This window comes from Azospirillum sp. TSO22-1 (assembly GCF_003116015.1).
In the GTDB taxonomy this organism is placed as follows: Bacteria; Pseudomonadota; Alphaproteobacteria; order Azospirillales; family Azospirillaceae; genus Azospirillum.
The window spans coordinates 1-86,001 of record NZ_LGQZ01000061.1 but is presented as its reverse complement, the minus strand read 5'-3'; the positions used below and the strand labels follow the sequence as shown (position 1 = coordinate 86,001).

The following is an 86,001-nucleotide window of genomic DNA, read 5'->3' as shown; positions in this document are numbered from 1 at the left end:
TGACCTGCTCCTTGACGGCGGGGCGCACGTCGGTGGCCGAGACGATGGCGCCCAGGCGCTTGGCGGTGGCGATGGCCTGCAGGCCCGCCACGCCGACGCCCATGATGAAGGCGCGCGCCGGCTGCACGGTGCCGGCGGCAGTCATCATCATCGGGAAGCCGCGCGTATACTCGCTGGCCGCGTCCACCACGGCCTTGTAGCCGGCAAGGTTGGCCTGGGAGGACAGCACGTCCATCACCTGCGCGCGGGTGATGCGCGGCATGAACTCCATGGCGAAAGCGTTCACGCCCGCGTCCGCGTAGGCCTTGACCGCGTCGCGGCTGGCGTGCGGGTTGAGGATGGCGAACAGCAGCGCGCCACGCTTGATGAGGGCCAGTTCGTCCGCGCCGCCTTCGGAGGCGAGCAGCGGGCGCTGCACCTTCAGCACGATGTCGGCGTCCGCCAGGGTCGCCTTGGCGTCCGGCGCGATGGTGGCGCCGGCGGCTTCGTAGGCGGCGTCGGTGACCGCGGCGCCGAGCCCGGCCCCGCTCTCGATCACGATGTCCAGCCCCAACGCCTTGAGTTTCTTCACCGTCTCCGGAGACGCCGCGACGCGGGCCTCGTTCGGGCGCCGTTCCTTGGGTATGGCGACCTTCATTTTTGTTTCCCCTTCCCCGAATGTGCTGTTCGAAAGCAATTCGCTCGCTGATTAGGCATGTTTGCCGCAATCCACGCGGCTTGTGAAGCGCCCCCCGCGCCGCACAACCCGGATTGCAGCGGGTTTCTCACACCGTGGCAACCCGCGCGATCCGACTTTCGTCGGATCGGGTCATAGACGGTCCGTCCGTGACAAGCGAACCGAGAGCTGCGCCGCCCCTTGCGAAGGCCGGGGTGCGCCGATATCGTCGCCGCTCCAAAAGACACCGGTTCAGGGGTAGCCATCATGTCCGACGTCGGCGGCATCGCCGTGGATCGCCTGCGCTCCTTCATCGAGCGCATCGAGCGCCTGGAGGAGGAGAAGAAGGGCCTCCAGGACGACATCAAGGAAGTGTACGCCGAGGCCAAGGGCACCGGCTTCGACGCCAAGATCATGCGGCAGATCGTCCGGCTGCGCAAAATGGACAAGGCCGACCTGCAGGAACAGGAAGCCATCCTGGAGCTGTACAAGCAGGCCCTGGGCATGGGCGAGTAACGCGGGCGGCGCCGGGTCTAGCGACTCGGCGCCCCGTGCGCCGCGCGCAGCTCGCCGGCCGCCTGTTGCAGGACCGACGCTGCGGCGGTGAGCGACAGGCCGGCGATGCCCGCGGCGACGATCAGATCGGGCCAGCCCGTCGCGGTGCTCCACACCCCGGCCGCCGCCATCATCACCGCCACGTTGGCCAGCGCGTCGTTGCGCGAGCACAGCCAGACCGACCGCATGTTGGCGTCGCCGCGCCGTCCAGCGAACAGCAGCGCCGCCACCGACACGTTGGCCGCCAGCGCCAGCAGGCCGACCAGGCTCATCACCGGCGCGTCCGGCACCACGCCAGCGGCGACGTTCCACACCGCGCTGCCCAGCACCCACAGCCCCAGCGCGCCCAGCGACAGCCCCTTGACCACCGCCGCCCAGGAGCGCCATTCCAGCGCCCGGCCGAGCACCCACAGGCTGATGCCGTAATTGGCCGCGTCGGCCAGGAAGTCCAGCGCGTCGGCGCGCAGCGCCATGGATTCGGCCTGGATGCTCGCCGCCATCTCGACCACGAACATCAGCGCGTTGACCAGCAGCGCCAGGCGCAGGATACGCCGGTAATCCGCCCGCCGGTTGGCCGGGCCGCCGCCCGTCCCGCACGTCCCGCCGCAGCACCCGCCCATCGCCCGCTCCTTCCAGACACAGCGTTCCCGGCCTTGAGGATAGGCGCGCCCGGTCCGGGCGTCCAGGCCGGCTCATTAGAAATATCTGATTTTGCATATCCGTCTGGCCCGTTGCGGCGCGGGAGCGGCACCCTAGATGATCAAGAAGCCGATCATCCGCGCAGCAAACACCTGTCATCCAGGGGGGCTAACGCCATGAGCACCATCACCGACGTCTTGGGCACCAAGGGCCATACCATCGTCTCGATCCTGCCGACCGACACCGTGGCGGACGCCGCCCGGCTGCTGACCGAGAAGCGCATCGGCGCGCTGGTGGTGCGCGACCGGCGCGGCAAGCTGGTGGGCATCCTGTCCGAGCGCGACATCGTCCGCGCCATCGCCGACCACGGCGAGGAGGCGCTGGAGGACCGTGTCGAGGACCTGATGACCAAGGAGGTCCGCACCTGCAAGCCGACGGACTCCATCAAGGACCTGATGCAGATGATGACCCTGCGCCGCCACCGCCACGTGCCGGTGTGCAACGAGGTCGGCGACCTCGTCGGCATCGTCTCCATCGGCGACGTGGTGAAGGCCCGCCTGAGCGAGCAGGCGCACGAGGTGGCGGTGCTGCGGGATCTGACGCTGGTGAAGGGGTGATACCCCCACCCCGCCCCTCTCCCACCGTCGCCGTGGCGCCGGGACCGCCCGGCGCGGCGAACGGCGGCGCCTCCGCGTGATCCCCCTGTGGCTACCCCCATGCCGCGCCCGGCGCGGCCGGGGGTAGCCGGGCCGCCGCCCTCCGGCTCCAGATCGGGAGTGCGGACGTTCTGTACGGTCTGCCCCGCGCGCCCGCGGTCGCCCTGATCGGCCATGCCATCCTCCCAACGCGGTCTCCACCCGGCCAGTATCCTCGCCGGGCGGAAGCTCCTCTCGGCGAACCGTCCGGGAATGGCGCTAACCCCTCTCCCCGTCCTGCGCCCGCGGCCTCCACGGACGATATTTCCGCTCGACGATGAACGACCGAGCGACCGTACGGCCCATGACCCCGCGCACCCTCGCCCGCCTGAAGATCCTGGTCGCCGACGACAATGCGCTGCTGCGCCGCGGCCTGAAGGAGATGCTGGGTCTGTGGGGCGTCGGCCGCGTGGTGACCGCCGGCGACGGCTCGGAAGCGCGCAACCTGCTGTGCGGCGAGCCCATCGACCTGGTGGTCACCGACTGGGTGATGGCGCCGGTCGACGGTGCGGCGCTGCTGCGCTGGATCCGCCACGCGCCGGACAGCCCGCGCCCCGACCTGCCGGTGATCGTGCTGACCGCCCAAGCCGACGTGCCGACCGTCCGCGCCGCCTGGGACGCCGGAGCCGACGCCGTTCTGGCCAAGCCGGTCTCCGCCGTGGTCATCGCCCGCCGGATCGAGGCGGTGCTGCGCCGCCCCCGCCGCCCGGTCCCCGCCGCCCCACGCGCCGCCACCCCGCCCCCGCCGCCCGGCGAGGCGCTGTTCCCGCAGGTCGCCGGACACGAGGCGCCCCGCCTCTCCGCCGCCCCCGGCACGCCGGCCGAACGCGAACGCCGGCTGCGCCTGCTGATCGCACTGGATCGGCTGGAGGGCGTGCTCGACCGCGCCGCGCCGAACTTCGCCGCGCTGCGCATCGTCGCCGCCGACCTGCAGCACGCCGCCGCCGGCGACGCGCTGCAGGAGGAGATCGTGCGGTCGCTGGCGCGTTGCGTCACCCGGGTGGACCCGTTCGTGCCGGCCTTCCTCGACACGCTCAGGGCGCACCACGCCGGCCTGCGCTGGCTGGTGACGCGCGAGGGCGAGGCCACCGCCGCCGACCGCAGCCTCGCCACCTGCCTCGCCGCCGGGGTGGACTCGCTGATCGAGCGGCACCCCATCGTCGAGGGCACGGCGTGGGAGGAATCGGAAGCTCCGCGCCCGCCGCGCGGCCCCCGGCTGCTCGGCTGAGGCACCCCCGGCACCGATAGTCCGGACCGGTAATTTCCGTTCGCCCAGCGAATCCCTATATTGAAAATCGACGGAGACGCGTCCGCCGACCGTTCCTTGCTTTTTCACGCGGCACCCCGGCCGGCGATGGACTGATACGACAGCAGCTATTACCTTTCTGTCAGTTGAACAAAGAGCGCGCAAACGTCCGGCGCGCCGATTCGGGGATGGAAAGCATGGCTCTCGCCACCGTGACTCTCGAGGACAAGTACGCGCTCGAGCAGGGGCGCGTGTACCTCACCGGCACCCAGGCGCTGGTGCGCCTGCCGATGATGCAGCGCCAGCGCGACCTCGCGGCCGGCCTCAACACCGGCTGCTTCATCTCGGGCTACCGCGGCTCGCCGCTCGGCGGGCTGGACCAGAACCTGTGGAACGCCCGCAAGTTCCTGGAGAAGAACCACATCGTCTTCCAGCCCGGGGTGAACGAGGAACTGGGCGCCACCGCGGTGTGGGGCAGCCAGCAGGTCGGCATGTTCCCCGGCGCCAAGTACGACGGCGTCTTCGCCATGTGGTACGGCAAGGGGCCGGGCGTCGACCGCTCCGGCGACGTGTTCAAGCACGCCAACGGTGCCGGCACGTCGCGCCACGGCGGCGTCCTGGTGCTGGCCGGCGACGACCACAACGCCAAGTCCTCGACCTTCCCGCACCAGTCCGAGCACGCCTTCTCGCACGCCATGATCCCGGTGCTGAACCCGGCCGGGGTGCAGGAGATCCTCGACTACGGCCTGATCGGTTGGGCGATGAGCCGGTATTCCGGCTGCTGGATCGCCATGAAGACGATCGCCGAGACGGTGGACACCTCGGCCTCGGTGACCGTCGACCCGCACCGCGTGCACCCGGTCGTCCCCGACGACTTCCCGATGCCCATGGGCGGCCTCAACATCCGCTGGCCCGACCCGCCGCTGGAGCAGGAACACCGGCTGATGCGGCACAAGCTGTACGCCGCCCTGGCCTTCGCGCGCGCCAACCGGCTGGACCAGGTGGTGATCGCCTCGCCGCGTCCGCGCTTCGGCATCATCACCACCGGCAAGAGCTATCTGGACGTCCGGCAGGCCTTCGACGAGCTGGGCATCTCCGAAGAGATGGCCGCGGACCTCGGCATCACCGTCTACAAGGTGGCCATGCCCTGGCCGCTGGAGCGCGAGGGTGCGCGCCACTTCTGCGAGGGCCTGGAGGAGGTGATCGTCGTCGAGGAGAAGCGCGCGGTCATCGAGAACCAGCTGAAGGAGCAGCTCTACAACTGGCACCCGGACGTCCGCCCGCGCGTCGTCGGCAAGTTCGACGAGCACGGCGAGTGGATCCTCCCCTCCGCCGGCGAGCTGTCGCCAGCGCAGATCGCCGTGGTCATCGGCCGCCGCCTGCTGAACTTCGTCGAGAACGAGCAGATCAGGCAGCGCGTCGCCTTCCTCGACGCCCAGGAGAAGCAGAAGGCGCACGTCGCGCGCATCGTGCGCAAGCCGACCTTCTGCTCCGGCTGCCCGCACAACACCTCGACCGTGGTGCCCGAGGGCAGCCGCGCCCTGGGCGGCATCGGCTGCCACTACATGGCGACGTGGCTCGACCGCAAGACCGACACCTTCACCCAGATGGGCGGCGAGGGCGTGCCCTGGGTCGGCCAGGCGCCGTTCACCGAGGAGAAGCACCTGTTCGCCAACCTCGGCGACGGCACCTACCACCACTCCGGCATCCTGGCGATCCGGCAGGCGATCGCGGCCAAGGTCAACATCACCTACAAGCTGCTGTTCAACGACGCCGTCGCCATGACCGGCGGCCAGCCGCTGGACGGCACGCTGACCGTCTCCTCGCTCGCCAGGCAGCTGACCGCCGAGGGCGTCCAGCGCATCGTCGTCGTCTCCGACCAGCCGGAGAAGTACGGCCCCGAGTCCGGCCTGCCGCCCTTCACCGCGGTCGAGCACCGCGACGACCTCGACCGCGTGCAGAAGGATCTGCGCGAGGAGGGCGGCGTCACCATCCTGATCTACGACCAGACCTGCGCCACCGAGAAGCGCCGACGCCGCAAGCGCGGCAAGATGCCGGACCTCGCCAAGCGCACGGTGATCAACGAACTGGTCTGCGAGGCGTGCGGCGACTGCTCGGTCAAGTCCAACTGCGTGTCGGTGGTCCCGGTGGACACCGAGTTCGGCCGCAAGCGGCAGATCGACCAGTCCACCTGCAACAAGGACTTCTCCTGCGTCAAGGGCTTCTGCCCCAGCTTCGTCACCGTCGAGGGCGGCCAACTGCGCAAGCCCAAGCCGGCGGCGAAGGCCGGGGTGGACGCTTCCACTCTGCCCGACCCGGTCCTGCCCTCCATCGACGGGCGGCCGTGGAGCATCTACATCACCGGCGTCGGCGGCACCGGCGTGGTGACGGTGGGTGCGCTGCTCGGCATGGCCGCGCACATCGAAGGCAAGGGCGTCGGCGTGCTCGACATGACCGGCCTCGCCCAGAAGGGCGGTGCGGTGACCAGCCACATCCGCATCGGCAAGGCGCCGGAGGACATCCACTCGGTCCGCATCGCCGCCGGCGGCGCCGACGCGGTGGTGGCCTGCGACGTGGTGGTGGCGGCGGCCGGCGACGGCCTGTCGAAGATGGCAGCCGGGCGCACCCGTGCGGTCGTCAACACGCATGAGCTGATCACCGCCGACTTCACCAAGCAGCGCGACCTGACGATCCCCGTCGGCGACCTCGTCGGCGATATCGCGCAGGCCTGCGGCGGCACCGACCGCGTCGCCGCGGTGGACGCCACCGGGCTGGCGACCAGCCTGCTCGGCGACAGCATCGCGTCCAACCCGTTCATGCTCGGCTACGCGTGGCAGAAAGGGCTGATCCCGCTGTCGGCCGAGGCGCTGCTGAAGGCCATCGAGCTGAACGGCGCCGCCATCGAGATGAACAAGCAGGCCTTCCTCTGGGGCCGCCTCGCCGCCCACGACCAGGCGGCCGTCGAGGCCGCGGCGGTCCCGGCGGAAAGCGCCGGCGCCGCTCCCATCGACGAGCAGCGCCGCCTGTCCGAGACCCTGGACGAGATGATCGAGCGCCGCACGCGCTTCCTCACCGACTACCAGGACGCCGCCTACGCCTCGCGCTACCACGCGACGGTGGACTGGACGCGCCGCGTCGAGGGGCAGAAGGTCCCCGGCTCGACCGTGCTGACCGAGGCGGTGGCCCGCTCGCTGTTCAAGCTGATGGCCTACAAGGACGAGTACGAGGTGGCGCGCCTCTACACCGACACCGGCTTCTTCGACAAGCTGGACCGCATGTTCGAGGGCGACTGGAAAGTGAAATTCCACCTCTCCCCGCCGGTGCTCGGCCAGACCGGCGAGGACGGCACCGGCGAACCGAAGAAGCGGGAATTCGGCCCGTGGATGCGCAAGGCCATGGTCTGGCTGGCCAGGGGGAAGCGCCTGCGCGGCACCCCGCTCGACCCGTTCGGCTGGCTGCCGGAGCGCAAGACGGAGCGCCAGCTGATCTCCTCCTTCGAGGCGACGGTGGGCGAGATGCTGACGAAGCTCGACCGCGGCAACCTCGGCCTCGCGGTGGAGATCGCCAAGGTGCCGATGGACATCCGCGGCTACGGCCCGGTCAAGGAGCGCAACCTGACCGCCGCCAAGGCCCGCGAGGCCGACCTCCTCAGCGCCTTCCGCGCCCCCGCCACGCCGCAGCCGATGGCGGCGGAGTAAAGGGAGAAGTCCTCGCGCTGGGCTCCCACCCGCCCCCTCCCCACAAAGCGAGGGGGTTGGGAGGGAGCCCGACGCGAAGACCTCCCACGGGAATCTTGCAAGCGCCTTTTCAAGCGATTGCCCCATTGCCGATTCGGCCGGGTCGTGCTAGGATGAAAATCCTCAAGAGGCGTGGTGCGCCTGCACCCCGGGATGGCGTACTGAACAGCCCCTGCACACTGTTCCATAGTGTTCCATTCTGTTCCACAAGCGCCCCGCGCGGCACATAAGCCGTGGCCCCCCGCTGCCTTGGCAGCAGATGGGGCCTGCACAACGGCGCACAACGCCTCACCACCGAGCGTGAGCTTGGGAACACGGCCACGGTCTCCGGGTTTTTCTTGAAAAGCTGGAGGATGTGCCATGCCGAGCAAGCCCACCAAGACGACGGCGAGCCCCGAACCGAAGAAGACCGCCGCGAAGGCCGCCAAGCCCAAGAGCGCCACGGCCAAATCGACGGCGGCCAAGCCTGCCACCGCCAAGAAGACCCCCACCCGCGCCGCCAAGCCCGCGGCCCCCAAGGCGGTCCCCAACAAGACGACCATCGTCGACACCGTGCGCGCGGTGGTCGATGCCGCGGCCGCCATCGTCGGTGCGGCGGTGACGGTGAACGCCGCCATCGGTCCGAAGAAGGGCAGGACCGCCAGGAAGGTCACCAAGGCGCTCGACACGGCCGCCGGCGTGACCGCCGCGGCTGTGGCGCTGGTCAACCTCAACCGCGCAGATCCGGATGCATTGGCGTCGCTGAAGGGCATCGGGCCGAAGCGCGCGCAGAAGATCGTCGAGTCCCGCCCCTTCCAGGCGGTGGATGACCTGACGGCCCGCAAGCTGTTGCCGAAGAAGGCGGTGGACGAGCTGCGCGACCGGCTGAGCGTGTAAGGACGGGTAACTGACCAGAGTCAAGGCGCCGGCCACGCGAGGCGGGCAAGGTGCTGGGCAAGAGGACCCTCGATGCCCAGACGCTTCGTCATCGCCCCGTTGCCCGCCACCCACATCGACCAGGCCTTCCCGGTCGTACAGCCGCTGCGCCCCGGCTTCACGCCCGCACAGTGGCGCGCCCTGGCCGCGCCGTTCGCCGAAGCGGGGGACGCGCGCGGCATCGTCGCCTGCCGCATGGGCTCCGGCCACATCCGCGGCCTGTTCTGCTACGCGCTGGACGAGGCGGGGGTGTTACGGGTCGGCCCGTTCGCGGTGGCCGGCCTGTTCGACGCGCCCGCCACCGCCGACGGCCTGATCGAGGCGGCCGGCCAAGTGGCGCAACGGCTGGGCGCCAGCCGCATCGTGGTGAAGTGCGACGCCCTGGCGGTCACCGCGGTACCGCACTGCGATCTGGCGGATCTGTTCGCCCACCGCGGCTACCGCGTGGAGGGCGACGCGCTGGTGAGCGAGAGCGCGTCCAGCGCCCCCGCCGTCGCGAACGCCTGAACAGAGAAGGTTACGCCACCCGCCCGGCCATGTCCGACAGGGCGTCGGGGTCGAGCAGGCGGATGCGGTCGGCCGCCACGCGCTCGATCAGCCCGGCGTCCTCCAGCTTGCGGAACTGCCGCGACAGCGTCTCCGGCCGCAGGCCGAGGTAGGCGCTCATGTCGGTCTTCTGCATCGGCAGGAAGACCGTCGGTTGCGGGTCGCCGGCCGTCCCCTCCGCGCGGCGTGCCAGCGCCAGCAGGAACGAGCCGATGCGCTCCGCCGCGTTCTTGCAGCCGAGCAGCAGGATCTGGTCCTGCGCCGCCGTCAGCTCGATGGAGGTCATGGCCAGCAGCCGCCCCTGCAGGTGCGGGTGCCGCGCCATCATGGTGCTGAGTCCGTTGCGCGGGAAGCGGCAGACGGTGGCGGCGGTGATCGTCTCGGCGGTGTAAGCGAAGCTGTCGCCGTAGGACAGCCCGATCATGTCGCCGGCGCTGGCGAAGCCGGTGATCTGCTGCCGCCCGTCGGGGAGCATCTTGAAGAGCTTCAGCATGCCGGACGTCACGGTGTAGACGGCATCGGCGTGCTCGCCCTCGCGGATCACCGGCAGGCCGGAGGCCAGCACCCGGCTGCGCGAGATCGCGGAGAGCCCGGACAACTCCGCCTCGGCCAGCGCCGCGCACATCCCCTTGGCGCGGGCTTGGCAGGAGGAGCAGAACGTCTCCTTACGGGCGGCAGGCAGCGGGCCGGCCGCGACCCCGGTGGTCATCGCGCGCCACGCACCGGCATCCTCGTTCGGGGCGACTGAAAACAGCATTTCCACCCTCCAAGGCTTCCGCATCCGGCCACGACACCGATGATCGGGCCAATGTCGTACGCCATTGGGCAGAGGTTATGGGGCTGCCGAGGTCACAAACAGTGATTCAGATCAATTGTTGATCAGGATTGGTGCAGTGCAGAAAGCATTTCCGGATTTCTTGATTATTATCAAATCACAGGCGCATATACTTTAGGTGCATCTCGCTCTACTTTCGGGTTATACACCATCACCGGCGGCAACGCGCCGGCCCTTTCCGGCCCGATTCCCGCACGCCGGGCTGGCCAAGCGCACCTATTCCCTCTACAGGATAGACAGTCCCGCCCTGCCCCGGCCTGCATGTCCCAGAACCCGCCCATCGCCGGAATTCGCCCGATCCTCTCCGTCGTGCATCCAAACGGCGAGCGGCTGATCGTGGCGCGGCTGACCAACGCCGGAGCGAGCAGCCAGTCCAACCGCTTCGTGCTGCGCCGGGTCGACCTGCGCTCGCCGTGGGAGCAGCCGGACAACGGCTATTTCGGCTACGCCGAGGTCGCCCGCGCGCTGGATGCCCAGGGCTGGCGCGGCTGCCGCATCGAGGCGATGCCCACCACCGACCCCGACGAGCGGCGCGCCCGCGCCCTGGCCAAGCGCAAGCTGCACATGCAGTGCGTGGACGCCGCCATCCGCCGCGTGCAGGAAGCGGGCGCTTGACACGCGTCTTTCCTTGGACGGCCGCTCCGCCTATATCGGGAAGGTCGCCCTTCTGAGAGGATTCCGCATGTTCCGCAGCGCCGCCCTGGACAACGCCGCCGGCCCCGACCTGGGGACGCTTCCCACCTGGGACCTGCGCGACCTCTATCCGGGGATGGACTCGCCCGAGCTGAAGGCCGACCTCGTGCGCATGGAGGGCGAGGCCAAGGCCTTCCACGAGGCCTACGCCGGCCGCGTCGCCAGCCTCGACGGCGACACGCTGGCCCGCGCCGTGCGCGAGTACGAGCGGATCGACGAGGTGCTCTCCCGCGCCATGTCCTACGCCGGGCTCGTCTACTCCGGCAACATGGCGGACCCGGAGATCGGCAAGTTCTACCAGTCGGCGCAGGAGCGGGTGAACGGCATCTCCACCCACCTCGTCTTCTTCACGCTGGAGATCAACCGGATCGACGAGGACGCCCTGCAGTCCCGCGTCCGGGCGTCGAAGGACCTCGCCCACTACGCCTCCTGGATCCGCGACGTCCGGCTGTACCGCGAGCACCAGCTCTCCGACGAGCTGGAGCGTCTGCTGCACGAGAAGCACGTGGTCGGCCGCGCCGCCTGGAACCGCCTGTTCGACGAGACCATCGCCGGCCTGCGCTTCCCCATGGGTGGGCCAAATGGAGTTATCAAGGATCTGACCTGCGCCGAGGCGCTGAACAAGCTGTCCGATCGCGACCCCGCCGTGCGCCGCGAGGCCGGGCAGGTGGTCGGCCGCGTGCTGGGCGACAACATCCGCCTGTTCGCGCTGGTCACCAACACCCTGGCCAAGGATAAGGAGATCGAGGACAAGTGGCGGAACTACCCGACGCCGGTGTCCGCCCGCAACCTGTCCAACCGCGTCGAGGACGAAGTGGTGGAGGCGCTGGTCGCCGCCGTCAAGCAGGCGTACCCCAGCCTGTCGCACCGCTACTACACGCTGAAGGCCAGGTGGTTCGGCCAGACCCACCTGGACTACTGGGACCGCAACGCGCCGCTGCCCGACGACAGCGACCGCACCATCCCCTGGGCCGAGGCGCGCGACCTCGTGCTCGGCGCCTACGGGCGCTTCTCGCCGGAGTTGGCGTCCTACGGCAAGCGCTTTTTCGACAACCCATGGATCGACGCGCCGGTGCGCCCCGGCAAGGCGCCGGGCGCCTTCGCCCACCCGACGGTGCCCAGCGCGCACCCCTACCTGCTGGTCAACTACCAGGGCAAGACGCGCGACGTGATGACGCTGGCGCACGAGCTGGGGCACGGCGTGCACCAGATCCTCGCCGGGCGGCAGGGCCACCTGATGTCGGACACGCCGCTGACGCTGGCCGAGACGGCATCGGTGTTCGGTGAGATGCTGACCTTCCGCGCCCTGCTGGACAGTGAGACCGATCCCAAGCGCCGCAAGATCATGCTGGCCTCGAAGGTCGAGGACATGCTGAACACCGTGGTCCGGCAGATCGCCTTCTTCGACTTCGAGACCAGGGTCCACACCGAGCGCCGCGACGGCGAACTGACGCCGGAGCGCCTGGGCGAGATCTGGATGGGCGTGCAGACCGACAGCCTGGGGCCGGCGCTGCGCTTCGACGAGGGCTACCGCAACTACTGGGCCTACATCCCGCACTTCGTGCACTCGCCGTTCTACGTGTACGCCTACGCGTTCGGCGACTGCCTGGTGAACTCGCTGTACGCGGTGTACCAGGAGTCCGACGCCGGCTTCGCCAAGCGCTATCTGGCGATGCTGGAGGCCGGCGGCACGCTGCGCCACAAGGACCTGCTGGCGCCGTTCGGGCTCGACGCGACCGATCCGGCGTTCTGGCAGAAGGGCCTGGGGGTGATCCGCGGCTTCCTCGACGAGCTCGAGACGGCCGGCTGATCGCGCCGCGGTTTGACATAAGTCAAGAAGCTCCCGCCATGCGGTGGTAACGTGCGCCCCGAATTCCCTTTCGGAGGTCATATGACCACCCTCATCTGGGACGACGGCATGAAGGTCGGCAACGCCGTGATGGACGCCGACCATCAGGCGTTCGTCGAGCTTCTGGCCGTCGCCGCCCGCGCGGACGACGCCGAGTTCCCGGCCCTCCTCGCCGAGATCGCCACCCACCTGCGCGAGCATCTGGCCCGCGAGGAGGAGCTGATGCGCCAGCACGGCTTCCCGCCCTACCCCATCCACAAGCACGAGCACGACCGCGTGCGGCTGGAGCTGGAGGGGATCGAGAAGCGGCTGGCCGCCGGCAACCTCATGCTCGCCCGCGGCTACGTGCGCGAGGCGCTGCCGGACTGGTTCGTCGCCCACAAGAACACCATGGACAGCGCCACCGCCGGCTGGATCAAGGCGCAGGGCGGCTGACCGTCGTCTCCCTGGCCCTTGCCGAACCGCCCTCCCCGCCCCATCCCTCTTTCGGACAGACAGCAGGAGGGCGGCATGGCGGCACCGGTGCGGGTTCTCGGGTTCGCGGGCTCGTTGCGCAGGGGATCGTTCAACCGCGCCCTGCTGCGCCTCGCCGTCGAGGCGGCGCCCGAGGGCCTGGAGATCGAGGTCTTCGACATCGCCCCCATCCCGCTCTACAACGGCGACGTCGAGGCCGCCGGCTTCCCCGAGCCGGTGCAGGCGTTCCGTGAACGCATCCGCGCCGCCGACGCGCTGCTGGTCGCGTGCCCCGAGTACAACTACTCCATGCCCGGCGTGCTGAAGAACGCCATCGACTGGGCGTCGCGCGGCGCCGACCAGCCCTTCGCCGGCAAGCCGCTGGCCATCATGGGCGCCGGCGGCGGGCTGGGCACCGGGCGCTCGCAGTACCATCTGCGCCAGACCTGCGTGTACCTGGACATGCACCCGCTGAACAAGCCGGAGGTGCTGGTCCGCGTGGCCGAATCCTTCAACCCCGACGGCTCGCTGAAGGACGAGGCGGTGCGCGGCAAGGTGGCGGCGCTGCTGGCCGCGCTGGCGGCGTGGACGCGCAGAGTGCAGGGCTAGAATCCGTACCGCATCCCCACGCTCACCCCGTGGGCGCGCAGGCGCGCCTCGGTGCCGTCAATGGCGAGGGTGCGCCAGGCGCCGCGGCGCAGGCGCGGAGCACCGCCGTCCTCGGTCTCCATCGTGCCCAGGTCGGTGTGGCGGTAGGCGACGTCCAGCGTCAGCCCGCCGCCCAGCGCAATCCCCGTGCCGGCGGTCAGCTGCCACGCCAGGGAGGTGCGCCGGCCGGCCGGCGTCCACACCCGCTGGTCCAGCGACGGAAAGGACAGCGCCACCCCGTCCAGCCGGTTGTGCGACACGCCGATGCCGGCACCGACGTACGGCTCGAACCGGCCCAGCGCGGGCAGGTCCAGGTAGGTGTTGGCCATGCCGGTGAGGGTGCGCGCCTTTGCACTCATCGGCTCGTCCTCGCCGGGAAGGAAGTTGGCGTGGCCGTCGAAGCGCCAGCCCGGCCGGTAGGTGAGCGTGGCGTCCAGGCGCAGCCACGGCATCACCCGGTAACCCACCCCGGCACCGAACCCCGTGCTGCTCCCGAAGTCCCCCGCTCCCTGGGCGGCGCAGCCGTAGAGCGGCACGCGGGCCGGGTCGGTGCCGGCGCAATTCCAGTCGTGGAAGGCGGTGGAGCGCGACCAATCGCGCGACAGGTCGGCGCGCAGGTACCAGCCGCTCTCCGCCGCCGCGGCGGTGCCGGTTGCGAAAACCACGGCAAGCGCCGCCAGTGCCGGGCCCTTCATGCCCTTCCCCTCCCCTTTCGATCCGGCCCGCAGCCTGCCGAAGCCTCCGCGCCCGGTCAAGACGGCGAGACTGGTCCGGTGGCGCCCGCATCCCCACATAAAGGCGCCATGGCCAAGACCGAAGAGAACACGCTGGGCGGACGGATCGCGCGGTACGCGCGGGTCGGTACCGCCGTCGGCGGGCTCGCCGCCCGCTTCGCCGGGGAGCGCGTGCTGGGCATCCGCATCGAGCGCCAGCGCCATGCCGAGGAGCTGCGCGCCGCGCTCGGCGGGCTGAAAGGCCCGCTGATGAAGGTGGCGCAGATCCTCTCCACCATCCCCGACGCCCTGCCGCGTGAGTACGTGGCGGAGTTGTCGCAGCTCCAGGCCGACGCGCCGTCCATGGGCTGGCCCTTCGTCAAGCGCCGCATGCAGGCGGAACTGGGGCCGGCGTGGCAGGCGAAGTTCAGCCGCTTCGAGCACACCGCGGCCGCCGCCGCCTCGCTGGGGCAGGTGCACAAGGCGGTCGACCACGACGGCCGGGTGCTGGCCTGCAAGCTGCAATACCCCGACATGGCCTCGGCGGTGGAGGCGGACCTGCGGCAGCTCCAGCTGATCTTCGCCATCTTCGAGCGCTCGGACAGCGCCATCTCGACCCGGCAGATCCACGCGGAGATCGGCGCCCGCCTGCGCGAGGAGCTGGACTACGACCTGGAGGGCCGGCACGCGAGCCTCTACCGCGCCATGCTGGCGGACACGCCGGGCGTGCACGTGCCGGCGGTGGTGCACGGCCTGTCCACCAAGCGGCTGCTGACGCTGGAATGGGTGGAGGGGCGGCGCATCCTCGACTTCGTCAAGGAGCACCCGGGGAGCCGCGACGAACTGGCGATGAACATGTTCCGGGCGTGGTACGTGCCGTTCTACTACTACGGCGTCATCCACGGCGACCCGCACCTGGGAAACTACACGGTGCGGCCGGACCGCTCGATCAACCTCTTGGACTTCGGCTGCGTCCGCGTCTTCCACCCCAGCTTCGTCAAGGGCGTCATCGACCTCTACAACGCGCTGCGCGCCGGGGACCAGGACGCGGCGGTGGAGGCCTACCGCACCTGGGGCTTCGTGAACCCGTCGAAGGAGCTGGTGGAGGTCCTCAACATCTGGGCGCGCTTCGTCTACGCCCCGATCATGGAGGACCGCACCCGCCGCATCGAGGAGACCAACGCCGGCCACTACGGCCGCGAAACGGCGGAGAAGGTGCACGCCGAGTTGCGCCGCGTCGGCGGCGTGGAGGTGCCACGCGAGTTCGTCTTCATGGACCGCGCGGCGATCGGCCTGGGCTCGGTCTTCCTGCACTTGAAAGCCGAGGTGAACTGGTTCCGCCTGTTCCAGGACCTGATCAAGGACTTCGACGCGGCGGCGCTGGAGCGCCGGCAGACCGCGGCGCTGACCGCGCACGGGGTGCCGCTGCCGGCGTGAGGGGCGCCGCCCGCGGCGGCGAATGGAACGGTTTGGAACACCGTGGAACAGTGTGCGGGGCGTGTTCACTTCGCCATCCTCTCCCTGAACCCCGAACCGCCCGCGGGCCGTTGCCGGCCCAACCGTGAGTGTGGCATATCGATTCGAACATTTCAAGAACATTTGAGGTGGAGAGGAATTCCACCGCGAAGACACGAGGACGGGCCGCCTATCCAAGGCTCCGCAACCGAAGCGCTGGTCAGTCCGGCGTTGCGGCCCTGACCTCCAGTCGTTCGCGCAATCGCACCCCCGGCCCCTTGGCGTCCTCCGGGATGAACTCGATGCCAGCGGCTTCGAAGGTGCGACGAAGGTCATCAAGCGTACGGGACTTCAGTACCTCCCCACGTTCGAGGCGCGAGATGGTATCCGTGGACACATTGGCGTATTTGGCAAGGTCGCGCACACCCCAGCCCAGCGCCACGCGCGCCATCTTGCACTGAACGGCATGCATATATCGGAACCCTGTCACGATTAGGCTTGCCCCATCCGGGCCATTGCAGCATCATAACCGTGTCCCGATGTCGGGACAAGACAAGGCGGCCGAACGGGGTGCAGGAACACCCCGCCCGGCCTGACCACAACCCAGCTTGATAGGAGCTTGGATCATGGCTGATTCCGAGGATACCACGAGCGCGCGCTTATCCCGCCGGTCTTTGCTGGCGGGCGGCGGGGGCGTTCTGCTGGCCGGGGGAACGGTGGCGCAGCGCAGCGCGGCGTTCCGGGCGTGGAGCGAGTCCGTCGTGGTGTCGGACGCGCTGGCCGAGGAGGCGGTAAGGCTCGAACGCAGCGGCGCCGACACGGCGGTGATCGAGCGGGCGTGTGAGCGCTCGGAGGAGGCGGACCGGGCGTGCGACCTCGCCACGCACCGGATGCTGGCGCAGCGGCCGGACTCGCTGGGCGGGCTGGTCGAGAAGGCGCACTGCATGCGCTGGCGCATGGAGGCGACGGCCGACCGGGAGCTGATGGGCCGGCTGATCGGGGATATGGTGCGGGTGGCGGGGGTGTAGGATCCTCGGGGGGACCCTCACCCTCCCGCTCGTTCCGAGCGGGCCCCTCCCTCTCCCAGGGCGGGAGAGGGTTTTCCCCCTCACCCTGGCCCTCTCCCCGGAGGGGAGAGGGAATGGGATCCAAGGGCATGCGGCCCTTGGCGGAGAGCGCGAGAGGCAGAGCCTCTCGCATCCCCTGCCCCGGCCTAGCTGTCCTTCGGCTTGTGGGTGTCGCTGACCGGCTGGACGCCGTTGCCCTGCTCACCCTCGCGGCGCTGCTGGTCCGGGTTCTTCTCCTCCGGGTTCTGCTGCGGCGGCTGCGGCGGCGGGGCGAGGCGGCGGCCGGCCTTGACGTCGTCGTAGACGGCCTTGGTGATGCCCAGCAGTTCGTCGCGCGACAGGCGGCCGATCAGCGCGTAGGCGAGTTGGCCCTCGACCCAGTAGAAGGTCGCGACGTCGCCCTTCTGCGCGAAGCTGAAGGAGTTGTTCTGGCCCTGCGGGGCCGAACCGGCGAACAGGGTGATCCGCTTGCCCTGGTCGTTGATGTACATGTACTGCGCCCCCGCGCCCAGGTCGGTGGGCAGCGAGCGGCCGCCGACGAGGCGGTAGCCGACCTTCGACAGGTCGGGGCCGAACACCTCCTTGCCCATGCGCTGGGAGAGGAAGCTGTCGAGTGCACCGGGATCGTCCGCACCCATCTCCACCTGATAGCGTTCGTCAGCGGTGTAGAAGCGGTGCGCCTGCGCGGCCTCCTCGGCGAAGGTGATGAGGGTCTGGCGCTGCTGCTGCTGCGCCGGCGACGGGGCGGTGGCGCCTCGGCCGAAATAGCCGCCGGCGGCGCCGCTGACCAGCAGCATCACCGCCGCGGCCATGCGCACCCAGGGCTTGGCGTGCCAGGCCGGGCGGTTGTCGTTGCCGGCGATGCGGCCCTTAAGGCGGTCGGCAAGCTCCTGGGTCTCCGGCGCGGACTCCTCGCGCAGGACGGGATCGAAGATCTCGTGCAGGAGCGCCGCCTGGGCGCGGTAGTCCTCGACCTTGCGGGCGGCCTCCGGGTCGTCGGCCAGCCAGCGCTCGACGGCCAGGCGGCGGTCGCCGTCCAGCCAGCCGTCCACGTAGGCGTGGAGATCCTCGTCCTTCAGCTTGTGCGCCGTCATCACTTCACCCTCCGCAGGCCCGCCGCGGCCCCGCCGTTCGCCATCTTGGTCCGCACCGCCTCGCGCGCGCGGGAGAGGCGCGACATGACGGTGCCGATCGGAACGCCGAGAACCTCGGCGACCTCCTCGTATTTCAGGCCCTCCAGCGCCACGAGCATCAGCACCTGCCGCTGCTCGTCGGGCAGTTCGTCCACCGCCCGCATCATCTCGCGGACCTCGACGCGCTCCTCCTGCCGGGCCGGCGTGGTCAGCCGGTGCTCCACCGCGTCGACCGGCACCTCGTCCGGGCGCGACGCGCGGGAACGGACCTGATTGACGTGGACGTTGTGCAGGATGGTGAAGAGCCATGCCCGCAGGTTCGTCCCCGCCTGGAAGCTGTCGGCCCGCGAGATCGCGCGCGCCAGCGCCTCCTGCACCAGATCCTCGGCGTCCACCCGATTGCGCAGCAGCGACCGCGCATAGCGGCGCAGCGACGCGATGTGGACCTCCAGCTCGACCCCGAATTTGCTCAACCGCGCACCCGATCGTTGTCCGGCGGTGCCCTTTCGCCACGCGGCGGAAGGGCCCACCCACAGGTAGGAAGACGCGGCCGCGGTTCCCAGGTCGCCCCGAAGCCCGGTGCCGACCTGAGAAACACGGCCCCTGGGAGGTTTATTCCAGACTGTGGAGCCGGTGTAGCGGAAATTCGTCAGAATCATGGCGCCGCCGGGTCCAGGCCGTTGAAATCCCAACAGACCGGCCGTGGAAAAAATTGCCCCGGAAACGAAAAAGCCCCTTCCCCGGCATCGGGGAAGGGGCCTTCGCGAACCGCGAACCTACTCCGCCTGGTCGTACTTGGCGGCGTAGCCCAGAGACTTCAGCGCCTCGGCGATCTCCGGCAGGATGCCCGGGTCGTCGATGGTCGCCGGCACCTTGTGCTCGGCGTTGTCGGCGATCTTCTGCATGGTGCCGCGCAGGATCTTGCCGGAACGCGTCTTCGGCAGGCGGTCGACAACCACGGCGCGCTTGAAGTCGGCCACCGGGCCGATCTGCTCGCGCACCAGGGCCACGACCTCCTTGACGATCTCGTCGTGGCTGCGGGTGACGCCCGCCTTCAGGCACAGGAAGCCCAGCGGCACCTGGCCCTTGAGGTCGTCGGCGACGCCGATCACCGCGCACTCGGCGACGTCCTTGTGGCTCGACAGCACCTCTTCCATGGCGCCCGTGGACAGGCGGTGGCCGGCCACGTTGATGATGTCGTCGGTGCGGGCCATGATGTAGACGTAGCCGTCATCGTCGATGAAGCCCGCATCGCCGGTCTGGTAGTAGCCCGGGTAGTCGGCCATGTACGACTTGACGAAGCGCTCCTCGGCGTTCCACAGCGTCGGGAAGGTGCCCGGGGGCAGCGGCAGCTTGGCGCAGATGGCGCCGGTGTCGCCGCGCGGCACCTCCTTGTGCTCGGCGTCCAGGATGCGGATGTCCCAGCCGGCCATCGGGCGCGTCGCCGAGCCGTACTTGATCGGGAACAGGTGCACGCCCAGCGGGTTGCCGGTGATCGCCCAGCCGGTCTCGGTCTGCCACCAATGGTCGATGACCGGAACCTCCAGGTTGTCCTCGGCCCAGTGCAGCGTGTCGGGGTCCGAGCGCTCGCCGGCCAGGAACAGGGCGCGCAGGCTGGAGATGTCGTACTTCTTGATGAACTCGCCGTTCGGGTCATCGCGCTTGATGGCGCGGAAGGCCGTCGGCGCGGTGAACAGCGTGCGCACCTTGTGCTGGTTGATGACGCGCCAGAAGGTGCCGGCGTCCGGCGTGCCGACCGGCTTGCCCTCGAACACCACGGTGGTGCAGCCGTACAGCAGCGGGCCGTAGCAGATGTAGGAGTGGCCGACCACCCAGCCCACGTCCGACGCCGCCCAGTACACCTCGCCGGGCTCGGCGTTGTAGAGGTGCTTCATGGTCCACAGCAGCGCCACGGCGTGGCCGCCGTTGTCGCGCACCACGCCCTTCGGCTGGCCGGTCGTGCCGGAGGTGTAGAGGATGTACAGCGGGTCGGTCGCGGCGACCGGCACGCACTCGGCCGGCTGCCCCTTAGCGATGGCCTCGTTCCACTCGACGTCGCGGCCGGGAACGAGGGACGCGGTCTCCTGCGGGCGCTGGAAGATGATGCAGGCCGCGGGCTTGTGGTCCGCGTGCTCGATGGCGGCGTCCAGCATCGGCTTGTACTTGACGACGCGGTTCGGCTCGATGCCGCAGGAGGCGGAGACGATCACCTTCGGGGCGGCGTCGTTGATGCGGGTGGCCAGCTCGTGCGGGGCGAAGCCGCCGAACACCACCGAATGCACCGCGCCCAGGCGCGCGCACGCCAGCATGGCGACCACCGACTGCGGGATCATCGGCATGTAGAGGATGACGCGGTCGCCCTTCTCGACGCCCTGGGCGCGCAGCGCGCCGGCGAAGCGGGAGACCTGGTCCTGCAGCTCGCGGTAGGTGATGGTCTGGACGGTGCCGGTGACCGGGCTGTCGTAGATGATGGCCGCCTGGTCGCCGCGGCCCTGCTCCACATGGCGGTCGACGGCGTTGTAGCAGGTGTTCAGGACGCCGCCCTTGAACCAGCGGTAGAACGGCGGGTTGCTGTCGTCGAGCACCGTGTCCCAACGCTTGATCCAGGACACCTGCTCGGCTGCGTCGGCCCAGAAGCCCTGCGGATCGGACAGCGAGCGGGCATGCATCGCGTCATAGGTGGCTGCTGACGTCTGACTCATGAGAGCGTTCCCATTTTTGTTCGTTTTCTGCGGATTTCTCCGGCGCCGCGCAACGATGGGTCGCGCCGGCGCGTCAATGTGCTATAAATCATAGGGAGATTGCAAACGCGATCACGGGACGTGCGGCGCGAGGACGCGGGCGCCGGGCGGGGCCTTGGCTCACCCCTGCCCAAGCAGCGCTCCGTGCCGTATATTATCGTGAACGTGGCGTAGACACCCGACGCAGAGGTTGCCTGTGGCCCAGCCGTTGCCGAAGCCCTGGACGGTCGCCGAGTTCCTCGATTGGGAGCGCAAGCAGCCCGAACGCTACGAGTTCGTCGACGGCGTCATCCGCATGATGACCGGCGGCACGAACCAGCACTCCCGCATCAAGAGGAATCTCGGCACGGCGTTGCAGAACGCTTTGCGTGGCCGGACCTGCGAACCGTGGGTCGAAGGCCCGAAGGTCGTCACCCCGGCATCGACCACCTATCCCGATGCCGTCGTCAATTGCGGCGACGTGGACGCGAAGGACGACCGGATCGAGCACCCCGTCGTCATCATCGAGGTGCTGTCCCGCACCACCGCCGACCATGACCGCGGCGGCAAGTGGGTGGCGTATCAGGGCATTTCGTCGCTTCAGCATTACCTGCTGGTCTCGCAGGACGAACCCCGGGTGGACGTGTTCACCCGCGACGGCACCGGCTGGCGGCTGGAGGTCGTCACCGGGCTGGATGCCCACATCGCCCTGCCCGCCATCGACTGCACGCTCCCCCTGGCCGAGGTGTACGAGCGGGTGTCGTTCTAGCCCGCTCCGCCCCCTTCCCCGCCCGCCGGTTCTCTGGCAAGACTCCCTATAACGAAGAACACGGCCCAGGGGAGGACCGCCATGGCGCGCGCCACGCACAACCCGTACGAGACCGACCTCGACCAGAACGCGGCCAACACCACGCCGCTGACCCCGCTGTCGTTCCTGCGCCGCACCGCGGCGGTGTTCCCGAACCGCACGGCGGTCATCCACGGCCCGGTCCGCCGCACCTGGGCGGAGACCTACGAGCGCTGCGTGCGGCTCGCCTCGGCGCTGGCAAAACGGGGCATCGGCGTCGGCGACACGGTGGCCGTGATGGCGCCCAACACGCCTGAGGCGTTCGAGGCGCATTTCGGCCCGGCGATGATCGGCGCCGTGCTGAACGCGCTGAACATCCGCCTGGACGCCGAGGCGCTGGCCTTCATCCTCGGCCACGGCGAGGCCAGGGTGCTGATCACCGACCGCGAGTTCTCCAGCGTGATGGCCAAGGCGGTGGCGATGCTGGATCCCGCGCGCCGGCCGTTCGTCATCGACATCGACGATCCCCAGGCCAAGGGCGGCGAACTGATCGGCGCGATGACCTACGAGCAATTCCTGGAGACCGGCGACCCCGCCTTCGCATGGCGCATGCCGCCGGACGAGTGGGAGGCCATCGCGCTCAACTACACCTCGGGCACCACGGGGAACCCGAAGGGAGTCGTCTACCACCACCGCGGCGCCTACCTGAACGCCATGGGCAACATCGCCACCTGGGCGATGCCGCACCACCCCGTGTACCTGTGGACGCTGCCGATGTTCCACTGCAACGGCTGGTGCTTCCCGTGGACGGTCACCGCCATGGCCGGCACCAACGTCTGCCTGCGCGCCATCACCGCCAAGGCCGTCTACGACGGCATCGCCGACCACGGCGTCACCCACCTCTGCGGCGCGCCGATCGTCATGGGCCTGATCTGCAACGCGCCGGAGGACCAGCGCCGCGAGCTGAAGCCCGGCCTGAAGATGATGACCGCCGGCGCCGCCCCGCCGGCCGCGGTGATCGAGAAGATGGAGCGCATGGGCGTCGAGGTCGCGCACGTCTACGGCCTGACCGAGGTGTACGGCCCGGTGACCATCTGCGCCTGGCACGAAGAGTGGAACGAGCTGCCGCTGGAGGAGCGCGCCGCGATCAAGGCGCGCCAGGGCGTCAACTACGCCACGCTGGAGGGGCTGATGGTCGCCGATCCGGTGACGCTCCAGCCGGTGCCCAGGGACGGCGAGACCATGGGCGAGATCTTCATGCGCGGCAACACGGTGATGAAGGGCTACCTGAAGAACCCGCGCGCCACGCAGGAGGCGTTCGCCGGCGGCTGGTTCCACACCGGCGACCTCGGGGTGTGGCACCCGGACGGCTACATCCAGATCAAGGACCGCTCGAAGGACATCATCATCTCGGGCGGCGAGAACATCTCGACCATCGAGGTGGAGGGCGTGCTCTACAAGCACCCGGCGGTGCTGGAGGCCGCCGTGGTGGCGCGGCCCGACGAGAAGTGGGGCGAGACGCCCTGCGCCTTCGTCACGCTGAAGGAGGGCTCGACCGTCACCGAGGCGGAGATCATCGCCTGGTGCCGCGCCAACCTCGCCCACTTCAAGTGCCCGCGCACCGTGGTGTTCGCGCCGCTGCCCAAGACCTCGACCGGCAAGATCCAGAAGTTCGTGCTGCGCGAGCAGGCGAAGGCGCTGTAGGTGCCGACCTTCGACCGCTTTGTCCCCGGCGACCTGGACGCCCTGGCGCACCTGCTGCGCCAGGGCTTCGGCATCCCGCGCGCCGACCTGCTGCGCTACCGCGCGCTGTTCGGCGACGGGGTGTTCCGGGTGCTGCGGCACGAGGGCCGGCCGGCCGGCTGCGCCGCGGTCTGGGACATGCCGCAGTGGTTCGGCGGCCGGCCGGTGCCGTCGCGCGCCGTGGCGGTGGTGACGGTGGAGACGGCGGCGCGCGGCGCCGGGCTGGGCGGCGCCCTGATGGGCGCGGTGCTGCGCGAGGCGCACACCGCGGGCTGCGCGCTGTCGGTGCTCTACGGCGCGACGCTGCCGCTCTACGCCAGGCTCGGCTACGCCCGCGCCGGCAGCGCCGTCACCTACGGCGCGGCGCCGGCGGTGCTGGCGCGCGGCCCCACGGACGGGCTGCGACGCCTCGACCCGCTGGACGCCGACCTGCTGGCGGCGCTGCGGCAACGCGAGGCGCGGACCGGCAACGGGCTGGCGGAGCGCGGCGAAGCGCAGTGGACGCTGCTGCTCAAGCCCGGCGACGAGCAGGCGGCCGACGTCTACGTCGCCGACGGGCCGGACGGGCCGGAGGGCTACGTCGCGGTGCGGCCCCCGGCCGAGCGGCGGCTGACGGTGGTGGACGTGTGCGTGCACGGCCACCGCGCGGCGCAGCGGGCGCTGGGCTTCCTCGCCGGCTACCGCGCCCAGGTGGACCGCGTGACCTGGCCGGGCGGGCCGGAGGACCCGCTGGTGCACCTGGCGGCCGACACCGGCGTCGCCATCGACGGCTGGGAGGAGTGGCTGGCCCGCGTCGTCGATGTGGAACGCGCGCTCGCCGCGCGCGGCTACCCGGCGGGGGTCGAAGGCACGCTGGTGCTGGACGTCGCCGACCCGCTGCTGCCACACAACCACGGTCATTTTCTCCTGAAAGTTGCGAACGGATGCGGGCAGGTCGAGACGCTGCATGACGAAGAACAAGCCGATGTGGTGCTACCAGTTGCCGCACTGGCGCCGCTCTACACCGGTCACCTGGGCGCGGCGGCGCTGGCACGGATGGGGCTTTTGCAGGGCTCGGAGGCCGGAATTGCTATGGCTGCGAAACTCTTCGCCGGCCCGCGGCCGTGGCTGGCCGAGCGTTTCTGAGCCGCGCCGCCCGTTCACCGGCGCGCCGGAAACCTGGATTCCTGCGGCTTTGCGTCGTATGTAAAACCAGACATTAACCGTTTCACACTACAGTAAAGAGCGGCACAAGTCGCACACCCCGGGGGGAGCCCGCAGTTATGACCATTGGTACGCGTATTGCGCTCGGTTTCGCGACCGTGCTGCTGCTGACGGTGGCCGTCGCCTTCGTGGGCTGGAACAGTCTGCGGACCTACGCGGGGCGCGTGGACCTGGCGTCCCACACCGCGGAGCTGGACGCACGGCTGAAGAACGTCCGGCTGGAGGAGGCGCGCTTCGTCACCGAACGCGACTCGAAGGCGGCGGCCGCGGTCCCCGGCATGCTGGACGCCCTGCGCAAGGAAGCCCAGGACACCCGCGCCGCGCTGGACGGCGCCGAGGGCATCAAGCTGGTGGACGACATCCTCGGCGGCATCGACGGCTACCGCAGCGCCTTCGCCAACTTCGTGGCGCAGGACGGCGAGGCCAACAAGCGCACCGAGACCATGGCCGCCCGCGCCAAGGAGCTGCGCGAGGTCGCCGAGAAGATCAGCAAGGAGCAGTCCGAGCGCTACGACCAAAACCTGGTCAGCCTGAACGACGCCACCGCCAACGCCAAGCACAGCCGCGAGACCGCCGCCCGCGCCGACCGCATGATCGAGCAGCTGCTGGAGGCCCGCCGGCTGCAGAGCGAGTTCACCCGCACCCGCGCCCGGACGTCCGCCGACGCCACCGTGACGGTGCTCGATGGCCTGCTGGAGCACGCCGAGACGCTGAAGGGCGAGGTGGCCGGCACCAACGAGGAGGAGCTGGGCGAGAACATCGCCGCCGCCGTGCGCGCCTACCGCGACACCATCGTCGAGCAGACCCGCCAGTCCACCCGTGGCGAGGACGCCGTGACCTTCCAGGCCCGCATGGAGGTGCTGGAGAAGCAGGCCGAGCAGGTGCAGGCGCTGGTCCGCGAGATGCAGGACAACCAGGTCGCCGTCTCCGGCGCGCTGCAGGACGCCGCGAACTTCGCCCAAGCCGAGGTGAACGAGGCGGTGCTGCTGCGTGGCGTCGCCATGCGCATGATGCAGAGCGCCCAGGCCGCCATGCTGGCCGAGCGCGACTACCGCCTGAAGGGCGACGCCGTCGCCCGCGCCAGCGCCACCCACGCGGTGAAGGACACGCTGGATCTGGCCGAGCAGGCCGGCAAGCTGCTGGTGGACGCCGGCGGCAAGGCGATGATCGCCAGCGCCAAGGCCGCGGCCCAGGCCTTCGACAAGGAATTCGCCGCCCTGGTCGCCACCGCCGAGGCGCAGCGCACCGCGTCGGCCGCCATGGCCAAGGCCGCCGGCACGGTCAGCGACCAGACGGCGCGGCTGGTCTCCATGCAGCGCGACGACCGCGAGGAGGGCCGCGCCAACGCCACGCTGGTGATCACGCTGGGCGCCCTGGTGGCGCTGGTGCTGGGCGGCCTGCTCGCCTGGTTCATCGACCGCGCCATCACCGTGCCGCTGCACGCCATGACGCACGCCATGGACAAGCTGGCCGAGGGCGACCTGTCGGTGGACATCCCGGCCTCCGACCGCAAGGACGAGATGCGCCACATGGCCGACGCGCTGCGCGTGTTCAAGGAGAACGCGCTGGAGATGCGGCACATGGAGGAGGAGCGCGAGGGCATGCGCCGGCAGATCGACGCCGACCGCCGCCGCACCATGAACGAGTTCGCCAACGGCTTCGAGCAGGCGGTGTCCGGCGTCGTGCAGACGCTGACCACCTCGGCCGGCGCGCTCGGCCGCGACGCGCAGGAGATGTCGTCGGACGCGGCGCTGACCACCGCGAAGTCCACCGCGGTCGCCAGCGCCTCGCAGCAGGCCACCAGCAACGTGCAGACGGTGGCGGCGGCGGCCGAGGAGCTGTCGGCCTCCATCGCCGAGATCTCGCGCCAGCTCACCGCCTCCTCGCAGGCGGCGATGGACGCGGCGGACAAGGCGAAGCAGACCAACTCGGCCGTGCAGGGCCTGTCCACCGCCGCCCAGCGCATCGGCGACGTGGTCGGCCTGATCCAGGAGATCGCCGAGCAGACCAACCTGCTGGCCCTCAACGCCACCATCGAGGCGGCGCGGGCGGGCGAAGCGGGCAAGGGCTTCGCCGTGGTGGCGACCGAGGTGAAGAACCTCGCCGGGCAGACCGCCAAGGCGACCGAGGAGATCTCCGCCCAGGTGTCGGAGATGCAGTCGGCCACCAGCGGCGCGGTGGACGCCATCCGCACGATCTCCGACGCGGTGGCGACCATCAGCCACACGGTGACCGGCATCGCCGACGCCATGCAGCAGCAGGGCTCGGCGACCCGCGAGATCGCCTCGAACGTCAATCACGCCGCCGAGGGCACGCAGGAGGTGATGCGCAACATCGCCGAGGTGACGACCGCCGCCGGCAAGACCGGCAGCGCCGCCGACGCCGTGCTGACCGCGTCGCGCGAGCTGGCCCGTCAGGCCGACATGCTGCGCACCGAGGTGACGGGGTTCCTCAACAAGGTGCGGGCGGCGTAACGCGGCTCACTTGCCCCCACCCTCCCCGCGCCCTGCGGCGCGGGTCCCCTCCCTCCCCCGCTTCGCAGGGGAGGGCGCTTATTCCCCTCCCCTGCGAAGCGGGGGAGGGGGCAGGGGTGGGGGCAAGCACGCCCCCTACTTCCCCGCCCGCTTCGGCAGCGGCGTGCCGTCCGCCTTCAGGATCTCCGTCGGCTTGAGCGTGCCGTGGCTGGCGGTGCCGGTCACGGTCAGGCGGTCGCCTTCCTTCAGACCGTCGAAGACGAACTCCTTGCTGGTCACGTCCACCGTCTGCTGCCCGTCGCTGAGCGCGACGTACTTGGCACCCACCCGCTTCACCGTGCCGACCACGGTGCCCTCGCCCAGCATCAGCAGGTCCATCACCCGCATCTGCGGCGGCTTCTTCGCCTCCTGCGCCAGGGCAGGGCCGAACACCAGGGATGCCGCCAGCGCGGCGGCCACGAGACTCGTCTTCATACCGTCCACCCGTTCTGCATGGTGGCGGCAGTATGGAGCCTCGAGCCGCCTGCGGGCTTGATGTTCATCAAGCCCTATTGCGCCGTCCACGCCCCGTCCATCGGCAAGGCCGCGCCGGTCATCTGCGCCGCCGCGTCGGAGCACAGGAACACCGCCAGCGCCCCCAGCTGCTCGGGCGTGACGAACTGCCCGGACGGCTGCTTGGCGCCGAGCAGATCGGCGCGCGCCGCCGCGTCGTCCAGGCCCTTGGCGGCGGCCAGCGCGTCCACCTGCTTCTGCACCAGCGGCGTCAGCACCCAGCCCGGGCAGATGGCGTTGCAGGTGACGCCGGTGCCGGCGGTCTCCAGCGCGGTGACCTTGGTCAGGCCGACCACGCCGTGCTTGGCCGCCACGTAGGCCGCCTTCTGGACCGAGGCGACGAGGCCGTGCGCCGAGGCGATGTTGACGATGCGGCCCCAGCCGCGCGCCTTCATGCCGGGCAATGCGCAGCGCGTGCCGTGGAACACCGCGGACAGGTTGATGGCGAGCACCGCGTCCCAGCGCTCGACCGGGAACTCCTCGATGGACGCCACGTACTGGATGCCGGCGTTGTTGATCAGGACGTCCACGCCGCCCAGCGCCGCCTCGGCGTGCCGGATCAGCGACTCCACGCCGTCCGCGGTGGCGAGGTCGGCGCCGTGGTAGGCGACGCGCACGCCGCACTCGGACGCCAGGGAGGTGCGCAGCGCCTCGATGGTGGCGGCGTCGCCGAAGCCGTTGAGCACCAGGTCCGCCCCGGCCTGCCCCAGCGCCCGCGCGATCCCCAGCCCGATGCCGCTGGTGGATCCCGTGACCACCGCCACCTTGCCCTTCAGCATCCCCCGCCCTCCCCAATTGTTGGTTAGGCCAGCAGAATGCCGTCCGGCGGCGGCTTTGTCACCCGCTCAACGCTTCAGGCCGTCCAACAGGCCGCGGATCGTCTCCTGCGAGGTGCCGCCGCCCGGCAGCGGAAGCTCCGGAACCTGGGGCGCCATCTTGTCCACCACCGCCTCAGCGGCGCGGCGGGCGAGGAACTCCTGCACCTCCTGCATCTCGAAGGCGCGGGTCGGCTGGTCGAGCGGGCCGCTCAGGCGCAGGCTGACCGGCGGCAATGGTTGATCGGCGCGCGCGGCGACGCGCACCCGCATGTCCACGGTGCGCGCCGGCAGGTCGACCTGCCCGACCGCCGTGGCCTCGCCGGCCTCGGAGATCAGGCGCAGGTCCTCGGTGCGCGCCACGCCGCGCTGGATGGCGAAGCTGCCGTCCATCCGGGCGAAGCGGGTCTGCCCGCCCTGCAGCGCGCCGAGCACCGCCGGCAGCGCGTCCTGCGGCCGGTCGACGCGGGTCAGCCGGTCGCGCAGCACACCCATGTCGAAGCCGCGCACGATGCCGTCGCGGGCGTGCAGCGCGCCCTTGCCGGACAGCCCCTGCATCAGCGCGGCGCGGCTCGCCCCGGCGGCGTTCAGCTCGACGTCGAGGTCCAGCGTGCCGCCGGCCACGTCCACCGCCCCGCCGCCCAATGCCTCGGCCAGCTTCGCCTTGACCAGGGTGACGTTCAGCTCGCCCTGGGCACCGCCGCCCTCCCCCGCCGCCACGCGGCCGGTGGCGCCGACCTGCCCGCCGAGCACGCCGCCGTCGAGCTGGTCCAGCGTCAGCACGCCGTTCTCCAGGCTGGCGCGCAGCGCCGGCCGCTCCACCCGCCAGCCTTCGGCGACGATGGCCGCCGAGGTCAGGCCGAGTTTCCCGTCGAAGCCGCGCATCCAGCCGAGGTCGAAGCGCTCGGCGTCGGCCGCGGGGGCGCCCGGCGCCGCCGGGACACCGGCCGGCCGGCGCGAGGCCGCGGCGGGGCCGGCGAGCAACTGGTCGACGTCGAGGTCGCCGGTCTGCACCTCCGCCTGCACGCGCGGCTTGGCGCCGGCCAGGTCGACCTGCGCGCCGCCGCGCACCGGCGTGCCGGCGACGAGCCCTTGCAGGTTGTTCAGCGCGAACGCCTTGGCCGAGCCGGCGGCCTCGGCGTAGAGGTCGATGCCGCCGATCTCGCGCGCCGGCTTGACGCCGTCGCCGAACAGCGCGACGAGGCGGGCCGTCTCCGGATAGGTGGCGCGCAGCTTGACGTCGGCGCCGGCGGTGCGCTGCAGGTTGGTCACGGCGCCGCCGACGTCCAGCGTGCCGCCGGCCGCAGCGAGGTTCAGCTCCACCGCCAGCCGTTCCAGGTCGCCGGCCAGACGGCCCTGCGCCTTGACCGGACCGATGCGCTCCGGCGCCGGGGCGCCGGCCGGCCAGGCGACGATCTTCGGCAGGCCGGTCAGGCTGTCGGCCGCGGCGGTGAAGGTCAGGTGCGTGATGCGCAACGGCGACAGCCCGCCGATCTGGCCGGTGAGCTGCGCCGTCACCCCGGCGGCGTCGCCGACGGTGGCCTCGCGCACGGTCAGTGCCCCGGCGTTGGCGGTGGCGTCCAGGTGCAGCCCCTGGATCGGCAGCCCCTGCACGGTGAGGTGCTGGACGGTGAGGTCGAGGTTGGCGTCGACCGTCTTCAGCAGCCGGTCCACGGCCGGCGGCACCGGACCGGTCTTGGGGTCGGCGGCGCCGCCGTTGCCGGGGGTCGCCGCCGGGTGGAAGGCCGGCAGGTAGGGGTCGAGCACCAGCCGGTCCACCTCGGCGCGGATGCCGAAGGCCGGCCGGCCGCGGTCCACGTAGGCGACGCCGCCGGTCAGGCGGCTGGTGTCGAGGCGCAGGTCGATGCCCGTCACCTCCAGCTTGTCGCGCCGGCCCTGCACGCGCGCCGACAGCGAGGCCTTGCGCAGCCGGTCGGGCGGCACCCGACCGGCATCGACCTTCAGCCAGTCGAGCAGGCCGCGCAGGTTGTCGGCGTTGGCCTCGACGCGCAGGTCGACGCTCGGCGGCCCGCCGGCGGCGGTCAGCGCGCCGGCGGTGACGAAATCGGCGCCGCCGGGCAGCAGCGCGCTGACGCGGTCGAGGTTCAGCGTGCCGTTGGCCAGCGCCGCCTCGACCCGCAGCTGGCGGACCAGCCCGCCGTTGTAGCCGATGCCCTCCACCGACAGGTCGAGCCGGCCGGTGAGGTCGGCGGGAAGGGCAAGCTCCACCGGGGCGGGTGTGGCCGGCGCCGGGCCGTTGCCCTTGACGCCATTGCCCTTGACGTTGGTGGCGCGCGCCGGAGCCGCCTGCTGCATCCAGGCATCAAGGTCGAGCCGGTTGACCGCCAGCGCCAGCGTCACGTCGGGCGCCGGCTTCAGGCGCACACCGGCGGTGCCGGTGGCCCGCGTGTTGCCGAGCTGCGCCTCCAGCCCGTTGACGGCGTAGCCGCCCTGCGTCCCCGCCTCGACCACCGCGCGCAGCGCGAAGGGCTGCGCCAGCACGGCCGGCGCCGTCCCGCCGTCGCCGCGCAGCGCGTCCACCACGCGGGCGAGGTCGCTGCCCTCGGCGCGCAGGTTGAGCGACAGCAGCCCGCCGACCGTGCCGGCCAGCCGCAGCGTGGCGTCGCCGTCGGCCAGCCCGACGGTGGTGCGCAGGGGCACCGCCATGTTCTCGACGATCGGGCCGACGATCAGTTCGCCCTTCAGCGGCGCGCCGCGCCACGCGAAGGTGCCCTGCACCTGGAAGGGGCCGACCAAGCTGTTGGCGACGACGCGGGCGTCGACGTTTTCCGCCCGCTCGGTGCGGCCGGCGGCGTCGCGGTAGAGGATGGTCCCCTTGCGGATCTGCACGTCGTCGAAGCGCACCGCGCCGCCCAGCCCCTCGCCCGGCCGGGACGCCGTGTCGGCGGCCGGGGCGCGGCCGGAGGAGAGGTCCCAGTTCAGGCGGCCGTCGGGCAGCACCTCGGTGGCCAGCACCGGCTCCACCAGGGTGACGCTCTCCACCGCCACCTTGCCCTCCAGCAGCGGCCAGAAGGCGATGGTGGCGTCCAGCTCCTTGAGGCGGAGCATGTCGGGCTCGGCCGCGCCGGGGGCGTTCGACAGGCGGGCATCGCGCACCGACAGCGCCGGGCGCGGCAGCAGCGACAGCCGGATGTCGCCGCGGATCTCCACCGTGCGGCCGGTGGCGGCGCCGACGCGGCCGGCGATCTCCGCCTTGTAGCTGTTCCAGTCGATGAAGCTGGGCACCGCCAGCACCGCGGCCACCAGCACCACGGCGAGGATCAGCAGCGTGATGAGCGTCTTCTTCACCGGATCTCCACCGTCCCCAAAGCCGCCTCGGCGGTGCGCGAGGCTTCTCGCCCCTGTCGTCTTCCGCTAAGGTATCCGTCCCGCAGAGAACAAGCAAATTGGGCATTCCCGCGGCAAGGCCGCGACGAGGCCGCCAGCGGCGCCTCGAACGCCGGGAGGACGCACCCATGGGAGAAATCGTCAACCTGAACCGCTACCGCAAGGCGCAGGCGAAGGCCGAACGCGAGCGTCAGGCCGAGGAAAACCGCGTCCGATTCGGCCGTCCCAAGGCCGAGGCCCAGACCCGCCGCCGGGAGGAGGAGCGCCAGCGCCGCGACCTCGACGGCAAGAAGCGCGAGGACTGAACGGCATAGGCCATAGGACTCTTTCGTACTAGGGTAAAAATCCACGCGGATTCAATGGGGTGCGCGGATTGTCCGGAGGTGCGGCAATCTGGCGCACGGTGCGGCGCTTTGCTATCTTGACCTCAAGGAATGGGCCTGTCCCGCCACACGGTCAGGAGATCACACCATGGTCGACCTCGCCTCGCACCGCCTCCACGCCACCTCGCCCCCGTCCGCCACCCCACGCGTGCGCCCCATCGACACGCAACGCCCCTGGGCGTGGCTCGCCGCCGGCTGGCGCGACATGTGCGCCGCCCCGCTGATCAGCGCCTTCTACGGCGCGCTGGCGGTGGGCTCCAGCTTCGTGCTGGTGGCCGGGCTGGCCATGCTGCACATGCACTACCTGGTGCTGCCGATGGCCGCCGGTTTCATGCTGGTCGGGCCGGTGCTGGCGGTCGGGCTGTACGAGAGCAGCCGGCTGCTGGAGCGCGGCGAGCGGGTGACCCCGAGCGCAGTACTCGGCGCCTATCACCGCAACGGCACGCAGATCGCCACCATGGGCGTGGTGCTGATGCTGGCGCTGCTGGCCTGGATCCGGGTGGCGCTGCTGGTCTTCGCGATCTTCTTCTCGGCGGAGCCGCCGGCGCTCGACCAGCTGGTGACCCGCATCTTCTTCTCGTCGCAGACGATCCCGTTCCTGCTGACCGGCACCGCGGTCGGCGCGGTGATCGCCACCGCCGTGTTCGCCATCAGTGCGGTGTCGCTGCCCATGCTGCTGGACCGCGAGACCGACGTGTTCACCGCCATGGCGACCAGCGTCGACGCGGTGCGGCAGAACGGCCGGGCCATGCTGGTGTGGGCGGCGCTGATCGCGCTGTTCACCGCCGCCGGCATTGCCACGGCGTTCGTCGGGCTGGCCATCGCCTTCCCGCTGATCGGGCATGCGACCTGGCACTGCTACCGCGACTTGGTGGCGGAGCGGTAGAACGCTCACCCCCCACCCTAACCCTCCCCCGCTGGGCGGGGGAGGGAATCAAGCTCCTTCCCCCGCCCAGCGGGGGAAGGCTGGGATGGGGGGCAACGCGTTCACTCACCCCTTCTTGAAGAACGCCTCCGCCGCGTTCTTGTGGGCTTCCTTGGCGTCGATGAAGGTGCGGGCGCGGGCGATTTCCACCTCCAGGCCGGCGATGTAGTCCTTCAGCTCGCCCACCGACAGCGTCGATAGGTCCTTCAGCGCCGGCTTCGGCTTGCGCGGCTCCAGCTCGTCGGTGTCCAAGGCCATGGCGTCCTCCCCGTCTTGCCAGCGGTGATGACCAGTTCTACCTTCTGCCGGCACGACGGAGAAGGGGGAGACCATGGGAATCGCACGGCCCGACAGCATGCGTTGCATCGAGATCAGCCAGCCCGGCGGGCCGGAGGTGCTGCGCCCGGCCACGCGCGAGGCGCCGGTCCCCGGCCCCGGCGAGGTGCTGGTGGAGGTGCACGCCGCCGGCGTCAACCGCCCCGACGTGCTGCAGCGCATGGGCCAGTACGACCCGCCGAAGGGAGCCTCCGACCTGCCGGGCCTGGAGATCGCCGGCCGCGTCGTGGCGCTGGGCGAAGGCGTCACGGACTGGGCGACGGGCGACACGGTATGCGCGCTGGTGGCCGGCGGCGGCTACGCGCAGTACTGCGTGGTGCCGGCGCCGCAGGTGCTGCCCGTCCCGAAGGGCCTGAGCATGGTCGAGGCCGCCGCCCTGCCCGAGACCTTCTTCACCGTGTGGACCAACGTGTTCGAGCGCGGCGCCCTGCAAAAGGGCGAGCGCTTCCTGGTGCACGGCGGCTCCAGCGGCATCGGCACCACCGCGATCCAACTGGCCAAGGCGTTCGGCGCCACCGTCTTCACCACCGCCGGCAGCCCGGAGAAGTGCCAGGCCTGCGAACGGCTCGGCGCCGACCGCGCCATCGACTACAAGACGGAGGACTTCGTCGCCATCGTCAAGGAGGCGACCGGCGGGCGCGGCGTCGATGTGGTGCTGGACATGGTCGGCGGCGACTATGTCCAGCGCAGCATCGAGGCGATGGCGCCGGACGGGCGCCACGTCTCCATCGCCTTCCTGCGCGGGCCGAAGACGACGCTGAACCTGATGCCGGTGATGCTGAAGCGGCTGACGCTGACCGGCTCGACGCTGCGCGCCCGGTCGGTGGAGGAGAAGGGCCGCATCGCCGGCGAGCTGCGCGCCAAGGTCTGGCCGCTGATCGCGGCGGGAACCGTCAAGCCGCTGATCCACGCCACCTTCCCGCTGGAGCAGGCCGCCGAGGCACACCGCCTGATGGAGTCGAGCGCGCACGTCGGAAAGATCGTGCTGACGGTGGAGCAACCGCTATAGGCGACTATTTTTTACGCTGTCTGCCCGTGCAAATGGAACCGCGGGCTTGCCAAAGCCTTCCTGTCGGGTTAGCAGGGAAAGCGGCGTCGGATGTCCGGCGCCGACCCCGCGTACGCTTACATAAGCGGGCCGCGCTCCCATATGGGGGGAAAGCGGTCCGCAAGACTGGAAGGCAGGCCGGAGATCGCACCCACCGGCGGGTCGCGGTACGGCCTTGAGTTTGTCAGGAGGGATGATGGCACTGCCCTTGATGCCGAAAGCGACGGCCGTGTGGCTGGTCGAGAACACAGCGCTGAGCTTCGAGCAGATCGCCGCATTCTGCGGCCTGCATCACCTTGAGGTGCAGGCGATCGCCGACGGCGAGGTGGCGGTCGGCATGGTGGGGCTCGACCCGATCGCCAACGGCCAGCTGACCAAGACCGAGATCGAGCGCTGCGAGAAGAACCCCGACCTGCGCCTCAAGCTGCTGGTCCCCGACCTGCCGGCGCCGGTGGCGCGCTCGAAGGGCCCGCGCTACACCCCGATCACCAAGCGTGGCGACAAGCCGGATGCCATCGCCTGGGTCATCAAGCACCATCCCGAGCTGTCGGACGCCCAGATCAGCCGCCTGATCGGCACCACCAAGCCGACCATCGCCGCGGTGCGCGAGCGCTCGCACTGGAACGCCGCCAACATCAAGCCGCGCAGCCCGGTGCTGCTGGGCCTGTGCACCCAGCGCGAGCTGGAGGAGGCCCTGGCCATCGCCGCCAAGTACCGCGGCCCGGTCGAGCCCGGCGAGGAGACCGAGGCCGAGGCGGACACCGAGGCCGACGTGGACGGCGGGGAGGACACCCCCTACTCCGAGCACGCGGAGCACTGAGCCGCGTTTCGCAGTCCCAAAAACAGAACGGCGCGTCCCCGGACGCGCCGTTTTCGTTTCCGAATGAGCGCCCGGTCAGGCGCGCGCCAGCCGGGACATCTCGTCCTTCAGGCGCAGCTTTTCCTTCTTGATCCGGACAAGCGTGTAATCGTCCGGGTGAGGCCGTTGACATTCCAGCTTGAGTGCGGCTTCGAGTGCCTGGTGCTTGACGCGCAGGGTTTCGATCCGGTCCTCAAACGTCATGACTGCCCTCCTTCGGAAAGTTTGGCACATATGACCCGATATGACGCGGGATCGGTCATCTTGTTACCAGCGGTAGAGCGAATCAAGGACGCGTCCGCCATACTGGACGAAGGGGGTAGCGTGCGCTACATGAGCGGGATGAGCCAATCTCCACGTCTGGTCGTCGGAATCAGCGGGGCGTCCGGGGTAATCCTCGGGGTCCGCCTGCTGGAGACCCTGCGCCGGATCGGGGTGGAATCCCACCTCGTCCTCAGCCGCGCCGCCGAAGTCACCCTGGCGCACGAGACCGACCTGAAGCCCGCCGACGTGCGGGCGCTGGCCGACGTTGCCTACTCCCCCGCCGACATCGGCGCGGCCATCGCGTCGGGCAGCTTCCGCACGCTGGGGATGATCGTGGCGCCCTGCTCGGTCCGCTCGATGGGCGAGATCGCCACCGGCGTCACCTCCAGCCTGCTGACCCGCGCCGCCGACGTGACGCTGAAGGAGCGCCGGCCGCTGGTGCTGATGGTGCGCGAGACGCCGCTGCACGTCGGCCACCTGCGCACCATGACCCAACTGGCCGAGATGGGCGCGGTGATCGCCCCGCCGGTGCCGGCCTTCTACGCCAAGCCTAGGGGCCTGGACGACCTGATCGACCACGCGGTCGGCCGGGCGCTCGACCTGTTCGGGCTGGACTCCGGCCGGGTGCGGCGCTGGGGCGAGACGCCGCAACCGGAAATCGTCGAAACCTGAGCGGGATGCTTGGAATGCCCGGCATTTTGCACTAAACCCCAAGGGTGCGCTGCACCGCAGAGGAACCCGCCGCCAATGCCTCTCACCGTGCCACATGGGGCGATCCGCCGGCTGATGGCCGGCATCAAGGGATTCCGCGCCCGCTACTACGAAAAGTACCCCGAGAGCATGCGGATGCTGGTCGAGCAGGGCCAGAAGCCCGAAGTGCTGCTCATCGGCTGCTCGGACTCGCGCGTCGATCCGGCGCTCATCACCCAGGCCGAGCCGGGCGAGCTGTTCGTGGTGCGCAACGTCGCCAACCTGGTGCCGCCCCACCAGCCGGACGGCCACTACCACGGCACCTCGGCCGCCATCGAGTACGCCGTGCGGGTGCTGGAGGTCGGGCACGTGGTGGTGCTCGGCCACGCGCAGTGCGGCGGCATCCGCGGGCTGATCGGCATGCAGTCCGGCGAGCAGCCGCCGGGCGACTTCATCGCGCCGTGGGTCTCCATCGCGCAGTCGGCGTGCGAGCGCTTCCTCGCCCCGGCCAACGGCGAGGACACCCAGGGCGAGCGCGAGGCCTCCGCCGCGTGGCTGCAGGAATCGCCGCACCTGGTCGAGCGCGCGGCGGTGCGCGGCTCGGTCGAGAACCTGATGACCTTCCCCTTCATCCGCGAACGGGTCGAGGCCGGCACGCTGCACCTGCACGGCTGGTGGTTCGACCTGGAGACCGGCGACCTCTGGGTCATCGACCCGCACACCGCCGCCTTCGTGCCGGTGTTCGATTAGAGCGCAGCCCCGCCTTGTGACATGGGCAGCCCCCACTCTCCGACCGCTTGCGGCGGTCGGGGGCGGTGCCTTATTGTGCACTGCGAAAGGAAACCAGGATCGGGGGCATCGTGCGGATACGGGTGTGGGTGCGCGCCGCGCTGGCAGCGGCGCTGATGCTGGCCCCGGCACTTCTGGCGTCCGGCGCGCGGGCCGCGGAAGGCGGCGGCAACGGCTGCCCCTGGGCGCAGGACGTCAAGCTGGACTTCGGCGACGGCCGCACGCTCACGGTGCCGCAGGCGATCTTCGATCCCAAGAACCCGAACACCGCCATCGACGGGTACGAGCTGCGCCCGAACATCGAGACGCTGTCGCTGACGATCTACGCCCCGCGCGGCGAGGTCTGGCAGGCGGCGCTGACGCGGATCGCCGGCGGCAAGCGCTGCACCGCCTTCTACGTCGGCCGCCCGGCGCGGGTGGAGGAGGACGGCCCCTCCGACCGCGTCGCCGAACGGTAGCCGCCGTCAATCCCCCAGGCTGATGCCCAGGCCGCGCGCCGTCTTGACCAGCGTGCCCTCGGGATCGACGCTGGCGTAGGCGGCGATCGCCTCCTCGATCGGCACATCGACCACGCCGCGGTTGGACCACGCCACCATGCGGTCGAACTTGCCCTCGGCGATCAGGTCCACCGCGTGCACCCCGAAGGCCGAGGCGACGAGGCGGTCGCGCGGGCTGGGGGGCGAGCCGCGCTGCACGTGGCCGAGCACGGTGACGCGCGTCTCGGCGCCGGTGGCGCGGGCGAGCTTCTCGCCGATGTAGTCGCCGATGCCGCCGTAGCGCTTCTCGCCGTCCTCGAAGACCTTCTTCACCTCGCCGCCGTCGGCGGTCTTCACCGCCTCCGACACCACGACGAGGCCGAAGTTGCGGCCGCTCGCTTTGACCTGCCGCATCTTCTCGGCGATCTTCTCGATGGAGTACGAGATCTCCGGGATCAGGATGACGTCGGCGCCGCCGGCGATACCGGCGGACAGCGCGATGTGCCCGGCGTCGCGCCCCATCACCTCCAGCACCATGATGCGGGCGTGGCTGGCGGCGGTGGGCTGCAAGCGGTCCAGCGCCTCGACCGCGACGCCGACGGCGGTGTCGAAGCCGACCGACACCTCGGTGGCGCCGAGGTCGTTGTCGATGGTCTTGGGCACGCCGACCAGGTTGAGGCCGCCCTTCTGCGCGATCTTGCGCAGGATGGCGAAGCTGCCGTCGCCGCCGATGCCGATCAGCGCGTCCAGCCCCAGCTCGCGGTAGCCGCCGATGATCTCGTCCGAGCGGTCCTTGAAGGTGCCGTCGCCCATGGGATAGGCAAAGGGGTCGCCGCGGTTGGTGGTGCCGAGGATGGTGCCGCCCATGCGCATCATGTTGCCGTCGACCTGCGGCAGATCGAGCACCTGGTACTGCACCGGGCGCTTCAGCAGGCCCTGCGTGCCTTCCTTGATGCCGAGCACCTGCCAGCCGTAGGTGAGCGTGGCGCGATGGACCGCGGCGCGCATGACCGCGTTGAGGCCGGCGCAGTCGCCGCCACTGGTGAGGATGCCGATGCGCTTGGTTGCCGTCATGATCGTATCCCGTGTCGCGAGAGCGGGCGGGCGCCCGGGTGTCCGAGGAGCAGTCTTGCAAGATCGCGGGCAGTCCGCAATGCCACGCATGCGTTAACCGGCTGCACGGGCAGTGGTTTCACCATGCGCGCAGCCGGGTTTTCTGCTATAGTCGCCGCCGCCCCGCCCGATCTCGCGCAGCCCCTCACGCCGGCCGATGAACGAACAGGAAATGCTGAAGCAGAAACTCGCCGACTTGAGGAGCGAGCACCGCGATCTCGACGACGTGATCACGCGCCTGTCGGAACGCGCGCCCTTCGACCAGTTGCAGCTGCAGCGCCTGAAGAAGCGGAAGCTGGCGCTGAAGGACCAGATCGCGCTCCTGGAGAGCCGGATGCTGCCGGACATCATCGCGTAGTTTGCCCCTCTCCCGCCCGGGAGAGGGTGGGGCCCGCTCGTAGAGCGGGAGGGTGAGGGTAAAACCAAGGATCCTTGCCGGTACCCTCACCCGGCCGCTGCGCGGCCACCCTCTCCCGGGGCTTTCGGCGAATGCCAAGGGCATTCGCCTGACGCCGTCAGCGCAAACCTTCGGTTTGCGCGAGAGGCGGGAGAGGGATTTAAGCGCCGCTGGACTCCGCGCGCGACCTTCCTATAATGCCCGGCTTTCCGAAACACCCTTGGAAAGCGCCCCCGTGTCGGTCCACTCGCCCGCCGAACCGTCCTCCTCCGCGCCGCTGGTCGGCATCATCATGGGCAGCCAGTCCGACTGGACGACCATGAAGCACGCCGCCGACACGCTGAAGGCCCTGGGCGTGCCGCACGAGGTGCGCATCGTCTCCGCCCACCGCACGCCGCAGCGCCTGGTCGAGTACGCCACCACCGCCCGCGACCGCGGCCTCAAGGTCGTCATCGCCGGGGCCGGCGGCGCCGCCCACCTGCCGGGCATGGCCGCCTCGATGACCCCGCTGCCGGTGTTCGGCGTGCCGGTCGAGAGCCACGCGCTGAAGGGCATGGACAGCCTGCTCTCCATCGTGCAGATGCCGGGCGGCGTGCCGGTCGGCACGCTGGCCATCGGCAAGGCCGGCGCCATCAACGCCGCGCTGCTCGCCGGCTCGGTCATCGCGCTGATGGATCCCAAGGTCGCCGGGGCGCTGGACGCGTGGCGCGCCCGCCAGACCGCGGCGGTCGCCGAAGCCCCCGTCGATGAGCCGGCCTGACGCCATGGACACGCTCGCCCCCGGCTCGACCATCGGCATGCTGGGCGCCGGGCAGCTCGGCCGGATGACCGCGCTGGCCGCCGCCAACCTCGGCTACCGCACGCACGTCTTCGCCCCCGACGCGGAAGGAAGCCCCTGCGGGCAGGTCGCCGACGCCATGACCGTGGCGGACTGGACGGACCGCCACGCGCTGGCCGCCTTCGCCGGGGCGGTCGATGTGGTGACGCTGGAGTGGGAGAACGTCCCGGTCGATACGGTCGGGTTCCTGGCCTCCCTCGTGCCCGTGCACCCCGGCGCCAAGGTGCTGGCGGTGGCGCAGGACCGCATCCAGGAGAAGTCCTTCGCCAACGCCCTGGGCATCGCCACCGCGCCCTGGCGCGCGGCGTCGAGCGCCGGGGACGTGGCGGCGGCGGTGGCCGCAATCGGCCCGCGCTGCATCCTGAAGTCCACCCGCCTCGGCTACGACGGCAAGGGGCAGGCGGTGATCGGGCCGGGCACCGACCCGGCCGAGGCCTGGCACTCCATCGGGTCGGAGGCCGGCATCGTCGAGGGCTTCGTCGACTTCACCTGCGAGGTGTCGGTGATCGTCGCCCGCGGGGTGGACGGCCGCACCGCCGCCTACCCGGTGGTGGAGAACCGGCACAAGAACGGCATCCTCGACCGCACGCTGGCCCCCGCCCGCGTGTCGTCCGGCACCGCCGCCGAAGCCGGCCGCGTCGCCACCACGCTGGCCGAGGCGCTGGGCGTCGTCGGCCTGCTGGCGGTGGAGATGTTCGTCACCCCCGACGGCCACGTGCTGGTCAACGAGATGGCGCCGCGCCCGCACAACTCCGGCCACTGGACCATGGACGCCTGCGCCACCAGCCAGTTCGAGCAGCTGGTGCGCGCGGTCTGCGGCCTGCCGCTCGGCTCCACCGAGTTGCGCTTCGAGGCCGAGATGGAGAACCTGATCGGCGACGACGTGCTGCGGTGGCGACAGATCGTCGCTGAACCGAACGCCCACCTGCACCTGTACGGCAAGGCCGAAGCCCGCCCCGGACGCAAGATGGGCCACGTCAACCGCGTGTTTCCGCGCCGTTCCTGACCGGATTTCCGTCGCCCCCTGATGACCGGGTGCCGAAGCCCGCGACCAGCCGGCCGCGGGCTTCGGTGATTCTTCGGACTTTCGTAAAATGAATATCAACGGTACGCTCTGCGCCATCATTGTGCGTGCTTGACCAACTTTTATCTAAATTCAAAGCTTCATGGCGCAAAACGCGGACGCACTGCCCCTCCGGCCGGCCACCCCGGCCGCCGAAGCCCCGCCGCGGGGCGTGGAGCGCCGTGCCGCCAAGCCCGCGCCGGCCGCCGCCCGGCCGCAGCCGACCGGCCGCGACCGCGACCGCTTCGTCGGCTTCGCCTTCGCCGCCGCCGACCTGCTGATCGAGACCGATCCCAAGGGGACCATCCTGTTCGCCGCCGGCGCGCGCTGCCGCCTGACGCAGCACGACGTCGCCTCGCTGGTCGGCAGCGGCCTGCACGAGCATGTCGCGCCGACCGACCGCAAGTACCTCGACGTGCTGCTCAAGCGCATCGTCGACAAGACCCGCATCAAGCCGGCGCGCGTGGTGTTCCAGGGCTTCGACGGGCACCGTTTCCCGGCGCTGCTCGGCGGCTGCCGGCTGGAATCCTGCCCGGGATCACTGTTCCTGACCGTGCTGCTGGCCTCCGGCCCGCGCCACGAGGCGCCGGCGGTCGGCCCCGGCGCCGCCGGGCAGCTGCTGGACAACCACACCTTCACCGCCATCCTCGAGGACCGCATCGTCCAGGCGCGCGAGAAGGGCCTGGACAACGGCCTGACGCTGCTGCTGATCGAAGGCCTGCAAGGCATGGTGGACACCATGCCGGAGGGCGCCGCGGCCGAGGTGCGGCAAGGCATCGACGCGTACCTGCGCGGCATCTCGGCGGACGGCGACAGCGCCGGCCAGCTTGGCGCCGACCGCTTCGGCATCGTGCACACGGCGGACGTGGACGGCGACGAGGTGCAGACGCACATCGCCGACATCATCAAGGAGGCCGGCGGCGACCTGCAGGGCGGCATCCGCAGCTGGTCGCTGGACATGGCCGATTCGCAGCTCGACGCCGCCGACGCGGCGCGGGCGCTGGTCTACACGGTGCAGGCCTTCGCCTCGGCGCAGGGCGGCGAGTTCACCATCGCCTCGCTGGAGGACGGCGCGCAGCGCATGCTCTCCGACGCGGTGGACCGCATCGGCCGGGCGCGGGCGACCATCGAGAAGCGCGACTTCTTCGTCGTCTACCAGCCCATCGTCGACCTGGAGAGCGGCGACGTCCACCACCTGGAGGCGCTGACGCGGCTGGAGGGCATGCCGTCGCCCGCCGACTTCATCACCTTCGCCGAGGACGTCGGGCTGATCTACGACTTCGACCTGCTGCTGACGCAGTCGGTGCTGGACACGCTGAAGGCCTACCATCTGGAGCCGAAGCTGCCCGACGTGGCCATCAACCTGTCGGCCAAGACGTTGATGAGCCCGCTGTTCCTGCGCCAGTTCCAGGCGGTGACCGAGCCCTACGGCGACCTGGCGAGGAAGCTGCTGCTGGAGGTGACGGAGACGGTGGTGGTCTCCGACATCGGCACGCTGAACGACGTGCTGCAGAAGCTGCGCTCCGCCGGGTTCCGTATCTGCCTGGACGACGTCGGCGCCGGGTCCACCTCGTTCCAGTCGCTGTACGGGCTGCAGGTGGACTACGCCAAGATCGACGGCAAGTTCGTGCGCGGCGCCGCCGGCAACCCGCGCGACATGGCGATGCTGCGCTCCATGGTGGACGTCTGCCTCCAGCTCGACCTCACCCTCATCGGCGAGCAGGTGGAGGAGCCGGACCACGCCCGACTGCTGAACGAGCTGCGGGTGACGCTCGGCCAGGGCTACCTGTTCGGCCGTCCGAGCCGCGACTTCGCCTACTTCGCCAAGGACTGGTCGAAGATGGCGCGCAAGGGCGGCGCAGTGCTGTGGAAATCCTGATCCTTGCGGGCAACAGGGTTCACACGGGTTGTCCCCACGAGAAAATTCACGCCGCCAGCGCAGGAGCCCCCCGGCCGGCACCGTCCAACCCGGTGAAGGGGCATTTCCGTGCCCCTCGAACCGGGGCACCCCGCCATGTCCGTCTCGTCGATCATCACGTACCAGAAGTACGCGACCAGCAGCGCCACCTTGCAGACCACCTTCGAGAAGACGTCCAACATCCAGAAGGACATCGACTACTTCAAGAAGGCGGTGGCCAAGGTGAGCAGCGTCGACGAGCTGTTCAAGGACTACAAGCTGCTGTCGTTCCTCGCCACCGCCACCAACCTCGCCGGCGAGGAGCAGTACGCCGGCAAGATGCGGCGCATCCTGACCGAGAAGGTGAGCGACAGCAACGCGGTGATGAACCGCCTGAGCGACAAGCGCTACGCCCAGGCGGCGGAGACGCTGCAACTCGCCGAGACCGGCGTCGACACGCTGAAGCAGTCGTCCACCCAGGACGCGCTGATCGCCGCCTACAAGCAGGCGAAGTTCGAGACCTCCATCGGCACCGAGAACATCGCCGTCCGCAAGGCCCGCTATTTCGAAAAGTACATCACCAGCGCGACCTCGTCGGTCTACAACATCCTCGGCGACTCCATCCTGCGCGACGTGGTGACCTCGACGCTCGGCCTGCCGCAGCAGATCGCCGTGCAGCCGGTGGAGACCCAGGCGGCGGCGATCACCAGCCGCCTGGACATCACCAAGCTCAACGATTCCAAGTACCGCGAGACCTTCATCAAGCGCTACCTGACGCAGTACGACATGGCCAACCCGGACACCAGCGCGTCCACCGACTGGCGCACCAGCCTGCTGAGCAGCGACGGCAGCGCCGACACCACCACCAGCATCATCATGAGCCTGTACGCTTGACCGTCAGGCCGTCTCGCCCGGCCGGATCACCAGGTCGCGGTAGGCGTGCCAGCTGGCGTGCCCGATCAGCGGCAGCGCGACGGCGAGGCCGACGAAGGCCGTGGCCATGCCGATGCCGGTCACCAGCACGATCAACGCCGCCCACAGCGCCATCACGCGCGGGTTCTTCACCACCGCGATGATCGACACCAGCGCGGCGCTGAAGATGTCCTCCGGCCGGTCGAGCATCATCGGCAGCGCGGTGACGTTGGTGACGAAGGCGACGCTGGCGAAGGCGAAGCCCAGCGCGGTGATGAACGCCGTGAAGAACATCCCCTGCAGCGTGAAGGTCTGCTCCAGCAGGCTGGCGAAGCTCATCGACACGTAGGGGAAGAACAGCGCGAAGGCGATGACGTTGAGCCGCACCCAGATCATCATGAACAGCATCAGCACGAGGCCGGCGGTGAGGATGTGGTACGGGTTGGCCCGCCACGCGCACAGCGCCCGCCAGAAGCTCGGCCGCCGCCCCTCCTCCACGTCCTTCGACACCTGGTAGAGCCCCAGCGTCAGCAGCGGCGACACCAGCAGGAAGGCGCCGATCATCGGCGCGATCAGGTAGGCCATGTCCAGCATGGTCAGGCCCGCGGTGAGCGCGAAGCCGATGACCACGAACATGGCGCCGTAGGCCGGGCTGACCCAGCCGGCCGCGCGCATGTCGGCCCAACCCGCCCACAGCCAGCCAGCCACCCGCGCCGCATCGACGATGCGCACCTCGTCGGCGCGCGGAAAGCCGGCACCGGCCGGTGCCGCGGCCGGGGCGGCGGTCTGGCGAAAGTCCTCAAGGCTCATGCTGTCTTCCCCGCTGGAACGTCCGGACCCTAGGAAAGGGACTATGGGCGCGGCGGGGAAGGACGGAAAGGTGGTAGAACGGATAATTCGTATGCGTTATTGTTTTGTCACACCGCGCTCCAGCGCGTCGGCCTGGGCGGAGATGACCCGCTCGGTCCGCGAGAAGGCCTGGCGGCGGATCAGGACCGCCAGCACGAAGGCGGTCGCCGCGATCAGCACCCCGGGGTGGATGAACCACGCCAGCGCCGCCAACGCGAAGTAGTAGGCGCGCAGGCCCCCGTTGAACGCCTTCACCGCCAGCGTCATGGCGGCGGCGATGTTGCCGGCCATGGCCTTGCGCTCAGCCTCCGGCACCGGCGGCAGCGGCGCCGAACCGATCAGCGCGCAGCAGTAATTGTACTGGCGCAGCGCCCAGGTGAACTTGAAGAAACCAAAGACGAAGATGCCCATCAGCACCAGCACCTTGATCTCCAGCAGCTCGCGCGAGGTGCGGACGGTGAAGGACAGCCCGCCCATGATCTCGTGCACCCGCTCGATGGCGCCGAAGGAGCCGACGAGGCCGGCCAGCACCAGCATGGTCGTCGAGGCGAAGAAGGTGCAGCTGTTCATGGTGTGGCCGACCAGCTGCGAGTCCATGATGCGGTTGTCGCGCTCCAGCATGCGCTCCATCCAGGCGCTGCGGATCAGCGTCAGATGCTGGTTGACGGCGACGCGGCCCGTCAGCAGGTAGTCCTGGACCAGCGTGAAGGCGGTCCAGGCGCCGAGGAACCAGACGAAGGCGATGAGGTCGAGCGGGGTGGCGTCGGACGGCACGGGCGCCCTCTGTGAAGCGGCAACGCCCCGGGTGTAGACCGCTCACGCCCCGGCGGCAAGGCGGCGTTGCAGCTCGATCAGGATGAAGACGCGGACGGCGCTGGACAGGTTGCCGGCGCGGCCGGCGTCGATCTCCTCGATCAGCGCGTTGACCGAGACGCCGCGCGCCGCCGCCTCGGCCTTCAGCGCGTCCCAGAACTCCTCCTCCAGCGAGACGCTGGTGGGGTGGCCGGCGATGAGGACGGAGCGTTTCTTCATGCTCCCGTCTACCACATCACCGCGGCCCGATCATCGTCTCCGGCCGGACCCACTGGTCGAACTGCTCCGCGGTCAGCAGGCCCAGCGCCACGCCGGCCTCCTTGAGCGTCGAGCCCTCCTTGTGCGCCTTCTTGGCGATCTTCGCGGCGTTGTCGTAACCGATGTGCGGGTTGAGCGCGGTGACCAGCATCAGGCTGTCGTTCATCAGCTTCGCGATGCGCTCGCGGTTCGGCTCGACGCCAACGAGCGCGTTGTCGGTGAAGCTCACCGCAGCGTCGGCCAGCAGGCGGATCGACTGCAGCACGTTGTAGGCGATCACCGGCTTGAAGACGTTCAGCTCGAAATGCCCGGTGGCGCCGGCCACCGTCACCGCGGTGTGGTTGCCCATCACCTGCGCCGCAACCATGGTCATCGCCTCGGACTGCGTCGGGTTGACCTTGCCGGGCATGATGGAGGAGCCGGGCTCGTTCTCCGGCAGTAGCAGTTCGCCGATGCCGCAGCGCGGGCCGGAGCCGAGCAGGCGGATGTCGTTGGCGATCTTCATGAAGGACACGGCGATGGTGTTCAGCATGCCGTGCGCCTCGACCAGCGCGTCGTGAGTCGCCAGCGCCTCGAATGTGTTGGCGGCGGGGACGAACGGCAGGCCGGTGATGTCGGCGACCTGCCGGGCGAACTCCTCGGCGAAGCCCTTCCGCGCGTTCAGCCCGGTGCCGACCGCGGTGCCGCCCTGCGCCAGCTGGTACAGCCGCGGCAGGCAGGCGCGCAGCCGGTCGATGCCGAAGCGCACCTGCGCGGCGTAGCCGGAGAACTCCTGCCCCAGCGTCAGCGGCGTGGCGTCCTGCAGGTGGGTGCGGCCGATCTTGACGATGTCGGCGAAGGCGCGGACCTTGTCCTCCAGCACGCCGGCCATGTGCTCCAGCGCCGGGATCAGCTCGTGGTGGATCTGCTCGACCGCGGCGACGTGCATGGCGGTGGGGAAGCTGTCGTTGGACGACTGCCCCATGTTGACGTGGTCATTCGGGTGGATCGGCGTCTTCGAGCCCTTCTCGCCGCCCAGCAGCTCGATGGCACGGTTGGAGATCACCTCGTTGGCGTTCATGTTGCTCTGGGTGCCGGAGCCGGTCTGCCAGACCACCAGCGGGAAGTGGTCGAGCAGCGTGCCGTCCACCACCTCCTCCGCCGCGTCGCAGATGGCGCGGCCGAGTTTCGGGTCGAGCGCACCCAGCACCATGTTGGCCTGCGCCGCCGCCTTCTTCTGGATGCCCAGCGCGCGGACCAGCGGCGGCGGCATGCGTTCCCCGCCGATGCGGAAGTTCTGCAGCGAGCGCTGCGTCTGCGCGCCCCAGTAGCGGTCGGCCGGAACCTCGATGGGGCCGAAGGAATCCGTCTCGATGCGCGTGTTCGGGCCTGACATGGCTGGCGTTCCCGGTGGCTGGCGTTCCGGGCTTCTATCTTGCCCGATTGCGGGATCCCGGCAAGGGGGCCGCGAACATTGTTCTTGAAACGTTCCGCGAACTCCGGCACAGTCCAGGGGAAGGTTGTTAACGCCGGAGGCTGCCATGGGCTCGTTCGCTGCGGACACCGTCACGGAAACCGTTAAGGCTCACATCGCGCGCAACCGCGTGGCGGAGATGCTGGCGCGCGGCTGGACCATCCTTGGCCCGGGCGGCGAGGGCATGATGCTGATGGAGGGGCCGGACCCCGACGAGCACGAGCCGGAGTCCTTGGAATCCCTCACCCAGCCGCTGATCGGCCGGGCGTGGCTGCGCGCGATGGAACGCCTGGAGGAGGCGGCGTAGACCGGATAGGGTTACCACCTATGAGTAATCGTTCAATATACGACTTTGCTCAGCGGAGTAATTCCCAAGATACGACCCGTCGCCTAGGCTTGTTAGTAAGTCGTTAACTGTTCTGACCGCTTAATGGCTTCATCGACGCACACCCACCGATGGAGCTTTCCGATGGCCTACTCTTCCGCCAACCGCCGCGTTCAGTCCGCTTCCCTGACCCACATGGCGCTTTTGGATGAGTTCATTCGGATTACCAAGGAAAAGCTGGGTACCCAGGACGATGCGTTCGTCCGCGACAGCCTGGGCGACCTGCTGCTGACCCTGCGCGACGAGCGCGACGGTTATGCCCGTCTGGTCGAGATGCCGGCCCTCGAAGAGGCGGCGTGATTCCCGGGAAGCGATGCGGTGGGCGCGGCACCGCTTCCTCTGGATGGTTCAGCGGTTACAGCGCCCCCTTCCGCGCGTGCGACGCAGGCGCGGAGATCCACCGAAAGCCGGGCTGTCAGGCCTCCTTCGCCAGCGCGTGCAGCGCTTCCCCCGTCAGGCGGTACGGCAGCCATTCCTCCATCTGCTTGAAGCCGATGCGGTCGTAGAAGCCGCGCGCCGGGTTCCAGTTCAGCACGCTGAGGTCCACCCGCTTGCAGCCGCGCTCGACGGCGCGCCGCGCCACCGCGGCCAGCAGCGTGCGGCCCACGCCGTACTTCCGGGCGTGCGGCTGCACGTACAGATCCTCGACGAACAGGCCGGCGCGGCCTTCCCAGGTCGAGTAGTTGCGGAAGGTCAGCGCGAAGCCGACCGGCACACCGTCCAGCTCGGCCATCAGCGCCTCGAACACCGCGTCCGGTCCCCAGCCGTCGCGGCGCACGTCGTCCACGGTGGCCTTCACCGCGTGTGGCTCGCGCTCGAACTCCGCCAGTTCCCTGACGAAGCCGAGGATGGTCGCGGCGTCGGCCTCCACGGCCGGGCGGATGGTGACGGTGGGCATGCGGTGTCTCTCCCTGATTTTTGCGGGCCGGACGATAGCCGGGCGGCGGCAGGCCGACAACGCGCTTTGCGTCCGCCCTGCCCTGCGGGTGTAATGGGCGCATGCCCACTGTGATCGCCACACACCCCGCCCGCCCCGACGAGGCGCGCGCCCTCCTGGCCCTGACGGAGGCGGTGAACGCCGCGTCCCCCTACACGCTGCACGCCGCCGGCGAGCGGCCGTCCTGGCACGGCGGCGCCAACCCGGCGGAGGACCTCGCGGCGTTCCTGGGCACCGGCCTCAACGCGCTGCTGGTGGCGGAGATAGGCGGCCGCCCGGCCGGCACGCTGACCGCCACCGGCGGACGCTTCCAAAGGAACTGCGGCGTGGCGACGGTGGCGCTCGGCGTCCTGCCGCAACAGCAGGGGCGCGGCGCCGGCACCCGGCTGCTGGCGGAGGCCGAGGCCTGGGCGCGCGGCCGCGGCCTGCACCGGCTGGAGCTGACGGTGGCCGCGCCCAACCAGCGAGCGCATGCGCTGTACCGCCGCCTGGGTTATCGCGACGAGGGACGGCTGCGCGACGCCCTGCGCTTCGGCGGCATCTTCTGCGATGAAATCGTGATGGCGAAGGACCTCGGCCCGGCCGGCGTGCCGGAGTGGGGGCCGCTGCTGCTGGATTCCCTGCCGCCGGCGCCGCTCGCCGGCCTGACGGTGCGCGAGGCGCAGACCGGCGACGCCGCGGCCTACGCCGCCTACGATCAGGCGGTGCGGCGGGAGACCCCGTTCCTGATGCGCACCGCGGCGGAAGGGCTGACCACGGCCACCGCGGCGCGCCGCTTCCTGGCCGGGCAGCGGCTGGACCCGCAACGCACGACCATCGTGGCCCCGGTCGGGGCGGCGGTCGGGGCGGAGCTGGCCGGCACCGTCTCGGTGTGGTTCGGCGGGTCGCGGCGCACCGCGCACGAGGCCAGCCTCGGCATGGCGGTGCGGCGGGAGTACTGGGCCAGCGGCGTCGGCAAGCGGCTGATGGCGGCGGCCGAGACCTGGGCGCGCGGGCTCGGCGCGCACCGGCTCTCGCTGTGGGTGCTTGGCCCCAACGTGCGGGCGCGCCGCTTCTACGCGGCGTGCGGCTTCCAGGAGGAGGCGGTGTGCCGGCGCTACGCCCTCATCGACGGGCGCTTCGCCGATCATGTGGCGATGGGGAAGATCCTCGGTTAGGCCACCCCCGCCGCCCGCGCCTCCCCCACCGCCAGCTGCTCGTACAGCGCGAGATACCGCGCCACCATGCGTTCCTCGGAATGGCGGGTGCGGGCGGCGGCGCGGCAGGCGTCGGGGTCGAGGCGTTCGGCGGCGGCGATCGCCTCGGCCATCTCCGGCACGTCGTTCACCAGGAAGCCGGTCACCCCCGGCTCGATCACCCCGGCCAGCGGCCCGTGCGCGAACCCCACCACCGGGGTGCCGCAGGCCAGCGCCTCCCGCGCCGCCACCGCGCGGATCTCCCTCTCGCCGCCCGGTACCAGCAGGCAGCGGGCGGAGCTGAGCAGCCAGCGCTTGCGCGCAAAGCCGATGACGCCCAGGTAGCGGCGCCGGCCGTCCAGGCGCGGCTGGATCTCGGCGCGGAAATAGTCCTGGTTCTCCGGCAGCGGGCGCAGTTCGCCGGCCAGCAGGATCTGCATCTCGGCCATCGCCGCGGCGTCGAGCGCCAGATGCATCCCGGACTCCGGCGTCACGCGGCCGAGCACCACGGCAAAGCGCCGCTTCGGCACGCGGATCGCCAGCCGGTCCACCGCCACGCCGGGTTCCAGCGGCGGCAGCAGGCGCACCCCGGCCGGCGGCCGCTGCGCCGCCGAGACGCCGTGCAGCCACGTCGCCGGCCGGGCCGGGGCCAGGACGGCGGGCGGGTAGGCGTCGAGCGGCCGGTGCAGGGTCACCAGCACCGGCACGCCGGGCGGCGGCAGGTGGTCGTGGAAGTCGGCGCCGTGCAGGTGCACCAAGTCGACCGGCGCACGGCCGACCGTGTCGGCGACCATGGCGCACACCCGGCGGTTCACCGCGGCGCGCGCCCGGTCGTCGAGGTTCCCCCGCACCGGAGGCAGTGCGATCAACTCCCCGGCTGCGCGCGAACCGTCCGGGCCGATCACCAGCGAGCGGTGGCCGGCGCGGACCAGCGCGGCGTCGAGGGCAGCCACCGCCGCCTCCGCTCCACCGGCCTCCTCATGGCCAACCGGAACGAAGGGGGACGCGACGTTGAGGACGGTGAGCGCCATGGGCTCACCGCACCACGGCGGGAGACAGCGCCAGCGCCCGCGCCGGATCGATCAGGACGCCCCGGAGGGACTTGTTGTTCCGCTCTTTCCAGAGCATCACCGCTTCGATCATTCCCCGCCCCCTCATCAAGCCCCACGCGTCGGATAGACCGGCACCGCCCGGCGCGAGCGCTCGCCGACACGGCAGACGACGACCTCCTCGTCCGGATGGCCGATCACCTGGCCCCCGGCCAAGCGCGACATCGCCTCGGCGCAGGCCCGGTTCGGGACCCGCCGGTTGGTCTCGTCGCCGCAGCGTTTATTTTCGATAAAAGCCATGCGCGGGTAACCCGGGCGTTCGAAGTGCTCCGCCGCGCTGAAGGGATAACCGGGTTCCACCGGCTCCACCTCCTGCGTGCCGCGCAGCATGGACGGGAAGAGCAGAAGAGCGCCGGCCATCACATCCCTCCCGCCCGCTTGCCGGCGGTTTCCAGGGCGTTGCGCAGGTCGATGACGCGGCGGTCGGCGGTGTGCTCGGCCAGCGCGCGAGCGCGCGCCCGGCGGGCCATCTGCTCCACGTGGGCGCGCGGCAGGGCCAGCGCCGTCGTCACGTCGTCGGTCTCGCGCGCCACCAGGATCTCGTGACCCGGCTCGAAGAAGCTGTCGAGCCCGTCGAAAGAATCGGAGATGATCGGCACGCCGCAGGCCGCCGACTCGAACAGCCGGCCGGACGGGCACCAGCCCATGCGCTTCATGGCGCCGCGCGTGACGTTCAGCGTGAAGCGCGAGGAGCAGAAGAAGGCGGCGTGCTCGCCGGGCGGCAGGTCGCGGACGAAGAACAGGTTGGGCGTCCGCGGGAAGTCGTGCGGATACTGCGCGCCGCCGATGACGAAGCGCCGCCGCGGCAGCCGGCGTGCCGGATCGAGGAACAGGCGCTCCAGCGTCTCCTGCCGGTCCTCGGCGTAGGTGCCGAGGTAGGACAGATCGGCCATGTAGGTCCCGACCATCGGCACGGGCCGGTGCACCTCCGGGTCCGCCCAGCCGTACAGCGGCACCGCGACCCTGGCGCCGAGGCGCTCGCGCAGTTCGGTCAGCGCCCGCCCGCCGGTGCAGCTCAGCACGAGGTCGAAGCCGCCCAGCCCGTCCGGCGGCAGGTAGGCCGGCCGCTCGCCGGCCGTCAGCCACGCCAGGGTAGCCGGCGTGTCGAGGTCGTAGAAGACCCGGCGCTGCGCCTTGGAGCCCAGCACCAAGTCCGACGCCGCCACCCCGTCCGGGCAACAGGAGGTGACCATCGCCACGTCGGCGTCGGCGACCTGCGTCTCGGCGTGTTTGGCGATGCCGCCCCAATCCGGATAGAGCACCAGGTCGCAGCCGGGGATCTCCCAGCAGTCGCGGTGCTCGGCGTGGTGGGGCACGTCGCGCTCGAAGAACACCACCCGGTACCCCCGATGCGCCAGCGCTTTGATCATGCCGCGCCACAGCGTGGCGTGGCCGTTGCCCCGGGAGGAACTGATGGTGAGTCCGAAGATGACGATTTTCATGGCGACACCGCGATGCGTCCGTCCCCAATGGAAAGAACGCTCACGGAGCCCGGATAGACCTCCAGCCGAAGAAAAAGATCGCTCGGGACGCTTCCGTGGGGCTCAGGTCACCAATAGCGCATCGCGTCGGCGTACAGCCCGCGCAGGTCGTCCTCGCCCACCGGGCATGGCGCGATGGAGAGCAGGCGCTGCTGCGCCATGGCGCCCCTGACCAGACCGGGAATGTCGTCCGAACCGTAGCCGAGCGCCGACAGCCCGTTCGGCAGGTGCGTCGCGCGCATCAGTTCGACCAGCCGGGTGGCGAGAACGGCGCCGGCCTCGTCGGGCGCGGCGGCGCGCACGTCGGCGCCCAGCGCCTCGGCGGCGCGGCGGTGCGCCTCGGGAGCGGCCGGGCCGGTGAAGCGGAAGGCGGCCGGCGCGTTGAGGACCACCGAGATGCCGTGCGGCACCATCGGGTCGGCCTTCTCGTAGCCCAGCGCCACGAAGCTGTGGTTCATGCCGGCCACCGAGTAGGACATGGCGTGCGGGATGTGCACCCCGGCGTTGCCGAAGGCCAGACCGGCCAGCGTGGCGCCCCACATCAGGCCGTCGCGCGCCTCGTGGTCGTCCGGGTCGTTGACCGCGCGCTCCAGGTACAGGCCGCCCAGGCGGATCGCCTGCAGGCTGCCCATGTCCGACCAGGGGTTGGCGCCCTGGTAGGGCGGGCGCTCGGCGCTGGTGGCCGGGCGCGGGCGGCTGCGGTAGGGGCGCGCGGTGTGCGACTCGATGGCGTGCGTCAGCACGTCGAAGCCGGTCGCCGCCACCACGCCGGGCGGCAGGCTGTAGGTGGTCGTCGGGTCCACCACCGACATGGTCGGGCGCAGGAACTTCGACGAGATGCCGGTCTTCACCTTCATCTCGACGTGGTCGAAGATCGCCACGCCGGTCGTCTCGCTGCCGGTGCCGCAGGTGGTGGGGCACGCGATGTGCGGCTTCACCGGGCCGGGCACCGGGCGCCCCTCGCCCAGCGGCTTGTTGACGTAGGCCAGAAAATCCGCGGGGTGCGTGGCGTAGAGGTTGGCCGCCTTGGCCGTGTCGATCACCGAGCCGCCGCCGATGGAGATGAAGCCGTCGAACTTGCCGTCGCGGGCGAAGTCGGCGGCCTCCAGGAAGGAGGCGCTGGTCGGCTCGACCCGGCAGCGGTCGAAGACCACCGCGTCCACCCCCTCGCGCTTCAGCGAATCAAGCGCGCGGCGGGCCGGCTCGGTGTCCGCCACGTGCGGGTCGGTGAACAGCGCCACGCGCTGCAGGCGCAGGTTCCGCGCGTCCATGCCCAGCTCGGCCAGCATGCCCGGCCCGAACTTCATGGACGAGGCCTCGACGGTGAAGCCGCGTTCACCCTGCGGGTCGATGGGATGGGCGGTGGCCATGCGCTGGTACTCCCTGCCAATTGTTTTGTTGGCCAACATGGGAGCGCGGGCACGCCCCCGCTGTCAACCCGCCAGCCGGGCCGTCAGCCGGGAGAGCACCGTCAGCGCGTCCGCCGTGGCGTGGCCGAGCGCGGTGTTGTCGAAGATGCACCATGCCGGCCGGCGCGCCGCCTCGGCGGCCAGGGTGGCGGCGACGCGCTCCAGCTCGGCGGGCGGGTACGGGGAATGGTAGATCTCCGGCGAGCCGTGCAGGCGCCAGTACAGCAACCCGTCCCAGCCGCCCGGATCGGCGGCCTCCGGCACCGGAGCCGGGTCGGCGGCGACGCGGGCGACGCGGTGCTCCACCAGCAGCCGCCCGGCCGGGCCGGTGAACCAGGAGGCGTGGCGCGGCTCGCACACCACGTCGCCGTCGAAGCGGGCGCGCAACTCCTCGAAGAAGGCGGACGCCACGTCCGGATCGAAACGGCCGCTCGGCGGCAGCTGCACCAGCAGCGGCCCGAGCCGGTCGCCCAACTCCCCCGCCTCGCCCAGGAAGCGGTCCAGCAGGTCGGCGGCGTTGTTGAGGCGGCGGACGTGGGTGATCGCCTTCGGCACCTTGACCGCGAAGCGGAAGCCGGCCGGCGCCGAGGCGGCCCAGCGCGCGTAGGTCTCCGGCTTGTGCGGGCGGTAGAAGGAGCTGTTGATCTCCACGCAGGGCAGCGCACGGGCGTAGCGCTCGAGGTGCGTGCCGGCGCCGGGGAAGCGGTCGGCGACGGCCTTCGGGACGCTCCACCCGGCGGTGCCGATGCGGATCGGCGTTGCGCTTTCCAACCCTGCCCCTCCCTGCCCGTCCGAAGGGCCAACGGGAGTGGCCGCGCCGGGGTTCCTAGGAGCGGCGCTGCCTGGTCACCAGGAGCGAGGCGACCCCCGCCCCGTTCATGCCGGCCTTGGCGCCGATCTGGGTGAGCGTCTCGCTGGCGGCGGCGTCGATGTTGGCGGTCTTCAGCGTCTGGATGGCGGCGGCGGGCGTCAGGCCCAGCGCCGGGGCCGCCGTCTCCAGGGTGGACGCGGACAGGGCGCGGAAGATGGCGCCGGGGTTGGCGTTCGACGAGGGAGCGCCGGTCATCCCGGTGATGACCACCGAGGCGATCAGGCTGACGGCGAACGCCCCCAGCGCCAGGTTGCGCCGGAAATACTGGATGAAGGCCGTCCAGTTCCGCACCAGGTGCCAGACCGCGATGGCGGAGAAGGCGATGCTCAGCCACTCGTGCGAGAAACGCACCAGCCCGGCCTGCCAATGCAGCAGCAGCATGATGCCGGTGACGGTCGAGACGACGAACAGAACGATGGTTACCGGCGTGACGATGGTGCGGGACACGGTGCGGAGGGCGGCGGACATGGCTAGGGGCTCGCGCTATGCGTTGAGGTCATGCCCTTGACCCTAGGCCGGCCGTGTAACCGCTTCATGTCGGCCAAGCCCACGCCGTGTAACCGACTGTAACGGCTGGCACAACGGACGATCCGCCCACCAGCCTGAACGTGGCTGCGCGGCGGTCGTGAATGCGCCATACTGGCGCATCGGCCATCGCGGGAGGATCCACCCATGTCGAGCACCCTGTCACGCCGCCAAGCCCTCGCGCTTGCCCTGGCGGCGGGCCTTGCCGCGCCGGCCGCGGGCGCCGCCTCGGGGGTCGGTGCGGTGCTGCTGCACGGCAAGGGCGGGCGCCCGCCGCGCGGGCCTCTGCGCGCCGTGTCGGAAGGCCTGCGCACCGCCTGGGTCGACCTGCGCGAACCGACGCTGCCCTGGGCGGAAAGCCGCTACATCGAGGGCACCTGGAACGACGCGCTCGGCGAGATCGGGGCGGAGGTGGCGGCGCTGCGCCGCGGCTCGGCCAAGGTCGTGCTGGTGGGGCAGAGCCTGGGGGCGTGCGCCGCGCTGTCCTACGCCGCGCGCCGGCGCGACGTGGACGCGCTGTGCCTGGTCTCCCCCGGTCATCTGCCCTCGCGCTGGATCAGCAAGGGCGGCGCGGTGCGCGACAGCATCGAGGAGGCGCGCGCCCTGGTGGCCTCCGGCAAGGGGGCGGAGGTGCGCGGCTTCAACGACGAGAACCAGGGCAAGTCGCTGACCGTGCGCATGCGGGCCGACGCCTACCTCAGCTATTTCGACCCCGAGGGCGACGCCGAGATGCCGCGCATGGCGCCGCTGGTGTCGAACATCCCGGTGCTTTACGTGGTCGGCACCGGCGACCCCGGCCTCGCCTGGGGCAAGCCGTCGGTGTTCGACCGGCTGCCGGCCAACCCGCGCTCGCGCTACGTCGAGGTGTCGGGCGACCATTTCTCGGCCGGGAGCGCGGCGTCGGACACGATCGTCGGGTGGGTGAAGGGGCTGGCCTGAGCCGAGCCCTTCACCGCCGCGTCAGAACGCCAGTTCCGGCTCGGCCTCCTGGCGGTTCAGTTCGGCGAGTTGGCGCGCCATCTCGCGGCGCGCCTTCTCGGCCTCGTAGAGAGGGCGGTACCTGCCGATGAAGCCCTTGCGGCAGGCGCGGTGGAAACGGTCGGCGGCCGTCCGCCAGTCGTCGTCCGGGCGCACCCAGCTGATGTAGGTGACGCCCGTGCGCGGGTCGGTGCGCAGGTAACGGCCGCGGCCCTTCTCCCCCCGCACCCACTGGCCGGGGTTCAGCTGCAAGGCGCCGCGCGCCAGCAGCATGGACACCTGCGGCGTCAGCTCGATGATGGGAAAGTACGGCATGGGTTTCCTCCCGGGGCCGGCGTCGAGGGCCGCCCCAGCGTGGCTTTCGGATCGTTGCGGAACGGCCTTAGATATGGGGTTCCGGCCTGGTTCGTTCAAGTTTTGTTCACGACTTCGCCGAGGACCTTCAACGCTCCAGACGCTTTCGCGGTTGAGCCCGGCGGCGTGCGCGCCTACCTTGCGCGGGCATCCCTTCCGGTCCCCTGTCCAGCGTGTTTCCCTCCATGAAGCATTCCCTCCGCGTCCTGCTCGCCGCCGCGCTCCTGGCCGGCTGCCAGACCACCAACGCGAACCCGGTCACCACCGCCACCCCGGCCGACACGGTCATCGCCGCACCCACGGCGCAGCAGCCGCTGAGCTTCCAGGACTGGCTGGCCGGCCTGCGCACCGAGGCGCTGGCCCAAGGCATCCGCCCGGCCACCTTCGACCGCGCCTTCGCCCGCGTGCAGTTGCGCGACCGCGTCATCGAGCTGGACTCCAGCCAGCCGGAGTTCGCCCGCCAGCCCTGGCAGTACCTGGACAGCGCGGTGAACGAAAATCGCGTGCGCAACGGGCGGGAGAAGATCCAGCAGAACGGCGCGCTGCTGAAGCGCATCTCGGCGCGCGCCGGCGTGCCGACGGAGATCCTGGTGGCGTTCTGGGGCATCGAGACCGACTTCGGGCGCGAGACCGGCGGCTTCCCGGTGGTCGACGCGCTGACCACGCTGGCCTACAAGGGCCGCCGCGCCGCCTACTTCCGCACCGAGCTGCTGGCGGCGCTGAAGATCCTCGACAGCGGCGACATCGCGCCGGAACGGATGAGCGGCTCCTGGGCCGGCGCCATGGGCATGACGCAGTTCATGCCGACCATCTTCCTCAAGCACGCCATCGACGAGGACGGCGACGGCAAGCGCGACATCTGGGGCAGCCTGCCGGACGTCTTCGCCTCCACCGCCAAGTTCGTGCTGGCCAACGGCTGGCGCACCGGCGAGCGCTGGGGCGAGGAGGTCACCCTGCCCGCCGATTTCCCGTACGAGCAGGCGGAGCTGACGGTGTCCAAGCCGGTGGCGGAGTGGCGGCGCCTCGGCGTGCGGCCGCTGGACGGCGCGGAGCTGGCGGGCGACGGCAACGCCTCGGTGCTGCTGCTGGCGGGGGCGGCCGGGCCGGCGTTCCTGGTGCGCGAGAACTTCCGCGCCATCATGAAGTACAACCCGTCCACCAGCTACGCGCTGGCGGTGGCGCTGCTGGCCGACCGCATGAGCGGGCGCCCCGGCATCCAGGCCTCCTGGCCGCGCCACGAGCCGGCGCTGAGCCGCGACGAGCGCATCGAGCTGCAGGAACGCCTCGCCGCCCTGGGCTTCGAGCCGGGCACGGCGGACGGCATCGTCGGGGCGAACACGCGCAACGCGGTGCGCCGCTTCCAGAAGAGCATCGGCGCCGTGCCGGACGGCTTCGCCACGAAGACGCTGCTGGAGCGGCTGCGGCAGGCCTCGGGGGTGGCGGCGACGGCGGGGTGAGGCGGCGGCCTCACTCCCCGATCACGTGCGCCACCACCTCGCGCCCATGTGGGCGCGCCCGGTGCTCGAACAGGTAGATCCCCTGCCACGTGCCGAGCGCCATCCGCCCCCCGACCACCGGGATGGACAACTGCACCGCGGTCAGCGCCGCGCGGATGTGGGCCGGCATGTCGTCCGGCCCCTCCAGGGTGTGGTCGTAGAGCGACGGGTCCTCCTTCACCAGGCGCTTGAAGAAGCGCTCCAGGTCGGTGCGCACGTCGGGGTCGGCGTTCTCCTGGATGACCAGGGACGCCGAGGTGTGCCGGCAGAACAGCGTCAGCAGCCCGGTGCCGATCCCGGTGCCAGACAGCCAGCGGGCGACCGGGGCGGTGATCTCCACGAGACCCTGGCCGCGGGTCCCGACCGGCAGCGTGGTGGTGGCCTGTCTCACGACTTTCCCTCCGCGAAGTCCCCGGGCGTGCGGGTCAGAGCGCGGCCGGGCACGTCGAACACCCGGAACCGCCAGCCCGGCTTGTCCTCGAACATCACCCAGGCCTGACCGTCGCGCCGGACGGTGCGCAGCACCACAGCCGTGCCGTCGAAACGGCGCACCGTCGTGACGACCGCGTCCGGCGCCGGGCCGGCCTTCGCCACGTCCTGCGGGACGAGCTGCGCCATCGCGTCCACCGTCTCATCGATCAGCGCCGGGATGGCGGGCACCGACGCGGCGAACGGCTTGTCCGGCGCGTCGCGCTGAATGACCACGGCGCGGCCGTCCGGCTGGCGGATCTCCACCGACGCCACCGCGTCGCGCGGCACCCGGGGCAGCGCGGCGTCGATCCAGCGCAGCGGGTCGGTCTCGACGGCGAGGTCGGCCTTGACCAGCCAGGACGGCCCCTCCCCCGCCCGCCGGGCGTAGAGCGTGCCCGGTGCGGCGGCCGGCTTGCCGACGACCAGCGCGGCGAGCGGCGTGCCGTCCGTTGCGCGCAGCGTCACGCCGGTGGAGGCGGCGCCGGGCGCCGCCGGATCCTCGACGCGCAGGCGCGGGTAGAGGTCGGGCTGCGCGGTGCGCGGCTCCAGCGCGCGGGCGTTGGCGACCGCGAGCACCAGCGCCTTCACCATGTCGGGATCGGCGCGGTAGCCGTCCTTCTGCTCGACGCCCCAGCCCCCGGCGGTGCGGACGATGGTGACGCGGCTGCCTTGGCCGACGATCTCCAGCCGGGCGGCGTCGTTGACCCGCGCGGCGAGGCCCGGGACCAGCGGCCCTTCCACCACCGGCGCGGTGCGGCTGCGGACGGCCACCGACCAGCCGGCGGCGGCGACAGTGACGGCGGTCAATACCGCCAGGAGGAGGAGGGATCGCGTGCGCATCGGCTCACTCCCGCACCCGGCGCGCCCGGCGGCGCGCGTGCCAGCCGGCGAGACCGACCGCGCCGACCGCGACCGCCAGCGGCACCACCGCGATGTTGACCGCCTTCACCGTCGCCTCCAGGTGCTCGATGTCGCGGTTGAGGGTGTGCTGCACGGCGCGCAGCTCCTTTCGAATGCGCGCCACCTCGGCGCGGAAGCGGTCGATCTCCGCCTGCTCCTCGGCCGGCAGCAGCGTGCCGGAGCCGGGCGGCACCTTGGCCTGGATGGCGGACAGGCGCCGCTCCGTGTCATTGAGCCGGCGGCGCAGCTCCTGCTCGTGCGCCAGCACCTGCTGGCCGGCGGCGCGGCGCAGGTCCTCCACCAGCGTGAACGGCCGGGTCGAGCCGGCGCGCCCGCGCAGCCCGATCAGGTCGGCGCCGCCGGCGAGGTTCTCCACCGCGTTGACCACGAAGTCGCCGTTGCCGGCGAAGGGCTGCCGCCCGTCGGTCCAGAAACGGTTCTCCAGCAGATCGCTGTCGGCGACGACGATCAGGTTGGCCGGGGCGGTGCTCTCCTTGACGCCGTCGCGGGCGGGGAAGGCGGTCCTCAGCCGGCCGTTCACCCGCGCGGCGAGCACCTGCACCCGGCCCTGCGGCGCCAGCGAGGTCAGCAGCTTCTCCGGGTCCGGCCGCCCGGCCACCAGCGCCACGTCGGCCAGCTGCCCGGCCGGCGAGGAGGTGAGAAGCGGCGCCAGGGTGATCCCCGTGCCGTCGCGCGCACCCAGGCTGCCCGCGGTGGCGACGTTGATCATGCCGAGGTCGGCCGTGACCACGTCGGCGCGGTCGCGTTCCTCGGCGCCCAGCGCCAGCCACGCCGGGTACGGCACGGTGCGACGCCCGGTGCCGGCCGAGATGGCGAGGCGCGGGTCGGCGACGAAGCGCCCCGCGTCCATGGTCAGGCCCCAGGCGTCGAACAGCGCCGGCAGCGTGGCGGCCTTGTCGGCGCCGTGGTCGAGGTCGCTCTCCGCCCAGGGATCGACGAACAGCAGCGCCTTGCCACCCTTCAGGACATACTGGTCGATGGCGTGCAGCGTGTCGTCCGACAGGCCGGCGGGCCGGGCGACCAGCAGCACGCTCACGTCCGGATCCACCGCGGTGAGCGTCGGTTGCAGCAGCCGCACGTCGAACAGCGCGCGCAGCTGCTGGTACACCGCGTAGGGCTTGGCGCCGCCGCGCATCGCCTCGGCCAGCCCGCCGGGGCCGAAGGCCAGGGGCATGTCGGTGAGGATGCCCACCACCGGCTTCCGCGTCTCGGTCAGCGTGTGCAGCAGCTTGGTGACGTCGTACTCCAGGAACGCCTCGCGCGCCGGGTCGAGGAAGGGGACGGTCTCCTGCCGGTCGGTGCCGTCGGTGCCGACCAGCCCCAGGTAGAACGGCCGCCCGGTGGCGCGGTCGAGCGGCACCGGCTGCAGGCCGGCCTCGACGGCGCGGTCCTCGGCGTCGGAATAGGGCTCCGGGTCGATGACGGTCAGGCGCACGCGGCCGTCGGCGCGCGCCGCGATCTCCTCCAGCAGCTCGCGCACGCGCTGGCCGTGGGTGCGCAGCGCCGGGATCTCGTCGGCCAGCGAGGCGGAGACGTACAGGGTCAGCGCCAGCGGCTCGCGCAGGCCGCCAATCAGGTTAAGCGTGCCGGGCGACAGCGTGTGCCGAGCCTCAGCGGTCAGGTCGAGACGCGCGCCGCGCAGCGTGTTCTGCGCCAGCACGTTGACCGCGACGAACAGGATGGCGGCAAGCGCCAGCGCGGTCAGGGAACGGGCGGAGCGGCTCATCACCCCACCCCCTTGCGCAGGTCCACGACCAGCGCGTTGGCGAACAGCGCCAGCGCGATCAGCGAGGCAAAGAACACCACGTCGCGCAGGTCGATGACGCCGTCCATGATGGCGGCGAAGCGGGTCAGCACGCTGAATCCCGCCACCGCGTCGATCAGCGCCCGCGGCGCCCATCCCGCCACGGCGTCCAGCACGATCGGGCTGCCCGCCACGGTCAGCAGCAGGCACGCCACCACGCCCAGCACGAAGGCGACCACCTGGTTGCGGGTCAGCGCCGACAGCGCGCCGCACACCGCCAAGTAGCCGCCGGCCATCAGCAGGCTGCCGACGTAGCCGGCCAGCGCCACGCCGTTGTCGGGATGGCCCAGCGCGTTGACGGTCAGCCACACCGGCGCGGTCAGCGCCAGCGCCACCGCGGTGAAGGCCCAGGCCGCCAGGAACTTCCCCACCACCACGGCGCCGAGGTCCACCGGCAGGGTCAGCAGCAGCTCGATGGTGCCGGCGCGCCGCTCCTCCGCCCACAGGCGCATGGCGACGGCCGGCATCAGCACGACGTAGAGCCAGGGGTGGGACTGGAAGAACGGCCGCAGGTCGGCCTGCCCGCGCTCCAGCAGGCCGCCGACGTAGAAGGTGGAGACGCCCGCCAGCAGCAGGAAGCCGACGATGAACACGTAGGCCACCGGCGTGGCGAAATAGGCGGCCAGCTCGCGGCGGAAGATGGCGCCCGTGCCAACAAAATTGCCGGTCATACCGCCTCTCCCAAGGTGACGCGGCGGAACAGGGCGTCCAGGCCGCCGGGCGGCGCCTCCAGGTCGCCGAAGCGCCAGCTGGCGCCGTCCGGCGCACCCTCCGCCAGCACCTTGCCGCGGCCGATGATCAGGGCGCGGGTGCACACCGCCTCCACCTCCTCCAGGATGTGGGTGGACAGGATGATCGCCTTGTCGGCGGCCATGGCGCGGATCAGCCGGCGCACCTCGTGCTTCTGGTTGGGGTCGAGGCCGTCGGTCGGCTCGTCGAGGATCAGCACGTCGGGGTCGTGCAGGATCGCCTGCGCCAGCCCGACGCGGCGGCGGTAGCCCTTGGACAGCGTGTCGATGGGCTGGTGCAGCACGGCGCCGAGGTCGGTCCGCCCGACCGCGCGGTCTATGGCGGCCCGGCCCTTCAGGCCGCGGACGCGGGCGACAAACTCCAGGAAGGCCAGCGGCGTCATGTCGGGGTAGGTGGGCGCGCCCTCGGGCAGGTAGCCGATGCGGCGCTTGACCGCCAGCGGCTCGGCCTGCACGTCGTGGCCGCAGACGCGCACGCGGCCCGACGTGGGCGGCAGGAAGCCGGTGATCATCTTCATGGTGGTGGATTTGCCGGCGCCGTTGGGACCGAGGAAGCCCAGCACCGTGCCGCGCTCGACCGCGAAGCCGATGCCGTCCACCGCCGCGAACGCGCCGAAGCGCTTCACGAGGTTCTCTATGAGGATCATCGCCATGGGTGGGTGTGCCTGCCGTGGTGCGCGCTGCGGCGTAGTAGTTCGGACAGGTGGTGGTCGCTTTTCAAGAGGGAACGCGATCCCTCCCCCAGCCCCGCTGGGGGAGGTCAGGTGGGGGCAGTGGCTTCGCGAAAACACCTTGCCCCCACCCAACCCTCCCCCGCCGGAGGCGGGGGAGGGCTTTTACTGCTCGCTCGCCTGCAGGGAAATCGCCACCCGCCGGTTGCGCGCGTTCGACGCCGGATCGGTGCCCACCGCGATCGGCCGGGTGTCGGCGTAGCCCACCGCCGACAGCCGGCGCGCCGGCACGCCCAGCTCGACCAGCGCGCGCACGACGCTGGAGGCGCGGGCGGTGGACACCTCCCAGTTGGAGGCGAAGCGGCCGCCGGTGGTCGGGACGGCGTCGGTGTGCCCCTCCACCACAATCTCGCCGGGGGCGGCCAGCAGCACCGGCAGCAGGCGGCGCAGCACGCCGCGGCCGGGGGTGGACAGCTCCACCTGCCCCGGCGCGAACAGGATGGCGTCGCCGATGACGATACCCACCCGGTTCTGCCGCACGCTGACCGCCACGCCCGGCGGCACGCCCAACGCCGACAGCCTTGCCCGCCAGCGGTCGATCAGCGGTTCCGGCGCCTCCACCGCCACCTGGTCGGGGTCGAGGCGCGGGCGAGGATCCTCACGGATCGGCACGGGTACCGGCTCGGGCGATGGGGCGGGTTCCTCCTCCGCGGAGGCCGCCGGCACGGTGATCGCCGGCGCGTCGGGCGGCAGCGGCGTGGTCGGCAACTGGTCCTTCAGCGTGGTGATCGCCAGCAGCATGACGAACACCGAGAACAGCAGCGTCACCAGGTCGGAGTAGCTGAGCAGCCAGATCTCCTGGTCCTCGTCGGCGTTGGCGGCCGGCATGCGGACGCGCTCCGCCGGCAGTTCGACGGGTTCACGTGGCGCCATGGAGCTCGTCCCTGCGTTCGCGGACGAATTCGGCCAGCGCGTCGGCGACCACCGTCGGCGAGCGGCCGAGCCGCACCAGGAGGATGCCTTCCAGCAGCACGTTCAGCATCGCCACGCGGCGCGCCGTGCGCTGCTCCAGCTTGATGGCGATCGGCTTGAAGACGACGTTGGCGAGCACCACGCCGTACAGCGTGGCGACCAGCGCCACCGACATGTGCTCGCCGACCTGGGCGATGGTGGCGGATCCCAGCTGCGCCATCATGCCGATCAGCCCGACCAGCGTCGCCAGCAGCCCGAAGGCCGGCGCCAGACCGGCCAGCGTGCGGAACAGCCGGGCCTGCGCGGCCTCCTGCTCGATCAGCTTCTGGATGCGCCAGTTCATCACGTGCAGGATGTCATTGACCGGGGCGGCATCGACGATCAGCTGGAAGCCCAGGCGCAGGAACGGGCTCCTCACCTTGGCGCCCTGCGCCTCGGCCTGCTGCACCTGGCCGCGCTGGCAGAGGCGGGCGAAAGCGACGATCTCCTCGATGTCGGAGGATATCGAGTCCTCGTCGCGGAAGATGGCGGCGAAGGCGGACAGCGCCGCCCACAGCTCGCGCACGCGGAACGCCAGCAGCGCCGCCACCGCGATGCCGCCGGAGACGATCACCGCGCCCGTCGGATTCCACAGGGCCTCCACCCCGTGCCCCATGCCGATGTAGACCAGCAGCCCGAGCGCCCCGGTGAGGCCGAGCGCGGTCGAGCTGAGGAAGCCGGGGAGTCTGCGCGCCGGGCTCAACACCCACCTCCGACGCTGAGGAAACGCATCAAATCAAAGGTATTGCACACCCGGCACGATGCAGCGTCAACGGACATCGGCGGAGGTCTGCTGCGCTCAACCGCCGCGCCCGAACAGGCGGGCCAGCAGGCCGCCCCTGGGCTTTCCGGCCTCCGGCGCCTCGTCCTCCGTGGCCGCCTCGGGCTCGGCGCGCCCGCGGGAACGGGGCGGCGGTTCGGAAGCCTCCGCGCCCCCGCCGCGCGCCGCCGCGTCGGCGGCGTGGCCCTGGAACAGCGCGACGCCGGCCCGGCGGCCGGTCTCGACGGCGTCCGGGCGCTCGCAGCGCCACAGCACCAGCCGCTCGGGGCCGAAGCGCCCGACCCCGGCACGCAGCAGCGCCTCGGCGTCCGGGGTGCCCGGCACCCACAGCGCCTTGACCGCCGCCACCTCGACCCCGCCGAGGTCGAGCGCGCCCAGCGCCGTCAGCGGCACGTGGTCCACCGCCACCGCGAAGCCCAGGTCGGCGAGCCGCGTGGCGGCGGCCACGAAGCGCTCGGACGACAGGCCGGATTCCCAGCAAGCCAGCTCGGCGGTGAGGCGGCGGCGCATCTCGGCGGGGATGGCGTGCGCCAGCTCGGAAAAGCGGTCGTCCAGCACGGTGGCGGTGTGCAGGTCGATGGCGAGCGGCCGGCGGTCGTGCAGCCGGTCGCGCGCCACGTGGCGCATCAGCCCGCGGTCGAGCCGGGCGAACACCTCGTGCCGCAGCCACGCGTCGCGGCGCAGCGGCAGGTCGAGCCGCGCCTCCAGTTCCTCCATCGACACCGCCAGCTCGGTGAGCACCGGCTCCGGCTGGTCGGGATCGGCGAAGGACCAGACGGTCTGCTCGCGCACCAGGCTCTCGATGTCGGCGCCGTGCAGCACGCGCTCGACCTCCAGCACCTGGCCCAGCGCCGCGGTGGGGACGCGTTCGGCGGCGGCCAGCGCCCTGGCGCGGTCCAGCGCCTCGGGCGGCGCCACCTCGGCAGCGAGGCGGGCGGCGTCCCTGGCGACGTCCCAGGTGGTGAAGCGCATGGCGCCGAAGCCGTGCTGGCGCAGCACCTGCACCAGCGCCTGCGCCCCGCTCTCCAGCAGCGGTGCGGCGTCGGCCGGGGCGAGGATCAGCAGGCGCGGGCCGGGCAGCCGGAACACCTCGCGCTCCCGCGCACCCAGCCAGCTTTCCAGATAATGGTCGAGGGTCAGCGAGAAGCGCGGGTCGTCGCCGTGCTCGATGCCGCGGAAGTCGACCAGCAGCGCCGCCAGCGGCTCCGGCGCGTCGCGCAGCGCCGCCAGCCGGGTCAGGACGCCGCGCCCCGCCGCCTGCGCCATCGTGGCCCCTCCCCGCGTGTGGATCCACCGTCGAGTCTGAGGTGGAAACCCTTTGAAATCAATGGGTCAAATCCGCACGCGCAGGAAGGGCTTTGCTGCACCTGCGAAATAGGCCATAGTGGATAGTCTTCCGCGCACGGGATGGTGCACCGCCATGCTTCCTCCGGACGAAGAGCTCGACCGCCACCTGTTCGGCCGGATCGTCGATCTGGCCGCGCACGACGCCCGGCCGCTGACGCAGGCGCTGGGCCTCGGCCGCACCGACCTTGCCGGCCTGCTCGGCACGCACCTGCCGGAGCGCGCGGCGCTGCTGGAGGGGCTGGACGAGGACACCGGCCCAAATGGAGCTGGCGAGGACGCGCTGGAGGAAGGCGACCTGCGCGCGCTGCTGCTGGAGCATCGCGCCGGCGACGGGCCGGAGCCGGTCTGGCTGGCCGCCATCGTGGCGCGGCGCAGCCTGGAGGCGAACCACCTGTGGCAGGACATGGGCTTCGCCAACCGCGGCGAACTGGGCGCGATGTTCCGCCGGCACTTCCCATCGCTGGTGGATCTCAACAGCGGCGACATGAAGTGGAAGAAGTTCTTCTACCGCCAGCTCTGCGCGCGCGAGGGCTTCCTGCTGTGCAAGTCGCCGCATTGCGAGCGGTGCGACGATTACGCCGCCTGTTTCGACGGCGAGAAGGGCGCCCCGCTGCGGGCGGCTGCCCCCCCGAGCGGTTTGCGCTCGCCTTAAAAAGCCCCTCCCCCCTCGCGGGGGAGGGGCTTTGCAACCAAGCGGAAATTCCTCTACCCCGCGAACGCGCGCAGCCGCTCCACCCCGCGCGTCAGCTGCTCGTCGAGCGTGACGGCGAGGGCGGCGGCCTCCATCCGGCCCTCGTGGGCGGCGTGCTCCAGCTTCATCGCGGTGTGGTGGACGGCGGCAAGCCCCACCGTGCCCGCGGTCTTCTTCAGCTCCGCGGCCACCTCGGCCAGTTCCGGCGCGTCGGCGCGCTCCAGCCGGGCGCGCAGGGCGACGGCGCGGTCCAGGAAATCCTCGACCAGGGCGCGCACCCGGTCGGCGCCCAGCACCCCTTCCAGCGCGGCCAGAACCGTGGAATCGAACTCCGCCGCCTCGGCCGGCGGCTCCGGATCGGTCAGGCGGGCGAGCGCGCGGGCCAGCGCCGCCGGGTTCACCGGCTTGGGCAAGTGGTCGTCCATGCCGGCGGCGCGGCAGCGCTCGGCGTCCTCCAGCAGGGTGCTGGCGGTGATGGCGATCACCGGCACCTGCGCCTCCGGCCCGCGCAGCGCGCGGATCGCCCGCGTCGCCTCCAGCCCGTCGAGGCCGGGCACGTCCAGGTCCATCAGCACGGCGTCGAAGCCGCCGGTCGCCACCAGCCGCACCGCCTGCCGTCCGTCGCCGACGACGGTGACGCGGTGGCCATCCTTCTCCAGCAGCCAGGCGTTGACGCGCTGGTTCACCGGGTTGTCCTCGACCACCAGGATGCTGAGCGACGGCCGGTCGCGCGGCGCCGCCGGCGCCGCCGGGCCGGGGTCGGCGCCCACGGTGAACCACACCATGCCGTCCGCCTCCACACCCATCGCACCGCCCATCAGGCCGAGGATGCGCCGGCAGACGTGCAGTCCCAGCGCCCGCTCGCCAGCCCGGCCGGGGGGGGTGGGCGCCTCGCCGCCCGCGCCGTCGGCGGCGCCATCGGCGGCCCAGGCGCGCAGCTCGGCGACCAGGCCGGGGCCGGCCTCGGCGACGGTGAAGCGCAGGCCTTGCCGGCCGCCGTCCAGCGCGGCGACGGCGACCCGCACGGTCAGCACCGGCGCCTCGCCGTCGCGCAGCGCCAAGCCCAGCAGATCGACCAGCACGTGGCGCAGCCACGCCGCGTCGCCCACCACCTTGGCCGGCACCGCCGGGTCGATGAAGGATTCGACGCGCATGCCGCGCTCCTCGGCGGCCTCGCGCAGCGCCGAGACGGCGCTGCCGAGCACCGTTTCGACGGCGAAGGGCTCCTGCTCCAGCCGGATCTCGTCAGCCTCCAGGCGGGCGAGGTCGGAGAGGTCCTCCAGCAGCAGGCGCAGCGTGCCGACCGAGCGCAGGATGCGCGACACCCGCTCGCGCTCCGCCGGGCCGAGCGGCGCGGCGAGCAGCGGGCGGACGGCATCGACGATGGCGCCGACCGGCACGCGGATCTCCTGGCTCATGAAGGCGAGCGTGCGGGTCTTGGCGCGCACCGCCTCCTCGGCGCGGACCTGGGCGGCCTCCAGCGCGGCGCTCAGGCGGGCGATCTCCGCAGCGTGCGCGGCCACGCTCTGCTCCAGCGTGGTGTTCGCGGTGTGCAGATCGGCGGCAGGGTCTGAGGGCGTGCTCATGGGGCGGCGCCTTAGCGGCCGGCCAGCAGGCGGTCCACGCGCTCCTTCAGCGCGCCGAAGGACGGCGGCTTCACCACGAAGCCGTTGACGCCCAGCGCCATCGCCTTCTTCACGATCTCCGACTCGGTGTGGTTGGTCAGGAAGACCACCGGGGTGCGGCTGTTGGCGACGTCGGGGCTGGCGCGCAATTGGGCGAGGAACTGCAAGCCGCTCACCGGCTTCATGTCGATGTCGCAGACGACGATGTCGGGGTTGACGCGGACGCACTCGGCCATGCCGGTTTCGCCGTTGTCGGCCTCGGCGATGGTCTTGAAGCCGATCTGCATGAGGATCTGCATGATGGTGCGCCGCACGAACGGCTGATCCTCGATCACGAGGATCTTGTACTGCTCGTAGTCGACGGGCTTCCTGTCCATGCTCGCTCCTCCCGTGCCGTTCGGCACCCCCCTACCCCGTTCGGACCGTAACAGGCCGGCAGCGCCGCGGGCAACTGCGACCGACTCATACGACCGGCGCATGGACGCTTCCATGATCGGCCGGTCGCATGCCCCTTTCGCTCAAGGCGTTGCCTTGAGCTGTCGGGTTTGCATCAAAGGCGCCTGATGGAAGCCATCAGGCGCCTTTGATATCACACCAGCTCGGCCGCCCGCCCGCGCACGAGATCGTGGCGGATCGCCCGTTCGACGCGGGCGAAGGCCGCCCGCAGGTCGGCGGCGCGCCGTTTCGCCGCATCCAAGTCGCCGCCCGCCGCGCAGCGCTCGATGTCCGAGCACAGCGCCGCCAGCTCCGCCGCTCCGGCCGTGCGGGCAGCCCCGGCGGCGGCGTGGGCGGCGTGGCGGCCGCCCTCGGCATCGTCGTCCGCCAAGCCCGCCGCCAGCCGGTCGATCAGCGGCCCGGTGGTTTCCAGGAAGAACAGCAGCAGGTCGTGCGCCGCCTCGACGCTGCCGAAGGTCTCCGCCACGTGGCCAAGGTCGAGCACGGCGGTGCCGTTCGCCTTCGGCAGCGGGACGGCCGGCGCGCGCGCCCCGACCGGCCGGCGCAGCGGCAGCGCCTGCGGCAGCCAGCGGGCGATGACCCGCGACAGGCTCTGCAGCCCCACCGGCTTCGACAGGAAATCGTCCATGCCGGCGGCGAAGCAGCGCTCGGCGTCGCCGGACAGCGCGTTGGCGGTCAGCGCCACGATGGGCAGGCGGCGCGCGGCACCGAACGTCCCCTCGCGTTCGGCGGCGCGGATCCGGCGGGCCAGTTCCCAGCCGTCCAGCTCCGGCATGAAGCAGTCGGTCAGCAGCAGGCCGCAACCGTCGCGCCGCAGCGCCTCCCAGGCGGCGGCGCCGTTGTCGGCGATCTCCGCGGCGAAGCCCAGCTGCTCCAGCTGCTTGCGGATGACCACCTGGTTGGTCGGGTTGTCCTCCGCCACCAGGATCAGCGCGCCGGCCGCCCGCGCCTCCGCCGCCGGAGGCGGCAACACGGCGCCGACGTCGGCCTCCAGCGCCGCGGGCTCCGACTCGGGGCCCGCGCGACCGGCGGCGCGGGCCACGGCGGCGCGCAACACGTCGCGGCGCACCGGCTTGTACAGCACCTCGGCGATGCCGAGCCGCTCGCCGGCCGCGGCGACGCCGCAGTCCTCGCGGCCGGTCGCCAGCACCACGCGGGTGGCGTCCAGCCCCGGGATGCGCGTCAGCGCGTCGGCCACCGCCAAGCCGTCCAGCGCGCCCGGATCGTGGTCGAGCACGAGCACCTGCACCGGCGCCTCCACCGCCAGCGCGGCGCGCAGCGCGTCGAACCCGTCAGCGGCCCCCGCCGCCACGGCGACCTCCGCCCCCGCCCCGGCGAGCGCCGCGGCGAAGGCGTCGCGCACCGCCGCGGTGTCGTCCGCCACCAGCACCCGCAGCCCAGCAAGGTCGACGGCCGGCGCCGCGGGCGTGGCGGCATCGGACGAGGCGCGGGGCAGCGGCACTTCGACCCAGAAGGTGGAGCCGCCGCCGGGCGTGTCGTGCACGCCGATGGCACCGCCCATCATGTCGACCAGCCGCCGGCAGATCGACAGCCCAAGGCCGCTGCCGCCAAAGCGCCGGGTGGTGGAGGCGTCGGCCTGGGTGAAGGGCTGGAACAGGCGGGCCTTCTGCTCGTCGCTGAGGCCGATGCCGCTGTCGCGCACCTCGAAGCGGACGCCGTCGGGGCCGGCGCCCGGCCGCACCACCACGGCGACGAAGCCGCGCTCGGTGAACTTCACCGCGTTGCCGACGAGGTTCAGCAGGATCTGCCGCAGCCGCACCGGATCGCCGACGCGCGTCCCCTCGCCATCCAGGTCCACGTCGGTGACGAGGTCCAGGCGCTTGTCGCGCGCGCGGGTGGCCAGCAGGTCGGCCACGCCCTCGGTCAGGTCGCGGACCGGGACCGCCACGGCCTCGATGTGCAGGCGCCCGGCCTCGATCTTCGAGAAGTCGAGGATGTCGTCGATGATGGTCAGCAGCGCCGAGGCCGACTCGCGGATGACGCCGAGCACCCTGCGCTGCTCGATGTCGAGCGTGGTGCGCTCCAGCACCTCCAGCATGCCCAGCACGCCGTTCATCGGCGTGCGGATCTCGTGGCTCATGGTGGCGAGGAAGGTGGACTTGGCGTGCGCCGCCTCCTCCGCCTGCGCCAGCGCCTTGCGCAGCTGGTCCTGGGCGCGGATGCGCTCGGTGATGTCGAGGCCCCAGGAGGCGACCGCCGGCTGCCCCTCGAACGACACACGCTCCAGCGCCGTCATGCACCAGCCGGTGGAGCCGTCGGCGCGGCGGAACTCGACGTCGGCCTGCTGCACCCGGCCGTCGCGCCGCAGCACCCCCAGGAGCGCGGTGCGTTCGCCGGCGTCGGCGAAGAAGTCGGGCGCGTACAGCGCCGGCATGGCCTCCGGCGGCGTGCCGAGCATGGCCGAGAAGCCGCTGTTCCAGAACAGCGGGCGGCCGTCCACATGGGCGATCAGCATGCCGACGGGCGCGGCCTCCAGAATGTCGCGCAGCTGGCGCTCGCTGCGGCGCAGCGCGTCCTCGGCGCGGTGGCGGTCGGTAACGTCGGCGTAGGTGTAGACGTAGCCGCCGTCCGGCATGCCATTGCCGCGGATCGCCAGCACCGGGCCGTGCGCCAGTTCGATCTCCATGTCCACCGCCGCGCCGCGCTCGACGTAGGCGGTGATGCGCCGGACCTGCTCCTCGACGTCCACCGGGCCGAAGTCGCCGCGCGACGCCACGAACCGGACCAGCTCCGCCAGCGTCGGGCGCCGGTCGAGCAGGCCGTCCGGATAGCGCCAGAGCCGGGCGTAGCGGTCGTTCCACACCGCGGCGCGCAGGTCGCCGCCGAACATGCACAGCCCGCTGGGCATCGCCTGGACCAGCGCCTGGAGCTGGGCGGTGCGCGCCGCCAGCACCTTCTCCGCCGCCACCTGGGCGGAGATGTCGACGCAGGTCAGCTGGATCGCCCGCTCGCCCATCCAATCGACGGCGCGGGTGGCAATGTCCACCCACATGCACGAGCCGTCGCGCCGCCGCAGCCGGCCGCGGCGCGCCGGCTCGTCGATGGAGGCGCCGGACAGGAAGCGGGCGTTCCAGGCGAGCACCTGCGCGCGCTCCTCCGCCAGCACCAGATCGTCGAGCAGCGATACGCCCATCAGCGCGCGCGGCTCGTCGTAGCCGGTCATCGCCGCGAAGGCGCGGTTGACGAACAGCGCGCGGAAGTCGCGCAGGATCAGGATGCCCTGCACCGACCCCTCGATCAGGTCGCGGAAGCGCGCCTCGCTGTCGCGCAGCGCCGCCAGCGTGCGCATGCGGTCGGTGATGTCGGTGACGGTGATGACCCAGCCGCCGGCCGGCCGCGGCGACCCGCGGATCTCCATGTCGCGGCCGTCCGTGGTGCGCACCTGGTGGGCGTAGGGTTTGCCGCTGTCCAGCACTTTCCAGCGGCTCTCGACGTAGACGTCGGGGTCCACGCCCGGCAGGTCGCGGCTGGCCCAGTAGCGCAGGTGGTCGGCGGCGTTGGTGTGGGCGGCCATTTCCTCCGGCGTGAAGTTCCAGAACTCGCGGAAGCGCCGGTTGTGCAGCAGGATGTTGCGGTCGGCGTCGATCAGCAGGACGGCGCTGGGCATCGCCTCCACCGCGTCGTGCAGGTGGCCGGCGATGGTGGCGGCCTCCGTCTCGGCGTGCACGCGCTCGGTCACGTCGATGACGGTGGTCAGCACCGCCGGGCCGTCCGTCCACTCGACCACGCGGTCGATCAGGTCGAGCCAGAGCGCGCCGCCGTCGCGGCGCCGGCCCCGTACCCGCTGCACGCCGGGTGCCTTCTCGCCGGCCATCAGGCCGATGTACGACTTCCAGGCGCGCGCCCGCTCCTCGGGCACAATCAGGCCCTTGATGTCGGGCAGCGCCATCACCTCCGCGACGCTGCCGAAGCCGTGGATACACGCGAACGCCTCGTTGGCGAACAGCGGGACGAAGCGGCGGTGGACCAGGATGCCCTGGGACGCCCCCTCGATCAGGCCGCGGAAGCGCGCTTCGCTCTCGCGCAACGCCTCCTCCCGCCGCCGGCCCTCGGCCACGTCGTTGGCGGCGGCGAGGACAACGACCGGGCGGGCACCCGGCACGCCGTCGCCCCCCCCTCGCAGGCGGCGGACGACGGCGACGCCGAGGGCCAGCACGGCCAACGCACCGCCCAGCGACGCCGCCACCGCCCCGGCGAGCAGCGGCTCGGAGGCCGCGCCAGCGCGCACCGCGTCGAGCGCCAGCACGCCAAGCAGCGCCGCCACGAGCGCCAGCGCGCCGGCCGTTCCCGCCAGCAGGCGCCATGCCACCCCGGACCGTTTGCCGCCCATCCGCCTCCCTCGCCTCGACGTCCGGGCAGCAGTTTATCAACCATCACACGTGGTGGCGACCCCCCGTTGGTCATGCGCGCGTGTGCATACGGCCGCACCCCTGCCAAGGTTGCGCGGCACGATAACACAGCCGGAGCGCCACTTCAGTGCGGCTGGCGCTTGCCCCCGAACAGGGCGCACAGCACGGCGGCGAGCCACCGCCGTTCCGGGTGGATCTCGTTCATGGTGACGGCGCGCCCGGCGTAGGACAGCGCGGCGTGCGCCGCGGCCACGGAATCGGGGCACGGCTCGCCATCGATGCGGAAGGCGCCGATCATCCCGATCAACTCGCGCTGCGCCGCCAGCGGCGGCACGATCATCAGATAGCGCGCGGTGCTGACCGGATCCTGCCCGGCACGCTCCAGCAGGGTGGCCATGGTCACCGGAATGCCGTTCTCGCCGCCCATGCGGAAGGCGAGGAACCGCTTGGCGCGTTCCTCCACCGCTTCCGACCAGCCTGCGGTGGCCGTGATCAACGGGTTGAACAAACCTGCCTCCCTGGACCGTGGGGTGCAGAGAGTCAGATCGTTCAGTGTGCGAACGGCTTCAAGGCCCGTCACCACAACGTGATGCCGACGACGGGGGTACGGCCTATGCGGAACGGCCGGGCGGATCGAATCGCCGCGGGTCAGCCTCGGCAAAGGCCCAGGGGCTGGAGCGGCGCTGGCGCCGCCGGCGGCGGGTCAGCGCGTCGGCGACGGGGGCGAGTTCGGCGAACACGTCGTCGCGCGACAGCCCGTCGCGGCGCAGCACCGCCTCCGCCACGGGGTCGTTCAGGAGATCGGCAACACGGCATCGCCACGTCTGCGGGGTGTGCAGTCCGTTCATGGCTGGTCTCGTTGTCGTTTGGACGGCCGGACCCTACCCGCCCCGCCCTGCCGCCGCAACGCCACGAACGGTTGATGACCGTCGGGGCATGCCCCCATCGCACGCTTGACGGTCTCCATCCGGACACCTCCTCCGGGCATGCCGCCCCGGCTGTCGCGCGGCGGCGGCGCATGCTAGACTCGAGCGCGGAACCACAGCCCGGACAGTCCCCACATGTACGACGGCATCACGCGAAACGAGTTCGAACGGCTGTGGAAGGCCTTCCTGGCCCAGGCCGCCAACGACTTCGGCACCCGCGCCGAGGCGGAGGCGATGCGCACCGCCCTCCTCGACCAGAACGACGCGTTCCGCAGCCTGATCACCGCCACCCGGCAGGCGCAGGGCCAGATCGAGACGCTGCACAAGCAGCAGCAGGCCCTGCACGCGCAGATCGCGGCGCTGAGCGCGGTGTGCGGCACGCTGGCGCGCGGCCTGTCGGCGGCGGGCGTCGCGCCGGCGGATCTCCGCGCCGCCATCGACAGCGCGCGCACCGTCCTGCCGGAGTCCATGCGCGACGACGGTGCCCCGGCCATCGACGCAGTGCTGGCGCTCATTCCCCGGGAGTGACCATAATTTTTATATGGTCTATAGTCGTGGCCCCAGGAGTACAGCCGCAGGGGGAATCACGATGCGGGTCGCCGTCGCCACGCCGGATTACCAGACCGTCGGAGGCCACGCTGGACAGGCGCGGCGCTGGCTGGTGTTCGAGGCCGAACCCGGCCGGGCGCCGACGCCGGCCGGCCAAGTCGAGCTGAGCAAGGACCAGGTCTTCCACCACTGGCGCGACGAGGCGGGGCCGCACCCGCTGGACGGCGTCGCCGCGGTGATCGCCGCCTCGGCCGGCGAGGGCTTCCTGCGCCGCATGGAGAAGCGCGGCGTCGCCACCGTCATGACCGGCGAGACCGACCCCGCCGCCGCAGTGGCCGCGTGGTGCGCGAACGCCGTCACGCCGCCCAAGCCGCGCCCGATCGGGCGGCTGCTGTGCAAGGTGCGCGACCTGTTCTCCGAACACCGCTGAGCGGGGGGGCGCCCGCCCGTCAGTACGTCAGCGCGGTGGCGTAGGCGTTGAGCTGGGCGGACGACATCACCTGCGTCTGGGTCTGGGTGATGCCTTGCACCTGCGTGCGGGTCATCGCCAGGATGTTGTTCGCCGACAGCGCGGTGACTTGGTAGTTGCTCAGGCTGCCGATCTGCGCGGCCGACAGCACGCTGACCTGGGTCGTCGACAGCCCGCCGATGACGTCGCGGCTGAGCGACGAGATCTGCGTGTTGTTGAGCGACGAGATCGACCCGTACTGCAGCGACGAGAACTGGTCGGTCGACAGAGCCCCGATCTGGGTACCGGACAGCGCGCCCAGCTGCGTCCCCGACAGATTGGACAGCACGGCGCTGTTCAGCCCCTGCACGGCGCCGGTGGTCAGCGACGACACCTGCGTGGTGGACAGCGTCGCGAACTGGGTGTTGCTCAGCGAAGACACCTGGGTCGCGGTCAGGCCGCCGATCTGCGACGTCGACAGCGTCGCCGGGCCGAGCGCGGAGAGCTGCGACGAGCTGAGCCCGCTGACCTGCGTGGCCGACAGCGCGGACAGCTGGCTGCTGGACAGCGCGGTCAGGCCGCTGGTGCTCAGCCCGCCGATGGCGCTGCTGGTGAGCGAGGCGAGCTGGGTGGTAGTCAGCGAGGCGATCTGGGTGGTGGACAGCGTCGCCGCCTGCGCCGAGCCCAGGCCGGAGAGCTGCGAGGTGCTCAGCGACCCCGGGCCGCCCGTGCCGAGCACCGCGAACTGCTCGGCGGTCAGCCCGGAGAGCTGGGTGGCCGACAGCGCGTTGATCTGGTCGGTGGTCAGCGCCGCGACGGCGCTGGTGGTCAGGCCGGACAGGGCGGCACTGGACAGCACGGCGACCTGGCTGGTGGACAGCTCGCCGACGTCGGCGGTGGTCAGCCCGCCGAGCTGGTTCGACGTCAAGCCGGAGACCTGCGTCGCCGCCAGGGCCGCCACCTGGGTTGAGGTCAGCGCCGACAGGCCGGAGGAGGACAGCCCGGAGAGCTGCGTCGCCGTCAGCGCGCCCAGCTGCGTGGTGGTCAGCGCCGCCACGTCGCCGGTGCCGAGCGCCGCCGTCTGCTCCGTGGTCACGCCGCGCAGCTGGGTGGTCGTCAGCAGGCCGAGGCCGGCGGTGCCCAGCGCGGTGAACTGCGTCGCCGCCAGGGCCGCGATCTGGCTGGAGCCCAGCGCGGAAACCTGCGCCGTGGTCAGCGCCGCGACGTTCGCGGAACTCAGCGCCGAAACCTGCGACGTGGTCAGCGCCGAGACCTGGGTGGACGACAGCTCGCGGACGTCGGCGGTGCTCAACGCCGCCACCTGGCTGGTGCTCAGACCCTTGAGCTGGGCGGTGCCGAGCGCCGCGACCTGGGTGCCGGTCAGCGCCGACAGGCCCGACGTGCTCAGGCCTCCGACCTGGCTGGAACTCAGCGCCGCGACCTGCGACGTGGTCAGGCCGCCGACTTGCGCGGTGGTCAGCGCGGCCAGCTGGTCAGTGGTCAGGCCCTTCGCCTGCGTCGCCGTCAGCGCCGCCACGTCGGTGGCGTCCAGCGACGCCAGCTGCGCGGTGCTCAGCGTGCCGACCTGGGTCGCCGAGAGGGCGGCGAACTGCGAGGACGACAGCGCGTTGGTCTGCGTCGTGGACAGCGCCGCCACCTGGTCGGTGGTCAGGCCGCGGACCTGCACGGTGGTCAGCTGGGCGATGTCGGCGGTGTCGAGCGCGCCGACCTGCGCGGTGGTCAGGGCGCCCAGTTGCGTCCCCGTCAGGCCGGAGAGCTGCGCCGAGGACAGCGTGGTGATCTGGGCGGTGGACAGCGCCGCCACCTGCGCCGTGCTCAGTCCGCCGACCTGCGTCGCGCTCAGCGCGCCGAACTGCGCCGTGGTCAGCGCGCCCAGCTGGGTGGCGGTCAGGCCCTTGATCTGCGTCGTGGTCAGCTGGGCGATGTCGCCGGTGTCCAGCACGCCGAGCTGCGTCGTGGTCAGCGCGCCCAGCTGGGTGGCGGTCAGGCCGGAGAGCTGGCTGGACGACAGCGCGTTGATGTCGTCGGTCTCCAGCGCCTGCACCTGCGTGGCGCTGAACACCGACAGCTGCGCCGCGCTGAAGCTGACCTGGCTGAAATCGAGCGCCTTGATCTGCGCCGTCGACAGCCCGCCCATCTGCGCCGTGGTCAGCGCGCCCACCTGGCTGGTGGTCAGCGCGGTGATCTGGGTGGTGGACAGCGCATCGATCTGCGACGTCGTCAGCACCTTCATGTCGGAGGTCGACAGGCTGGCCAGCGACGTGGTGGTCAGCGACGCGAACTGCGTCCGCGTGAGGTACGAAATGGGGCTGATCGATACCATTGTGACATCCCCCCCTGCCCACCGAAGACACACGATCGGCTTTTGCCGACCGCAGGCACCCGAACAGCCGCCGCAGCCCTTCCGCAGACCGAAAGGACGCCAGGGCGGCACGATTCGCCATTCCAGATCACCACCCTAAAGGTGCAATGGTTTAGGTTGTGTTAATTGTGCAGTCCCGGTCCACCGGTGCTTTAGATTCCTGCCAATCCACGCCCTTAGAGAGATAACTATTGGCGCGTCGAATTTTAGGAAAATCGGCCGGGAATGCTGATGGCGCCGAGGAAGGCGGACGGCATCGACTCCGGATCACGGCATCAGCTGGCCGCCGTTGACCTCGATGGTCTGACCGGTGACGTAGCCGGAGAGCCGCTCGGAGGCGAGGAACAGGTAGGCGCCGACGCAGTCCTCCGCGGTGCCGAGCCGGCCCAGCGGAATGCGCGCGGCGGTGGCGGCCAGCTTTTCCGGCGTCGAGTAGCGGCCGTGGAAGTCGGTGTCGATGGTGCCCGGCGACACCGCGTTGACGCGGATGCGCTCGGGCGCCAGTTCGGCCGCCAGCGAACGGGTGAAGGTCGCCACGAACGCCTTCGACGCGCTGTAGACCGACGAGCCCGGGCTGCCGCCGGTGCGCGCCGAGATCGACACGGTATTGACGATCGCCCCGCCGCCGGCCGCCTTCAGCGCCGGCAAGGCCCGCCGACAGGCGACCACCACCGAGCGCAGGTTGAGGTCCATCACCTCGTCCAGAAAGGCGTCGTCCATCGCCGCCAGCGGCGTGCGGCCGACCATGGTGCCGGCGTTGTTGACCAGCACGTCGAGGCCGCCCAGCGCGTCGACGGCGCCGTCCACCACCGCCGCCACCTCGGACGGGCGGCGGAAATCGCCGGCGAGCAGGCGCACGTCGGCGCCGCCGGCCGACAGTTCGGCCACCAGACGCTCCCCTGCCGCGCGGCTGGCCGAGGCGTGCAGGGCCACCCGCGCGCCCAACCCGGCGAAGGCCGCCGCCACCGCGGCGCCGATGCCGCGGCTGGAGCCGGTCACCAGCACCCGCTTGCCGCGCAGGTCGTCGCCCAGCGCGCTCGCCGTCCACCCGCTCATGCCGTCTTCCCCGCGCGCCGCACCCGTTCCACCGCGTCGAGCCAGCCGCCGTACAGCCGGTCGCGCTTCGCCGCGTCCATGCGCGGCTCGAAGCGCCGCTCGCAGCGCCATGCCCCGGCCACCGCCGCCTGGTCGGGGTAGAGCCCGACCTTGAGCCCGGCGAGGCACGCCGCGCCCAGCGCCGTCGTCTCGATCACCGCCGGCCGCTCGACCGGCACCTCCAGCATGTCGGCGAGGAACTGGCACAGCCAGTCGTTGGCCGCCATGCCGCCATCCACCCGCAGCGCGCCGGCCGGCGCCGGCCAGTCGGCGCGCATGGCGTCGCGCAGGTCGCGCGTCTGGTAGGCCACCGCCTCCAGCGCCGCGCGGGCGATGTGCGCCGGCCCGGCGTCCAGCGTCAGGCCGGAGATCGCGGCGCGCGCGTGCGGATCCCAGTGTGGTGCGCCCAGCCCGACGAAGGCCGGCACCAGATAGACGCCGTGGCTGTCCGGCACGCGGGTGGCGAGGTCGTCGGTCTGCGAGGCGTGCGTGATGATGCCCAGCCCGTCGCGCAGCCACTTGATCGCCGCCCCGGCGACGAAGATCGAGCCCTCCAGCGCGTAGGTCGGCTTGCCCTCCAGCCGGTAGGCGACGGTGGTCAGCAGGTTGTTGCCCGAGCGCACCGGCTCCGCCCCGGTGTTGAGCAGGGCGAAGCAGCCGGTGCCGTAGGTGGACTTGACCATGCCCGGCTGGAAGCAGGCCTGCCCGAAGGTCGCCGCCTGCTGGTCGCCGGCGATGCCGGTGATGGGGATCGGACGGCCGAGCAGGTCGGCGGTGGTGGCGCCGAACGGGGCGCTGCTGTCCAGCACCTCCGGCATCATGGCGCGCGGCACGCGGAACAGCGCCAGCAGCTCGTCGTCCCAGTCCTGGCGGTGGATATCGAACAGCAGCGTCCGTGACGCGTTGGTGGCGTCGGTGGCGTGCGCGGCACCGCCGGTCAGGCGGTGCAGCAGGAAGCTGTCGATGGTGCCGAAGCACAGCTCGCCGCGCTCCGCCCGGGCGCGGGCCCCGGGCACGTGGTCGAGGATCCAGGCGATCTTGGTCGCCGAGAAATAGGCGTCGATCAGCAGGCCGGTCCTGGCCTGGACCAGCGGCAGGAAGCCCTCCTCCACCAGGGTGCGGCAGGCGCCCGCGGTGCGGCGGTCCTGCCAGACGATGGCGTTGTGGAGCGGCACGCCGGTGGCGCGGTCCCACACCACGGTGGTCTCGCGCTGGTTGGTGATGCCGATAGCGGCGATGTCCGATGCGCTGAGATTGGCGGCGGCGACCGCCTCGCGCAGGACGGCGACGGTGTCGCGCCAGATGTCCTCCGGGTCGTGCTCGACCCAGCCGTCGGCCGGGTAGTGCTGCGCGAACTCCCGCCGCGCGACGCCGGCGGGCTGGCCCTGCGCGTCGAAGACGATGGCGCGGGTGGACGTGGTGCCCTGGTCGATGGCCAGGACGTGGGCGGGCGTGGGCATGGGCGTTTCCTTTCGAATCCCTCTCCCGCCTCTCGCGCAAGCAAAGCTTGCGCTGACGGCGTCAGGCGGATCGAAGATCCGCCGAGAGCCCCGGGAGAGGGAGGGGCCCGCTCGGAACGAGCGGGAGGGTGAGGGTAAGTCCAAGGATCCTTGGCTGTACCCTCACCCGGCCGCCTGCGGCGGCCACCCTCTCCCGGGGCGGGAGAGGGGGTATTCTACTTCATCGCCGCCTTCTTCGGCGGGTTGGCCGGCCACGACTTGATCAGCACGTCGTAGTCGATGGTCTCACCCTTCGGCTTCTCGTTCGCCAATTTACGCTGCGGCGCGATGTTGCCGTCCTTCTCCGACTTGGCGAACCAGAACTCGGGCTTCTCCTTCTTGTTCAGCTTCGGCCCGCACTCGCCCTGCACGCCGGACTTCTCCAGGCGCTCGAGCACCGAGTCCTGCGCGGCGGCCAGCGCGTCCATGGCCGCCTGCGGGGTCTTGGCGCCCGAGGAGGCGTCGCCGATGTTCTGCCACCAGAGCTGCGCCAGCTTCGGGTAGTCCGGGATGTTGACGCCGGTCGGCGTCCACTGCACGCGCGCCGGCGAGCGGTAGAACTCGATCAGGCCGCCCAGCTTGGGCGCGCGCTCGGTGAAGCTCTTGTCCCAGATGTCGCTCTCGCGGATGAAGGTCAGGCCGACGTGGCTCTTCTTCAGGCTGACCGTCTTCGACATGGTGAACTGGGCGTACAGCCAGGCGGCCTTGCGGCGCTCCAGCGGCGTCGACTTCAGCAGCGTCCACGAGCCGGCGTCCTGGTAGCCGAGCTTCATGCCGTCCTTCCAGTAGGAGCCGTGCGGCGACGGGGCCATGCGCCACTTCGGCGTGCCGTCGGCGTTGACCACCGGCAGGCCGGGCTTCACCATGTCGGCGGTGAAGGCGGTGTACCAGAAGATCTGCTGGGCGACGTTGCCCTGCGCCGGCACCGGGCCGGATTCCGAGAAGGTCATGCCGGCGGCCTGCGGCGGCGCGTACTTCTTCAGCCACTCCACGTACTTGGCGATGGAGTAGACGGCGGCCGGGCCGTTGGTGTCGCCACCGCGCTCGACCGAGGAGCCGACCGGGCGGCAGCCCTCCATGCGCACGCCCCACTCGTCCACCGGCTTGCCGTTGGGGATGCCGCGGTCGCCGTTGCCGGCCATGGACAGCCAGGCGTCGGTGAAGCGCCAGCCCAGCGACGGGTCCTTCTTGCCGTAGTCCATGTGGCCGTAGACCTTGACGCCGTCGATCTCCTTCACGTCGTTGGTGAAGAACTCGGCGATGTCCTCGTAGGCCGACCAGTTGACCGGCACGCCCAGGTCGTAACCGTACTTGGCCTTGAACTTCTGCTTCAGGTCGGCGCGCTGGAACCAGTCGTAGCGGAACCAGTAGAGGTTGGCGAACTGCTGGTCGGGCAGCTGGTACAGCTTGCCGTCCGGGCCGGTGGTGAAGGACTTGCCGATGAAGTCGTCGACGTCCAGCGTCGCCAGCGTGACGTCCTTGCCCTCGCCGGTCATCCAGTCGCTGAGCGGCACCGCCTGCTTGTAGCGGAAGTGCGTGCCGATCAGGTCGCTGTCGTTGATCCAGGCGTCGTAGATGTTCTTGCCCGACTGCATCTGCGTCTGGATCTTCTCGACGACGTCACCCTCCTGGATGAGGTCGTGGCGCAGCTTGATGCCGGTGATCTCGCTGAACGCCTTGGCCAGAACCTTGGACTCGTACTCGTGCGTGGTGATCGTCTCGGAGACGACGTTGATCTCCATGCCGGCGAACGGCTTCGCGGCGTTGACGAACCACTCCAGTTCCTTGAGCTGCTCCTCCTTCGACAGAGTCGAGGGCTGGAACTCGCTGTCCAACCAGCGGCGCGCCGCCTCCATGTCGGCGAACGCCGGGCCGGAACCGATCAGCAGGGCCGCCGCGGACGCGGTGGCCAGACAGAGTTTGCGCATGCTTTCCTCCCTTCCCCAGTTTTGATTTCACACCCAGCGGAACACCGCCGCCGCGTAGAGCAGCGCCAGCCCCGACGCGATCTCCAGCTCCGGGCCGACCAGCCCGAGCCAGGCGAGATGAATGAACGCGCTGCCGAGCAGCGTGATGAACAGCCGGTCGCCGCGCGTGGTGGTGATCCCCAGGATCCCCGGCCGCGCGATCTCCGGCCGGTTGACGGCCAGCGTGGTCAGCAGCGCCAGCAGACCGGCGACGAGGGCGAAGAAGGCGCCGGTCTGCCACGTCCAGGCCATCCAGGCGAGGTGTTCCATGGATCCCTCCTCACACCCGGCCGAGGGCGAAGCCCTTGGCGATGTAGTTGCGCACGAACCAGATCACGAGCGCACCCGGCACGATGGTCAGCACCCCGGCCGCGGCCAGCAGGCCCCAGTCCATGCCGGCGGCGGACACCGTGCGGGTCATGGTGGCGGCAATCGGCTTGGTGTCCACCGAGGTCAGCGTGCGCGCCAGCAGCAGCTCGACCCAGCTGAACATGAAGCAGAAGAAGGCGGTGACGCCGATCCCGCTGGCCACCAGCGGCGTGAAGATCTTCACGAAGAAGTGCGGGAAGCCGTAACCGTCGAGATACGCCGTCTCGTCGATCTCGCGCGGCACGCCGGACATGAAGCCTTCGAGGATCCACACAGCCAGCGGCACGTTGAACAGGCAGTGCGCCAGCGCCACGGCGAAGGGCGTGTCGAACAGCCCGATGGCCGAGTACAGGTTGAAGAACGGCAGCGCGAACACCGCCGGCGGCGCCATGCGGTTCGACAGCAGCCAGAAGAACAGGTGCTTGTCGCCGACGAAGCGGTAGCGCGAGAAGGCGTACGCCGCCGGCAGCGCCAGTGCTATGGACAGCACCGTGTTCAGCGCCACGTACTGCAGCGAGTTGATGTAGCCCGAGTACCAGGACGGGTCGGTGAAGATCTTCGTGTAGTTCTCGAACGTCAGGGTGTGCGGCCACAGCGTCAGGCCGCTGACGATCTCCGAGTTGGTCTTCAGGCTCATGTTGACGAGCCAGTAGATCGGCAGCAGCAGGAAGCCGATGTAGAGGCCCAGCACGATCCGCGCGCGCAGCATGGCTCAGCTCCTTCCCGAATCCATGCGGGTCATCACCGTGTAGAAGACCCAGCAGACCGCGAGGATGATCAGGTTGTAGACGATGGACAGCGCCGCCGCCTTGCCCAGGTCGAACTGGCCGAGCGCCAGCTTGACGAGGTCGATGGAGACGAAGGTGGTCGAGTTGCCGGGGCCGCCGCCGGTGACGACGAAGGGCTCGGTGTAGATCATGAAGCTGTCCATGAAGCGCAGCAGCACGGCGATCAGCAGCACCCGGCGCATCTTCGGCAGCTGGATGTTGCGGAAGATCGCCCAGCGCGAGGCGCCGTCGATGCGCGCCGCCTGGTAGAAGGCGTCGGGGATCGAGCGCAGCCCGGCGTAGCACAAGAGCGCCACCAGCGAGGTCCAGTGCCAGACGTCCATGGTGACGATGGTCACCCACGCCGACAGCGGGTCGGCCGTGTAGTTGTAGGGAATGCCGAGGTGGTTCACCACCCAGCCCAAGAGGCCGATGTCCTCGCGGGCGAAGATCTGCCAGATGGTGCCGACGACGTTCCAGGGGATCAGCAGCGGCAGCGCCAGCACCACCAGCGTCGCCGCCACCCGCCAGCCCTGGCGCGGCATGCTCAAGGCCACCGCGATCCCCAGCGGCACCTCGATGGCGAGGATCAGGAAGGAGAACAGCAGGTTGCGCCACAGCGCGTCGAAAAAGCGCCCGCCCAGGTCGGTGGAGGGGTCCAGCAGTTCCTGGTACCAGCCGATGCCGTTCCAGAAGAACTGGTTGTTCCCGAACGTGTCCTGGACCGAGTAGTTGACCACCGTCATCAGCGGCACGATCGCCGAGAAGGCGACGATCAGCAGCACCGGCAGGACGAGCAGCCAGGCGCCCTGGTTGACCGGCTTGTCCATCACGCCGCCTCCCCTTCCACCAGATGCCCGTCGGCGTAGACGTGCACCATCTCCCGCTCGAACGTCAGCGAGGCCTCGTCGCCGACCAGCGGCATCGCCTCCGGCACCGTCGCCGCCATCGGGATGCCGGCCAGCTCCACCTTGGCGAGGCGGACGCGGCCCAGATCGTCGATGCGGCGCACCCGCACCGGCACGCCGGAACCGGCGGGAGCGAGCGTCGCGAACTCCGGCCGCACGCCGATCTCGACGCGGCCGGCGTCGATGGGCGGGTAGCCGCGCGCCAGCCGGATCTCGTGCCCGCCGACGTGCGCGCTGCGGCCGTACACCGTGGCCGGCAGCACGTTCATGCCGGGCGAGCCGATGAAGTGGCCGACGAAGACGTGCGCCGGGCGCTCGAACAGCTCCTGCGGGCGGCCCATCTGCACCACGGCGCCGTCGTGCATCACCACCACCGTGTCGGCGAAGGTCATCGCCTCGGTCTGGTCGTGCGTCACGTAGATCATGGTCAGATCGAGCGCGCGGTGCAGCGCCTTCAGCTTGGAGCGCAGCTCCCACTTCAGGTGCGGGTCGATGACGGTCAGCGGCTCATCGAACAGGATGGCGGCGACGTCCGGGCGCACGAGGCCGCGGCCCAGCGAGATCTTCTGCTTGGCGTCCGCCGTCAGGCCGCTGCCGCGGTGCTTGAGGTCGGGCGTGAGGTCGAGCAGTTCGGCGATCTCGCGCACCCGCGCGTCCACCGCCGGGCCGCGCAGGCCGCGGTTGCGCAGCGGGAAGGCGAGGTTCTCGTACACCGTCATGGTGTCGTAGACGACCGGGAACTGGAACACCTGGGCGATGTTGCGCGCCTCGGTCGGCAGCGCGGTCACGTCGCGGCCGTCGAACAGCACCCGCCCCTCGCTGGGCACCAGCAGGCCGGAGATGATGTTCAGCAGCGTGGTCTTGCCGCAGCCCGACGGCCCGAGCAGCGCATAGGCGCCGCCCTGCCGCCAGACGTGGTCCAGGGGCTTGAGCGCGTAATCCCCGGGCCCCGACGGCTTGGGGACATAGCTGTGCGCCAGGTTCTGAAGGTCGATGCGGGCCATGCTCCCCTCCCCCTCACGCCGCCACGGCCAGCGGCGGCGCCGCGGCCAGCGCGCCGTCGTGCCCGAAGGCGAAGACGCGGCGCGGGTCGATGAAGACCTCGATGCGCTCGCCCGGTTCCACGTCCAGCACGCCGCGCGACACCGCCACCCAGCGGTCGCTGCCGCCGTCGGCGCGCGGCACGTCCACGTGCACGAAGCTTTCCGAGCCGGTGATCTCGCTGACCGCCACGGTGCCGGTCACCGCGATCGCCTCGGCGTCGGGGCGGCGCAGGTACAGGTGGTCGGCGCGGAAGCCGACGGTGTAGGTGTCGTCCGGCAGCCCGGCCAGAACGCCGCGCGCCGCCTCGGTGTCGCCGGTGTCCAGCACCACCTGGGCGCCGCGCTTGTGCACCCGCATGGTGTTGAGCGGCGGGTCGGAGAACACCCGGGCGCTGGTGATGTTGGCCGGGCGGCGGTAGACGTCGGGCGTGCGGCCGAACTGCGCCAGCCGGCCCTCCCACAGCGTCGCGGTGTTGCCGCGCAGCAGCAGCGCCTCGGCCGGCTCGGTGGTGGCATAGACGAAGACGGCGCCGCTGGCGGCGAAGATCTTCGGCAGCTCCTCGCGCAGCTCCTCACGCAGCTTGTAGTCCAGGTTGGCCAGCGGCTCGTCGAGCAGCACCAGCTGCGCGTCCTTGACCAGCGCGCGGGCGATGGCGGTGCGCTGCTGCTGGCCGCCGGACAGGTGCATCGGCGTGCGGTCGAGGTAGGGTTCCAGCTTCAACAGCCGGGCCGCCTCGCGGACCTTGCGGTCGATCTCGGCCTTCGGGCGGCGGGCGACGCGCAGCGGCGAGGCGATGTTCTCGTACACCGTCAGCGAGGGGTAGTTGATGAACTGCTGGTAGACCATAGCGACCGAGCGCTGGCGCACGTGCACGCCGGTCACGTCGCGCCCGTCCACCAGCACCCGGCCGGCCGTGGGCTTGTCCAGCCCGGCCATCAGCCGCATCAGCGACGTCTTGCCGGACAGCGTCGGGCCCAGCAGCACGTTCAGCGAACCGCGCTCCAGCGTCAGCGACACCTGCTCGATGTGGGTGTGTCCGCCCACATGCATGCTGACCTTGTCCAGGACCAGGCTCACCGCGTCTTTCCTCCCGTCATTCCGCCGCCTCGTCGATGCTCTCGCGCGCCGCGGCCATGAAGTCCTCGAGATCCCGCACCTCGGCCGGCGTCAGCCGCAGGCCGAGCTTGGAGCGACGCCACAGCACGTCCTCGGTCGTCTGCGCCCACTCCTCGGCCATGAGGTAGCGCACCTCCGCCTCGGTCAGGTCACCCCCGAAGCGCCGCCCGAGGTCCGCTACCCGCGTGGCGCTGCCCAGCAGGACACGCGTGCGGGTGCCGTAGGCGCGCACCAGCCGCGCCATGTGCTCCGGTTCGATGAAGCGGTAGCGGGCGCGCAACTCCGTGATCAGCGCCCCGGTCCCGTCCACCGCGAAGTCGCCGCCCGGCAGCGGCGCCCGGCTCGACCAGGAGCCGTTGGCCAGGGGCAGGTGCGGCGCCAGCTTCGTCATGGCCGCCTCGGCGAGCTTGCGGTAGGTGGTGATCTTGCCGCCGAACACGCTCAGCAGCGGCGCCCCGCCCTCCGGCGCGTCCA

84 protein-coding genes and 1 pseudogene are annotated in these 86,001 nt (G+C 71.1%); 36 read left to right on the top strand and 49 right to left on the bottom strand.

Annotated features, from left to right (window positions below):
- Positions 1–637: pseudogene (locus tag TSO221_RS16610) on the bottom strand (NAD(P)(+) transhydrogenase (Re/Si-specific) subunit alpha); the annotation flags it as partial.
- Between the two features lie 285 nt (positions 638–922).
- On the opposite strand from TSO221_RS16610, the gene TSO221_RS16605 reads away from it, so the two are divergent.
- Complete coding sequence (locus tag TSO221_RS16605) at positions 923–1,171, top strand: DUF2312 domain-containing protein (protein WP_109119624.1); 249 nt, start codon at positions 923–925, stop codon at positions 1,169–1,171.
- Positions 1,172–1,188: 17 nt separating this feature from the next.
- Here the strand turns inward: TSO221_RS16605 and TSO221_RS16600 are convergent, their stop codons facing one another.
- Positions 1,189–1,830, bottom strand: coding sequence for a cation transporter (locus TSO221_RS16600; RefSeq protein ID WP_109119623.1), 642 nt, complete (start codon positions 1,828–1,830; stop codon positions 1,189–1,191).
- Between the two features lie 195 nt (positions 1,831–2,025).
- Between TSO221_RS16600 and TSO221_RS16595 the strand changes: the two genes are divergently transcribed.
- The 5 genes from TSO221_RS16595 (at position 2,026) to TSO221_RS16575 (ending at position 8,949) form a co-directional block, all read left to right on the top strand.
- Positions 2,026–2,466, top strand: coding sequence for a CBS domain-containing protein (locus TSO221_RS16595; protein ID WP_109119622.1), 441 nt, complete (start codon positions 2,026–2,028; stop codon positions 2,464–2,466).
- Between the two features lie 382 nt (positions 2,467–2,848).
- Complete coding sequence (locus tag TSO221_RS16590) at positions 2,849–3,772, top strand: response regulator (RefSeq protein WP_158284116.1); 924 nt, start codon at positions 2,849–2,851, stop codon at positions 3,770–3,772.
- Between the two features lie 215 nt (positions 3,773–3,987).
- Complete coding sequence (locus TSO221_RS16585) at positions 3,988–7,488, top strand: indolepyruvate ferredoxin oxidoreductase family protein (RefSeq protein ID WP_109119620.1); 3,501 nt, start codon at positions 3,988–3,990, stop codon at positions 7,486–7,488.
- A 399-nt stretch (positions 7,489–7,887) separates the two neighbouring features.
- Positions 7,888–8,403 carry a helix-hairpin-helix domain-containing protein gene (locus TSO221_RS16580; protein WP_109119619.1) on the top strand — a complete coding sequence of 172 codons (516 nt, stop codon included), beginning with the start codon at positions 7,888–7,890 and terminating at the stop codon, positions 8,401–8,403.
- A gap of 72 nt (positions 8,404–8,475) precedes the next feature.
- Positions 8,476–8,949: a hypothetical protein gene (locus tag TSO221_RS16575; RefSeq protein ID WP_109119618.1), complete on the top strand. Its 474-nt coding sequence runs from the start codon at positions 8,476–8,478 to the stop codon at positions 8,947–8,949.
- A 10-nt stretch (positions 8,950–8,959) separates the two neighbouring features.
- On the opposite strand, the gene TSO221_RS16570 is transcribed toward TSO221_RS16575, so the two are convergent.
- Entirely contained in the window at positions 8,960–9,745 is a 786-nt protein-coding gene (locus TSO221_RS16570; protein ID WP_247878082.1) for a helix-turn-helix domain-containing protein, read from the bottom strand.
- A gap of 339 nt (positions 9,746–10,084) precedes the next feature.
- Here TSO221_RS16570 and TSO221_RS16565 point away from each other — a divergent pair, with 339 nt between their 5' ends.
- From TSO221_RS16565 to TSO221_RS16550, 4 genes are all read left to right on the top strand, one after another.
- Positions 10,085–10,438, top strand: a complete 354-nt coding sequence (locus tag TSO221_RS16565; protein WP_109119617.1) for a hypothetical protein — start codon at positions 10,085–10,087, stop codon at positions 10,436–10,438.
- A gap of 67 nt (positions 10,439–10,505) precedes the next feature.
- A complete protein-coding gene (locus tag TSO221_RS16560) occupies positions 10,506–12,326 on the top strand; it encodes a M3 family oligoendopeptidase (RefSeq protein ID WP_109119616.1) in 1,821 nt (606 codons plus the stop codon).
- Between the two features lie 81 nt (positions 12,327–12,407).
- A complete protein-coding gene (locus tag TSO221_RS16555; protein WP_109119615.1) occupies positions 12,408–12,800 on the top strand; it encodes a hemerythrin domain-containing protein in 393 nt (130 codons plus the stop codon).
- A gap of 75 nt (positions 12,801–12,875) precedes the next feature.
- A complete protein-coding gene (locus TSO221_RS16550) occupies positions 12,876–13,427 on the top strand; it encodes an NAD(P)H-dependent oxidoreductase (protein ID WP_109119614.1) in 552 nt (183 codons plus the stop codon).
- On the opposite strand, the gene TSO221_RS16545 is transcribed toward TSO221_RS16550, so the two are convergent.
- Positions 13,424–14,161: an outer membrane beta-barrel protein gene (locus tag TSO221_RS16545; protein WP_158284115.1), complete on the bottom strand. Its 738-nt coding sequence runs from the start codon at positions 14,159–14,161 to the stop codon at positions 13,424–13,426. The genes TSO221_RS16550 and TSO221_RS16545 overlap by 4 nt on opposite strands.
- 108 nt (positions 14,162–14,269) lie before the next feature.
- Here TSO221_RS16545 and TSO221_RS16540 point away from each other — a divergent pair, with 108 nt between their 5' ends.
- Complete coding sequence (locus TSO221_RS16540; RefSeq protein ID WP_109119612.1) at positions 14,270–15,616, top strand: AarF/UbiB family protein; 1,347 nt, start codon at positions 14,270–14,272, stop codon at positions 15,614–15,616.
- A gap of 238 nt (positions 15,617–15,854) precedes the next feature.
- Here the strand turns inward: TSO221_RS16540 and TSO221_RS16535 are convergent, their stop codons facing one another.
- Positions 15,855–16,085, bottom strand: a complete 231-nt coding sequence (locus TSO221_RS16535; protein ID WP_199229500.1) for a helix-turn-helix transcriptional regulator — start codon at positions 16,083–16,085, stop codon at positions 15,855–15,857.
- A gap of 175 nt (positions 16,086–16,260) precedes the next feature.
- On the opposite strand from TSO221_RS16535, the gene TSO221_RS16530 reads away from it, so the two are divergent.
- Complete coding sequence (locus tag TSO221_RS16530; RefSeq protein ID WP_109119610.1) at positions 16,261–16,662, top strand: hypothetical protein; 402 nt, start codon at positions 16,261–16,263, stop codon at positions 16,660–16,662.
- A gap of 185 nt (positions 16,663–16,847) precedes the next feature.
- Here the strand turns inward: TSO221_RS16530 and TSO221_RS16525 are convergent, their stop codons facing one another.
- The 3 genes from TSO221_RS16525 to TSO221_RS16515 all read right to left on the bottom strand — a co-directional run bounded on the left by TSO221_RS16525 (position 16,848) and on the right by TSO221_RS16515 (position 20,536).
- A complete protein-coding gene (locus tag TSO221_RS16525; protein ID WP_109119609.1) occupies positions 16,848–17,795 on the bottom strand; it encodes an anti-sigma factor in 948 nt (315 codons plus the stop codon).
- Positions 17,795–18,307, bottom strand: a complete 513-nt coding sequence (locus tag TSO221_RS16520) for a sigma-70 family RNA polymerase sigma factor (RefSeq protein WP_109119608.1) — start codon at positions 18,305–18,307, stop codon at positions 17,795–17,797. The genes TSO221_RS16525 and TSO221_RS16520 overlap by 1 nt, the downstream gene beginning before the upstream one ends.
- A gap of 303 nt (positions 18,308–18,610) precedes the next feature.
- Complete coding sequence (locus tag TSO221_RS16515; RefSeq protein WP_109119607.1) at positions 18,611–20,536, bottom strand: propionyl-CoA synthetase; 1,926 nt, start codon at positions 20,534–20,536, stop codon at positions 18,611–18,613.
- Between the two features lie 235 nt (positions 20,537–20,771).
- Here TSO221_RS16515 and TSO221_RS16510 point away from each other — a divergent pair, with 235 nt between their 5' ends.
- From TSO221_RS16510 to TSO221_RS16495, 4 genes are all read left to right on the top strand, one after another.
- Positions 20,772–21,323 carry a Uma2 family endonuclease gene (locus tag TSO221_RS16510; protein WP_158284114.1) on the top strand — a complete coding sequence of 184 codons (552 nt, stop codon included), beginning with the start codon at positions 20,772–20,774 and terminating at the stop codon, positions 21,321–21,323.
- An 81-nt stretch (positions 21,324–21,404) separates the two neighbouring features.
- Positions 21,405–23,045 carry an acyl-CoA synthetase gene (locus TSO221_RS16505; RefSeq protein ID WP_109119605.1) on the top strand — a complete coding sequence of 547 codons (1,641 nt, stop codon included), beginning with the start codon at positions 21,405–21,407 and terminating at the stop codon, positions 23,043–23,045.
- Positions 23,046–24,209 carry a GNAT family N-acetyltransferase gene (locus TSO221_RS16500; RefSeq protein ID WP_109119604.1) on the top strand — a complete coding sequence of 388 codons (1,164 nt, stop codon included), beginning with the start codon at positions 23,046–23,048 and terminating at the stop codon, positions 24,207–24,209.
- Between the two features lie 137 nt (positions 24,210–24,346).
- Positions 24,347–26,761, top strand: coding sequence for a methyl-accepting chemotaxis protein (locus TSO221_RS16495; protein ID WP_109119603.1), 2,415 nt, complete (start codon positions 24,347–24,349; stop codon positions 26,759–26,761).
- Positions 26,762–26,896: 135 nt separating this feature from the next.
- Here TSO221_RS16495 and TSO221_RS16490 read toward each other — a convergent pair whose 3' ends face one another.
- From TSO221_RS16490 to TSO221_RS16480, 3 genes are all read right to left on the bottom strand, one after another.
- On the bottom strand, positions 26,897–27,235 hold the full coding sequence (locus TSO221_RS16490; RefSeq protein ID WP_146208833.1) for a hypothetical protein: 339 nt from the start codon (positions 27,233–27,235) through the stop codon (positions 26,897–26,899).
- Positions 27,236–27,309: 74 nt separating this feature from the next.
- Positions 27,310–28,092, bottom strand: a complete 783-nt coding sequence (locus TSO221_RS16485) for a 3-hydroxybutyrate dehydrogenase (protein ID WP_109119601.1) — start codon at positions 28,090–28,092, stop codon at positions 27,310–27,312.
- Positions 28,093–28,158: 66 nt separating this feature from the next.
- Positions 28,159–31,437, bottom strand: a complete 3,279-nt coding sequence (locus TSO221_RS16480) for an AsmA family protein (protein ID WP_109119600.1) — start codon at positions 31,435–31,437, stop codon at positions 28,159–28,161.
- A 167-nt stretch (positions 31,438–31,604) separates the two neighbouring features.
- Between TSO221_RS16480 and TSO221_RS16475 the strand changes: the two genes are divergently transcribed.
- Complete coding sequence (locus TSO221_RS16475) at positions 31,605–31,781, top strand: DUF4169 family protein (RefSeq protein ID WP_109119599.1); 177 nt, start codon at positions 31,605–31,607, stop codon at positions 31,779–31,781.
- A gap of 166 nt (positions 31,782–31,947) precedes the next feature.
- Positions 31,948–32,745 (top strand): DUF2189 domain-containing protein, encoded by a 798-nt coding sequence (locus tag TSO221_RS16470; RefSeq protein WP_109119598.1) that lies wholly within the window; start codon positions 31,948–31,950, stop codon positions 32,743–32,745.
- 105 nt (positions 32,746–32,850) lie between these two features.
- Here the strand turns inward: TSO221_RS16470 and TSO221_RS16465 are convergent, their stop codons facing one another.
- Positions 32,851–33,042 carry a DUF1192 domain-containing protein gene (locus TSO221_RS16465; RefSeq protein WP_348770267.1) on the bottom strand — a complete coding sequence of 64 codons (192 nt, stop codon included), beginning with the start codon at positions 33,040–33,042 and terminating at the stop codon, positions 32,851–32,853.
- Positions 33,043–33,115: 73 nt separating this feature from the next.
- Here TSO221_RS16465 and TSO221_RS16460 point away from each other — a divergent pair, with 73 nt between their 5' ends.
- Together TSO221_RS16460 and TSO221_RS16455 are read left to right on the top strand one after the other, a co-directional pair.
- Entirely contained in the window at positions 33,116–34,129 is a 1,014-nt protein-coding gene (locus tag TSO221_RS16460; RefSeq protein WP_109119597.1) for an NAD(P)H-quinone oxidoreductase, read from the top strand.
- A 235-nt stretch (positions 34,130–34,364) separates the two neighbouring features.
- Positions 34,365–34,988 (top strand): cell cycle transcriptional regulator TrcR, encoded by a 624-nt coding sequence (locus TSO221_RS16455; protein ID WP_109119596.1) that lies wholly within the window; start codon positions 34,365–34,367, stop codon positions 34,986–34,988.
- 75 nt (positions 34,989–35,063) lie between these two features.
- On the opposite strand, the gene TSO221_RS16450 is transcribed toward TSO221_RS16455, so the two are convergent.
- Positions 35,064–35,231 carry a YdcH family protein gene (locus TSO221_RS16450; RefSeq protein ID WP_109119595.1) on the bottom strand — a complete coding sequence of 56 codons (168 nt, stop codon included), beginning with the start codon at positions 35,229–35,231 and terminating at the stop codon, positions 35,064–35,066.
- A gap of 129 nt (positions 35,232–35,360) precedes the next feature.
- Between TSO221_RS16450 and TSO221_RS16445 the strand changes: the two genes are divergently transcribed.
- The 3 genes from TSO221_RS16445 to TSO221_RS16435 all read left to right on the top strand — a co-directional run bounded on the left by TSO221_RS16445 (position 35,361) and on the right by TSO221_RS16435 (position 37,228).
- Positions 35,361–35,963: a UbiX family flavin prenyltransferase gene (locus TSO221_RS16445; RefSeq protein ID WP_247878083.1), complete on the top strand. Its 603-nt coding sequence runs from the start codon at positions 35,361–35,363 to the stop codon at positions 35,961–35,963.
- A 75-nt stretch (positions 35,964–36,038) separates the two neighbouring features.
- The gene (locus TSO221_RS16440) at positions 36,039–36,731 is read left to right on the top strand and encodes a carbonic anhydrase (protein ID WP_109119594.1); all 693 of its coding nucleotides are present in this window, start codon (positions 36,039–36,041) and stop codon (positions 36,729–36,731) included.
- Positions 36,732–36,841: 110 nt separating this feature from the next.
- On the top strand, positions 36,842–37,228 hold the full coding sequence (locus TSO221_RS16435; RefSeq protein WP_247878081.1) for a hypothetical protein: 387 nt from the start codon (positions 36,842–36,844) through the stop codon (positions 37,226–37,228).
- Between the two features lie 6 nt (positions 37,229–37,234).
- Here TSO221_RS16435 and TSO221_RS16430 read toward each other — a convergent pair whose 3' ends face one another.
- A complete protein-coding gene (locus tag TSO221_RS16430) occupies positions 37,235–38,320 on the bottom strand; it encodes an ATP-dependent 6-phosphofructokinase (protein ID WP_109119593.1) in 1,086 nt (361 codons plus the stop codon).
- A 196-nt stretch (positions 38,321–38,516) separates the two neighbouring features.
- Between TSO221_RS16430 and TSO221_RS16425 the strand changes: the two genes are divergently transcribed.
- The 5 genes from TSO221_RS16425 to TSO221_RS16410 all read left to right on the top strand — a co-directional run bounded on the left by TSO221_RS16425 (position 38,517) and on the right by TSO221_RS16410 (position 43,448).
- Positions 38,517–38,717 carry a DUF465 domain-containing protein gene (locus TSO221_RS16425; protein ID WP_109119592.1) on the top strand — a complete coding sequence of 67 codons (201 nt, stop codon included), beginning with the start codon at positions 38,517–38,519 and terminating at the stop codon, positions 38,715–38,717.
- Positions 38,718–39,048: 331 nt separating this feature from the next.
- Positions 39,049–39,516, top strand: a complete 468-nt coding sequence (gene purE / locus TSO221_RS35965) for a 5-(carboxyamino)imidazole ribonucleotide mutase (protein WP_199229502.1) — start codon at positions 39,049–39,051, stop codon at positions 39,514–39,516.
- Complete coding sequence (locus TSO221_RS16420) at positions 39,503–40,600, top strand: 5-(carboxyamino)imidazole ribonucleotide synthase (protein WP_247878080.1); 1,098 nt, start codon at positions 39,503–39,505, stop codon at positions 40,598–40,600. The genes purE and TSO221_RS16420 overlap by 14 nt, the downstream gene beginning before the upstream one ends.
- A 160-nt stretch (positions 40,601–40,760) precedes the next feature.
- Positions 40,761–42,536, top strand: coding sequence for an EAL domain-containing protein (locus tag TSO221_RS16415; protein ID WP_109119591.1), 1,776 nt, complete (start codon positions 40,761–40,763; stop codon positions 42,534–42,536).
- 108 nt (positions 42,537–42,644) lie between these two features.
- Positions 42,645–43,448, top strand: coding sequence for a DUF1217 domain-containing protein (locus tag TSO221_RS16410; protein ID WP_146208832.1), 804 nt, complete (start codon positions 42,645–42,647; stop codon positions 43,446–43,448).
- Positions 43,449–43,451: 3 nt separating this feature from the next.
- Here TSO221_RS16410 and TSO221_RS16405 read toward each other — a convergent pair whose 3' ends face one another.
- From TSO221_RS16405 to fumC, 4 genes are all read right to left on the bottom strand, one after another.
- Positions 43,452–44,276 carry a DUF2189 domain-containing protein gene (locus tag TSO221_RS16405; RefSeq protein WP_109119589.1) on the bottom strand — a complete coding sequence of 275 codons (825 nt, stop codon included), beginning with the start codon at positions 44,274–44,276 and terminating at the stop codon, positions 43,452–43,454.
- A gap of 96 nt (positions 44,277–44,372) precedes the next feature.
- Positions 44,373–45,089 carry a DUF599 family protein gene (locus tag TSO221_RS16400; RefSeq protein ID WP_109119588.1) on the bottom strand — a complete coding sequence of 239 codons (717 nt, stop codon included), beginning with the start codon at positions 45,087–45,089 and terminating at the stop codon, positions 44,373–44,375.
- Positions 45,090–45,131: 42 nt separating this feature from the next.
- The gene (locus tag TSO221_RS16395; protein ID WP_109119587.1) at positions 45,132–45,347 is read right to left on the bottom strand and encodes a ribbon-helix-helix domain-containing protein; all 216 of its coding nucleotides are present in this window, start codon (positions 45,345–45,347) and stop codon (positions 45,132–45,134) included.
- Between the two features lie 16 nt (positions 45,348–45,363).
- Positions 45,364–46,761: a class II fumarate hydratase gene (gene fumC / locus TSO221_RS16390; RefSeq protein WP_109119586.1), complete on the bottom strand. Its 1,398-nt coding sequence runs from the start codon at positions 46,759–46,761 to the stop codon at positions 45,364–45,366.
- A gap of 145 nt (positions 46,762–46,906) precedes the next feature.
- On the opposite strand from fumC, the gene TSO221_RS16385 reads away from it, so the two are divergent.
- Together TSO221_RS16385 and TSO221_RS16380 are read left to right on the top strand one after the other, a co-directional pair.
- A complete protein-coding gene (locus TSO221_RS16385; protein ID WP_109119585.1) occupies positions 46,907–47,146 on the top strand; it encodes a hypothetical protein in 240 nt (79 codons plus the stop codon).
- Positions 47,147–47,308: 162 nt separating this feature from the next.
- Positions 47,309–47,524 (top strand): hypothetical protein, encoded by a 216-nt coding sequence (locus tag TSO221_RS16380; RefSeq protein WP_109119584.1) that lies wholly within the window; start codon positions 47,309–47,311, stop codon positions 47,522–47,524.
- Between the two features lie 115 nt (positions 47,525–47,639).
- Here TSO221_RS16380 and TSO221_RS16375 read toward each other — a convergent pair whose 3' ends face one another.
- Positions 47,640–48,122, bottom strand: coding sequence for a GNAT family N-acetyltransferase (locus TSO221_RS16375; RefSeq protein WP_109119583.1), 483 nt, complete (start codon positions 48,120–48,122; stop codon positions 47,640–47,642).
- Positions 48,123–48,223: 101 nt separating this feature from the next.
- Between TSO221_RS16375 and TSO221_RS16370 the strand changes: the two genes are divergently transcribed.
- Complete coding sequence (locus TSO221_RS16370; protein WP_109119582.1) at positions 48,224–49,318, top strand: GNAT family N-acetyltransferase; 1,095 nt, start codon at positions 48,224–48,226, stop codon at positions 49,316–49,318.
- On the opposite strand, the gene TSO221_RS16365 is transcribed toward TSO221_RS16370, so the two are convergent.
- The 6 genes from TSO221_RS16365 to TSO221_RS16340 form a co-directional block, all read right to left on the bottom strand.
- Entirely contained in the window at positions 49,315–50,367 is a 1,053-nt protein-coding gene (locus tag TSO221_RS16365) for a glycosyltransferase (RefSeq protein WP_109119581.1), read from the bottom strand. The two genes, TSO221_RS16370 and TSO221_RS16365, sit on opposite strands and share 4 nt — an antisense overlap.
- Before the next feature lie 126 nt (positions 50,368–50,493).
- Positions 50,494–50,805, bottom strand: coding sequence for a hypothetical protein (locus TSO221_RS16360; RefSeq protein WP_109119580.1), 312 nt, complete (start codon positions 50,803–50,805; stop codon positions 50,494–50,496).
- Positions 50,805–51,887 carry a glycosyltransferase gene (locus tag TSO221_RS16355; RefSeq protein ID WP_109119579.1) on the bottom strand — a complete coding sequence of 361 codons (1,083 nt, stop codon included), beginning with the start codon at positions 51,885–51,887 and terminating at the stop codon, positions 50,805–50,807. Before TSO221_RS16355 ends, TSO221_RS16360 begins: the two co-directional genes overlap by 1 nt.
- 107 nt (positions 51,888–51,994) lie before the next feature.
- Positions 51,995–53,296 (bottom strand): hydroxyacid-oxoacid transhydrogenase, encoded by a 1,302-nt coding sequence (locus tag TSO221_RS16350; RefSeq protein WP_109119578.1) that lies wholly within the window; start codon positions 53,294–53,296, stop codon positions 51,995–51,997.
- Positions 53,297–53,359: 63 nt separating this feature from the next.
- Entirely contained in the window at positions 53,360–54,106 is a 747-nt protein-coding gene (locus tag TSO221_RS16345) for a DUF72 domain-containing protein (protein WP_109119577.1), read from the bottom strand.
- A gap of 55 nt (positions 54,107–54,161) precedes the next feature.
- Positions 54,162–54,674, bottom strand: coding sequence for a DUF4405 domain-containing protein (locus TSO221_RS16340; protein ID WP_109119576.1), 513 nt, complete (start codon positions 54,672–54,674; stop codon positions 54,162–54,164).
- Between the two features lie 204 nt (positions 54,675–54,878).
- Between TSO221_RS16340 and TSO221_RS16335 the strand changes: the two genes are divergently transcribed.
- Positions 54,879–55,670, top strand: coding sequence for an alpha/beta hydrolase (locus TSO221_RS16335; RefSeq protein ID WP_109119575.1), 792 nt, complete (start codon positions 54,879–54,881; stop codon positions 55,668–55,670).
- 21 nt (positions 55,671–55,691) lie between these two features.
- Here TSO221_RS16335 and TSO221_RS16330 read toward each other — a convergent pair whose 3' ends face one another.
- Positions 55,692–56,024, bottom strand: coding sequence for a hypothetical protein (locus tag TSO221_RS16330; protein WP_109119574.1), 333 nt, complete (start codon positions 56,022–56,024; stop codon positions 55,692–55,694).
- 224 nt (positions 56,025–56,248) lie between these two features.
- Here TSO221_RS16330 and TSO221_RS16325 point away from each other — a divergent pair, with 224 nt between their 5' ends.
- Positions 56,249–57,520, top strand: a complete 1,272-nt coding sequence (locus tag TSO221_RS16325; protein ID WP_109119573.1) for a lytic murein transglycosylase — start codon at positions 56,249–56,251, stop codon at positions 57,518–57,520.
- 10 nt (positions 57,521–57,530) lie between these two features.
- On the opposite strand, the gene TSO221_RS16320 is transcribed toward TSO221_RS16325, so the two are convergent.
- From TSO221_RS16320 to TSO221_RS16285, 8 genes are all read right to left on the bottom strand, one after another.
- Positions 57,531–57,950: a secondary thiamine-phosphate synthase enzyme YjbQ gene (locus tag TSO221_RS16320; RefSeq protein WP_109119572.1), complete on the bottom strand. Its 420-nt coding sequence runs from the start codon at positions 57,948–57,950 to the stop codon at positions 57,531–57,533.
- Positions 57,947–58,870: a DUF4340 domain-containing protein gene (locus TSO221_RS16315; RefSeq protein ID WP_109119571.1), complete on the bottom strand. Its 924-nt coding sequence runs from the start codon at positions 58,868–58,870 to the stop codon at positions 57,947–57,949. Before TSO221_RS16315 ends, TSO221_RS16320 begins: the two co-directional genes overlap by 4 nt.
- Positions 58,871–58,874: 4 nt before the next feature.
- Complete coding sequence (locus TSO221_RS16310; protein ID WP_109119570.1) at positions 58,875–60,677, bottom strand: Gldg family protein; 1,803 nt, start codon at positions 60,675–60,677, stop codon at positions 58,875–58,877.
- Complete coding sequence (locus tag TSO221_RS16305; protein WP_109119569.1) at positions 60,677–61,426, bottom strand: ABC transporter permease subunit; 750 nt, start codon at positions 61,424–61,426, stop codon at positions 60,677–60,679. Before TSO221_RS16305 ends, TSO221_RS16310 begins: the two co-directional genes overlap by 1 nt.
- Positions 61,423–62,157 (bottom strand): ATP-binding cassette domain-containing protein, encoded by a 735-nt coding sequence (locus TSO221_RS16300; protein WP_199229499.1) that lies wholly within the window; start codon positions 62,155–62,157, stop codon positions 61,423–61,425. The genes TSO221_RS16305 and TSO221_RS16300 overlap by 4 nt, the downstream gene beginning before the upstream one ends.
- A gap of 183 nt (positions 62,158–62,340) precedes the next feature.
- Positions 62,341–63,108, bottom strand: coding sequence for an OmpA family protein (locus TSO221_RS16295; RefSeq protein ID WP_109119568.1), 768 nt, complete (start codon positions 63,106–63,108; stop codon positions 62,341–62,343).
- Positions 63,095–63,889 (bottom strand): MotA/TolQ/ExbB proton channel family protein, encoded by a 795-nt coding sequence (locus TSO221_RS16290; protein WP_247878079.1) that lies wholly within the window; start codon positions 63,887–63,889, stop codon positions 63,095–63,097. The genes TSO221_RS16295 and TSO221_RS16290 overlap by 14 nt, the downstream gene beginning before the upstream one ends.
- A 96-nt stretch (positions 63,890–63,985) precedes the next feature.
- Complete coding sequence (locus tag TSO221_RS16285) at positions 63,986–65,233, bottom strand: hypothetical protein (protein ID WP_109119567.1); 1,248 nt, start codon at positions 65,231–65,233, stop codon at positions 63,986–63,988.
- A gap of 154 nt (positions 65,234–65,387) precedes the next feature.
- Between TSO221_RS16285 and TSO221_RS16280 the strand changes: the two genes are divergently transcribed.
- Positions 65,388–65,966, top strand: a complete 579-nt coding sequence (locus tag TSO221_RS16280) for a nitrogen fixation protein NifQ (protein ID WP_109119566.1) — start codon at positions 65,388–65,390, stop codon at positions 65,964–65,966.
- Positions 65,967–66,019: 53 nt separating this feature from the next.
- Here TSO221_RS16280 and TSO221_RS16275 read toward each other — a convergent pair whose 3' ends face one another.
- From TSO221_RS16275 to TSO221_RS16255, 5 genes are all read right to left on the bottom strand, one after another.
- Positions 66,020–67,591, bottom strand: a complete 1,572-nt coding sequence (locus tag TSO221_RS16275; protein ID WP_109119565.1) for a hybrid sensor histidine kinase/response regulator — start codon at positions 67,589–67,591, stop codon at positions 66,020–66,022.
- An 11-nt stretch (positions 67,592–67,602) separates the two neighbouring features.
- Positions 67,603–68,007: a response regulator transcription factor gene (locus TSO221_RS16270; protein WP_109119564.1), complete on the bottom strand. Its 405-nt coding sequence runs from the start codon at positions 68,005–68,007 to the stop codon at positions 67,603–67,605.
- A 212-nt stretch (positions 68,008–68,219) separates the two neighbouring features.
- Positions 68,220–72,437 (bottom strand): PAS-domain containing protein, encoded by a 4,218-nt coding sequence (locus TSO221_RS16265; RefSeq protein ID WP_109119563.1) that lies wholly within the window; start codon positions 72,435–72,437, stop codon positions 68,220–68,222.
- Between the two features lie 143 nt (positions 72,438–72,580).
- A complete protein-coding gene (locus TSO221_RS16260) occupies positions 72,581–72,964 on the bottom strand; it encodes a hypothetical protein (protein ID WP_109119562.1) in 384 nt (127 codons plus the stop codon).
- 103 nt (positions 72,965–73,067) lie between these two features.
- The gene (locus TSO221_RS16255; protein WP_109119561.1) at positions 73,068–73,304 is read right to left on the bottom strand and encodes a hypothetical protein; all 237 of its coding nucleotides are present in this window, start codon (positions 73,302–73,304) and stop codon (positions 73,068–73,070) included.
- Positions 73,305–73,517: 213 nt separating this feature from the next.
- Here TSO221_RS16255 and TSO221_RS16250 point away from each other — a divergent pair, with 213 nt between their 5' ends.
- Together TSO221_RS16250 and TSO221_RS16245 are read left to right on the top strand one after the other, a co-directional pair.
- Entirely contained in the window at positions 73,518–73,910 is a 393-nt protein-coding gene (locus TSO221_RS16250) for a hypothetical protein (RefSeq protein ID WP_109119560.1), read from the top strand.
- Between the two features lie 61 nt (positions 73,911–73,971).
- Positions 73,972–74,361, top strand: coding sequence for a hypothetical protein (locus TSO221_RS16245; RefSeq protein WP_109119559.1), 390 nt, complete (start codon positions 73,972–73,974; stop codon positions 74,359–74,361).
- A 19-nt stretch (positions 74,362–74,380) separates the two neighbouring features.
- Here the strand turns inward: TSO221_RS16245 and TSO221_RS16240 are convergent, their stop codons facing one another.
- From TSO221_RS16240 to TSO221_RS16195, 10 genes are all read right to left on the bottom strand, one after another.
- Entirely contained in the window at positions 74,381–76,723 is a 2,343-nt protein-coding gene (locus TSO221_RS16240) for a heme utilization protein (protein WP_109119558.1), read from the bottom strand.
- A 306-nt stretch (positions 76,724–77,029) separates the two neighbouring features.
- Positions 77,030–77,818 carry an SDR family NAD(P)-dependent oxidoreductase gene (locus TSO221_RS16235; RefSeq protein ID WP_109119557.1) on the bottom strand — a complete coding sequence of 263 codons (789 nt, stop codon included), beginning with the start codon at positions 77,816–77,818 and terminating at the stop codon, positions 77,030–77,032.
- Complete coding sequence (gene glpK, locus TSO221_RS16230; RefSeq protein WP_109119556.1) at positions 77,815–79,317, bottom strand: glycerol kinase GlpK; 1,503 nt, start codon at positions 79,315–79,317, stop codon at positions 77,815–77,817. The genes TSO221_RS16235 and glpK overlap by 4 nt, the downstream gene beginning before the upstream one ends.
- A gap of 215 nt (positions 79,318–79,532) precedes the next feature.
- A complete protein-coding gene (locus tag TSO221_RS16225) occupies positions 79,533–81,284 on the bottom strand; it encodes an ABC transporter substrate-binding protein (protein ID WP_109119555.1) in 1,752 nt (583 codons plus the stop codon).
- A 27-nt stretch (positions 81,285–81,311) separates the two neighbouring features.
- Positions 81,312–81,593: a DUF2160 domain-containing protein gene (locus tag TSO221_RS16220; protein WP_109119554.1), complete on the bottom strand. Its 282-nt coding sequence runs from the start codon at positions 81,591–81,593 to the stop codon at positions 81,312–81,314.
- A 10-nt stretch (positions 81,594–81,603) separates the two neighbouring features.
- Complete coding sequence (locus tag TSO221_RS16215) at positions 81,604–82,401, bottom strand: carbohydrate ABC transporter permease (protein ID WP_109119553.1); 798 nt, start codon at positions 82,399–82,401, stop codon at positions 81,604–81,606.
- 3 nt (positions 82,402–82,404) lie between these two features.
- On the bottom strand, positions 82,405–83,289 hold the full coding sequence (locus TSO221_RS16210; RefSeq protein ID WP_109119552.1) for a sugar ABC transporter permease: 885 nt from the start codon (positions 83,287–83,289) through the stop codon (positions 82,405–82,407).
- Entirely contained in the window at positions 83,289–84,371 is a 1,083-nt protein-coding gene (locus tag TSO221_RS16205; RefSeq protein ID WP_109119551.1) for an ABC transporter ATP-binding protein, read from the bottom strand. The genes TSO221_RS16210 and TSO221_RS16205 overlap by 1 nt, the downstream gene beginning before the upstream one ends.
- A 13-nt stretch (positions 84,372–84,384) precedes the next feature.
- Complete coding sequence (locus TSO221_RS16200; protein ID WP_109119550.1) at positions 84,385–85,488, bottom strand: ABC transporter ATP-binding protein; 1,104 nt, start codon at positions 85,486–85,488, stop codon at positions 84,385–84,387.
- Positions 85,489–85,504: 16 nt separating this feature from the next.
- Positions 85,505–86,001: glycerol-3-phosphate dehydrogenase C-terminal domain-containing protein (locus tag TSO221_RS16195; RefSeq protein ID WP_282187776.1), on the bottom strand; the 497-nt coding region annotated here is incomplete at its 5' end.

Bases quoted from the DNA above. Each gene is read 5' to 3' on its own strand.
- TSO221_RS16340 (WP_109119576.1), bottom strand. From the start codon at position 54,674: ATGTCCGCCGCCCTCCGCACCGTGTCCCGCACCATCGTCACGCCGGTA.
- TSO221_RS16565 (WP_109119617.1), top strand. From the start codon at position 10,085: ATGTCCCAGAACCCGCCCATCGCCGGAATTCGCCCGATCCTCTCCGTC.
- TSO221_RS16415 (WP_109119591.1), top strand. From the start codon at position 40,761: ATGGCGCAAAACGCGGACGCACTGCCCCTCCGGCCGGCCACCCCGGCC.
- TSO221_RS16460 (WP_109119597.1), top strand. From the start codon at position 33,116: ATGGGAATCGCACGGCCCGACAGCATGCGTTGCATCGAGATCAGCCAG.
- TSO221_RS16450 (WP_109119595.1), bottom strand. From the start codon at position 35,231: ATGACGTTTGAGGACCGGATCGAAACCCTGCGCGTCAAGCACCAGGCA.
- TSO221_RS16310 (WP_109119570.1), bottom strand. From the start codon at position 60,677: ATGAGCCGCTCCGCCCGTTCCCTGACCGCGCTGGCGCTTGCCGCCATC.
- TSO221_RS16535 (WP_199229500.1), bottom strand. From the start codon at position 16,085: ATGGCGCGCGTGGCGCTGGGCTGGGGTGTGCGCGACCTTGCCAAATAC.
- TSO221_RS16325 (WP_109119573.1), top strand. From the start codon at position 56,249: ATGAAGCATTCCCTCCGCGTCCTGCTCGCCGCCGCGCTCCTGGCCGGC.
- TSO221_RS16305 (WP_109119569.1), bottom strand. From the start codon at position 61,426: ATGACCGGCAATTTTGTTGGCACGGGCGCCATCTTCCGCCGCGAGCTG.
- TSO221_RS16430 (WP_109119593.1), bottom strand. From the start codon at position 38,320: ATGACGGCAACCAAGCGCATCGGCATCCTCACCAGTGGCGGCGACTGC.
- TSO221_RS16545 (WP_158284115.1), bottom strand. From the start codon at position 14,161: ATGAAGGGCCCGGCACTGGCGGCGCTTGCCGTGGTTTTCGCAACCGGC.
- TSO221_RS16560 (WP_109119616.1), top strand. From the start codon at position 10,506: ATGTTCCGCAGCGCCGCCCTGGACAACGCCGCCGGCCCCGACCTGGGG.
- purE (WP_199229502.1), top strand. From the start codon at position 39,049: ATGGGCAGCCAGTCCGACTGGACGACCATGAAGCACGCCGCCGACACG.
- TSO221_RS16490 (WP_146208833.1), bottom strand. From the start codon at position 27,235: ATGAAGACGAGTCTCGTGGCCGCCGCGCTGGCGGCATCCCTGGTGTTC.
- TSO221_RS16265 (WP_109119563.1), bottom strand. From the start codon at position 72,437: ATGGGCGGCAAACGGTCCGGGGTGGCATGGCGCCTGCTGGCGGGAACG.
- TSO221_RS16440 (WP_109119594.1), top strand. From the start codon at position 36,039: ATGCCTCTCACCGTGCCACATGGGGCGATCCGCCGGCTGATGGCCGGC.
- TSO221_RS16555 (WP_109119615.1), top strand. From the start codon at position 12,408: ATGACCACCCTCATCTGGGACGACGGCATGAAGGTCGGCAACGCCGTG.
- TSO221_RS16275 (WP_109119565.1), bottom strand. From the start codon at position 67,591: ATGAGCACGCCCTCAGACCCTGCCGCCGATCTGCACACCGCGAACACC.
- TSO221_RS16245 (WP_109119559.1), top strand. From the start codon at position 73,972: ATGCGGGTCGCCGTCGCCACGCCGGATTACCAGACCGTCGGAGGCCAC.
- TSO221_RS16540 (WP_109119612.1), top strand. From the start codon at position 14,270: ATGGCCAAGACCGAAGAGAACACGCTGGGCGGACGGATCGCGCGGTAC.
- TSO221_RS16425 (WP_109119592.1), top strand. From the start codon at position 38,517: ATGAACGAACAGGAAATGCTGAAGCAGAAACTCGCCGACTTGAGGAGC.
- TSO221_RS16585 (WP_109119620.1), top strand. From the start codon at position 3,988: ATGGCTCTCGCCACCGTGACTCTCGAGGACAAGTACGCGCTCGAGCAG.
- TSO221_RS16375 (WP_109119583.1), bottom strand. From the start codon at position 48,122: ATGCCCACCGTCACCATCCGCCCGGCCGTGGAGGCCGACGCCGCGACC.
- TSO221_RS16225 (WP_109119555.1), bottom strand. From the start codon at position 81,284: ATGCGCAAACTCTGTCTGGCCACCGCGTCCGCGGCGGCCCTGCTGATC.
- TSO221_RS16445 (WP_247878083.1), top strand. From the start codon at position 35,361: ATGAGCGGGATGAGCCAATCTCCACGTCTGGTCGTCGGAATCAGCGGG.
- TSO221_RS16525 (WP_109119609.1), bottom strand. From the start codon at position 17,795: ATGACGGCGCACAAGCTGAAGGACGAGGATCTCCACGCCTACGTGGAC.
- TSO221_RS16395 (WP_109119587.1), bottom strand. From the start codon at position 45,347: ATGAAGAAACGCTCCGTCCTCATCGCCGGCCACCCCACCAGCGTCTCG.
- TSO221_RS16515 (WP_109119607.1), bottom strand. From the start codon at position 20,536: ATGAGTCAGACGTCAGCAGCCACCTATGACGCGATGCATGCCCGCTCG.
- TSO221_RS16215 (WP_109119553.1), bottom strand. From the start codon at position 82,401: ATGCTGCGCGCGCGGATCGTGCTGGGCCTCTACATCGGCTTCCTGCTG.
- TSO221_RS16505 (WP_109119605.1), top strand. From the start codon at position 21,405: ATGGCGCGCGCCACGCACAACCCGTACGAGACCGACCTCGACCAGAAC.
- TSO221_RS16385 (WP_109119585.1), top strand. From the start codon at position 46,907: ATGGGCTCGTTCGCTGCGGACACCGTCACGGAAACCGTTAAGGCTCAC.
- TSO221_RS16255 (WP_109119561.1), bottom strand. From the start codon at position 73,304: ATGAACGGACTGCACACCCCGCAGACGTGGCGATGCCGTGTTGCCGAT.
- TSO221_RS16380 (WP_109119584.1), top strand. From the start codon at position 47,309: ATGGCCTACTCTTCCGCCAACCGCCGCGTTCAGTCCGCTTCCCTGACC.
- TSO221_RS16370 (WP_109119582.1), top strand. From the start codon at position 48,224: ATGCCCACTGTGATCGCCACACACCCCGCCCGCCCCGACGAGGCGCGC.
- TSO221_RS16270 (WP_109119564.1), bottom strand. From the start codon at position 68,007: ATGGACAGGAAGCCCGTCGACTACGAGCAGTACAAGATCCTCGTGATC.
- TSO221_RS16590 (WP_158284116.1), top strand. From the start codon at position 2,849: ATGACCCCGCGCACCCTCGCCCGCCTGAAGATCCTGGTCGCCGACGAC.
- TSO221_RS16285 (WP_109119567.1), bottom strand. From the start codon at position 65,233: ATGGCGCAGGCGGCGGGGCGCGGCGTCCTGACCCGGCTGGCGGCGCTG.
- glpK (WP_109119556.1), bottom strand. From the start codon at position 79,317: ATGCCCACGCCCGCCCACGTCCTGGCCATCGACCAGGGCACCACGTCC.
- TSO221_RS16455 (WP_109119596.1), top strand. From the start codon at position 34,365: ATGGCACTGCCCTTGATGCCGAAAGCGACGGCCGTGTGGCTGGTCGAG.
- TSO221_RS16360 (WP_109119580.1), bottom strand. From the start codon at position 50,805: ATGGCCGGCGCTCTTCTGCTCTTCCCGTCCATGCTGCGCGGCACGCAG.
- TSO221_RS16220 (WP_109119554.1), bottom strand. From the start codon at position 81,593: ATGGAACACCTCGCCTGGATGGCCTGGACGTGGCAGACCGGCGCCTTC.
- TSO221_RS16355 (WP_109119579.1), bottom strand. From the start codon at position 51,887: ATGAAAATCGTCATCTTCGGACTCACCATCAGTTCCTCCCGGGGCAAC.
- TSO221_RS16250 (WP_109119560.1), top strand. From the start codon at position 73,518: ATGTACGACGGCATCACGCGAAACGAGTTCGAACGGCTGTGGAAGGCC.
- TSO221_RS16595 (WP_109119622.1), top strand. From the start codon at position 2,026: ATGAGCACCATCACCGACGTCTTGGGCACCAAGGGCCATACCATCGTC.
- fumC (WP_109119586.1), bottom strand. From the start codon at position 46,761: ATGTCAGGCCCGAACACGCGCATCGAGACGGATTCCTTCGGCCCCATC.
- TSO221_RS16350 (WP_109119578.1), bottom strand. From the start codon at position 53,296: ATGGCCACCGCCCATCCCATCGACCCGCAGGGTGAACGCGGCTTCACC.
- TSO221_RS16205 (WP_109119551.1), bottom strand. From the start codon at position 84,371: ATGGCCCGCATCGACCTTCAGAACCTGGCGCACAGCTATGTCCCCAAG.
- TSO221_RS16315 (WP_109119571.1), bottom strand. From the start codon at position 58,870: ATGCGCACGCGATCCCTCCTCCTCCTGGCGGTATTGACCGCCGTCACT.
- TSO221_RS16235 (WP_109119557.1), bottom strand. From the start codon at position 77,818: ATGAGCGGGTGGACGGCGAGCGCGCTGGGCGACGACCTGCGCGGCAAG.
- TSO221_RS16475 (WP_109119599.1), top strand. From the start codon at position 31,605: ATGGGAGAAATCGTCAACCTGAACCGCTACCGCAAGGCGCAGGCGAAG.
- TSO221_RS16335 (WP_109119575.1), top strand. From the start codon at position 54,879: ATGTCGAGCACCCTGTCACGCCGCCAAGCCCTCGCGCTTGCCCTGGCG.
- TSO221_RS16470 (WP_109119598.1), top strand. From the start codon at position 31,948: ATGGTCGACCTCGCCTCGCACCGCCTCCACGCCACCTCGCCCCCGTCC.
- TSO221_RS16570 (WP_247878082.1), bottom strand. From the start codon at position 9,745: ATGCTGTTTTCAGTCGCCCCGAACGAGGATGCCGGTGCGTGGCGCGCG.
- TSO221_RS16420 (WP_247878080.1), top strand. From the start codon at position 39,503: ATGAGCCGGCCTGACGCCATGGACACGCTCGCCCCCGGCTCGACCATC.
- TSO221_RS16300 (WP_199229499.1), bottom strand. From the start codon at position 62,157: ATGGCGATGATCCTCATAGAGAACCTCGTGAAGCGCTTCGGCGCGTTC.
- TSO221_RS16550 (WP_109119614.1), top strand. From the start codon at position 12,876: ATGGCGGCACCGGTGCGGGTTCTCGGGTTCGCGGGCTCGTTGCGCAGG.
- TSO221_RS16495 (WP_109119603.1), top strand. From the start codon at position 24,347: ATGACCATTGGTACGCGTATTGCGCTCGGTTTCGCGACCGTGCTGCTG.
- TSO221_RS16580 (WP_109119619.1), top strand. From the start codon at position 7,888: ATGCCGAGCAAGCCCACCAAGACGACGGCGAGCCCCGAACCGAAGAAG.
- TSO221_RS16240 (WP_109119558.1), bottom strand. From the start codon at position 76,723: ATGGTATCGATCAGCCCCATTTCGTACCTCACGCGGACGCAGTTCGCG.
- TSO221_RS16530 (WP_109119610.1), top strand. From the start codon at position 16,261: ATGGCTGATTCCGAGGATACCACGAGCGCGCGCTTATCCCGCCGGTCT.
- TSO221_RS16280 (WP_109119566.1), top strand. From the start codon at position 65,388: ATGCTTCCTCCGGACGAAGAGCTCGACCGCCACCTGTTCGGCCGGATC.
- TSO221_RS16210 (WP_109119552.1), bottom strand. From the start codon at position 83,289: ATGGACAAGCCGGTCAACCAGGGCGCCTGGCTGCTCGTCCTGCCGGTG.
- TSO221_RS16330 (WP_109119574.1), bottom strand. From the start codon at position 56,024: ATGCCGTACTTTCCCATCATCGAGCTGACGCCGCAGGTGTCCATGCTG.
- TSO221_RS16405 (WP_109119589.1), bottom strand. From the start codon at position 44,276: ATGAGCCTTGAGGACTTTCGCCAGACCGCCGCCCCGGCCGCGGCACCG.
- TSO221_RS16485 (WP_109119601.1), bottom strand. From the start codon at position 28,092: ATGCTGAAGGGCAAGGTGGCGGTGGTCACGGGATCCACCAGCGGCATC.
- TSO221_RS16365 (WP_109119581.1), bottom strand. From the start codon at position 50,367: ATGGCGCTCACCGTCCTCAACGTCGCGTCCCCCTTCGTTCCGGTTGGC.
- TSO221_RS16600 (WP_109119623.1), bottom strand. From the start codon at position 1,830: ATGGGCGGGTGCTGCGGCGGGACGTGCGGGACGGGCGGCGGCCCGGCC.
- TSO221_RS16605 (WP_109119624.1), top strand. From the start codon at position 923: ATGTCCGACGTCGGCGGCATCGCCGTGGATCGCCTGCGCTCCTTCATC.
- TSO221_RS16295 (WP_109119568.1), bottom strand. From the start codon at position 63,108: ATGGCGCCACGTGAACCCGTCGAACTGCCGGCGGAGCGCGTCCGCATG.
- TSO221_RS16465 (WP_348770267.1), bottom strand. From the start codon at position 33,042: ATGGCCTTGGACACCGACGAGCTGGAGCCGCGCAAGCCGAAGCCGGCG.
- TSO221_RS16575 (WP_109119618.1), top strand. From the start codon at position 8,476: ATGCCCAGACGCTTCGTCATCGCCCCGTTGCCCGCCACCCACATCGAC.